Here is a 109693-nt window from a genome sequence, read left to right on the forward strand (position 1 = left end):
ACCAACACGCCGATCTATGACCGCATCTGCGAGATCTTGGGCGGTCGCAAGCCCGAGCATTTCACCTATGAGCTGTTCCTGGACCAGCACGGCCAGAAGATCAGCAAGTCCAAGGGCAACGGCCTGTCGATCGACGAATGGCTGACCTATGCCTCGACAGAGAGCCTGTCCTACTTCATGTACCTGAAGCCCAAGACGGCCAAGCGCATGTATTTCGACGTGATCCCCAAGGCCGTGGACGAATACCACCAGCAGCTCCGCGCCTTCCCCGACCAGACGCCCGAACAGCAGGCCGCGAACCCGGTCTGGCACATCCATGGCGGCAACGTCCCGGCCTCCGACATGGTCGTGCCGTTCCAGATGCTGCTGAACCTCGCGTCTGTCGCGGGCGCCACCGGCAAGGAGGGGCTCTGGGGCTTCATCCGCCGCTATGCGCCGGAGGCCAGCCCCGAGACCCATCCCGGCCTGGACCAGGCGGCGGGCTTCGCGCTGCGCTACTTCACCGATTTCGTGGCGCCCACCCGCGCCTTCCGCGCGCCCACGGATGTGGAGCGTGCCGCGATGCAGGACCTGGCCGACCGGCTGGCCGCGTGGGATCAGCCCGCCGACCCGGAGGCGCTGCAATCCATGGTCTTTGCGGTGGGCAAGGATCACGGCTTCGAGCCGCTGCGCGACTGGTTCGCGGCCCTCTATCAGGTGCTGCTGGGCGCCGATCAGGGGCCGCGCTTCGGCGGCTTCATCGCGCTTTACGGCGTGGATGAGACCCGCGGACTGATCGCGGATGCGCTGGACGGCAAGCTGACCGCGGCCCAGGGCTGACGCGCGCGACCCCCGGCGCCGTTGCGCCGGGGGCCGTTGCGGCGCGCGCCCGGTTCAGGGGGCGTTAACCTTTCATCAACTATTCCTTTCCGCATCACGGCGGGCTTTGCGGGGCCGGCCTCTCATGCCGATACGGAGGGATGACCGATGAACATTGCGATCACCAACGGGCTGCTGCTGTCGCCGCCCGCCTTCAGGGCGGGCCTGGGCGTCTGGTCGCGCACCGATGGCAGTTCGGGCAGCCCCACCTGGGATCAGGCGGCGAACGCGTCGCTGGTCCCGGCGGACCAGGATTTCGGCGCCTGCCTGGAGATCGTCAAGCAGCAGACTACGACCAGCATCCGCTTCATGGGCGAGACGCCGATGATCCCCGGCGTCTATCTGCGCGTCTCGGCCCGGGTCAAGATCGTGGCGGGCGCGCTGGCCAGCGTGCGCATCGCGGGGCGCGCGGGCGATGGGTCGCGCAACACCGTGCCGGGCCTGGTCACCACCGGCACGACGGTCGCGCTGCGCAACTACGGAGAGGTGGTCGAGGTCAGCGCCATCGTCGGCATCGGCAACCGTGCGGGCGTGGACATGCCCTGGGGCACGGTGCCGATCTTCGGCAATTTCGGCCTGGACCTGGTGGGGGCCAATGGCGGGGCGTTCCGCATCGAATCGATCCGCATCGACGACGTGACGGCGGCCTTTGTGCCGTCGCTGCTGGACTGGGTGGACGTGCGCGACTTCGGCGCGCGCGGCGATGGGGTCACGAACGACCGCGCGGCGTTCCTGGCCGCCGATCAGGCGGCGGCGGGCCGCTCGATCGTGGTGCCGGCCGGGACCTTCCTTGTGTCGGGCGATCTGTCGATCAACAGCCGCATCCGGTTCCAGGGCCGCCTGGTGACGCCCGCCGCGACGCGCGTGTCCTTCCTGCGCAGCTTCGATTTTCCCACCTATGCGGACGCCTTCGGCGACGAGACGCTTGGCCTGAAGAAGGCGCTGCAGGCGCTTCTGGGCTATACCGACCACATCTCGCTGGACCTCTGCGGCCGGCGCGTCGATCTGGACGAGCCGATCCTGCTGGCGCAGGCCGCGCCCTCGCTGGAGGGGTTCTCGAACCGCCGCGTCATCCAGAACGGCGCGATCCAGGCGAAGCCCGGCCCGGCCTGGACCACCGGGCGGACCAGCAGCAGCGCGACCTACAACCCCGCGCAGGCCATGATGCTGAGCAACGTGGCCAACGTCGCCGCCATCGAGATCGGCAGCCGCGTCGTGGGCAGCGGCGTCCGCCGCGAGGTCTACGTCAACGGCAAAAACGTCGCGAACGGCACGCTGAGTCTGTCGCAGCCCCTCTACGGCGGGGCGGGCACGCGGGTCTACTCGTTCGAGCGCTATCGCTATCTGCTGGACTTCGCGGGGGTGGGCGAGTTGAGCCGCCTGAACTTCCACAAAGTCGATTTCGGCTGCGACCGGGTCGCCAGCGGGGTGATGCTGCCGCCCAAGGGCGAGATGATCCAGTTCAGCGACTGCTATTTCACGCGCCCGCTGGACCGGGGCATCACGTCGATCGGCCGCGGCTGCCAGGACCTGCTGGTCGACAACTGCCAGTTCCTGTCCAACGACATGGACCTGCCCGCCCAGCAGCGGACCACGGTGGCGATCAACGTGAACGCCAACGACATCAAGATCCGCAACAACCGCTTCGTCCGCTTCGCGCATTTCATGGTCGCGAACGGGGGCGGTCACATCATCAGCGGCAACCACTGGTTCCAGGGCGACGGCTCGGGCGAAGGGCTGCGCTATGCGGGGCTGGTGCTGACCCAGCCCAACGTGCAGACCACCGTGTCGGGCAACTACGTCGACAACGCCTCGATCGAGTGGACGAACGAGCACAGCGCGGTGCCGAACTTCACCGGGTCCGAGTTCAGCTTCGGCGGGCTGACCCTGACGGGCAACACCTTCCTGTGTTCGAACACCGTGCCGTGGTTCACCTGGATCACCATCAAGCCCTATGGCACCGGCCATTTCGTCCACGGGCTGAACGTCGTCGGCAACGTCTTCAAGGCGCTGTTCGCCAATGTCGAGCGGATCGACCGGGTGGACACTTCGATTGCCGACCTGAACTACAACAACATGCGCAACATCCAGTTCGAGGCGAACACCTTCAACGGCATCAACACCTATGTGTCGAACCCGCTGATGGTCCAGATCACCCAGAACAGCGTCTCGTCCAGCTGGACCTCGGTGCCGCTGACCGGGCTGCCGTTCCAGGCCTGGGCCAAGTCGGTCCAGTCGGTGGTGACCGAGACCAGTCTGCTGACCGCCGGCGGCGACCGCGTCGATGCCAGCCCCACCGTCCAGGTCGAGTTCGGGACCGCCCGGCGGCAGATCAGGCTGAACTGGGCGCAGGCCCTGCGCGGGCGGGTCTGCGTCTATGCGCGCATGGACCGGCCGCAGTAGCGTCCGCGTCATGCGCATGGGCCGGGTGATCTAAGTCCCGGCCCATGCCGCATCCTGTCAATTGTTGACAGGATTCGCAAAGGCTCCGTCAATTTATTTACAAAATTATCGTTATAAAAAAATGGCTTAAATTTAATCGCGGCATGTGATTAACATTCCCTCAAAGGCCGATCGCCCCGTTCGGGCGCTTCGGCGACGACGATGACAAGGGGGATGTCATGACCGCTGAAAACATTCGGAAACACGCAATTCCTGCGGGTCTGCAGAATGCCCATGCGGGACCGGGCGACTATGCGCGGCTCTATGACGAATCGCTGGCCGATCCCGAGGCGTTCTGGGCGCGCGAGGGTCGCAGGCTGGACTGGATCACGCCCTACACCCGCGTGAAGAACACCGACTTCACTCTGGGTCAGGTCAGCATCAAGTGGTTCGAGGACGGGGTGCTGAACGCTTCGGTCAACTGCGTCGACCGCCACCTGGCCACCCGCGCCGACCAGACCGCGATCATCTTCGAGCCGGACGATCCGAAGACGCCCGCCCAGTACATCACCTATGCCCAGCTCTCCGAGAAGGTGAACCGCTTTGCCAACGTCCTGCTGAGCCAGGGCGTGATGCGCGGCGACCGCGTGGTGGTCTATCTGCCGATGATCCCCGAGGCCGCCTATGCGATGCTGGCCTGCGCGCGGATCGGGGCGATCCATTCCATCGTCTTCGCGGGGTTTTCGCCCGACGCGCTGGCCAACCGCATCAACGACTGCGGCGCCAAGGTGCTGATCACCGCCGACACTGCGCCGCGCGGCGGCCGGCGCACGAACCTGAAATCGAACGCCGACGCGGCGCTGCTGCATTGTTCGGACAAGGTGCGCTGCCTGGTGGTCAAGCATACCGGCGACCAGACCACCTGGGTCGAGGGACGCGACATCGACGTGAAGGCGCAGATGGAGCAGGTCGCGCCCGACTGTCCGCCCCGCCCGATGGGCGCGGAGGACCCGCTTTTCATCCTCTACACCTCCGGATCGACCGGCAAGCCGAAGGGCGTCGTTCATACGACCGGCGGCTATCTGGTCTATGCGGCGATGACGCATCAGTATACGTTCGACTATCACGACGGAGACGTTTTCTGGTGCACGGCGGATGTGGGCTGGGTCACCGGCCACAGCTACATCATCTATGGCCCGCTGGCCAACGGCGCGACCACTGTGATGTTCGAGGGTGTGCCGACCTGGCCCGATGCCGGCCGCTTCTGGGAGGTCTGCGCCAAGCACAAGGTCACCCAGTTCTATACCGCGCCCACCGCGATCCGCGCGCTGATGGCCAAGGGCCCCGAGCCGGTCGAGGCGCATGACCTGTCCTCGCTGCGCATTCTGGGCACCGTCGGAGAGCCGATCAACCCCGAGGCCTGGAACTGGTACAACGAGCATGTCGGCAAGGGGCGCTGCCCGATCGTCGACACCTGGTGGCAGACCGAGACCGGCGGCCATCTGATCACGCCCCTGCCGGGCGCGATCGAGACCAAGCCCGGATCGGCCACGCTGCCCTTCTTCGGGGTGCGCCCGGTGATCCTGGACGCGGCCACGGCCGAGGTGCAGCAGGGCGACCCGGCCGAGGGGGTGCTGTGCATTGCCGACAGCTGGCCCGGCCAGATGCGCACGCTGTGGGGCGATCACGCGCGCTTCGAGGAGGCGTATTTCCAGCAGTATCCGGGATACTACTTCACCGGGGACGGCTGCCGCCGGGACGAGGACGGCTATTACTGGATCACCGGCCGCGTCGATGACGTGATCAACGTCAGCGGCCACCGCCTCGGCACGGCCGAGGTCGAATCGGCACTGGTCGCCCATGAGAAGGTCGCCGAGGCCGCGGTCGTGGGCTATCCGCACCCGATGAAGGGGCAGGGCATCTATGCCTATGTCACCCTGATGAACGGGGTCGAACCCTCCGAGGAGCTTCGTGCCGACTTGGAGAAATGGGTCCGCACCGAGATCGGCCCCATCGCCAAGCCGGACCTGATCCAATGGGCGCCGGGCCTGCCCAAGACGCGCTCGGGCAAGATCATGCGCCGCATCCTGCGCAAGATCGCCGAGAACGACCATGCCACCCTTGGCGACACCTCGACCCTGGCCGAACCCGAGGTCGTGGACGAGCTGATCGCCAACCGCATGAACCGGGAGTGAGCGCGCGCCTTGCGCCCTCTCTCGACCGGGCGGGCTATCGGAGGAGGATGGCCCGCCCCCCAAGGATCCGCACCAGCGCCGGGTGCAGGATCGTCGCCTGACGCAACGGCGCGTGCGCACATGTCTCAACTGGGAGGAACCGACGGACATGACGGACAGATATTCAACGATGGCCTATTGGAAGGCGAACCTGCGGATCATCTGGGTCTGCCTGGTGATCTGGGCGCTGGTCTCGTACGGGGCCGCGATCCTGTTCCGGCCGCTTCTGGCGGGCATCGGCATCGGCGGCACGGATCTGGGTTTCTGGTTCGCGCAGCAGGGCTCCATCCTGATCTTCATCGCGCTGATCTTCTGGTACGCGCTGCGAATGAACCGGCTGGACCGCGAATACGGCGTGGATGAGTGAGGAGGACCCGCAGATGAGCCAGTTCACACTGAACCTGATCGTGATCGGCGCGTCCTTCGCGCTGTATATCGGTATCGCGCTCTGGGCCCGCGCCGGGTCCACCGCCGAATTCTATGCCGCCAACCGGGGTGTCGGTCCCGTCATGAACGGCATGGCCACCGCCGCCGACTGGATGTCGGCCGCAAGCTTCATCTCCATGGCCGGGCTGATCGCCTTCACCGGCTATGACAACTCGACCTATCTCATGGGCTGGACCGGCGGCTATGTGCTGCTGGCGCTGCTGCTTGCGCCCTATCTGCGCAAGTTCGGCAAGTTCACCGTGCCGGAATTCATCGGCGACCGCTTCTATTCCAAGACGGCGCGCATCATCGGCGTCGTCTGCCTGCTGATCATCTCGATCACCTATGTCATCGGTCAGATGACCGGCGTGGGCGTGACCTTCTCGCGCTATCTCGAGGTGTCGAACTCGACCGGTCTGTGGATCGGCGCGGCGCTGGTGTTCTGCTATGCGGTGCTAGGCGGGATGAAGGGCATCACCTACACGCAGGTGGCCCAGTACATCGTCCTGATCATTGCCTATACCATCCCGGCCGTGTTCATCGCGCTGCAACTGACGGGCCATGTCCTGCCGCAGACCGGCCTCTTCGCGTCGCTGGATGGCAGCAACGCCAAATTCCTGGCGACGCTGGACCAGGTCGTGACCGATCTGGGCTTCCGCTCCTATACCGGGCACCACAACTCGACCCTCGACATGGTGCTGTTCACCATGGCGCTGATGATCGGAACGGCGGGTCTGCCGCATGTCATCATCCGCTTCTTCACCGTGCCCAAGGTGTCCGACGCCCGCATGTCGGCGGGCTGGGCGCTGGTCTTCATCGCGCTGCTCTATACGGTCGCTCCGGCCGTGGGTTCGATGTCGCGCTTCAACCTGACGGCGACGATGTGGCCGGGGGCCGAGCAGGGCCAGACCTTCAGCCAGCCGGCGATCTCGCTGGAGCAGATCCAGAACGATCCCGACAAGGCATGGATGCGCACGTGGCAGGCGACAGGCCTGCTGGCCTGGGAAGACAAGAATGGCGACGGTCTGATCCAGTACTACAACGACAGCGCCGAGCCCACCGGCGCGCTGGCCGAACAGGTCGCCGCGAACAACCTGCAGGGCAACGAACTGACCACCGTCAACAATGACATCATGGTTCTGGCCAACCCGGAAATCGCCAACCTGCCGGGCTGGGTCATTGCCATCGTCGCCGCAGGCGGTCTGGCAGCGGCGCTGTCCACGGCTGCGGGCCTGCTGCTGGCGATCTCGGGTGCGGTCAGCCACGACCTGATCAAGGGCGCGATCAACCCCGGCATCAGCGAGAAGAACGAGCTTCTGGCAGCCCGCATCTCGATGGCGGTGTCGATCCTCGTGGCCACGCTTCTGGGGCTCAATCCGCCGGGCTTCGCGGCGCAGACAGTGGCGCTGGCCTTCGGTCTGGCGGCCAGCTCGATCTTCCCGGTCCTGATGATGGGCATCTTCTCCAAGCGGGTGAACAAGCAGGGCGCCATCGCAGGCATGATCGCGGGAATGCTGTCGACGATCCTCTACATCTTCGCCTACAAAGGGTTCTTCTTCGTCGCAGGCACCAACCTGTTCGAGGACAATGCCGCGAACTGGTTCATGGGGATCTCGCCCGCCTCCTTCGGCACGATCGGTGCGGCCATCAACTTCGCCGTCGCCTTCATCGTGTCCCGCGCGACGCAGGCACCCCCGGTCGAGGTGCAGGAACTGGTCGAATCGATCCGTGTTCCGCGTGGCGCAGGCAACGCCGTCGCTCACTGACCACAGACAGCGCCGCGCCCCGATGTTCGGGGCGCGGTCTTTTCATGCAGGATGACAGGACGGGATGCGATGACCGGGATCGGGGTTGAGCTGCTGGGCGTGATTGCCGTGGGGATCGGCATGGCCGCGGCATTGTTTGCCTCCTTGCATCTTGCGCGCAAGTTGGGGCTGATCCTGCCGCGCTGGCTGCTTCCGGCGGGCATCGGCCTGTCGATGATCGTCTATTCCGTCTGGAACGATTACGCTTGGGTGGGTCGCGCGATCGACCGGCTTCCTGACGGAGCGCAGATCCTCATGGTCGGAACCGACCGCCAGCCGTGGGCGCCTTGGACCTATCTGCGTCCGGTCGAGGTCCGTCTGGCCGCGCTGGACCCCGCGCAGATCGAACCGTCGGGCGACAGTCTGCGCCATGCGCCGATCATACTGGTCGAGCGACGCGGCCCCACTTTGGTCGTGCGACAGGAATTCGACTGCGCGAGGGGGCGGATGCGCATGCCGCAGGGCGACTGGCAGACGGCCATGCAGGACGATCCCGCGCTGCAGGCGGTCTGCGCAGACGACTTTGCGCACTGACGCTTCAGGCGGCGCCCATCTGCAGGCTCTGCGCGTGGCGCAGGCGGTAGCTTTCCCAAGCCTCGTTCAGGCGGCGCGTGCGCGCCTCGGCCAGGCGGATCGCCTCGGGGGGCAGCCCGCGGCCGATGGCGTGGTCTGGATGGTTCTCGCGCAGCAGCTGGCGCCAGCGTCGCTTGACCTCGGGCAGGGGGGTGTCGGGCGCCACGCCCAGCACCTCGCAGGGCGGACAGTCCGCGCCCCGGTCGTGGCGGCGCCGGATCGCGGCGATCTGCTGGGGCGCCAGTCCGAAGATGCGCCCGACCTCGTCCAGAAAGGCGATCTCGGCGGGTTGCAGCGCACCGTCGGCCACCGCGATGACGAATAGCCCCTCCATCACGTCCAGCAGGACCGGATCGCCGGGGCGGAACATCGACGCGATCTTGCGCGCCCAGGCATCGAATCCCGCCACGTCCTGACGCGCCAGATCGAAGACGCGGGCGGCGTTGCGCTCTTCGGACCGGGGGATGATGAAGACCCGGCGAAAGGCCGCGACCTCGGACCGGGCGACGGTGCCATCCACCTTGGCCAGCTTCGCGCCAAGCGCGATGACCGCGATGGTGAAGGCCACTGACCGCTCGCCCGGCGTGGCCGGGCGCGAGGTCCACAGAAAGGCCACGATTCGGTCGGCCATGCGCTGCCAGAAGCTGCGGGGCTTGGGCAGGGCGGGGCAGGGTCCGGTGCAGGTCTCGGGCGTGGTGCAGCAATCCATGCGACAAAGGTTAGCGCCGAAACAGCATCGGCGATAGGGGCGCTTTGCCCCAAGGCGCGCCTCTCAGATCGAAAGGTCGCGTCCCATCAGCACAAGATCGTGAAACTGACCAAATTTCCATCCCGCCGCCGGGATGCGGCCCCATTCGGCGTAGCCCATTGCCCGGTGGAAGGCGATCGAGCCGTCGTTCGACGCGGTGATCCCGCCGATCAGGATGCGGTGGCCGCGCTGGCGGGCGTGGTCCTGGACGGCTGTCAGCATCGCCCGACCGACCCCGCGACCCCGCGACCCCGGAGCCGCGTGGATCGTGTGTTCCATGCTGCGCGCATAGCCCGCACCGCCGCGAAACTGGGAATAGGTGGAAAAGCCCAAGAGGTGATCGTCTTCGGCCGCCACGATGAAGGCCTGTCCGGCCGCCTGCCGCTCCGCGATCAGTGCCGCGATCTGGTCATGGCTGCGCTCATCGGGCCAGAAGGTGATGGCGGTGTCGCGCACGATCGGGTTCCAGATGGCCGCGATGGCGGGCACATCGGCGGCGGTCGCATCGCGCAGAATCATAGGGTCACCTCTCCGTCAGGGGTTGCCAGCGTCAGGCTCATCGGCGTGCCCGCCCCGGTCAGCATCAGGCGGCGGTCGTCCAGCTCCAGCCGTTCCAGCGGCAGCGTCAGGCGCGTCATCCGCCAGCCCCGGTCGGGCAGCCGGTCGGACGGGTGCGGCCCGCCGCCCCAATCGATCCGCATCGGCTGCGCGCCGTCGCGCGGCATCTGCCCCGCCAGCGGCAGGGTGATGCGCCAGGACAGATCGCCCCGGCGGGCCTGCACGGTCCGCGTGCCCGCAGGCGCCTCCAGCGGATCGGCGCGCATGACCCAGCCCGCCAGGCGCGGCGGGCCGTCGAACCCGTCCAGACCGAACCAGCAGGGGCGGAAATCGCCCTCGGGATCTGGGGCGATCAGCTCCAGATACTCGCCCGGACCAAGCGACATCAGGCGGTTATGCGTGCCCATGCCCGGATGGCGGCCGCCCGGTTCCAAGGTCAGGCCGCGTTCGGCCAGCCAGGCCGCGCCCTCCTCCAGGCTGCGGGCAGCGATGGCCGCATGGTCGAAGGCCAGCCTCACCCGTGATGCGCCCCGGCGGCCAGGTCGCGGACGAAGTCCAGGATCTCGGGGACGGGGCGGCCCTCGCCGATCAACTTGACGATGGCACTGCCCACGACGCAGCCATCGGCGACCGAGGCGATGGCCTGCGCGGCCTCGGGCGTCGAGATGCCGAAGCCCACGATGACCGGCAGCCCCGCGGCCGCGCGGATGCGGGCGACCTCCGGGGCGACGTCGGCGGCATTGGCGGCGGCGGCGCCGGTGATGCCGGTGACGCTGACGTAATAGACGAAACCCGTGGTGTTCGCCACGACCGCGGGCAAGCGGCGGTCATCGGTGGTGGGCGTCGCTAGGCGGATGAAGTTCAGCCCCGCGGCGGTGGCGGGCACGCACAGCTCGGCATCCTCCTCGGGGGGCAGGTCCACGACGATCAGCCCGTCGACCCCCGCCGCGACCGCGTCGGTCAGGAACCGCTCGACGCCGCCCTGCCGCGCATAGATCGGGTTGTAGTATCCCATCAGCACGATGGGCGTCGTGGCGTCCCCCTCGCGGAAGGCGCGCACCATCTCCAGCGTGCGCGTCACGCTGCCGCCCTGGGCCAAGGCGCGCTGGCCCGCGGCCTGGATCGTGCCGCCATCGGCCATCGGATCGGTGAAGGGCATGCCCAGCTCGATGATGTCCACGCCCGCCTCGGGCAGGCCGCGCATGATCTGCAGGGCGGTGGCGTCGTCGGGGTCGGATGCCATCATGTAGGCCACGAAGGCCTTCCTGCCCTGCGCCTTGAGTGCCGCAAACCTGTCGTCGATTCTGGTCATGTCCGCCCCTGCATTTCGTGGGCCAATCCCTAACCCGCATGGGGGGGTGTGTGCAATCACCGGGCGGGGGCGCGGGCCGAGGCTGGACTTGGACGCGCCGGGCGCGTAACAGGCGCGGGATATTCTGACGGGAAAGGGTGCTGTCATGGGCTTTCGCATGGGGATCGTGGGCTTGCCCAATGTCGGCAAGTCGACGCTGTTCAACGCGCTGACGAAGACGGCTGCGGCGCAGGCGGCGAACTTTCCGTTCTGCACGATCGAGCCGAACGTGGGCGAGGTCGCGGTGCCCGATCCGCGGCTGGATGCTCTGGCGGCCATCGCGGCCAGCAAGCAGATCATCCCGACGCGCATCACCTTCGTGGACATCGCGGGCCTGGTGAAGGGCGCCAGCAAGGGCGAGGGCCTGGGCAACCAGTTCCTGGCCAATATCCGCGAGACGGACGCCATCGCCCATGTGCTGCGCTGCTTCGAGGATGGCGACATCACCCATGTCGAGGGCCGTGTCGATCCGCTGGCCGATGCCGAGGTGATCGAGACCGAGCTGATGATCGCCGACATGGAATCGATCGAGCGCCGTCTGGCCAACCTGTCGCGCAAGCTGAAGGGCGGTGACAAGGACGCGCTGGATCAGGATCGGCTGCTGCGTCAGGCGCTGGCCGCGCTGGAGGCGGGGCGGCCCGCCCGCACCGTGACCGTCGCCGATGACGACCGCCGGGTCTGGGACATGCTGCAACTGCTGACCGCCAAGCCCGTGCTGTTCGTCTGCAACGTGGCCGAGGACGAGGCCGCGAACGGCAACGCCCTGTCCGAGAAGGTCCGCGAGATGGCCGAGGCGCAGGGCGCGGGCCATGTCGTGATCTCGGCCCGGATCGAGGAGGAGATCAGCCAGCTGGACGCCGAGGAGGCGGAGATGTTCCTCTCGGAGATGGGGCTGGAGGAGCCTGGTTTGGACCGGCTGATCCGCGCCGGATATGCGCTGCTGGGCCTGCAGACCTATTTCACCGTGGGCCCCAAGGAGGCGCGCGCCTGGACCATCACTAGGGGAACGCTGGCCCCGCAGGCGGCGGGCGTCATCCATGGCGATTTCGAGAAGGGCTTCATCCGGGCCGAAACCATCGCCTATGACGATTACGTCGCGGGCAAGGGCGAGGCCGGGGCGCGCGAGGCCGGCAAGCTGCGCGTCGAGGGCAAGACCTACGAGGTCAAGGACGGCGACGTCCTGCATTTCCTGTTCAACGGGTGACGGGAGAGGGCGGGCCGTGGGGCCCGCCCTTGTCCTTCAGTAATAGATCAGTTCGGTCGCCTTGCCGCGGAAGACCGTATAGGCCAGCACCGAATAGGCGATGATGATCGGCAGGACGATCAGCGCGCCCACCAGGATGATGATCAGCGCCTCGGGCGCGGCGGCGGCCTCATAGATCGTTATCTGTTCGGGCACGACATAGGGGTAGAAGCTGTAGGCCAGCCCCCCGAAGGCCAGGACGAACAGCGCCGTGGTCAGCGCGAAGGGCGTCCAGGCCATGCGGTCGTCCTGCATCGGCAGCGCGTGCAGGACACGCCACAGCGTGACGATCAGCACCACCGAGAGGATCGGCAGCGGGGCCAGGATCGCGACCTCCGGTCAGCTGAACCATTTGTCCCAGATGCGCGCGCTGACCAGGGGCGATGCGGCTGAGATCGCGGCGATGCCCGCCACCAGCCCCCAGATGCCGCGCCGTGCCCAGAGGATCGCCTTGGCCTGCAGGACGCCCTCGGCCTTGCCGATCAGCCAGGTCGCGCCGATGACGCTGAACCCCACCGTCAGCAGCGGGAAGGCGATGTTGGCCCAGCTGGCCCGAGGCCCCGTGACATACATGCCCAGTATGAAACCCTGCGCCAGGGTCGAGGCCAGGCTGCCCGCGAAGAAGGCCCGGTTCCACGCGGCGCGGTGCCGGGTCGGGGCCTTGGCGCGGAACTCGAACGCGATACCGCGCAGGATCAGGCCGATCAGCATGACCGTCACCGGCAGATAGAGCGCGGAGAGGATCACCCCATGCGCCGCCGGAAAGGCCACCAGCAGCAGGCCGATGGCCAGGACCAGCCAGGTCTCGTTCGCGTCTCAGAAGGGACCGATCGAGGCGACCATGCGGTCGCGCTCGGCCGCGGTTGCGAAGGGGAACAGCAGGCCCACCCCCAGGTCGAAGCCGTCGAGGACGACATAGATCAGGATGGACAGGCCCATCAGCACCGCAAAGACGAAGGGCAGCCAGATGAACGGATCACCGAAGAGGTGCATGATCTACTCCGCAGGTTGCAGGACGCGCACGCCCGCGTCGGGGCTGGGCAGGTCGGGGGTCAGCGGGTCGTGGCGCGCGGCGCGGCGCGCCAGATAGGTCAGCGTGCCCAGATAGGCCGCCATCAGGACCGCATAGACCAGCAGGTAGGCGACGAGGCTGGAGGCGACCATGCCGCCGGTGACCGGACCGACCGCCTCCTTGGTGGTCAGGACGCCCGTGACCAGCCAGGGATGACGCCCGATCTCGGTCACGTACCAGCCCGCAAGCGTGGCAATCCAGCCTGAGAAGCCCATCGCGGCAAACGCATAGATCCCGGGGCGCGGCAGGCCTTCGACCCCGCGGCCGCGGCGCATGAACCACAGGGCTGACCAGGACAGCGCCAGCATCGCCATGCCCATGCCCACCATGATCCGGAAGCTGAAGAAGACCGGGGCCACGGGCGGGTGTTCGGGGGTGCCGTCAGCGGCCACGAAATCGTTCAGGCCCGGCACCTCGCCGTCCAGGCTGTGCGTCAGGATGAGGGACGCGACGTTGGGGATGGCGATCTCCATGCGGTTCTCGCGCGCCTCCTGATCGGGCAGGGCGAAGAGGACCAGCGGCACGTTGCCCTGCGTCTCCCAGTTGCCCCCCATCGCAGCGACCTTGGCGGGCTGGTGTTCCAGCGTGTTCAGGCCGTGCATGTCGCCCGCGTAGATCTGCAGCGGGATCAGCACCGCGCCAAGCGTCGCGCCAAAGCGCAGCGTGGCCCGCACCTCGGCCCCCCGGTCGCCCCAGATCCAGCGCAGCGCCGAGATGCCCGCGATGAGGAAGGCCACCGTCAGCCCCGAGGCCAGCAGCATGTGCGCCAGGCGGTAGGGCAGCGACGGGTTGAAGATGATCGCCATCCAGTCGGTCGCGTGGACCACGCCGTCGATCACCTGATTGCCTGCGGGCGCGTGCATCCAGCTGTTCAGGACCAGGATCCAGAAGGCCGACAGCGTGGTGCCGAAGGCCACCAGAAAGGTCGAGGTCGTGTGCAGCCAGACCGACACGCGGCGAAAGCCGAAGAGCATGATGCCCAAAAAGGCGGCATCAAGGAAGAAGGCCGTCAGCACCTCATAGGCCAGAAGCGGCCCGGCGATGTAGCCAACGCTTTCCATGAAGCCCGGCCAGTTGGTGCCGAACTGGAACGACATGGTGATGCCCGAAACGACGCCAAGCGCGAAGGACAGCGCAAAGACCTTCACCCAGAAGCGATAGGCGTCCATCCATTTCTCATTGCCCGTGCGGTTGAAGCGCAGCTTGAAGAACAGCAGCACCCAGCCAAGCGCGATCGTAATGGTCGGGAAAAGGATGTGGAACGAGATGTTCGCGGTGAATTGAATCCGCGACAGGATCAGCGGGTCCATGCCTCAGCCTTTCCTGTCGGTTAAGCGACGGATCGGGATCAGCTTGCCCGCCCCGTCGACCAGGCGCCCGTGCTCATCAGCGCGATCAGGCGCTCTGTCTCGAACCGGGCCAGATTGTCGTGAAAGCGGGTCATCTGCTCGATCAGCTGGCGCAGTTCCGCGATGGGGGCGTGGACTGCGCGGTCAGCTGGGTCAGGTTCAGCCATCGACAGTTCGCGCAGCTTGGTCAGCGTCGGGTCGATCTCGCGCTTGCGCCGTTCATTGATCAGCGTGGGCACGATCTCCTACAGGTCGTCGGGCGTGGTGAAGAAGTTGCGCCGGTCGTCCTGCTGATGGCGCAGGCGCACCAGGTTCCAGTTTTGCAGCTCCTTTAGCGCCATCGACATGGTCGAGCGGGAGAAGCCGAGGGCGACGACGATGTCGTCCGCGCAGAGTGGGCCATCCGCCAGGAACAGCAGGGCATAGACCTGACCGACGGTGCGGTTGATGCCCCATCGCGATCCTTTTTCGCCGAAATGCAGGATGAAGTCCTGACGCAGACCCGAGAGTGACATTCGCGTACTCGCGTAATTTCAGAATTTTTGAAATCAATGCATCGCGGATGCTGGATTCCGGGATCAGGCGTGATGTCCCAGGGCGGATGGTGAGGAGGCGGTGCCGGGCAGGGACCGCGATAATGCCGAGGCCATCCTCGGAAACGCATGCAGCCGCACCCGGGTGGGGCGCGGCTGTGGGCGGGCAGGCTCAGTTGCCGATGACGGAGCAGGGCTGCGCGCGGCTGCGCATGCGTTCGCAGGCCAGTTCGGCATGGCCCTTGCTGAGATTGCCGAAGCGCGGCTCGAACCCGCGATTGGTGTTGGCGACTTGGCGCGATGCCGCGCCGAAGAGGTTGCCGTCCTGTAGTGCCAAGCCCAGCAGAAGGCGGTCGGCCTCGGTCTGCGAGGTGTAGAGGCCAAGCGAGACGCCCCAGTTGCGACCGCTGTCGGTGGGGCGGCGCACCACCTCCAGCGGCTCGGGGCCGCCAAGGTCGCCCTCGCCCATGGCGGCGAGGATCACCGTCTCGGACCGGGGCTTGGGGGCGGCGGAACTGCCGAGCGACAGGGTGCCCGCCTCGGCCCGGGCCTGCGGTTCGGCCGCCGGGGCGGGTTCGGGCTGTGCGACGGCGGCGACGCTGGCCGAGCGGCGCGGCGAGGGGGCGGGGCGTGCCGATCCGGCCAGGGCCGAGGCCGCTAGGCTGGCCTGTGCCGCGACCGGCGCATCGGAGGCCACCGCATTCGCCACGGCTTCGGCCACCGCCTGCGCGGTCGGTGCGGCGCTGCCGGGACGGGCGCGCGGACGCGCGCTGCTGGCCAGCGCGACGCCCGGGGCCACGGGCGCCGTTGCACCGGCGCGGCGCAGCGCCTCTGTCAGATCGACGGGGGCTGCGGGCGCGGCGGCGGCGACCAGGCTGGAGGCGGCCGCCGGGCGGGTCGCGGGCGGGGGCGATGCCTGCAGCACCAGCCGCTGCGGTTCGGCCTGCGTCGCGGCGGGGCTGGGGGCGACCTGCGCGCGGCGGGTCGTGGCCTGCACCAGCATGCGCGGCTGGCTGGGGCGCACCTCGCGCACGCGGTCGGGAATGCGGGTAAAGCTGCTGTCCAGCAGTTCGGCCATGACCTGGTTGCGATGCGCGGTCGAGGTCCCGCCGAAGACCGTGGCGATCAGCCGCTTGTTGCCGCGCTGTGCCGAGGCGGTCAGGTTGAAGCCCGCGGCGCGCGTGTAGCCGGTCTTGATCCCGTCCGCGCCCTGATAAGCGTCAAGAAAGCGGCGGTTCGTCGAGGCGACCTGCGCGATGCCCGCATCGGCCGAGCGGCGCGAGAAGAGGTTGTAGTATTGCGGAAAGTCGTAGAACAGGTGCCGACCCAGCACGCTCATGTCATGCGCGGTCGAGAAGTGCCCCTCGGTCGTCAGGCCGTGCGCGTTGCGGAACTGGGTGTTGTTCATCCCCAGGGCGCGGGCCATCTGGGTCATCTGCTGGGTGAAGGCCGCCTCGGACCCGGCCAGACCCTCGCCGATGGCGGTGGCGGCATCATTGGCCGACTTGATCGCCGCGGCGCGCAGCAGATAGCGCAGCTCGATCTGCTGACCGGCGCGCAGGCCCAGCTTGGAGGGCGGTTCGTTCGCGGCCTTGCTGGACACGGTGAAGCGCGAATCCAGCCGCACCTGTCCCCGTTCGATGGCCGAGAACGCCATGTAGAGCGTCATCATCTTGGTCAGCGAGGCCGGGTGCAGCCGCGTGTCCGAGTTCTGGCGGTAGATGGGCTGACCGGTCCGGGCGTCCATCACATAGGCCGCGAAGGGCGCGCCCGCGACCGGAAGGGCCAGAAGGACCACGGCCAGGACGGCATGACACGTCAGCCGGAAGGCGTTCACGATTGGGATCACTGTCGCTGTCTCTCTGCCTCAAGCGGACATGTCGTTGATCGCATGCCCGTCGTTAATGAACCGATAATAGCACGCGTTTTTTATCCTTGAAACCGGGCAATCGACTTTAATTCGACCTGATCCCGGCGCCGGTCCCGGCCTGCGGCGGATCGCGTCCCGGCGGGGGGCTTTCATCCGGGCCGGATTGCGCTATATTTCCGGGATCACGGCGCGCGCGGCGCGCCCCCGTCTCACCGCAGCATTCGCAGCATTCAGGAACGACCGCAGCCCGATGACGCACTGGATGACCGCACCCGACAATCCCGACGACCAGTCCGACCTTGCCGTCAAGCCGCGCGCCAAGTCGCAGCGGCCGCCCATGTACAAGGTCCTGCTGCTGAACGACGACTTCACGCCGATGGAGTTCGTCGTGCACGTGCTGGAACGCCTGTTCCACATGACCCATGCCCAGGCCATCGAGATCATGCTGACCGTGCATCGGCGCGGCGTGGCGGTGGTGGGCGTCTTCTCTCACGAGGTGGCCGAGACCAAGGTCGCCCAGGTGATGGAGCTGGCCCGGCGTCAGCAGCATCCCCTGCAATGCACCATGGAAAAAGAGTAATCGCGTGACCCAATCACGACTGGACCTGGCCTTTCCGGACGGCCATCCCGGAGGCCGGGTGCTGTTCGTCGGCGCAACCGCTGCCGACGATCTGTTCCCGCTGGACCCCGCCCGACTGACGATCGTGCAGGGTCACGCCCCCGATCACGACGCGCTGGCCGAACGCGGCCTGACCGTGGCCCCCGCGGCCGACGGACGCTTTGATCTGGCGATCGTGCGGCTGCCGCGGGCCAAGGCGGCGGCGCGAGCGCGCATGGCGCTGGCGGCCGACCATCTGCCCGAAGGCGGCACCCTCTGGGTGGACGGCCAGAAGACCGACGGCGTCGATTCGCTCTTGAAGGAGCTGCGCGGGCTGGCCCCGGTCGCGGACGTGATCAGCAAGGCCCATGGCAAGATCTTCCGCGTGACCCTGCCCCAGGGCGGGCTGCCCGCCGACTGGCGCGCCGAGGCCCGCGAGGTGGAGCCCGGCTTCCGCACGCTGCCCGGCGTCTTTTCGGCCGACGGGGTCGATCCGGGGTCGCGGATGCTGGCGCAGCACCTGCCGCCCAAGATGCCGACGCGTGTCGTGGACCTGGGCGCGGGCTGGGGCTGGCTTTCGGCGCAGGCGCTTGCCCGGCCGGGCATCGCCGAGATCCACCTGGTCGAGGCCGATCACGCCGCGCTGGAATCCGCGCGGATGAACGTGACCGATCCTCGCGCCCGGTTTCACTGGGCGGACGCGCGCGGCTTCCGCCTGCGCGAGCCGGTGAACGGGGTCATCATGAACCCGCCCTTCCACGAGGGACGTCAGGCCGATCCGCGTCTTGGCGCGGCCTTCATCGAAACCGCCGCCCGCATCCTGACCGGGGCGGGCCGCCTTTGGATGGTCGCCAACCGGCACCTGCCTTATGAGACAGTGCTGGCCCAGCATTTCGGGCAGGTCCACGAGATCGGCGGCGACACGCGCTTCAAGGTGATCGAGGCCACCGCCGCCGGCAAGGGCGCGGCCCGGGGGGCGCGGCGATGACGCTGTCGATCCAGGGCAAGACCGCCATCGTCACCGGTGCGGCGCGCGGCGTGGGTCTGGCCATCGCGCGCCATCTGGCCGAACGCGGGGCGCATGTGATGATGGCCGACAGCGACGAGGCCGCGCTCCAGTCGGTCATGGAAGACTATGCCGATGACCAGACCCAGCTGCGCCATTTCGTGGGCAGCGTCTGCGAGCGGCTGGACATGGCGAACCTGCTGTCGGCCACGCTGGACGCCTTCGACCGGGTGGACATCCTGGTCAACGCCCACCGCTTCGTGCGGGGCAGCGATCCGCTGGACACCGACATGGACGCGCTGGAGGAGATGCTGCGCCAGAACATGCTGGCCGGTCTGCGCCTGTCGCAGATGGTTGCGAAACGCATGATCCGGCAGGCGGAGAACGACGCGGCCTCGGTCCAGAACGGCGCCATCGTGAACATCTCGACCCTGGCGGCGCGGCGACCGATCCCCTCGATGCTGGGGTATTCCATCGCCTGCGCGGCGCAGGAACAGGCCACGCGGGGGCTGGCGCTGGCCCTGGCGCCGCACCGCATCCGCGTGAACGGCGTCAGCTTCAGCAGCGTCATGTCGCATGAGCTGCAATGCGCGCTGCGCGATCATCCCGAACAGCGCGCGCAGGTCATCGCGGGCACGCCCCTGGGCCGCATCGCCCCGGCGGACGAGCTGGCCGAGACGGTCCATTACCTGTGCAGCGACGGGGCGCGCTTCGTGACCGGTCAGATCATCACCGTGGACGGCGGGCGCAGCCTGGCCGATCCGGTGACCTCGCAGGTGCTCTAGGCCTCTTCGGGATAGGCGGCGCGGCAGGCCGAGACCGCCGCCTCCGCCCCGCGCGCCAGCGTCGCCTGACGAGCCTTCAGCCCGTCGCGCTTGCGGGTCTCGGCGGCGGGGTCGATGGGCACGCGGTAGGATTCCGTGTCCACATAGTCGCGCCAGCAGCCATAGGTCGTGACATGCGCCTTGCCGTCGCGGTCGCGGAACACCCGTTCGCATTGCGCAAAGCGGCTGCGCACGACCTGACGCTCCTCCCAGGCATAGCCGCGTGACAAATTGCCCTCGACCTCGGCCAGAAGGGCGCTGACGGTGCGGTATTCGCTGGTGTTTCGGCTGATGCAGCGTTCCTGGGGCGTGCCGCAGGCGGCCAGCATCAGGGGCAGGGTCAGCGTCAGGGCAAGGGCGGTGTTGCGGCGCATGGCGGCTCTCTTTAGATGTCCTGGCACGCTAGCCGCAAGGCGGGCACCATTGCAAATCACGAATGAGGTCCATGATGGACGACCAACGTCGCCGCGCCGCCCAGTGGTTCCACGCGCTGCGCGACCGCATCGTCGCGGCCTTCGAGGCGCTGGAGGATCGCGGCCCCGGCGACGCGCCGGCCGGCCGCTTCGAGGTGACGCCCACCGCGCGGGGCGAGGATGGCGGCGGCGGGCTGATGTCGGTCATGCGCGGCGGCCGCGTCTTCGAGAAGGTCGGCGTGAACTGGTCCGAGGTCCACGGCACGCTGGCGCCGCGCGCGCAGGCCGCAATGGCCGCCCGCGGCGTGCCCGGCATGGCCGACGACCCGCGTTTCTGGGCGTCGGGGATCAGCCTTGTGGCCCACATGCAGAACCCGCACGCGCCCGCTGTCCACATGAACACGCGCATGTTCTGGACCCCCGGCGCGTGGTGGTTCGGCGGCGGCGCCGACCTGAACCCCTGCATCGAATACGCGGAAGACACCGCGCATTTCCACGACGTGCTGCGCGCGGCCTGCGCCCAGCACAGGCCCGACTACTACGACCGGTTCAAGGCCTGGGCGGACGAGTATTTCTTCATCCCCCATCGCGGTCGCGCGCGGGGCGTGGGCGGGGTCTTTTACGACGACCTGAACACCGGCGATTGGGAGGCCGACTTCGCTTTCACCCAGGCCGTGGGCGAGGCCTTCCTGCCCGCCTTCCTGCCCCTGGCCGAGGCGCGCACGACCCAGCCCTTCGACGATGCGGACCGGGACGCACAGCTGATCCACCGGGGTCTCTATGCGGAATACAATCTTGTCTATGACCGCGGGACCAAGTTCGGGCTTGAGACCGGGCACAATGCCGATGCCGTGCTGATGAGCCTGCCGCCGCTGGCCAAGTGGGTCTAGGCCCGACCGCTCAGGCCCGCGCGCCCGACAGGATCACCGCCGCCCCGACGATGCACAGCCCGGCCCCGAGCAGGTCCAGCCTGCCGGGGGCCTGCCCCTCGACCAGCCACAGCCAGGCCAACGACGCGGCGATGTAGATGCCGCCATAGGCCGCATAGGCGCGGCCCGCGAAATCGGCCTGAACCTGCGACAGCAGCCACGCAAACAGCGCCAGCGCCGCCATGCCCGGCACCAGCCACAGCGCGGAGCGGTCCAGCCGCCACCACGCCCAGAAGGCGAAACAGCCCGCGATCTCGGCCAGGGCGGCCGCGACGTAGAGGCCGATGGTCGGGATCACACGTCCAGTTCCTCGACGAAGCGGGCGTTCTCCTGGATGTATTCGAAGCGCAGCTCGGGCTTCTTGCCCATCAGGCGTTCGACCAGATCGCCGGTCTCGCCGCCCTCGTAATCGTCGATGCTGACGCGGATCAGCTTGCGGGTGGCGGGGTTCATGGTCGTGTCCTTGAGGTCCTTGGCATCCATCTCGCCCAGACCCTTGAAGCGCTGGACGTCGATCTTGCCGCGCCCGCCCAGGCCCTTCTGCATCATCCGCTCCTTCTCGGCATCGTCGGAGACGTAAAGGCGCTGCGCCCCCTGCGTCAGGCGATAGAGCGGCGGGCAGGCCAGATAGAGATGCCCCCGGTCGATCATCGGCCGCATCTGCGTGAAGAAGAACGTCATCAGCAGGCTGGCGATATGTGCGCCGTCCACATCCGCGTCGGTCATGATGATGACCTTGTCATAGCGCAGATCGTCCACGTTGAACTTGGACCCCATGCCCACGCCAAGCGCCTGGCAGAGGTCGTTGATCTCCTGGTTCGCGCCCATCTTCGACGATGCCGCCCCCAGCACGTTCAGGATCTTGCCGCGCAGGGGCAGCAGCGCCTGATTGGTGCGGTCGCGCGCCATCTTGGCCGATCCGCCCGCCGAATCGCCCTCGACGATAAACAGCTCGGTCCCCTCGCGGTTCGTGGCGCTGCAATCGACCAGCTTGCCGGGCAGGCGCAACTTCTTGGTGGCGGTCTTGCGGGCGGTCTCCTTCTCCTGCTTGCGGCGCAGGCGTTCCTCGGCGCGCAGGACCAGGAAATCCAGGATCGCGCCCGCCGATTTCGTGTCGCTGGCCAGCCAGGTGTCGAAATGGTCGCGCACCGCGCCCTCGACCAGGCGCGCGGCCTCGGTCGTGGCCAGGCGGTCCTTGGTCTGGCCCACGAATTCCGGCTCGCGGATGAAGCAGCTGACCAGCGCGCAGCCGCCCGTGCCCAAATCCTCTCGGGTGATCTGGACGGCCTTCTTGTTGCTGACGCGCTCGCCATAGGCGCGGATGCCCTTCAGCACGGCGGCCCAGAAGCCCATCTCATGCGTGCCGCCCTCGGGCGTGGGGACCGTGTTGCAATAGGACTGGATGAAGCCGTCGCGGGCGGGGGTCCAGTTCACGGCCCAATCGACCTTGCCCGGCACGCCGAACTTGGCGTTGAAATCCACGCTGCCCGCGAACGGGCGCTCGGCATAGGTGCTGGCCCCGGTCAGGGTCTCGGTCAGGTAATCGGCCAGGCCGCCGGGGAAATGGAAGGTGGCCTCGCGCGGGGTCTCGCCGTCGTCGATCTCGGTCTTCCAGCGGATCTCGACGCCCGAGAACAGATAGGCCTTGGACTTGACCATCTTGATCAGCCGCGCGGGTTTGAAGCGGTGATGGCCGAAGATCTCCTCATCGGCATGGAAGGTCACTGTCGTGCCGCGCCGGTTCGGGGCCGCGCCGATCTTGGCCACCGGCCCCTGCGGGATGCCGCGCGAGAAACGCTGCTCGAACAGCTCCTTGTTGCGCGCGACCTGCACGACCATCAGGTCCGACAGCGCGTTCACGACCGAGGCGCCGACCCCGTGCAACCCGCCCGAGGTCTGATAGGTGTCACCCGAGAACTTGCCCCCCGCATGCAGGGTGCACAGGATCACCTCCAGCGCGGACTTGCCGGGAAACTTGGGATGCGGGTCGATGGGGATGCCGCGGCCGTTGTCGCGGACCGTGACGCTGTAATCGGCGGCCAGTTCGACCTCGATGCGCGTCGCGTGACCCGCCACGGCCTCGTCCATCGAGTTGTCCAGGATCTCGGCCACCAGGTGGTGCAGCGCGCGCTCGTCCGTGCCGCCGATATACATGCCGGGGCGCTTGCGCACGGGCTCCAGCCCCTCCAGCACCTCGATCGAGGCTGCGGAATAGGCGTCGCTGGCGGCATTGCCGGAGAGAAGGTCGTCGGCCATCGGTCGTCTCGTCGCTTTGGGATCGGGCCCGCTTATCTCATGCGCCGGGGGCGGGCGGCAAGGGGTAGTGGCCCCCGCTGCCCGGACCCCACCGATTGCGGCGCCTTAGGCCGGTTCGGCCATCCGCGCGGCCCACATCGTCTTGAAGGCCGGACGGTCCTGACAGGCCGCGAGCCAGGCGCTGATCGCGGGGTGGCGCGCCATCAGCGCCGCGTCGCCCTTGGCATAGCGGATGATCTCGGCCAGGTTCAGGTCGGCCACGGTGAAGCGACCGCCCACTAGATAGGCATGCGTCGCCAGATGCTCCTCCACCACGGCCAGGGGGCGGGCCAGGCGGGCGGCGGCCTCGGCCACGATCTCGGCATCGTCGGCGGACTGGCCCAGCATCAGGATGGTCAGCGCGTCCGGCTCGATCGCGGTCGCGCCATAGAGCGACCACTGCGTCATCAGCGCATCCTCGGCATAGTCCTGCGGACCGGCGGGGCCGCCATGCTTGCGCGCCAGATGCAGCGTGATCGCCAGCGATTCGGACAGCACCAGCCCCTCGTCCTCGATCACCGGGATCGCACCGGCAGGCGACAGGGCCAGGAAATCAGGGCTTTTCGTGTTCGGGGGCGCATCGGGCACCTCGGCATCGGCGATGCGATAGGCCTGGATGACCGGCACCTGCCGGAAGGGCAGGTCCAGTTCGTGGCAGAGCCAGATGACGCGCGATGCGCGCGAGCGGGTGACGCCGTGGATGGTCAGCATGATGGCCCCTTTGGGTTCGTTCGGCGGCCACCTTGCGGCGCACCCGCGCGCCCCGCAAGCCCCCTCAGCGAACCCCGGCGCGCGCCGCGGCGCGGTCAATGGCGTCGATGATCGCCTGCGGATCGCCATGCTGGGGCATGTGGCCCTGATCGGGCAGCAGGGTCAGGACCGCATCGGGCAGCCGCTTGACCAGCTCCATCCCGTGCATTCCCGCCGGAACCAGCATGTCCCGCTGGCCGTGGATCACCTCGACCGGCATGTCGAGGCGCGGATACAGGTCCTTCATGACCCGCAGATAGGGGCGCAGATGACTGATCTGCGCGGCATTGGCGCGATAGTTCTGCCGCCGTGCGGCCAGGCCGATGCCGATGTAATCCGCATATCCGGGCGGAACGGCCTGCGGGGCGAAGATGCCCTCCATGATCCGCTCTCCCAAGGCCACCGGGGCCAGGGCGGTCAGCATGGGCGGGCCCACGCGGTCGCCAAGAGGCGTGTCGATGAAGGCGTACCAGCCGGTCATCTGGCCCTCCCACGGCATCGTGGCTCCCGACACGATGACCAGCGCCGCCGTGTCGGCCGGCGCGCGCAGGCCCCATGCCAAGGCCACCGCGCCGCCATAGCTGTGCCCCAGCACGATCGGATCGCGCACGTCGAGCTGCGCCGCCGCCCGTTGCAGCAGATCGGCCTGCGCGATCGGGTTGTCGGTCTGATCGCCGATCGGGTCGGTCCATCCAAGTCCCGGGCGATCGAAGGCGATGACCCGGTATCGCGGGGCCAGCCTGTCGGCCAGATCGAAGGTGAAGTCGCGGCTGCTGCCGCTGGCGCCGTGCAGCAGGATCAGATCCGGCCCCTGGCCCCTGATGTCGACATGGACGGTCCTGCCGTCCACCTCCAGCAGCTGCCCGGTGGGGGGGAACTGCGCCTCGAATGCGGCTTCGCGTGCGGTGGCGCGGGCATCGACCAGCCGGCCGCAGCCGCTCAATGCCACGCTCGCCGCCGCCAGTGCCGCCATGGTGAACGCCCGTCTTCTCATCGCCCGCTCCTTCGCGTCCCGCAGGGGATTTCCGCCCGTCTGGCAAAGCGGTGATTTGCATGACGGGCGCCCTGCGGGTAACTGGAAGCGCTGTCCTTGCCAAGGTGTTCCGCCCATGCCGCTGCGTGCCGCAACCGCCACTGCCCTGCTGCTGAGCCTGCCGGAAGGCGCGCTGGCCCATCCGCATGTGTTCATCGACGCGGCGCTGTCGCTTGACTATGCCGATGGCGGCGCGCTGCGCGAAGTGGCGGTGGAATGGACCTATGACGAATTCTATTCGCTGCTGATCATCGAGGATCTGGGCCTGGACCCCGATGGCGACGGGGTGCTGACCGAACCCGAGATGGCGGCCCTGCAAGGCTTCGACGCGGAATGGGAGCCGGGCTTCGACGGGCGGCTCTATCTCAGCGTCGACGGCGCGCCGGTCGCGCTGGAGGGCCCCCGCGAGTTTTCCGCGCGCTATGAGGACGGGCGGCTGGTCTCGCGCCATGTCCGCCCCGTGGCGCAGCAGGTGGGCGCGGAGGCGCCCCTGCGCGTGCAGGTCTACGACCCCGAATACTATGTCCAGTTCAGCCTGCCCGAACCGCCCGCGATCCGGGGCGCGGAGTGCCGCGTGGACCTGCGCATGGGCGATCCCTATGCGGCGGCCGATGCCTATGCGCGCGCCGTGGCCGACGCGCTGGAGGAGGATCAGGACGCCAGCGTCGATCAGGAGCTGCTGATCGTCGACATCGGCGCGACCGGGGCCGATGAGGCGCGCATCGCTTGCGGGCCGGGCGCATGATTCGCGCGCTGGCCATGACCGGGCTGATCGTCGCGGCGGCGCTTCTGGCGCTGTGGTGGGGCGGGGGCCTGGCCGGGATCGAGCGGTGGGCCGCCGATCAGCAGCGCGCGACCCAGAACGCGATGGCGGGCGCGCTCCGCGCGCTGCGGGCGGGGCAGCCGGGCGCCGTCGCGTCGCTGATGGGGCTGTGCTTCGCCTATGGCGTGGCCCATGCGGCGGGGCCGGGTCACGGCAAGATCATCATCGGCAGCTACGGCTTCGGCGCGCAGGTGCCGCTGGCGCGGCTGGCAGGCCTGTCCATCGCCTCGTCCCTGGCGCAGGCGGCGACGGCGGTGCTGCTGGTCTGGGGCGGCATCACGATCCTGGATCTGGGGCGCGAGACGCTGACCAACCTGTCGGAGACCGCGATGGTGCAGATCAGCACCGCGCTGGTCGCGATGGTCGGGCTGTGGCTGGCCTGGCGGGGGCTGACCATGCTGCGCGTGCAGGCGGCGCGGCGGCATCATCATCACCACGATCACGCCTGCGGCTGCGGCCATGCGCATGGGCCGACGCCCGAGCATCTGGCGCGCACGCGCTCGCTGCGCGACGGGCTGCTGGTCGTGGCGGGGGTCGCGATGCGGCCCTGCACCGGGGCGCTGTTCCTGCTCATCCTGACCTGGCGCATGGGGATCTTTCCCATGGGCATCCTGGGCGCGCTGGCCATGGGCCTGGGCACCGCGGTCGTCACCGTCGCGGTGGCCGGGCTGGCGGTCTGGGCGCGCCGGGGCAGCTTTGCGCTGATGCCGCAGAGCGGGCCCTTCGCGCAGGCCGGGCGCTGGCTGCCGGGCAGCCTGCAGCTGGGCGCGGGCCTGCTGATCGCCGCGATCTCGGTCGCGGTGCTGCTGCCCTAGGCGGGGATCAGGCGGTCCAGCAGGGCCGTCGTCTGCGGACCCATCGCGGCGCGCGCCGCGAACAGCGTCGCCTGAGAGCGCAGGATCGGCTCCTCGTCCAGGATGCGCAGGTTGTTGGCGCGCAGCGTCTCGCCCGAGGAGGTGATGTCGGCGATGGCCTCGGCGGTCTGGTTGGCGACCGTGCCCTCGGTCGCGCCCTGGCTGTCGACCAGCTGATAGTCGGCGACCTCATGGGCGGCCAGCCAGGCCCGGACCAGGCGATGATATTTGGTGGCGATGCGCAGCCGGAAGCCGTGTTCGGCGCGGAAGTCGCGGGCGATGGCGGCCAGGTCGTCCAGATCGCGGCAATCCTGCCAGCAGGCGGGAACGGCCAGGATCAGGTCGGCATGGCCGAAGCCCATCGGCGCGACCTCGGTCACCAGGTCGCGCCATCCGGCCAGCTTCTCGCGCACCAGATCGGTGCCGGTCACGCCCAGCTCGATCCGGCCCGCGGCCAGTTCGCGCGGAATCTCTCCGGCCGAGAGCAGCACCAGCGACACGCCCTCGACCCCCTCGACCCGGCCCGCATATTCGCGGTCCGAGCCTGCGCGCGACAGGCGCACGCCCCGGTCCGCGAACCAGTCGAAGGTCTGCTCCATCAACCGCCCCTTGGACGGCACCCCAAGCCGGATCATGCTTGCGCCTCCAGTTCGGCCACCAGGCCCGGACGGATGATCCCGCCCACGGCCGGGATCTCGCGCCCGCGTCCCAGGACCCGCGTCAGCGCGTCATAGCGCCCGCCCGAGGCGACCGGCGGCCAGCCCGCACGCCCCGCACCCTCGGCCAGGAAGCTGAAGGTGAAGCCGTCGTAATATTCCAGCGTCGTGCGCCCATGGCTGGCGTCGAAGGTCACATGGCCCAGGTCGATGCCGCGCCGGGCGATCGCGTCCATTCGCGCCGCGATGCGCGTCACCGCGGGCACGATGGCGGGCATGTCGCGGGCCAGCGCCTGCAGCGCGGGCAGGGCCTCGGGGACCGGGGCGCGCAGGGCGAACAGACGGTCCAGCCGTTCGGACCAGACCGGGGGCAGGGGCGCCACGGCGGCATCCGCGTTCAGCCGGGCGATGCGGCGCACCATCTCGGCCTCGTGGCGCAGGCCCGCCCAAGGCGCGTCCGTCGGCACCGGGCTGCGGGCCAGGGTGGGGCGGGAGAAGCGGTCCAGCAGACGGGCAAAGCGCCCCGGACGCCAGATGTGGTGCATCAGCGCCTCGGCCCGCGCGGGCGGCAGCGGCAGGCCGCGCACCGCGTCCAGAAGCAGGCCCATGTCGCCCGTCTCGGCGCGCAGCGCGTGGGGCGCCAGCGCGTCGTGGAACAGGGCAAAGACCTCGACATCGGCATCCGGGTCGCGGGTGAACAGCTCGAACCCGCATTGCAGATATTCGGTGTCGCGCGGATTGGCGGGATGGGTGTCGCCCATGTCCTGCTTGCGGAAGACCTCGCCCAGATAGCAGTAGCGGGCGGGCTCGGCCCCGCCCGACATATGCGCCTGCACCACCGGGACGGTGAAGTCGGGACGCAGCATCATCTCGCCCCGGATCGGGTCCTGGGTGACATAGGCGCGCGCGCGGATGTCCTCGCCGTAAAGGTCCAGAAGGTCGCCCGCGGGCAGCAGCAGGTCCGGCGCGATCTCCTCGGCGCCCGCATCGCGGAACCGCGACAGCAGGCGCTGGCCCACCGCCTGTTTGGCCTGCTTGGGGATCATGACAGGATGCGCCGCACTTCGGCAACCAGGTCTGCGACCGCGACCTCGGTCTGGGCGGGCTGGGATTTCCATTCCTCGACAGAGGCTTCGGCCGAGATCTTCGCGCCCAGGATGAGGTCCTTGACCTGCACGACGCCGCGCGCCGCCTCGTCCGCGCCCTGGATGATCGCCACCGGCGCGCCGCGCTTGTCGGCATATTTCAGCTGGTTGCCGAAGTTCTTCGGATTGCCCAGATAGACCTCGGCCCGGATGCCCGCGGCGCGCAGATCGGCGGCCATGGCCTGATAGTCGGCCATCCGGTCGCGATCCATGACGGTCACGACGACCGGCCCCGCGGTGTCGGCCCCGGCCAGGCCCTTGGCACGCAAGGCGGCCAGCAGGCGGTCCACGCCGATGCTGACGCCCGTCGCGGGGACCTTCTGGCCGGTGAACCGCTCGACCAGCCCGTCATAGCGCCCGCCGCCCGCGACCGATCCGAACTGCCGCCTGCGGCCCTTCTCGTCCAGGATCTCGAAGGTCAGCTCGGCCTCGAAGACCGGGCCGGTGTAATAGCCCAGGCCCCGCACGATCGAGGGGTCGATGACCGCGCGGTCCTCGGCCACGCCCATCGCGGCCAGCATCGCCGCGATCTGGCGCAGCTCGTCCACGCCCTCGGCCCCGATGGCCGATCCGCCGACGGCCGCCGACAGGTTGTCCAACGTCGCGGCATTGTCCGCGCCCTTGGCCTCCAGGAATGCCAGCACCGGCGCTGCCTGTGCCTCGGAGAGCCCCACGCCGTCGATGCGCGCGCCGCTCTCGTCCAGGCGGCCCGTGGTCAGCAGGGCCAGCACGCCCTCGCGGCCGACCTTGTCGAACTTGTCGATGGTGCGCAGAACTGCATCGGAAAGATCTGCCGCCATGCGCTGATTGCTAACCTCCAAGCCTTGCTTAATCGCTCCAATCATAGTGCTCGGTGCAGCGTTCAATGTGTCGAAATCGACCAGTACATTCTCCAGCACGCCGTTCAGGACCTTGCGGTTGTTGATCCGCACCAGATAGTCGCCGCGTGCGATGCCCACTGCCTCCAGCGCATCGGCCAGCATGCCGCAGATCTCGGTATCCGCCGCGACCGAGGCCGACCCGACCGTATCCGCATCGCATTGATAGAACTGCCGGAACCGCCCCGGGCCAGGCTTCTCGTTGCGCCAGACCGGCCCCATCGCATAGCGGCGATAGGGGCTGGGCAGATCGTTGCGATACTGCGCCGCGACGCGGGCCAGGGGCGCGGTCAGGTCATAGCGCAGGGCCAGCCAGTCGCCCGCTGTGCCGCCGCCGGGAACGGCCTCCTCCTGCCAGGCGAAGACGCCGGCATTGGGGCGGTCCACATCGGGCAGGAACTTGCCCAGGGCCTCGACGGTCTCGACGGCGCTGGTCTCCAGCGGGTCGAAGCCGTGGCGATGATAGATGGCGGCGATGCGGTCCAGCATGTCGCGACGCTCGGTCACGTCGGCGCCGAAGTAATCGCGGAACCCCTTGGGCGTCTCGGCCTTGGGGCGGGGCTGCTTCTTGTCTTTTGCCATGGTATCGATCGCCTTTTCGGGCCCATATTCAGGCGCCGCTGTAACGGAAGGTGACGACATGGACAAGGATCAGGAAAACCGCCTGCGCGCGCTGGAGGAGACGGTGGCCCATCTGACCCGCCTGAGCGAGGACCTGTCCGAGGTCATCGCCCGCCAGGACCGCGACCTGTCCCGCCTGACCGCCCGCGTCGAACGCCTGACCCTGGCCGAGGCCGAACGCCAGGCCGACGCCCCCGGCAGCGTCGCCCTGGCCGACCAGCGCCCGCCGCACTGGTGACAGGGCTTTTCTCTTAGTCTTCTTCTTCACTCTAAATATCCTCTGGGGGGTTGCCGGCCGGTGCGCCACCGGTCCGAGGACCGGCCGGCGACGGGGCGAAGCGCCCCCGGCCACCGCCCCGGCAAGGCCAGGACAAAGCGGCTTTCCCCGCCGCGCCCGATGCGTTAATGCCGGGGCGAAAAGAACATCGGACAACGAAAAGGATCGCTCATGGCCAATGTTGTGGTTGTCGGAGCCCAGTGGGGCGACGAGGGCAAGGGCAAGATCGTCGACTGGCTCTCGGAACGCGCCGATGTCATCGCGCGCTTCCAGGGCGGTCACAATGCCGGCCACACGCTGGTCATCGGCGACAAGGTCTTCAAGCTGTCGTTGCTGCCCTCGGGCATCGTGCGCGAGAACAAGCTGGCCGTGATCGGCAACGGCGTGGTGCTGGACCCCTGGGCGCTGTTCTCCGAGATCGACAAGCTGGCGGGGCAGGGCGTCGCCATCTCGACCGAGAACCTGATGATCGCCGAGAACACGCCGCTGATCCTGCCGCTGCACCAGGACCTGGACAAGCTGCGCGAGGAGGCCGCGGGCAAGGCCAAGATCGGCACGACCGGCCGCGGCATCGGCCCGGCCTATGAAGACAAGGTCGGTCGCCGCACGATCCGCGTGGCCGACCTAGCCGACGAGGAGACGCTGGACGCGCGTCTGGACCGCCTGCTGGCCCATCACGACGCGCTGCGCGCGGGTCTGGGCGCCACGCCCATCGACCGCGCCGAGCTGAAGGCCAGGCTGATGGAGGTGGCGCCCAAGCTGCTGCCCTTCGCCCAGCCCGTCTGGAAGATCATGGCCGATGCCCGCAAGGCCGGAAAGCGCATCCTGTTCGAGGGCGCGCAGGGCTCGCTTCTGGACATCGACTTCGGCACCTATCCCTATGTGACCTCGTCCACCACGACCTCGGGGGCGGCGGCCAGCGGCACGGGCATGGGGCCGGGGGCGATCGGTTTCGTGCTGGGCATCGTCAAGGCCTATACGACCCGCGTGGGCGAAGGCCCGTTCCCGACCGAGCTGGAGGATGCCGATGGCCAGCGCTTGGGCGAGCGGGGTCATGAATTCGGCACCGTCACGGGCCGCAAGCGCCGCTGCGGCTGGTTCGACGCGGTCCTGGTGCGCCAGACCTGCGCGATCAGCGGCGTGAATGGCATCGCCCTGACCAAGCTGGACGTGCTGGACGGGTTCGACACGCTGAAGATCTGCGTGGGATACGAGATCGACGGGGTTCGCTACGATTACCTGCCGACCGCGGCGGCGCTGCAGGCCAAGGTCACGCCGATCTATGAGGAGATGGAGGGCTGGCAGGAGTCGACCGCCGGCGCCCGCAGCTGGGCCGAGCTGCCCGCCGCGGCCATCAAGTATGTGCGCCGCGTCGAGGAGCTGATCCAGTGCCCCGTCGCGATGCTGTCGACCAGCCCGGAACGCGACGACACGATCCTGGTGACCGACCCCTTCGCCGACTGATGGCGTCCCGCGACGGCGCGGGGGACATCCTGTCCCCCGCACCCCCTGGGGCCTTCGCGCGCCCCGCCCTGGAAAGGCCGTGACCGCATGGAACTGAAGACCCGCAAGCGTCTATCGATCCTGATCCTGGTGGTCGGGATGCCGCTCTACGTCGTGGCGGCGGTGACGATCGTGAACTGGCTGGATGCGACCTATGGCCGCCAGCCGGTCTGGATCGAGCTGGTGATCTATGTCGTGCTGGGCGTCCTCTGGGCGCTGCCCTTCAAGCGCGTCTTCCGGGGCGTGGGCAAGGGGTGAGCGGCCGGCCGGTCCGCGACGCGCGCGGCGTCACCGTCATCGGCGGGGGCGAGGTCGCGGCTGCGGATCTGGAGGCGGCGCTGGCCATCGCGCCGGTTCTGGTCGCGGCGGACGGGGGGGCGGATCGCGCGCTGGAGCTGGGGCAGCCACCCGATTGGGTGATCGGCGATCTGGACAGCATCTCGGACCGCGCGCGGCGGCTGATCCCGCGCGAGCGGGTCATCGGCGTCGCCGAGCAGGACAGCACCGATTTCGGCAAGTGCCTGGAGCGGATCGAGGCGCCGCTGGTCCTGGCCGTGGGCTTTGCCGGGCTGCGGCTGGACCATACGCTGGCGGCGCTGAGCCTGCTGGTGCGGCCCGGCGCGCCGCGCGTGATGATGATCGCGGCCGAGGACGTGATCCTGGCCTGTCCGCCGCGCCTGACCCTGCCCCTGATGCCCGGCACGCGCGTGTCGCTGTTTCCCATGGGGCCGGCGCGGGGCACGAGCCAGGGGCTGGACTGGCCCATCGACGGGATCGATTTCGCCCCCGGCGGGCGGATCGGGACCTCGAACCGGGCCGGGGGGCTGGTGACGCTGCGGATGGAGGGGCCGATGCTGCTCATGCTGCCGCGCGACTGCCTGGGCACCGCGATCACGGCATTGCGCGGCGCCTGAGGGACGGGCTGCGGCGCGGGGGCGGTTGTCGCGCCGGGCCCTATGGCTTATCTGAGGGGGCGAACCCCCGGAGGCTTCCCATGTCGCTGAACCCGATCCGTCCCTGGCGCAACATCGAGCGCCGCAAGTCGCGCCAGATCATGGTGGGCAACGTCCCCGTGGGCGGCGACGCTCCGATCAGCGTGCAGACGATGACCAACACCAACGGCCATGACGTCAAGGCGACGCTGGCGCAGGTGATCGCCTGCGCCGAGGCCGGCGCCGACATCGTCCGCATCAGCGCCCCGGACCAGGAGACGACCCGCGCGCTGCGCGAGATCTGTCGCGAGAGCCCGGTGCCGATCGTGGCCGACATCCATTTCCACTACAAGCGCGCCATCGAGGCGGCCGAGGCGGGCGCGGCCTGCCTGCGCATCAACCCCGGCAATATCGGCGACGAGAGCCGTGTGCGCGAGGTCATCAAGGCCGCGAAGGATCACGGCTGCTCGATCCGCATCGGGGTGAATGCGGGGTCGCTGGAGAAGCACCTGCTGGAAAAATATGGCGAGCCCTGCCCGGACGCGATGGTCGAATCGGGGCTGGATCACATCAAGATCCTGCAGGACAACGACTTCCACGAGTTCAAGATCAGCGTGAAGGCCAGCGACGTGTTCCTGTCGGCGGCTGCCTATCAGCAGCTGTCGGAGGCCACGGACGCGCCGATCCATCTGGGCATCACCGAGGCGGGCGGCTTTGTCGGCGGCACGGTGAAATCCGCGATCGGGCTGGGCAACCTGCTGTGGATGGGCATCGGCGACACGATCCGCGTCAGCCTGTCGGCCGATCCGGTGCAGGAGGTCAAGGTCGGCTTCGAGATTCTGAAATCGCTTGGCCTGCGGACGCGGGGCGTGCAGATCATCAGCTGCCCCAGCTGCGCGCGGCAGGGGTTCGACGTGATCCGCACCGTCGAAGCGCTGGAGCAGCGGCTGGAACACATCAAGACGCCGATGTCGCTGTCGATCATCGGCTGCGTGGTGAACGGGCCGGGCGAGGCGCTGATGACCGATCTGGGCTTCACCGGCGGCGGGGCGGGGTCGGGCATGGTCTACATGGCCGGCAAGCAGAGCCACAAGATGTCGAACGACCAGATGATCGACCATATCGTGCAGCTGGTTGAGGAGCGTGCCGAGACGCTGGCCCGCGCGGCGGCGGAGTGATCCTGCGTCCCGCGGTGGCCGGGGGCGCTCGCGCCCCCCGGACCCCCCGCCCGGCGCCTCGTCGTCAGCCGCCCGTATGGCTCATGTGGCGGGTCATCTGGCCTGCGACGGCCTGACGGGAATAGTCGAAGTCGTGGCCCTTGGGCTTGCGCGCGATGGCGGCGCGGATCGTCTCGCGCAGGGCGGCGTCATCGGGACTTGCGCGCAGCGGCGCGCGCAGGTCGGCATTGTCCTCCTGGCCCAGGCACATGAACAGCTCGCCGGTGCAGGTGACGCGGACGCGGTTGCAGCTTTCGCAGAAATTGTGGGTGAGCGGCGTGATGAAGCCGATCTTCTGCCCGGTCTGGGCCAGGCGGACATAGCGGGCGGGGCCGCCGCTGCGTTCAGCCAATTCGATCAAGGTGAAGCGTTCCGCCAGGCGCGCGCGCAGGTCCGAGAGCGGCCAATACTGGTCCAGCCGGTCCTCCTCGCCCAAATCGCCCATCGGCATGACCTCGATGAAGGTCAGGTCATGGCCCTCGTCTCCGCACCATCGGACCATGTCGAACAGTTCGGTGTCGTTCACGCCCTTGAGCGCCACGGCGTTGATCTTGACCCTGAGGCCCGCGGCTGTGGCGGCGCGGATGCCCTCCAGCACCTGCGGCAGACGCCCCCACCGGGTGATCGCGGCGAAGCGGTCGGCGTCCAGCGTGTCCAGCGACACGTTCACGCGGCGCACGCCGATCTCGGCCAGCTCGGCGGCATGACGGGCCAGCTGGCTGCCGTTGGTGGTCAGCGTCAGCTCGTCCAAGCCGTCGCCCAGATGGCGCGCGACATTGCGCATGAAGCCCATGATCCCGCGCCGGACCAGCGGCTCTCCGCCGGTGATGCGCAGCTTGCGCACGCCCAGACCCACGAAGGCGGTGCAGAGCCGGTCCAGCTCCTCCAGCGTCAGCAGGTCGGCCTTGGGCAGGAACTGCATGTGCTCGGCCATGCAGTAGACGCAGCGAAAGTCGCAGCGGTCCGTGACCGACACCCGCAGATAGGTGATGGGCCGGGCGAAGGGGTCGATAAGCGGGGCGTGCTGGGTCATTCCCCCTATCTAGGCGCGGCGATCCCCGCTCACAAGCCGGACATGTCGGCGCGCGGCGGTGGACGGCGCGCGCGGGGCGTGCCAATCCTGTGCAAAAGCCTTTCGAAGGAGACGTCGATGCGCCTGACACCATTCGCCATCCTGGGAGTTGGACTGGCCCTTGCGGGATGCAGCCAGATGGCCGGCACCACCACCCGGACCGAGCGGCCGGCCGCCACGGCCGCGCAGACCTCGGCCGCGACGGCGGTGACGCGCGCGCCCGCGCCACGCCCCGCGGCCCGCGCCACACCCGCGCAGTTGAACACCACGACGCCCGAACAGCGCGCCGCCGCGGCACAGGCGCCCGCGGCGGCCGAGGAGCGCCTCGGCACCACCGTGGCCTCTCTGGGCAACCCGGCCGAGGGCGGGTTCTGGGTCAAGACGCCGCTGGTCGACGCGCCGGCCCAGGGGCGCATCGTCAACCCGGCCACGGGCAAGTCGGCCAAGGTCGAGCTGCGCCCCCTGACCGGTGGCGGCACCGGCAGCCAGGTCTCGCTGCCTGCGCTGCAACTCCTGGGCGTGCCGCTGACGGCGCTGCCGACGCTGGAGGTCTACCGCTCCTGATCGTCGGGCGCGGGGTCGGCCTCCGGGTCCGGCTCCGCGATGCGCGCGGCCTCGGCCACGGCCGCGTGCCAGGCGGCGACCCGGTCGGGGTCCCGCTTGGCCAGATCGCGCGCCCAGGTCTGCGCGGCCTGGCGCACCGCGCCGTTGCGGTCCGCCGCCAGCCGCAGCGCCAGGTCCAGCACCCGCTCGCGGATGGCCAGATCGTCGGGCTTGGGGTTGTTCATCTTGGCCCAGGGCAGGGTCGCGGTCAGCAGACCCCGGCGCAGCCACGGGTTGCGCGACGCGGCCCAGGGCGTGATCCGGTCCAGCCGCGCGGGATCGGCCATCAGGCGGCGGCCGGCCGCGGACATGACCGCATCGCCGATCTCGGCCCCGTCGATCTCATCGGCCCAGTCCAGGATCGCATCCCAGGCTGCGTCGTCGGGCTGCATCCGCGCCTGCACCAGAAGCCGCGCCGCGATCAGACGCGCATCGTGGACATTGCTGTCCCAGAGGGCGCGGGCCAAGGCGGTGCGGGCCTCGGGCTCATGCGCCGCGCGCCATTCGGCCGCGATCTCGTCGATGGCGGCGGGGGTCAGGCCAAGCGTCTCGCGCCCGGTCTTGTGGCGGGCGGCGGCGCGGGCCGCGCGGTCGGGGTCGGCCAGGGCGCGCAGCCGGTCCAGCTCCTGCATGGGGATCTCCTGTGATGCAGGCCCCCTTCTAGGGCGGCGGCCGTCCTGCCTCAAGACGAACCGCAAACCAAGATCGTGGTGGAAGCGCCCGCCCGCGCGGGCTAAAAGACCCCGCAAAAGCAAAAGGTCACGCCCATGTCGCACTCCGCCGAACCCCGTCCCATGACCTCCCGCCGCGGCGGCCCCCTGCGGGGCGAGGCGCGCGTGCCGGGCGACAAGTCGATCAGCCACCGCGCCCTGATCCTGGGCGCGATGGCGGTGGGCGAGACGCGCATCACCGGCCTTCTGGAGGGTCAGGACGTGCTGGACACGGGCCGCGCGATGCGGGCGCTCGGCGCCACGGTGATCCAGCACGGGCCGGGCGACTGGTCGGTGCACGGGGTGGGCGTGGGCGGCTTCTCGGCGCCGGCCGAGGTGATCGATTGCGGCAATTCCGGCACAGGGGTGCGGCTGATCATGGGCGCGGTCGCGACCACGCCGATCGCGGTCACCTTCACGGGCGATGCCAGCCTGTCGCGCCGCCCGATGGCGCGCGTCACCGACCCGCTGTCGCTGTTCGGCGCCCAGATCACGGCGCGCGAGGGCGGGCGGCTCCCGATCACGGTCGAAGGCTCGACCGATCCGGTGCCGGTCACCTACCGCACGCCGGTCGCCAGCGCGCAGATCAAGTCGGCGATCCTGCTGGCCGGGCTGAACGCGCCGGGCGAGACGGTGGTGATCGAGGCCGAACCCACGCGCGACCATTCCGAACGCATGCTGGCGGGCTTCGGCGCGCAGATCCGGAGCGAGACCACGCCCGAAGGCCATCGCATCACCCTGACCGGCCGCCCCGAGCTGCGCCCCCAGCCCGTGGCCGTGCCGCGCGACCCCTCCAGCGCCGCCTTCCCGGTCGCGGCCGCGCTGATCGTGCCCGGCTCGGAGATTCGCGTGCCCGGCGTCAGCCGCAACCCGACGCGCGACGGGCTCTATGTCACGCTGCTGGAGATGGGCGCCGACATCACCTTCGAGAACCCGCGCGAGGAGGGCGGAGAGCCGGTCGCGGACCTGCTGGTCCGCCACAGCGCGCTAAAGGGCGTGACGGTGCCTGCCGACCGCGCGGCCAGCATGATCGACGAATTCCCGATCCTGTCGGTCGTGGCCAGCTTTGCCGAAGGGCCGACGGTGATGAACGGCGTGGCCGAGCTGCGCGTGAAGGAAAGCGACCGCATCGACGCGATGGCGGTCGGCCTGCGCGCCAATGGGGTCGAGGTCGAGGACACGACCGACAGCATGACCGTCCACGGCATGACCCGCGTGCCCGGCGGCGGACGGGCCGTCACCCATCTGGACCACCGCATCGCCATGAGCTTCCTGGTCCTGGGCCTCGCAACCGAAAGCCCGGTGCAGATCGACGATGCCGGACCGATCACGACCTCCTTCCCGGATTTCGTGCCGCTGATGACGCGCCTCGGGGCCAGCCTCGACTGAGCCCTTCTTCTTCAGAAAAATATCCCGGGGGGAATCCCGGAACGGGATGGGGGGCAGCGCCCCCCTACGCCGCCCCGACGGGATAGCCGACCCCGGCCAGCGCGCCCCGGATCTCGTCTAGGATCGCCGGGTCGTCGATGGTGGCGGGGGCCTTGACCGCCTCGCCATCCGCGATCTTGGCCATGGTCGCCCGCAGGATCTTGCCCGACCGCGTCTTGGGCAGCCGATCGACCACGCAGGCGGTCTTGAAGGCCGCGACGGGCCCAATGCGGTCGCGGACCATGCGCACCACCTCGGCCGTGATCTCCGCAGGCTCGGCCGTCACGCCCTTCTTCAGGCACAGAAGGCCCAGGGGCGCCTGTCCCTTCAGCGCGTCAGCCACCCCGATCACGGCGCATTCGGCGACCGCCGGATGGCTGGCCAGGACCTCCTCCATCGCGCCGGTGGACAGGCGGTGGCCCGCCACGTTGATCACGTCGTCGGTGCGCGCCATGATCCAGACATAGCCGTCCTCGTCCACATAGCCCGCGTCGCCCGTCTCGTAATAGCCAGGGAAATGCTCCAGATAGGCGCGGCGGAACCGGTCCTCGGCATTCCACAGCGTGGGCAGCGTGCCGGGCGGCAGGGGCAGGCGGATCGCGATGGCACCAAGCGTGCCGGGCGCGACCGGGTGGCCGGCCTCGTCCAGGACCTGCACGTCATAGCCCGGCATCGGCACGGTGGGGCTGCCCTTGCGCACCGGCAGCAGCCCGACGCCCAGGGGGTTCGCGGCGATGGGCCAGCCGCTCTCGGTCTGCCACCAGTGGTCGATCACCGGAACCTTCAGGCGATCCTCGGCCCAGGTGACGGTGTCAGGGTCGGCGCGCTCTCCGGCCAGGAACAGCGCCTTGAGCGAGGACAGGTCGTGGCGGGCGACCAGCGCGCCCTCGGGGTCCTCGCGCTTGACGGCGCGGATGGCAGTGGGCGCGGTGAAGAAGGACTTGACCTTGTGATCCGCGATCACCCGCCAGAAGGTGCCCGCATCGGGGGTCCCGACGGGCTTGCCCTCGAAGATCACCGTGGTCGCCCCCGCGATCAGCGGCCCATAGACGATGTAGCTGTGGCCCACGACCCAGCCCACGTCGGAGGCGACCCAGAACACGTCGCCCGCCCCGATGCCGAAGATGTTCGGCACGCTCCAGGCCAGGGCCACCAGATGCCCGGCGGTGTGGCGGACCACGCCCTTGGGCTGCCCCGTGGTGCCGGAGGTGTAGAGGATGTAGGCCGGATGGTTCCCCTCGACCGGCACGCAGTCGGCGGGCGCGGCGGCATCCACGGCCTCCTGCCAGTCCAGATCGCGCCCCGCGACCATCTCGGCCGTGCATTCGGGGCGCTGGAACACGATGGTCAGGTCGGGCTTGTGGGCGGCCTCGTCGATGGCACGGTCCATCAGCGGCTTGTAGGGAACGACGCGCCCCGGCTCCAGCCCGCAGCTGGCGGCGATGATCGCGCGGGGCTGCGCGTCGTCGATGCGCACCGCCAGCTCATGGGCGGCGAAGCCGCCAAAGACCACCGAATGGATCGCGCCGATCCGCGCGCAGGCCAGCATCGCCTGCAGCGCCTCGGGGATCATCGGCATGTAGATGATGACCCGGTCGCCCTTGCCGATGCCGCGCGCGACGAGCACGCCCGCCAGGCGCGCCACCCGGTCCTGCAGCTCGGCATAGGTCAAGCGGCTGGTGCTGCCGGTCATCGGGCTGTCATGGATGACCGCGATCCGGTCGCCGTGACCCGCCGCGACATGGCGGTCGATGGCGTTCCAGCAGGCATTGACCATGCCGTCCGCGAACCACTCGCCCGCCGGTCCCTGATCGAAGAAGGCGCGGCTGGCCGGGCGGTCCCAGTCGATCGCCGTGGCGGCCTCGGCCCAGAACGCCTCGGGGTCGTCGCGCCAGCGGGCGTAAAGCTGATGATAGGACATGGCCCCTCCCTCCCAGAAGATGAGGGATTGTTACGCAGGGCCGGGGGCTTCGCGCAACAGTGTTAGCGTCCGATGCGGGGCCGGATTAGCAATAATCCCCGCCCGTCGTTTGCAAAACGGACGGCGCCGCAAACACGGGGTTTGCGGCGCCGCAGCATTTGCAAAGCGATGGGCGAATCAGCCGTAATGCGTGACCGGCGTCCCGGCTAGGACCGACATGTTCAACAGCCCCCGCGTGGTGATCGAGGGCGTCACGATATGCGCGCGGTTGCCCATGCCCATCAGGATCGGCCCGACCTCCAGGCCCTGGGCGCGCATCTTCAGCGCGTTCCTGACGCCCGATGCCGCGTCGGTGCCCGCAAAGATCAGCACGTTGGCCACGCCCTGCAGCCGCGATCCGGGGAAGATCCGCTCGCGCAGGTCGGGGTCCAGGGCCGCGTCCACATGCATCTCTCCGTCATACATGAAGTCCGGCTCGCGCGCGTCCAGCAGGGCCAGGGCCTCGCGCATCTTGCGCCCCGAGGGGCTGTCGGTGTTGCCGAACTGCGAATGGCTGCACAGCGCGATCTTGGGCGTCAGGCCGAAGCGGCGGACATGGCGCGCGGCGCCCATCACCGTCTCCATCACCTGTTGCGGCGTGGGGTCATTGTGGCACTGCGTGTCCGCGATGAACAGCGGCCCGTCCTCCAGGATGATCATGGACAGCGCGCCGACCGGGTGCAGCCCGCCCTGGGCCAGGATCTGGCGGACATATTGCAGGTGCCAGCTGTACTGCCCAAAGGTGCCGCAGATCAGGCTGTCGGCCTCGTTGCGATGGACCATGACCGCGCCGATGGCGGTGGTGTTGGTGCGCATGATCGCGCGGGCGATGTCGGGGCTGACCCCACGTCGGGCCATCAGCCCGTGATAGGTCTCCCAATAGTCGCGATAGCGCGGGTCGTTCTCGGGGTTCACGATCTCGAAGTCGCGCTCGGGGCGGATGGGCAGGCCCGCGCGTTCGGCGCGCATGGCGATGACGTCCGGGCGGCCGATCAGGATCGGGACGTCGGTCGTCTCCTCCAGCATGGCGTTGGCGGCGCGCAGCACGCGCTCATCCTCGCCCTCGGCGAAGACGATGCGGCGGGTGACGGTGGCCGCGGCCTCGAAGACCGGGCGCATGATCAGCGCCGAGCGGAAGACCGAGCCGTCCAGCTTCTGCTTGTAGGCCGCGATGTCCTCCAGCGGGCGGGTGGCCACGCCGGTCTCCATCGCGGCGCGGGCGACCGCGCTGGAAACGACGCCCATCAGGCGCGGATCGAAGGGCTTGGGGATCAGGTAGTCCGGGCCGAAGGTCAGCGTCTCGCCGCGATAGGCGGCGGCCGCCTCGGCGGCGGTGGTGGCGCGCGCCAGGGCGGCGATGCCCTCGATGCAGGCGATCTTCATCTCGTCGTTGATGGTGGTCGCGCCCACGTCCAGCGCGCCGCGGAAGATGAAGGGAAAGCACAGGACGTTGTTGACCTGGTTCGGAAAATCGCTGCGTCCGGTGGCGATGATCGCGTCGGGGGCCACGGCGCGGGCGGCGTCCGGGTCGATCTCGGGGTTGGGGTTCGCCAGCGCGAAGATGATCGGGCGCGGGGCCATGCGGCCGACCATCTCGGGCGTCAGGACGCCCGGACCGGACAGGCCCAGGAACAGGTCGGCGCCGTCGATGACCTCGGCCAGGGTCCGCTTGTCGCTGGCCTGGGCATAGGCGGCCTTCTGCGGATTCATGTCCAGTTCGCGGCCCTCATGGACCAGGCCGTGGATGTCGCAGAGCCAGACATTCTCACGCTTGACGCCCAGCTTCAGCAGCATGTTCAGGCAGGCGATGCCCGCCGCCCCGCCGCCGGTCGAGACGATCTTGATGTCCTCGAACCGCTTGCCCGCGATGCGCAGCGCGTTGGTCGCGGCCGCGCCCACCACGATGGCGGTGCCGTGCTGGTCGTCGTGAAAGACCGGGATGTTCATCCGCTCGCGGCAGATCTCCTCGACGATGAAGCAGTCGGGGGCCTTGATGTCCTCCAGGTTCACCGCGCCGAAGGTCGGCTCCAGCGCGCAGACGATCTCGGCCAGCTTGACCGGGTCGGGTTCGTTCACCTCGATGTCGAAGCAGTCGATATTGGCGAATTTCTTGAACAGGACCGCCTTGCCCTCCATCACCGGCTTGGAGGCCAGCGCGCCGATATTGCCCAGGCCCAGGACGGCCGTGCCGTTCGAGATGACGGCCACCAGGTTGCCCTTGGTGGTATAGCGCGCGGCGGTCGAGGGATCGGCCTTGATCTCCAGGCAGGCCTCGGCCACGCCGGGGGAATAGGCGCGGGCAAGGTCGCGGCCATTGGCCATGGGCTTGGTCGCGCGGATCTCCAGCTTACCCGGACGCGGGAATTCGTGATAATCCAGTGCGGCCTGTCTGGCGCTGTCCTGCCTGCGGTCTTCCATCTCTCGCCCCTCAAGTTTCGGAATTGGTTTACCGTTAAACCATTCCCGCGCCGGGGAACAGCGGGCTTCTGCGCGCGGCGGCGTGACTTGCACAAGACCGCCTGCGGGCGCAGATTGCGGGCAACGATCACGAAGGAAAGACCTGGATCATGTCTCTGCTGGATGCGGCGCGCGACGTGCGCGAGCGGGCCTATGTGCCCTATTCGAAGTTCAAGGTCGGCGCGGCCATCCGCGGGGCCTCGGGCACGATCTATCGCGGCTGCAACGTCGAGAACGTGGCCTATCCCGAGGGCACCTGCGCCGAGGCCGGAGCCATCGCCGCCATGGTCGCCGCCGGAGAGACGCAGCTGATCGAGGTCGCCGTCATCGCCGACAGCCCGACCCCCGTCCCCCCCTGCGGCGGCTGCCGCCAGAAGCTGGCCGAGTTCGGCGCGGGCGACGTGCCGGTCCTGCTGGCCACGACCGACGGGTCGGAGATGCACACCACCATCGGCGATCTGCTGCCCGGCCGCTTCGACGCGGGCCATATGGGCCGCGCATGATGACCGATCCGCGCCCGGTGATCGCCGCGATCCGCGACGGGCGCGGCCTGGACGGGCCAGGTGCCGCGCTGATCGCGCAGGGGCTGGCCGACGGGTCGGTCAGCGACGCGCAGGCGGGGGCCTTCGCCATGGCGGTGCTGACGCGGGGCACCGGGCAGGCGGGTCGCGTCGCGCTGACCCGCGCGATGCGCGATTCGGGCCATGTGCTGCACTGGGACCTGCCGGGGCCGGTGGTGGACAAGCATTCGACCGGGGGCATCGGCGATACGGTGTCGCTTGTGCTGGCGCCGCTGCTGGCCGCGCGGGGCTGCTTCGTGCCGATGATCTCGGGGCGGGGGCTGGGCCATACCGGCGGCACACTGGACAAGCTGGAGGCGATTCCCGGCTACGTCTGCGACCAGGCGGAGGAGGATCTGCGCCGCATCGTGCGCCAGGTCGGCTGCGCGATCGTGTCGGCCACGGGCGACGTGGCGCCTGCCGACCGGAGACTCTATGCGATCCGCGACGAATCGGGGACCGTCGAATCGATCGACCTGATCACCGCCTCGATTCTGTCGAAGAAGCTGGCGGCGGGGCTGGACGCGCTGGTGCTGGACGTGAAGTCCGGCTCGGGCGCGATCCTGAAGAAGCCCGACAGCGCGCAGCGCCTGGCCCAGGCCCTGGTCGAGACCGCGAATGGCGCGGGCTGCCGCACCACCGCCTTCATCACCGACATGGACCAGCCTCTGGCCCGCAGCGCCGGCAACGCGCTGGAGGTGCTTGAGGCGATCCGCTGCCTGCGGGGCGAACCCGGCGCGCTGCGCGAGCTGACCCTGGCGCTGGCCGCCGAATGCCTGGCACTGGCCGGACGCCCGGCCGAGGGGCTGGAAGCCACGCTGGACAGCGGCGCCGCGGCCGAGATCTTCAGCCGCATGGTCGCGGCCCAGAGCGGCCCGCGCGACCTGATCGAGCGCCCCGAGGCGCATTTGGCCCCCGCCCCGGTCGTCGTCCCCGTGCCCGCGCCCGAAGGCCGGGTGGGGCGCATCGACGTGACCGCGCTTGGCCATGCGGTGCTGGCGCTTGGCGGCGGGCGGGTGCGCGCGGGCGAGGCGATCGACCCGCGCGTGGGCCTCGACCGGCTGGCCAAGCTGGGCGACGCGGTGGGCGAGGGCGCGCCGCTGGCCATGGTCCATGCCGCCGACGACACCGCCGCGCAGGTGGCCGTGGCCGCGGTGCAGGCCGCCTATGCCTTGGGTGACGGCGCGCCGGGCCCGCTGATCCGCGACCGGATCGCGCCATGAGCCGCGCCTTCCTGATCGTCATGGACAGCGTGGGCATCGGCGGCGCGCCCGATGCCCACGCCTTCTTCAACGACGGCCGCCCCGATACGGGCGCGAACACCGTGGGCCATATCGACGCCGCGCGGCCCCTGTCCATGCCTGTTCTGGACGGGCTGGGTCTGGGGGCGGCACTGCGGCTGGCGTCCGGGATCGAGCCGCGCGGGCTGACCGCCACGCCGCAAGGCCTCTGGGGTGCCGCGACCGAGACGTCGCGCGGCAAGGACACCCCCTCGGGGCATTGGGAGATCGCTTGCGTGCCGGTCCCCTGGGACTGGACTTATTTCCCCGACAGCGACCCGGCCCTGCCGCCCGAGGTGCTGGCCCGCATCCGAGACCTGGCGGGCACCGACGGCACGCTGGCCAACACCCATGCCTCCGGCACCCAGGTCATCGACGATTTCGGCCCCGAGCACATGCGCAGCGGCTGGCCCATCTGCTACACCTCCGCCGACAGCGTCCTGCAGATCGCCGCGCATGAGCAGGTCTTCGGCCGCGACCGGCTGATCGCGCTCTGCCGCGACCTGGCGCCGATGCTGCATGCCATGCGCGTGGGGCGCGTCATCGCGCGGCCTTTCGTCGGCCAGCCCGGCGATTTCCGCCGCACCGGATACCGGCGCGACTTTGCCATCGCGGCACCGGGGCGCACCATCCTGGACATCGCGCAGGGGGCGGGGCGCGTCACCCATGGCGTGGGCAAGATCGGCGACATCTTCAGCCATCGCGGCATCACCCATCTGCACAAGGGCGCCGATGACGCGGCCCTGGCCGAGCATCTGATCCGCCTTGGCGCAGAGGCCGAACCGGGCAGCCTGACCTTCGCGAATTTCGTCGAATTCGACACGAATTTCGGTCATCGACGCGACATTCCAGGCTATGCGAGCCAGCTGGAATGGTTCGACGGCGTGGCGGGGCGGTTCCTGGCGCAGCTGTCGCCCGGCGATCTGGCGATCTTCACCGCCGATCATGGCAACGATCCGTCCTGGACCGGTACCGACCACACCCGCGAACGCGCGCCGGTGCTGGGCTGGGGCCTGGGACCGCGCGCCGTGGGGCAGGTGGGATTCAGCGATATCGGCGCCTCGATCCTGGCGCATCTGGGCCTGCCGGCCCCTGACCACGGGACGTCGTTTCTATGAAGAAGATCGAACTACATCTGCATCTGGAAGGGGCCGCCCCGCCCGCCTTCATCCGCGCCTTGGCGCAGGAGAAACGCGCCGACCTATCCGGCGTCTTCGACGAGAGCGGCCATTACGCCTATGACGGGTTCGAGGGCTTCCTGCGCTGCTACGAAGCTGCGACCAGCGTCATCACCGGCCCGCGCGACTATGCCCGCCTGCTGGTCGAGGTGCTGCAACGCTGCGCCGAGGAGGGCGTGGTCTATGCCGAGCTGTTCGTCTCGCCCGAGTTCTGCGGCGGCGCGGACCTGTCCGCCTGGCGCGACCATCTAGCGGCGATGACCGAGGTGGCGGACGCCGCCCGCGCGCAGGGCATCGACAGCCGCGGCATCGTCACCGCCATCCGCCATTTCGGCTCCGACCGTGCGCGCAGGACCGCGATCTGCGCGGCCGAGACCGCGGGCGGATGGATCACCGGCTTCGGCATGGGCGGGGCCGAGCAGGTGGGCCGCGCCACCGATTACGCCTGGAGCTTCGACTGCGCGGCCGAGGCCGGGCTGGGCCTGACCTGCCATGCCGGCGAATGGGGCGGCCCGGACAGCATCCGCGACGCGCTGGCCCTGGGCTGCACGCGCATCGGCCATGGCGTGCGCGCCGTCGAGGACCAGGGCCTGATCCGCGACCTGATGGAGCGCGGCATCACGCTGGAGGTCTGCCCGGGGTCGAACGTGGCGCTTGGGGTGCACCCGTCCTGGGGCGCGCATCCCATCGCGCGGCTGGCCGATGCGGGGGTGCGGGTTACGGTCTCCACCGACGATCCGCCCTTCTTCCACACCACGATGCGGGCCGAATACGATCGGCTTGCCACCACCTTTGGCTGGGGCGATACCGAGTTCCGACAGATCAACCTCTGGGCCGCCGATGCGGCCTTCTGCGATGCGCCGACCCGCGAGCGGCTGAAAAAGGAATTCGCCTGATGCAACATCTGACCGTCGTCGATCACCCGCTGGTCCAGCACAAGCTGTCGATCCTGCGCCAGAAGGACGTCTCGACCGCCGGGTTCCGGCGCCTGCTGCGCGAGATCAGCCTGCTCTTGGCCTATGAAGTCACGCGCGAGCTGGAGCTGACCACCATGCGCATCGAGACGCCGATGTGCGAGATGGAGGCCCCCACGCTGGAGGGCAAGAAGCTGGCCCTGATCTCGATCCTGCGGGCGGGGAACGGGCTGATGGACGGCATCCTGGAGCTGATTCCAGGCGCGCGGGTGGGCTTCGTCGGCCTCTATCGCGACCCCGAGACGCTGAAGCCGGTCGAATATTACTGCAAGGTGCCGCGCGAACTGGATGCGCGCATGACCATCGTGGTAGATCCGATGCTGGCCACCGGCAATTCCTCGGTCGCGGCGCTGGACATGCTGAAGGAGCGCGGCGCGGTCAACATGCGCTTCCTGTGCCTTCTGGCCGCCCCCGAAGGTGTCGCGCGCATGCGCGAGGCGCATCCGGACGTGCCGATCTTCACCGCCGCGCTGGACGAACGGTTGGACGATCACGGCTATATCGTGCCGGGCCTCGGCGATGCGGGCGACCGGATGTTCGGCACGAAATAGGCCCGCGTTAACTGCCCCTTCAGGGTTCTGCGCTAGCGTGGGCGCAGGACAACGGATGGATGGCAGATGAACGTGCGCGTGCAGGTCTTGGCTCTGGTGATGCTGGCGGGGGCGGCGGGGGCCGCACCCGTTCCACCCCCGCCGGAGGGCTTTGCCGGCACGCAGTACATCGACGGGCAGGGCTGTGTCTTCACCCGTGACGGGGCGGGCTGGGCTCCGCGGCTGGACGGGGCGGGGCAGGGGCTGTGCGGCTTTCCGCCCAGCCTTGCAGCGCGCCGCACCGACGCGCTGACCGAACGCGTCCTGCCCCTGACCCCGCCACCCGCCCCGGATGTCGAGACCATGCTGATGGAGCAGCTGTCGCGCGACCTGCGGCAGGGCGAATGGGCCGCCGACCCGGCACGGCCCGAGGATCGCCGCGAGGCGGAGACCCCGCGCGTGCCGGACCCGATGCAGACGGCGCTGCGCGACGCGCTGGTGCTGGCACCGGCGCTGCGCCATGCCTTGGGCCTCTCGGGATCGCCCGAGCTTTGCGCCCGTCTCGGCTATCGCGTTCAGGACGGTGCGGCGCAGGGCTCGACCCTGGGCCTCTGCCCCGGGATGCAGTCCGATCCCGCGGCGGCCGTGGTCAGGCCGGGGGGCGCCGTCCCCAAGCCGGTCGCGGCACCCGCCCCGTCGCCGACCCGCACCGCGGCCCGGCCGCAGGGGCGAGACGTCCCGAAAGCGCAACCCGAGGCGGATCGCCGCAGACCCGCGCCGGTCGTCGCGACCCCCGGCCCCGAGATGATCCCGGCATCCGCCCGCTATGTGCAGGTCGGCAGCTTCGCGGATGACGAGAATGCCCGCATCGTCCTGCGCGCGGTGGCGGCACGCGGCTATCCGACCGGCCAGGCCCGCGTGCGGGAAGGGGATGCCACGTTTCGGCTGATCATGGCGGGTCCCTTCGCGGACCGCCAGGCCCTGGTCGCGGCTCTGAACGACCTGCGCCGCAACGGCTATCCCAAGGCGCGCGCGCGCTGAGGGGTCAGGCGCTGCGCACCGCGTCGATCATCCGCGCCACGTTGTCCGGGTCGGCATCCGGTGTGATGCCATGGCCAAGGTTGAAGACATGCGGCCCGCCCCGCAGCGCGCGGGTGATCCGCTGCGCCTCGCGCACCAGGTCCGGCCCGCCCGTGACCATGTGCCGCGGGTCCAGGTTGCCCTGCACGCAGCCGTCGACCTGAACGGCGCGGGCGGCCCATTCCGCCTCGACCGAATTGTCCAGCGCGACGCAATCCGCGCCGGTCGCCTTGGCGAAACCGACATAGCGCTCGCCCGCCTCGCGGGGAAAGGCGATAACCGGGATGTCCGGATGACGCTCCTTCAGCGCGGCGATGATCCGGCGGGCGGGTGCCAGCGCGAAGTCGTCGAAATCCCGGCCCTTGAGGCTGCCCGCCCAGCTGTCGAACAGCTTGACGACCTCGGCCCCGGCCACGATCTGCCGCGAAAGATAATGGATCGTGGCCTCGGTGATGAGCGCGATCAGGGCCGAGAACGTCTCCCGATCCTCGTCCTTCAGGCGGTGCGCGGGTCCCTGGTCGCTCGTGCCGCGACCCGCGACCATGTAGGTGGCGACGGTCCAGGGCGCACCGGCAAAGCCGATCAGCGCCGTCTCGCGCGGCAGTTCGCGCGACAGGATCGCCAGCGTCTCATAGACCGGCGCCAGTCGCTCGTCGATCTGCTCCGCAGGCCGCAGCCGCGCCAGATCGGCGGCCGAGGTGATGGTGGACAGGCGCGGCCCCTCGCCGGTCACGAACCACAGATCGGCGCCAAGGGCCTGCGGGATCAGGAGGATGTCCGCGAACAGGATGGCCGCGTCGAACCCATAGCGGCGGATCGGCTGCAAGGTGACCTCGGCCGCCAGATCGGGGTTGTAGCACAGGGACAGGAAGTCGCCCGCCTGCGCCCGCGTCGCGCGGTACTCGGGCAGATAGCGGCCCGCCTGGCGCATCATCCAGATCGGCGGCGTGGGCAGGGTCTCGCCCGCAAGGGCGCGCAGCAGAAGTTTGGTCATGAGGCCTCCTGCCGCCCCTTGAAGGTCAGGCGTCAGGCGTTGTCAAGCGCGCCCCCGGCGGCTATGCCGGGCGCCATGACACAGATGCCCACCCCCTCCCGTCCGCTGCGCATCGGAACCCGCGGCTCCGCGCTGGCTCTGGCGCAGGCCCACGAGACCCGTGACCGCCTGATGGCGGCGCATGGCCTGCCGGCCGAGGCCTTCCGGATCGTGCCGATCAAGACCACCGGGGACCGCATCGTGGACCGCCCGCTGAAGGAGATCGGCGGCAAGGGCCTCTTCACCCGCGAGATCGAGGATGCGCTGTCGGGTGGCGCGATCGACATCGCCGTGCATTCCATGAAGGACATGCCCACAGTCCAGCCCGAGGGGCTTGTCATCGACTGCCTGCTGCCGCGCGAGGATGTGCGCGATGCCTTCGTCAGCCCGCATGCGGCCCGTATCGCCGATCTGCCCCAGGGTGCGGTGGTGGGCTCCTCCAGCCTGCGGCGGCGGGCGCAGCTGGCCCATCGCCGCCCGGATCTGGTCTTGGTCGAGTTCCGGGGCAACGTCCAGACGCGGCTGCAGAAGCTGGCTGACGGGGTGGCCGTCGCCACGTTCCTGGCCATGGCGGGCCTGTCGCGGCTGGACATGATCCACGTTGCGGCCAGCGCGATCGAGCCGGATGAGATGCTGCCCGCCGTGGCGCAGGGCGCCATAGGCGTGGAGCGGCGGCGCGACGATGCCGACTGCGCGGCCCTGCTGGCCGCCATCCACCACCGGCCGACCGGTCTTCGGGTTGAGGCGGAACGGGCCTTCCTGAAGCGGCTGGATGGATCGTGCCAGACGCCGATCGCGGGTCTGGCCGAACTGGACGGCGACCGGTTGGTGCTGCGCGGAGAGATCCTGCGCCCGGATGGCTCCGAAGTCGTGTCGGCACGCCGCGAGGGCATGTCAGCCGATGCCGCAACCTTGGGCGACGATCTGGCGCGCGAGCTTCTGGAGCGTGCGGGGCCGGGCTTTCTGCAGGCCTGACCCCACGCGAGTCTGTCAATAGCTGCGGATGAGACCCACCAGGCGACCCTGGATGCGCACACGGTCCTCAGGTAGAAGCCGCGTCTCATAGGCCGGGTTCGCGGCCTCCAGCGCGATCATCGATCCCTTGCGGCGATAGCGTTTCAGCGTTGCCTCCTGATTGTCGACCAGCGCCACGATGATGTCGCCCGTGTCGGCCGTGTCCTGTTCGCGGATGATGACCACGTCGCCGTCATTGATCCCGGCCTCGATCATCGAATCTCCGGTCACCTCCAGCGCATAGTGGTGCTCGCGTCCCGCCAGCATGGTTCCCGGAACCGCAATGTGATGCGCGACCTCAGAAATGGCCTCGATCGGCACGCCTGCGGCGATGCGTCCCATCAGCGGAAGCTGGACGGCCGGGCTGTCGACGACCGTCATCGCACCGCGCGGACGGGCCGGGCGCGTATTGGTGATGACGCGCGGCGAGAAGGCTGCGGTCGGACGGCTCTCCGCCTCGACCGGGTCGGTCAGGTGGGCCAGGGCGTCCGGCAGGCGCAGCACCTCCAGCGCGCGGGCTCGGTGGGGGAGACGACGGATGAAGCCCCGCTCCTCCAGCGCCGTCACCAGCCGGTGGATGCCGGATTTGGAGCGCAGGTCGAGCGCGTCCTTCATCTCGTCGAAGGACGGCGGCACGCCATCGCGCGCCATCCGCCGTTGAATGAACTCAAGCAGTTGTATCTGCTTTTTGGTCAGCATTGCCCGCCCCTTATCGCCGGTGTTCCATGTCTGTTCTAGATGATTGCCGGAGTCACGTCAATCATCTGACCCTGAAAGGGTGAAAAAACAGTTAACTAGAGCCGATCGGCAGGTATTGGACGACCTCCCCGGCGGCGCGGGCGGGGTCGCCAGCGGGCCGCACCAGAAAGGCGTCGGCCTGCGCCATCAGGGCCAGCCGGGCCGAGTCCTGATCGTCGAAGGGGGTGACGACGGGCCGGCCGTCCCCCGCCGTCAGCGTGGCGCGCAGATAGTGCTGACGCGGCCCTTCGGCCGGGAGCGCCACGCCCAACACCGCCTGTCGAACTGGCACATCGGAGGGAAGACCCTGCATCCGGCGGATGAGAGGTTGCATGAATATCTGACCGCAAACCATTGCCGAAACGGGATTTCCCGGTAGGCCCAGCATCGCCGTCCGGTCAACGCTACCGGCCATCAGCGGCTTGCCCGGTCGCAGCGCGACCTTGTAGAAGGCCTGCGCCATGCCCTTTTCCGCGGCGACGCGACCGATCAGGTCGTGGTCTCCGACGGAGGCGCCGCCGATGGTCACCAGCAAATCGGCCTCGGCCGCGGCATCGAAGGCGGCGGTCAGGCTCTCGACCGTGTCGCGCGCGATGGGCAGGATGCGCGGCGTGCCGCCGACCTCGGTCACCATCGCCGCCAGCGCGAGATCGTTCGAGCTGATGATCTGTCCCGGAGCGGGGTCGGTGCCGGGGGGCACCAGTTCATCCCCGCCGGCCAGAATCGCCACGATGGGACGGGCGGCCACGGTCACGCGGTCCAGGTTCATCGCGGCCAGCAGGCCGATCCGCGCTGGGGTCAGCACCGTTCCGGCGGGCAGGCTGTCACCTTCGGCGAAATCGTTGCCGCGCGCGCGGATGTTGCGGCCCGAGGACCGCGTGCGAACCGTGACGCGGTCGCCGGCGCGGTCAACGTTCTCCTGCAATTCGACATGGTCATAGCCCGCGGGAACCGCGGCCCCGGTGAAGATGCGGATCGCCGTGCCGGGCCGGGGCTGCCCATCCCAGGGATGCCCGGCCGCGCTGGTCCCGATGACCGTCAGCGGTCCCGGCATGTCCGCCGCGCGCATCGCATAGCCGTCCATCGCCGAGGCGTCGAAGGGCGGCTGCGTCAGCCGGGCGCGGGCGGGTTCCAGCAGGACGCGGCCATGGGCCTGCGCCAGCGGCACCGTCTCAGGGCGCGGGGCCTGGGCCAGTGCCAGGACGCGCGACAGGGCCTCGTCGACCGTGATCACGGTTGCGCCTCGTAGAGACCGGACTTCCCGCCCTCCTTGCGCAGCAGGCGCACGTCCTGGATCACCATGGATTTCTGCGCGGCCTTCAGCATGTCGTAGATCGTCAGGCAGGCGGTGGTGACGGCGGTCAGGGCCTCCATCTCGACCCCGGTGCGGCCGGTGGTGCGGACGGTGGCGGTGACGCGGATGCCCGGCAGGTCGGGATCGGCCACCAGGTCAAGCGCGACCTTGGCGATGGGCAGCGGATGGCACAGCGGGATCAGGTCGGCGGTGCGCTTGGCGCCCATGATGCCTGCCAGCCGCGCGACGCCCAGCACGTCGCCCTTGGCCGCGCCGCCCTGGGCCAGGGCCAGCGTCTCGAGGCTCATCACCACGGCGCCTGTCGCCACGGCCTCGCGCGCGGTCTCGGCCTTGGCCGAGACGTCGACCATATGCGCCTGACCGCCCGCGTCGAAATGGGTCAGCGTCATGCGGCAATGTCCAGGATCGCGCGGGTGGCGGCGGTGACGTCGGCCTGGCGCATCAGGCTCTCTCCGATCAGGAAGCGGCGCGCACCGGTCCGCATCATCGCGCCCAGGTCGGCGGCGGTGAAGAGGCCGCTCTCGCAGACCACCTGCCGGTCGGCAGGGATGCGCGGGGCCAGGTCGCGCGTCACGTCCAGCGTGACCTCGAAGGTCTTGAGGTTGCGGTTGTTGATGCCGATCAGCGGAGAGCGCAGCGCCAGCGCGCGGTCTAACTCGGCCGCGTCGTGGACCTCGATCAGCACGTCCATGCCCCAATGGATCGCGGCGTCCTCCAAGTCGCGGGCCAGCGCATCCTCGACCGAGGCCATGATGATCAGGATGCAATCCGCGCCCCAGGCCCGCGCCTCGGCGACCTGATAGGTGTCATAGAGGAAATCCTTGCGCAGCGCCGGCAGGTCGCAGGCCGTGCGCGCCGCCGACAGATAGTCGGGCGCGCCCTGGAAGCTGGGACCGTCGGTCAGGACCGACAGGCAGGCGGCGCCGCCCGCCTGATAGGCGCGGGCCAGTGCGGGCGGGTCGAAATCGGGCCGGATCAACCCCTTGGAGGGGCTGGCCTTCTTGATCTCGGCGATCAGGGCCGGGCCGGTCTCGGCGGCGCGGTCCAGGGCGCGGGCAAAGCCGCGGGGGGCGGAGGCCGCGCGGGCCGCCGCCTCGACATCGGCCAGCGGACGCGCCGCGCGGGCGGCGGCGATTTCGTCCAGCTTGTAGGCCTTGATCTTGTCCAGAATATCCATGCCGCCGTTCTAGCCGGGGACGGGGCGCGGGGGAAGGGGCTGCGGCCTCAGGCGGTCCACTCGATGGGCGCGCGCCCTTGCTCCGCCAGCCAGGCGTTGATGCGGCTGAACGGGCGCGATCCGAAGAAGCCGCGCCGGGCTGACAAAGGCGAGGGATGGGCCGTGGCGATCACCAGGTCCTGCGGACGGGCCAGATCGGCCAGCGTCTTCTGCGCATGGTTGCCCCACAGAAGGAAGGCCAGCGGCCCGGCCTTCTGGGCGCGCATCACCGCCTCGCGCGCCAGATGGTGCCAGCCCCATTTGGCATGCACCCCCGCCTGACCCGGCATCACGCTGAGCGCGCTGTTCAGGAGCAGCACCCCCTGGCGCGCCCAGCCCGACAGGTCGCCCGTGGCGGGCGTCCCGCCCAGATCGTCGCCCAGTTCCGCGAAGATATTGCGCAGCGACCGCGGCAAGGGCGTCTCGGGCGTGACGGAGAAGGCCAGGCCGTTGGCGTGGCCCGGCGTGGGATAGGGGTCCTGACCCAACAGCACGACCCGCACCGCTTCGGGCGGTACCGCCTCCAGCGCGGCGAAGATGCGGTCGGGGCCGGGCAGGAAGCTCTCGGGCAGCCGGTCGCGGATCGCGGGCCAGCGGTCGCGGAAGAAGGGCAGGTCGGCCCAGGCCGCGGGCGGTTGCGGCGCGGGCATCAGGGCGCGCCGGTGATGCCCGCCAGCGCGGTCAGCCGCGCCTGCGCCGCGCCGCTGTCCAGCGACTGCGCCGCCAGCGCCGCGCCCTCGGGCAGGGCGGTCACGCGGCCCGCGACCAGCAGCGCCGCCGCCGCGTTCAGCAGGACCGCGTCGCGATAGGCGCCGCGCTCTCCGGCCAGCAGGGCGCGGAAGGCGGCGGCGTTCTGCGCGGGCTCTCCGCCCAGGATCGCCTCGAACGGGTGGCGGGGCAGGCCCGCATCCTCCGGCGTGACGGTGAATTCGGTGACGCGCCCGTCGGCAAGGGCCGCGACCTGGCTGGGCGCGGCGATGGACAGCTCGTCCGTGCCGTCCCCGCCATGGACCAGCCAGGCCGAGCGCGTGCCCAGATCGCGCAGCACCTCGGCCATGGGCCGGATCCAGTCCGCGCTGAACGCGCCGGTCAGCTGATGGCGGACGCCCGCCGGGTTCGTCAGCGGTCCCAGCAGGTTGAAGACCGTCCGCGTGCCCAGCTCGGTGCGCGGCGCCGCCACATGGCGCATCGCCGGATGGTGCATCGGCGCCATCATGAAGCAGATCCCGGCCCCGTCCAGCGCCTGCTGCGCCACGGCGGGGCCGCCCATCACGTTGATGCCCATATGGGTCAACGCGTCGGCCGCGCCCGATTTCGATGACAGGTTGCGGTTGCCATGCTTGGCCACCGGCACGCCCGCCCCGGCCACCACGAAGGCCGTCGCGGTCGAGATGTTCAGCGTCCCCTTGCCGTCGCCGCCGGTGCCGACGATGTCGATGGCGCCGTCGGGCGCGGTGATGGGGGTCATGCGGGCGCGCATGGCGCGGGCGGCGGCGGCGATCTCGTCCACGGTCTCGCCGCGCACGCGCAGCGCCATCAGCAGGCCGCCGATCTGCGCCGGGGTGGCGGCCCCGTCGAAGAGCGCCGCGAACGCGGTCTCGGCCTCGGCTCCGGTCAGGGGGCGGCTGGCGGCCAGGCCGATCAGGGGGCGGATGTCGGTCATGCGGCGTCCTTTTGCGCAGTGCAGCGCGCCAGGAACGTCCGGATCATCGCGTGGCCGTGTTCGGAGGCGATGGATTCGGGATGGAACTGCACCCCTTCGATGGGCAGGCCGGTATGGATCAGCCCCATGATCGTGCCGTCGCCCGCGGTGGCGGTCACGCGCAGGCAGTCGGGCAGGGTCTCGCGTTCCACCATCAGCGAATGATAGCGGGTGGCGTTCAGGGGCGAGGGCAGGTCCGAAAAGACACCCGTGCCGTCATGGCTGATCGCGTCGACCTTGCCGTGCAGGATGCGGGTCGCGCGCACGACGCGGCCGCCAAAGGCCTCTCCGATGGCCTGATGGCCCAGACAGACGCCCAGCAGGGGCACGGCCCGTTCGGCCGTCGCTGCGATCAAATCCAGGCAGATCCCCGCCTGCGCCGGATCGCAGGGACCGGGAGAGATGACGATGCCGTCCGGCGCCATGGCCAGCGCCTCGGCGACGGTGATCTGGTCGTTGCGGCGCACGACGACCTCGGCCCCGGCCTCGCCCATGTAATGGACCAGGTTCCAGGTAAAGCTGTCGTAATTGTCGATCAGAAGGATCATCGATGCACCTTGCGGCCAGAAAGAAGGGGGCGGTTTCCCCCGGAAAAAGCGTCCGCTATAGATGGGCCAAAGCGCGACCGGGGGTCAAGACCGGCCGGTCGTCGCGCATCACGGCGGACGGACGGGACGGATTTCGGCATGGCGGGCGGTTTCTGGAGGGGGCTTGCGGGCGGCGCGCTGACGGGGGCGGTGCTGCTGGCCGGGCTGTCACTGACGGCACCCCTGCCGCGCGGCGCGTCGGGGGCGGTCGATGTCGGCCTGCCGGTCGGGTCCGAGTTCGGGCGCGGCGGCGATGTCGCGCCGCGCCTGCCCGCGCCGAACGCGGCCTCTCCGCGCCCCGCCACCGATCCGGTCGCCGTGCCGCTGCCCGCGGACGAACCCGCGCCGGCCACCGCGACGCAGCAGAACGCCCGCCCCGAGGCCCTGGCCGTGGACCGCCTGCCGGGCCAGCCCGCGCCCGCGGCGGACGGGGCGTCTCCGGCGCTGCGCCTGCCCGATGCGGGGAGGGACGCCGCGCCCGCGGCCGACAGGGCGGCCCCGCTGCCCCCGGCGGATGCCGATGCGTCGCCGCGCCTTGCGCCCGACGCGCCCGATGCGGGGGCGGCGCCTGCGCTGCCCGCCCCGGCGCTGGACCTGTCGCTGCCGCCCGACCTCACCGACCTTCGCCGATTGAAACGGAACTGACATGCATCCCCTGAACCCCGCCCTTGCCGCCACCTTCGCGCCGCCCGTGATGGAGGCGCGTCGCTGGCTGGCGGGCGTGACCTTCGCGCCCGACCGCCCGCTGATCAACGTCAGCCAGGCCGCACCCGTCGATCCGCCCCCGGAGGGCCTGCGCCGGGCCATCGCCGAGGCCGCGCTGCACCGGCCCGAGGCGCATCTCTATGGTCCTGTGCTGGGCAATGGCGACCTGCGTGAGGCGGTGGCGGCGCAGTTCTCGGCCGCCTATGGCGGGGCGCTGAGTGCCGCGAACGTGGCGATCACGCAGGGCTGCAACCAGGCCTTCTGCTCGGTCATGGCGACGCTGGCGGGGGCGGGCGATGAGGTGATCGTGCCGACGCCGTGGTATTTCAACCACAAGATGTGGCTGGACATGGCGGGCGTCACCACCGTGCCGCTGCCCTGCGGCGCGGACATGCTGCCCGACCCGGATGACGCCGCGGCCCTGATCACCCCCGCGACCCGCGCCATCGTGCTGGTCACGCCGAACAACCCCTCGGGTGCGGAATATCCGGCCGAGCTGGTGGGACGGTTCTTCGATCTGGCGCAGGCGCGCGGCATCGCGCTGGTCGTGGACGAGACCTATCGAGACTTCGACAGCCGCGAGGGCGCGCCTCACGACCTGCTGACCCGCCCGGACTGGGACCGGGTGCTGATCCAGCTCTACAGCTTCTCCAAGGCCTATCGGCTGACCGGGCATCGCGTCGGCGCGGTGATCGCGGGGACGGACCGGCTGGAGCAGGTCGAGAAGTTCCTGGACACGGTGGCCATCTCGCCCTCGCAGCTGGGCCAGATCGGGGCGGTCTGGGGCATGGCGAACCTGGGCGGCTGGCTGGCCGGAGAGCGGGCCGAGATCCTGGCGCGACGGGCGGCGGCGGCCGAAACGCTCGGTGCGCTGCCGGGGTGGCGGCTGAAAAGCGCGGGGGCCTATTTCGCGTGGGTCGAGCACCCCTTCGCCGAAGGCTCGGCCGATCTGGCGCGGCGCATGGTGCGCGAGGCGGGGGTGCTGGCGCTGCCCGGCACGATGTTCACGCCCGCGGACGACCCGACCGGCGCGCGCCACCTGCGCATCGCCTTCGCCAATGTCGAGGCCGCGGGCATCGCGGAGCTGGGGCGCAGGCTGGCCGCGCTGCCCGTCTGATCCACTTGTGGCGAACCCGCCCGCGTCCTAAAGACGGGCGGGACACGACCACGAGGAAGGCCGCGCCATGTCACAGCTGCGAACCAAGGGCAAATCGACCATTGTCTGGATCCTGATGGGTCTGATGGTCCTGGGGCTGGGAGGCTTCGGCATCACCAGCTTCTCGGGCGGGACGAGCCGGATCGGCGCGGTCGGAGAGACCGAGATCACCGCCGACGACTATGCCCGCGCCCTGCAGGGCGAGCTGCGCGCCTTCTCTCAGCAGACCGGCCAGCAGATCACCATGCAGCAGGCCCAAGCGATGGGGCTGCCGCAATCGGTGCAGGCCAACCTGATCGCCGCGGCGGCCCTGGCCGAACAGGCGCGCCGCATCGGCGTGTCGGTCGGCGATCAGCGCGTGGCCCAGACCATCATGCAGGCGGGCGCGTTTCAGGGGCCGAACGGCGCCTTCGACCGCGCCGCCTATGCCGAGGTGCTGCGCCGCGAGAACCTCACCGAGGCCGATTTCGAGGCCACCGTCCGCGACGACGAGGCGCGCCTGATGATGCAGCGCGCCGTGACCGGCGGCGTCGCCGCGCCCGCGCCGATGGTCGATCAGACCGCGCGCTGGCTGCTGGAGCGGCGCGACTTCAGCTGGCGCGAGCTGACCGAGGCGGACCTGCCCGAGCCGATCGCCACGCCAGACGAGGCGACGCTGCGTGCCTGGCACGAGGCCAACGACGCGCGCTTCACCGCGCCCGAGACGCGCCGCATCACCTATGCCTGGATCACGCCCGAGATGCTGGCCTCCGAGGTGCAGCTGGACGAGGCCGCGCTGCGCGCCACCTATGAGCAGAACATCGACCAGTTCCAGCGCCCGGCACGGCGCATGGTCAGCCGCCTGGTCTTTCCCGACGCGGCCCAAGCCGAGGCCGCGCGCGATCAGATCGACTCGGGCGCGCAGCCCTTCGAGGCCTTCGTGGTGCAGCGCGGCCTGACGCTGGACGATGTCGATCTGGGCGAGGTGACCGAGGCCGATCTGGGCGCCGCCGCGCCCGAGGTCTTTGCGCTGGAGCAGCCGGGCGTCGTGGGTCCGCTGGACAGCGACCTGGGGCCCGCGCTCTATATGGTGAACGCGATCCTGGACCCCGTGGACATCCCCTTCGAGGCCGCGCAGGAGGGTCTGCGCGGCGAGGCGGCCCTGTCGGCCGCCGCGCGCCAGATCCGCGACCGCAGCGGCGATTTCGAGGACCTGCTGGCCGGCGGCGCGACGCTGGAGGACCTGGCCCAAGAGACCGAGATGGAGCTGGGCCAGATCGACTGGACTGCCGAGGCGACCCCTGAGGAGGGCGGCATCGCGGGCTATGAGGCCTTCCGCGAGCAGGCGGCGCAGGTCCTGACCAGCGATTTTCCGCAGCTGTTCGAGCTGGCCGACGGGGGTGTCTTCGCCATGCGCCTGGACGAGCTGGTCCCGCCGACGCTGCGCCCCTTCGAGGAGGTCCGCGACGAAGTCCTGGCCGACTGGCGCCGCGCCGAGGTTCAGCGTCAGCTGCTGGATCTGGCCGCAGACCTGCGCCTGACCGCCGTCGCCGAAAGCGCGGCCGGGGCCGATGCGCCCGCAGCCGGTGCCGATGCGGAGGCTGCCCCTGCACCTGCCGATGACTGGACGCCCGAGACCGGGCTGGCCCGCAGCGACTGGATGGACGGGCTGCCGCCGGAACTGCTGTCCGAGGCCTTCGCCCTGGCCGAGCCGGGCGAGGCGGGCGTCGTCGATGCGCAGGACCGGGTGTTCCTGGTCCGGCTGGACGGCATCACCGATGCCGACCTGTCCCAGCCCGATGCGGAGCAGGTTCTGCAGGGTGTGCGCGCCCGGCTGGACCAGTCCCTGCAGGTCGATCTGCTCGACTATTTCGTGCGGCACGCGCAGCGCGGCGTTAACGTGACGCTGGATCAGGCCGCGATCAACGCCATCAACGCCCAGGTTCAGTGATGCAGATGACCCCCGGCTTTGCCGAGTTCCAGGCCGAATGGGATGCGGGCCGCAACCAGCTGGTCACGATCCGGCTGGCGGCCGATCTGGACACGCCGGTCAGCCTAATGCTGAAGCTGGCCGAGGCCGCGCCGCAGAGCTTCATGCTGGAATCCGTGACCGGCGGAGAGGTCCGTGGCCGCTATTCCATCGTCGGCATGAAGCCCGATCTGGTCTGGGAATGCCGCGACGGCAAGGCCCGGCTGAACCGTCAGGCGCGGTTCTCGGACGCGTTCCAGGACGATCCGCGCCCGGCGCTGGACAGCCTGCGCGCGCTGATCGCCGAGAGCCGGATCGAGACCATGCCCGAAGGCGTGCCGCCGGTCGCGGCGGGGCTGTTCGGCTATCTGGGCTATGACATGATCCGCCTGGTCGAGCATCTGCCCGACGTGAACCCCGACCCGCTGGACCTGCCCGACGCGATGCTGATGCGCCCGTCGGTCGTTGCGGTGCTGGACGGGGTCAAGGGCGAGGTGACGCTGTGTGCGCCCGCCTGGCATGACGGGGGCGATGCGCGTGCGGCCTATGCGCGGGCGGGCGAACGGGTGATGGACGCGCTGCGATCGCTGGACCGCCAGCCCTCCGAGCCGCGCGCCCTGGGCGAGGCGGGCCGCATCGGCACGCCGCAGTCGAACTTCTCCAAGCCCGATTATCTAGCCGCGGTCGAGCGGGCCAAGGATTATATCCGGGCGGGCGACATCTTCCAGGTCGTGCCCAGCCAGCGCTGGCGGATGGACTTTCCGCTGCCGCCCTTCGCGCTTTACCGCAGCCTGCGGCGCACGAATCCGTCGCCCTTCATGTTCTTCCTGAACATGGGCGGCTTCCAGATCGTGGGCGCCAGCCCCGAGATCTTGGTGCGCCTGCGCGACGGCGAGGTCACGATCCGTCCCATCGCCGGCACCCGCCCGCGCGGCGCGGACGAGGCGGAGGACCGGGCGCTGGAGGCCGATCTGCTCTCCGACCAGAAGGAGCTGGCCGAGCATCTGATGCTGCTGGATCTGGGCCGGAACGATGTGGGCCGCGTAGCGCGCCCCGGCACCGTGCGCCCGACCGAGCAGTTCGTCATCGAACGCTACAGCCATGTCATGCACATCGTGTCGAATGTCGTGGGAGAGTTGCGTGAGGGCGAAGATGCATTGTCGGCGCTTCTGGCCGGTCTGCCCGCGGGGACGGTCTCGGGTGCGCCCAAGGTCCGGGCCATGCAGATCATCGACGAACTGGAGCCGGAGAAGCGCGGCGTCTATGGCGGCGCGGTCGGCTATTTCGCCGCCAATGGCGAGATGGACATGTGCATCGCGCTGCGCACCGGGGTGATCAAGGATCAGGCCCTGTATATCCAGGCGGGCGGCGGCGTCGTCTATGACAGCGACCCCGAGGCCGAGTTCCAGGAGACCGTCAACAAGAGCCGCGCCCTGCAGCGTGCCGCCGAGGACGCGACGCGCTTCGTTCGGGGCAACGGCTGACAGCAGAACGGCGGCCCCGAGGGGCCGCCGCTTGTCTGATATCAGACCCGGGTTCAGTTCGCGGGCGCGGTTTCCGTGGTCGTGCCGTCGGCCGGCATGGCATCGGTGGTGCCAGTCGCCATCGGATCGGCCGCAGGCTCGGTCGCCATCGGATCGGCGGCGGGTGCCATCGCCGGGTCGGCTGCCGGATCGCTGACCATGTCGCCAGCTGCGGCGGCCTGATCACGGAAGACGTATTCCGGCGCGGCCTCGGCCTCCTCGCGGGTCAGGTCGCTGGTGATCTCCTGCGCGTCCGAGTTGATGACCAGATCGGTCCACGGCAGCGCGATCTGCTTCTCGCCGATGCCGAGGAAACCGCCCACGCCGATGATTGCGGCCTTCATCATGCCGGTGTCGCCATCGACGATCAGGTCGGTGATCGAGCCGATGTCGGTCCCATCAGGCGCGGTGACCGAGGCGCCGGTAATCCAGTCGACGCGCCATTCGTTGGCGGCCTGCTCGACCTCAACCTTTTCGGCGGCGGCAGCGGCTGCGGCGGCGTCATCGGCTTCGCCTTCGGCGGCAGCATCGGTGGCCATCGGATCGGCTGCCGCATCGGTCATCGGCGCTGTTTCCATGGTGCCTGCGGCGGGATCGGCCGCCGGTGCGGCGGTATCCTGCGCCAGCGCGGCGCCGAAGGTCAGGGGCAGGGCAAGGGTGGTGGTCAAAAGCAGCTTACGCATCTTGTCATCTCCTGTTTCTGCGGACGGACCGTGCGATCCGCTATTGGGTGCACAATGCGCAGGCAGGAGAACAGGTTCCCCCGCCCCGGTCACCGAACCAAGAGCGGGGGCGCAAGATGTTGAATTGGCGTCAGTCTTCGCCGCGAAACGGCTGGACATACTGCAGCGCCATGTCCCAAGGGAAGAAAATCCAGGTATCCTGGCTGACCTCGGTCACCCAGGTCGAGACCATCGGCTTGCCCTTGGGCTTGGCATAGACGGTCGCCAGATGCGCCTTGGGATACATCTGCCTGATCAGTTCCAGCGTGCGGCCCGAATCGACCAGGTCGTCCACGACCAGGATGCCCTCGCCATCGCCCATCATCAGCGCGTCGTCCGGGCGCTTCAGGACCTCCAGCTGACCCTGTCCCGCCTCCGAGCCCACGCCCTTGTAGGAGCGGATCGAGATCGTGTCGATCGTGCGGATGTCCAGCTCGCGCGCGACGATCATGGCGGGGACCAGACCGCCGCGCGTCACCGCGACCACGGCGCGCCATTCGGTCCCGTCCAGGCGCCAGGCCAGGGCGCGGGCGTCGCGGTGCAGCTGGTCCCAGCTGACATGGAAGCCCTTTTCATGGGGAAGGCGTTCGGATGACATGGATCTCTCCTCAGGTGGCGGCGAGCTTGACGCCCATCAGGGCCAGCAGCCCGCCGAAGATGCGGTCGATGACGGATTTGAGGCTCATATAGCCCCGGCGCGTGCGTTCCAGCGAAAAGATGCGCGCGACGATCACGTTCCAGCCCGCATCGTTCACGAAGATCAGCGCCAGGATGGCGCCGTAGCCCCAGAGTGGGGCCTGCGGCGGCAGGAAGGTCAGGAAGATCGTGCCGAAGAACACCGCGGGTTTCGGATTGGCCAGCTGCGTGGCGATGCCCTGCCAAACGAGGCCCGCGGCGCTGCGGGCATGGGCATCGGGCGCGTCCATCGCCAGCGGTTCGGCCGCGGCGTGCCACATCTTCCAGGCCAGCCACAGCAGATAGGCCGCGCCCGCATATTTCAGCGCGACCAGCAGGGCGGGGGCCACGCGGAACAGCACGGCCAGCCCGAACATCGCCGCGCAGGCCCAGATGCAGGCGCCCAGGCCCAGCCCCACGGCCAGCCATGCACCCCGGCCGAAGCCGTGGCGCAGCCCGGTGCGCGCGGCCAGCACCACCGCCGGACCCGGAGAGACGGCCGCCGCCAGATGCACCAGCCAGATGGCCAGCAGGGCATGCGCCGTCATGGCCGGTCAGTCCTTCTTGACGGTCGCGATGTCGGGGGCGTCCACGGCCTTCATGCCGACGACATGATAGCCCGCATCGACATGATGCGTCTCTCCGGTCACGCCGCCGCCCAGATGCGACAGCAGGTAGAGGGCCGAATTGCCGACATCCTCCTGCGTGACATTGCGACGAAGCGGGGAGTTCAGCTCGTTCCACTTCATGATGTAGCGGAAATCGCCGATGCCGCTGGCGGCCAGCGTCTTGATCGGACCGGCGCTGATGGAGTTCACGCGGATGCCGTCCTTGCCGAAATCCTCGGCCAGGTAGCGGACCGAGGCCTCCAGCGCGGCCTTGGCGACGCCCATGACGTTGTAATGCGGCATGACCCGCTCGGCGCCGTAATAGGTCAGCGTCAGCATGGAGCCGCCATCCGTCATCATCGCGGCGGCGCGACGCGCCACGGCGGTGAAGGAATAGACGGAAATGTCCATCGTCATCAGGAAGTTGTCGCGCGTCGTTTCCGCATAGCGGCCGCGCAGCTGTTCCTTGTCGGAAAAGCCGATGGCGTGGACCACGAAGTCCAGCCCGTCCCAGGCCGCGCCCAGATCCGCGAACAGCCGGTCGATCGAGCCCTCGTCCGAGACGTCGCAGGGCAGGACCAGGTCCGATCCCAGCTGCGCCGCCAGCGGATCGACGCGCTTCTTCAGGGCGTCGCCCTGATAGCTGAAGGCCAGCTGCGCCCCTTCGGCGACCAGCGCCTTGGCGATGCCCCAGGCAATCGACTTGTCGTTGGCCAGCCCCATGATGAGACCGCGCTTGCCGGCCATCAGGCCGGGCCTCTGCTCGCTTGACATGTCCTGTCCCCCGCGCTTTCAACCGTTTCCAAGGTGATTAGGGCAACTGCCCTGTCGCAGCAAGCACAAGGAACGCGCCATGGCGGATCGGACTGGACTCTTCGCGGGCGACGACCCGTTCGACATCGCCCGCGCCTGGCTGGAGGAAGCGCGCGCGAGCGAGCCGAACGACCCCAACGCCATCGCGCTGGCCACCGTCGATGCCGACGGGCTGCCCGATGTGCGCATGGTGCTGCTGAAGGAGATCGACGGGCAGGGGACCGACGGCTCCTTCGTGTTCTACACCAACTACGACAGCGCCAAGGGCCGCCAGATCGCCGCGACCGGCAAGGCGGCCTTCGTGATGCACTGGAAGTCGCTGGCCCGCCAGATTCGCGTGCGAGGCACCGTCACCCGCGAGGACGGGCCGCAGGCCGACGCCTATTACGACAGCCGCGCATTGCAAAGCAGGCTGGGGGCCTGGGCCTCGCGCCAGTCGCAGCCGCTGGAGAGCCGCGCGGCGCTGGTGGCCGAGGTCGCCAAGGTCGGTTTGCGCCACGGCACCGCGCCCAAGCGGCCGCCGTTCTGGGGCGGCTTCCGCATCGCGCCGGTGCAGATCGAGTTCTGGGCCGATGGCGCCTTCCGCCTGCACGACCGCTTCTTCTGGACCCGCGATCAGGCGGACGGCTGGCAGGTGCGGCGGCTGTCCCCGTGACCTTGACGTCGCCGATCACGATCCCGACATAGGCGGTCAACGGCTTATCTTTGCCGATCCCCATGTCCCGCACCGTCCCATATTGTAGTCGGGGGACGGCATGTCTACTGTCGAGGGCTATCGGTTATGCGCGAAGACGGAAATGCTATGACAGACGACGGTACCCTGAGACTCGCGACCGGGCTGGTCAAGTGGTTCGACCCGTCCAAGGGATATGGCTTTATCCTTGACGATCAAGGCGGTACCGACATCCTTCTGCATGGAAATGTGCTGCGGAACTTCGGACGCAGCTCGGTCGCGGACCAGTCGCGGGTCACGGTGATGGTCCAAGAGACCAAGCGCGGCGTGCAGGCCGCCGAGGTGGTCTCGATCGACCCGCCGCCAAGCGACGGACAGCCCCCCATCGCCGATCTGGACATCGAGATCATCGAGCATCTCGAGAGCCTTCCCCTTCGCCCCGCGCGCGTGAAGTGGTTCGACAAATCCAAGGGCTTCGGTTTCGCCAACATCTTCGGTCATGCCGATGACGTCTTTATCCACATCGAGGTGCTGCGCCATTCCGGTTTCGCCGACCTTGCCATCGGTGAGGCGATCTGTCTGCGCGTGGTCGAGGGGCCGCGCGGCCTGATGGCGGCGCAGATCGCGGCCTGGGACAGCGGCCTGCCCGCCCGCGACGACGCGTCGGGCGGATCGGCCGACGACGGTCTCGCCCATGTCGCGGAATAGGGCGTGATGCGCCTGTCCGCCATTCTTGCGCTTCTGCTGGTGGGGGCCGGTCCCGCAGCGGCGCAGGACGTGGTCCAGCCGCAGCCGACCGCCGAGTGCCGCGACGACCGCACGCTGATCCGGCTGTCGGACGACCGGGCGCTGTCCTTCGCGACCGAGCTGGCCGATACCGAGGCCCTGCGGGCCCGAGGCCTGATGTTCCGCCGCGACCTGCCGGCGGGGACGGGGATGCTGTTCGTCTATCCGCGCCCGCAGCCCGTCAGCTTCTGGATGCGCAACACGCTGATTCCCTTGGACATGGTCTTTGCCGACGCGCGTGGCGTGATTCGCCACATCCATGCCAATGCCCGCCCGCTGGACGAGACACCTGTTCCCGGTGCGGCCGTGGGCGATCCGGACCGCGATCGGCTGCTTGTCCTGGAGATCGCGGGCGGCGAGGCAGCGCGTCTTGGCCTGCGCGCGGGTCAGGTGCTGGCTCATCCCGACGTGCCGCAGGAAACCGCCGCCTGGCCCTGCCGCTAGGGCTTTTCACCACCGCGCGGCTGCGCTATGCGGTCGGAACCGGTCGCCACGGCGCCCGCCGGAATCGGAGTGTAGCGCAGTCTGGTAGCGCGCCTGGTTTGGGACCAGGATGTCGGGGGTTCGAATCCCTCCACTCCGACCACCGTCCCCCTGTCGCAATCGCTGTCATGTCGGGAAGGCATCGTGGTGCCCGTCGAGGGACTTGAACCCCCACGCCTTTCGGCGCCAGAACCTAAATCTGGTGCGTCTGCCAATTCCGCCAGACGGGCGCATCACGATGCGCGATACATCCCTCCAAGGGCGGGCGGCGTCAAGGCCTGTCGGCTCGATCCGTGTCCGGCCAGTCTGCCAGCACGCGAGGCAGGGTGTCGATCAGGTCATCGGCGATCAGCCCCGGGCCAAAGCGGCGCGCAGCCTGCGCGTGCAGCCGGACGCCCAGGCAGGCGGCGGAAAAGGCGGGCATCCCCCGCCCCAACAGCCCGGTGATCAGCCCCGCCAGTACGTCGCCCGCGCCTGCCGTCGCCAGCCAGGGAATCAGCGGGTCGGAATGGATCGCCGCCCGGCCCGAGGGATCGGCCACCACCGTGTCCGGCCCCTTGAGGATGACGACCGCGCCAAGCCGCACCGCCGCCTCGCGCAGGATCTCCGGCTTGGCGTGGGGCGGATCGTCGCGGCGCAGCGCCTCGGCCAGATCGGGGCAGAGGCGCGCGAACTCGCCCCCGTGCGGGGTCAGCACCCAGCCCGGGGGCAGGGCGCGGGGCGTATGCGCCAGCGCGGTCAGGCCGTCGGCGTCCAGCACCGCGGGGCGTCCCGCCGCCACCGCTGCGGGCAGGAGCGCCGCCGCCCGATCGACGCCGCAGCCCGGCCCCAGACACAGCGCCAGGGGCCGCCGGTCCGCCAGCGCGGACGCCAGGTCATCGGCCTGATCCACCGCCCGCCGCATCAGCGCGTCGGGGGGCAGGGCATGTTCCGGCATCGCGTCCCGTGGCGGGGCCAGCGTCACCAGCCCTGCGCCCACCCGCAGCGCCGCGCGCGCCGCCAGCCGTGCCGCGCCGCCCGACCCCGCGCCGCCCGCCACGATCAGCGCCGATCCGTGCGCGAACTTGTGCCCGCCCTTGGACTGCTCCTTGCGCAGCCACGGCCCCTGGCTGTCAGACCCCTGCGGGCGGCGACGGTCCGGCACGTCCAGCGGCGGCCACAGCGCCGTCAGATGCGCCGGACGCAGGCCGCGCGCGCCCTGCACGCGGAAGGGCTCCAGCCCGATATCGGCGACGATCAGGCGGCCGCAGAGCTGCGGGCCGTGCTCCAGCAGGTGGCCGGGCTTGGGGCTGTCGAAGGTGACGGTCATCGCGACGCGCAGCGCGTGTCCGGGCAGGGCGCCCCGCCCAGAGCCCAGAACCACGCCGCTGTCCAGGCACAGCCCGCTCGGCGCGTCCACCGCGACCAGGCGCGGGCGATAGAGGACGTCGTCGCCGCCCAGATGGCGCAGCAGGGCCGCGACCTCTCCCTCCGGCGGGCGGGTCAGGCCGGTGCCGAAGATCGCGTCGACATAGACATCGGCATCGGGCAGGGCGCGCAGTGCCGCGCGGGTCAGCGGCAGGACCGGCCCCGGCCATTGCGCGCGCGCTGCCGCCGCGTCAGAGCCGGGCCGCGGGGGCAGGCCCAGCACGTCGACCGTCCAGCCCGCCTGCGCCAGATGCCGGGCGATTACGTGGCCGTCGCCGCCATTGGCGCCCGGACCGCACAGGACCACCGCCCGCCCGGCCCGCGGCCAGCGCAGGCGGATCCGGTCCGCGACGGCGCGGCCGGCCCGCGTCATCAGGTTCAGCCCCGATATCGCGCCGCTGCCCATCGCGGCGGATTCCATGGCGCGCATTTGGGCGCAGGTGACGATTTCAGGGCCTTCGAGCATGATCTGTGACTAATCCTTGGGCTGTCTGTGCAAATTATGGGCAGATGGGCCAGTGGGGCGGCCTGACGGGGTCCAACTTCGCGCTGGCGCATTTACGCGGTTCATCAAACGCGCCAAGCAGGCGACAGGCAAGCCGCGAGGAAGGATCAATTGCGATGAAGAAGATCGAGGCGATCATCAAGCCGTTCAAGCTGGACGACGTGAAGGAGGCGCTGCAGGAAGTCGGCGTGCAGGGCCTGTCCGTGACCGAGGTCAAGGGATTCGGTCGTCAGAAGGGCCATACCGAGCTTTATCGCGGCGCCGAATATGTGGTCGACTTCCTGCCCAAGGTGAAGATCGAGATGGTGCTGCCCGACGATCAGGTCGACGCCGCCATCGAGGCGATCGTCGCGGCCGCCCGGACCGAGAAGATCGGCGACGGCAAGATCTTCGTGATGCCGGTCGAGCAGGCGATCCGCATCCGCACCGGCGAAACCGGCGACGACGCGGTCTGATCCGCGCCGCCCACAAAGGAACTCCTGCGGCCCGTGCCAGACCGTGAGGCCGGGTCGTGACTGAGAAGGAAGGGAAGAGATGAAAATCAAGGATGTCTTGAAGCTGATCGAGGACGAGGATGTCGCCTATGTCGACGTTCGCTTCACCGATCCCAAGGGCAAGCTGCAGCACGTGACGCTGGACCGCGACCTGGTCGACGAGGACTTCTTCGAGGAAGGCTTCATGTTCGACGGCAGCTCCATCGCGGGCTGGAAGTCGATCGACCAGTCGGACATGAAGCTGATCCCCGATCCGGCATCGGCCTATATCGACCCGTTCTATGCCGAGAAGACCCTCTGCGTGCATTGCAACGTGGTCGAGCCGGACACGAACGAGCCCTATTCGCGCGACCCGCGCGGCACCGCCGCCAAGGCGGAGGCCTATCTGAAGGCGTCGGGCATCGGCGACGCGGCCTATTTCGGCCCCGAGGCCGAATTCTTCATCTTCGACGACGTGCGCTATTCGGTGACGCCGCAGAAGGTGTCGTTCCAGATCGACGCGGCCGACGCCGCCTGGAACACCGACACGGAATACGAGATGGGCAACACCGCCCACCGCGCGGCCCACAAGGGCGGCTATTTCCCGGTCAACCCGATCGACACCGCCCAGGACATCCGCGGCGAGATGCTGTCAACTATGAAGCGCATGGGCATGAAGGTCGATAAGCACCACCATGAGGTCGCGACCTGCCAGCACGAGCTGGGCCTGATCTTCGGCGGCCTGGTCGAGCAGGCGGACAACATTCAGAAGTACAAGTACGTCATCCACAACGTGGCCCATGCCTACGGCAAGTCGGTCACCTTCATGCCCAAGCCCATGAAGGGCGACAACGGCTCGGGGATGCATGTCAACATGTCGATCTGGAAGGACGGCAAGCCGCTGTTCTCGGGCGACAAGTATGCGGACCTGTCGCAGGAGGCGCTGTACTTCATCGGCGGCATCCTGAAGCATGCCAAGGCGCTGAACGCGCTGACGAACCCCTCGACCAACAGCTACAAGCGCCTGATCCCGGGCTTCGAAGCCCCCGTGCTGCGCGCCTTCTCGGCCCGCAACCGCTCGGGCTGCGTGCGCATCCCGTGGACGGAGAGCCCCAAGGCCAAGCGCGTCGAGGCCCGCTTCCCCGATCCGGCAGCGAACCCCTATCTGGCCTTCGCGGCGCTGCTGATGGCCGGCCTGGACGGCATCAAGAACAAGATCGATCCCGGCCCGGCCTCGGACAAGGACCTCTACGACCTGCCCCCCGAGGAGCTGGCCGAGATCCCGACCGTCTGCGGCAGCCTGCGCGAGGCGCTGGAGGAGCTGGAGAAGGACATGGACTTCCTGCTGCAGGGCGACGTGTTCACCCGCGACCAGCTGGAGGGCTACATCGCCCTGAAATGGGAAGAGGTCCATGCCTATGAGCATACCCCCCATCCCATCGAATACGCGATGTACTACAGCTGCTGACCGGGTGACCGGACGGACAGGGGGCGGCCTTCGGGCCGCCCCTTTTTCGTGGCGTGAACACGGTTGCGTGCGGGGCTGCACCATCGCGGGCGTGCGGCCCGTGTCTGTCTGCATGGATCGCGACGATCCCTCACCTCAGAAGGAGACTATCCATGATCCGTCTTTCCCTTGCCGCCGCCGTGATCTCGTTCGCCGCCATGCCCTCGCTGGCGATGAGCATGAACGAGCGCCCCGAACTGATGAAGTCCGCCTCCGACGTCATGACCGTCGAGCGTCGCGCGGGCGATCTGCTGGAGACGCGGGAGCTGGTCCGCCGCGGCCTGTCCGCCGATGACATCGTCACCGTGACCGAGCTGCCCACCACCGGACGGCCCGCGGACTTCTCCAGCCGCAACGGCGGCTGACCGAAAGGGGGCGGGGACCATCGGCCCCCGCCCGCCCGGTCACTCGGCCGCGATCTGGGTCGCGGTCGGATAGTCGGTATAGCCCTCGGCCCCGTCGCCGTAGAAGGTGGCGGGGTTCTGCTCGTTCAGCGGCAGGTCGCGGCGGAAGCGCTCCACCAGATCCGGCGTCGCGATGAAGTCGCGCCCGAACGAGACCGCATCGGCACGTTCCTCCGCCAGCAGGGCGGCGGCGCTCTCGCGGGTCAGGCCCTCGTTGGCGATGACCGGGCCGCCGAAGGCGTCGCGGATCGCGTCCAGCAGGCTGTCCTCGGCCGGATGCTCGCGCAGGAACAGGAAGGCCACGCCGCGCTGGCGCATGTCGCGGGCGACCTGCGTGAACAGGGCGCGCGGGTCGCTGTCGCCCATGTCATGGCTGTCGCCGCGCGGCGCCAGATGCACGCCCACCCGGTCGGCGCCCCAGACCCCGATGACCGCATCGGTGATCTCGTTCAGGAAGCGGACGCGGTTCTCGATGCTGCCGCCGTACTGGTCCTGGCGGGTGTTGCTGCGGTCCTGCAGGAACTGGTCGATCAGATAGCCGTTCGCGGCATGGATCTCGACCCCGTCGAAGCCCGCGTGACGCGCATTCTCGGCCGCCTGGCGATAGGCCTCGACGATGCCGGGGATCTCCTCGGTGGTCAGGGCGCGGGGGGTGACGTAGGGCCGCTTGGGGCGCAGCAGGCTGACATGGCCCGCCGGCTGGATCGAGGAGGGTGCCACGGGCAGCTGTCCGCCCAGAAGCTGCGGGTCCGAGATGCGCCCGACATGCCACAGCTGCAGGAAAATCAGGCCGCCGCGCTCGTGCACGGCCTTGGTGACCTTGGACCAGCCCGCGATCTGCGCGTCGTTCCAGATGCCCGGCGTCGCTTCATAGCCCACGCCCATCGGCATGATGCTGGTGGCTTCCGACAGGATCAGCCCGGCGGTGGCGCGCTGGCTGTAATATTCGACCATCAGGTCGTTGGGAACGCGCACGTCGCCCGCGCGCGCGCGGGTCAGCGGCGCCATGACGATGCGGTTGCGCAGCGTCACCGCGCCGAGGGTCACAGGGTCGAACATCGAGGACATGCGGTCCTCCTTTCTTCTGGTCTTGCTCAAGGATGGGGCCATGACGGGCCCGAAAGGGATGGCGGCGGCATCGCCGCGCCGGACTGCTGACCTGTGCGTGGCGCGACGGGTTTTCAACCCCCGCCGGTCGGCCGGGCCGCCGGTGACTCACATCCCCGTCAGGGCGCGGGAAAATCGCCGCTGCACGGCGCGGCCCATCTTCCATGTCCGGGGGCGCGCCTCTATCCACGGGGCATGGATATCGTTCTGCTGACGACGTTTACCGCGTTCCTGTTCCTGATCATCGCGGCGGCCGAACCGCTGGCCGCGCGCCTGTCGCTGCCCTTCAGCGTGATGCTGGCGGCGGTCGGCATTATCATCGGCGGCGGCGCGATCATCCTGCTGCGGACCGACCTCTTCGCAACGCTGAACCCGATCGCCGAGGGCATCCTGTCGCTGCCCATCCGGTCCAGCGTCTTTCTCTACGTCTTCCTACCGACGCTGATCTTCCAGGCCACGCTGGAGATGAACATCCGGCGGATGATGGATGACTGGGTCCCCATCCTGACACTGGCGGTGGTGGCGGTCGTGGTGGCGACGCTGACCATCGGCTATGCGCTGTCGGCCTTCGGCGGATTGCCGCTGATGGCGGCGCTGCTGATCGGGGCGATCGTCTCGACGACCGATCCGTCGGCCGTGGTCACCATCTTCCGCAGCCTCTCGGCGCCCAAGCGCCTGTCGCGCATCGTCGAGGGCGAGGCGCTGCTGAACGACGCCGCAGCCATCGCGCTGTTCGGGCTGTTCCTGTCCTATGTGATGCTGGGCGTGCCCAACCCCAGCCTGGGCGAGGCCCTGGGACAGTTTCCCGGCCTGATCGTCGGCGGGGTGGTGGCGGGCTGGCTGGTCGCGCGCATCGCGCTGGCGCTGATGGGCCTCTTCAGCGGGTTCGAACTGGCGCAGATCTCGGTCTCGGTCGCGGCACCCTATCTGGCCTATGTCGGGGCGGAACAGCTGCTGCACGCGTCCGGCGTCATCGCGGTGGTGGTGGCGGGCCTGACGCTGAACCTGATGGGGCCGGGGCGGCTGACGCCCGGATTCTGGACGAACCTGCGCGAGGTCTGGGGCCTCTTGGCGCATTGGGCGGGCGCGCTGATCTTCATCCTGGCGGCGCTGCTGATCCCCCGCCTTCTGGGCGAGCTGCGCCTGAACGACCTGGCCCTGATCGGCGTGGTCATCGGGGCGGCCTTCGTCGCGCGGGCGCTGATCCTCTTCGGGCTGCTGCCCATGCTGACCGCGCTGCGCCTGTCGCCGCGCATCCAGCGACCTTACCGCGTGGCGATCATGTGGGGGGGCCTGCGCGGTGCCGTCACGCTGGCCCTGGCGCTGGCCGTGACCGAGAACCTGCGCGTGCCGGTCGAGACCAAGCGCGTCGTGGGCATCCTGGCCACCGGCTTCACGCTGTTCACGCTGATCGTGCAGGGCACCACGCTGCGCACGGTGATCGGCCTCCTGGGTCTGGACAAGCTGTCGCCGCTGGACCGGGCGCTGTCGAACCAGGTCGTCGCCGTGGCGCTGCAGACGGTGCGCGAGGGGGTGGCCTCGGTCACCGAGAAATACGACCTGGCGCGAGAGACGGTGCGCTCGGAGGCCAAGCGCTTTGCCGCGCGCCTTGACACCGCCGTCGAGGCCGCCGAGGCCGAGGACACCGCCGAGATCCTGGACCGCGACCGCATCACCCTGGGCCTGATCGCGCTGGCCGCGCATGAGCGCGAGATGATCGTCCAGCGCTTTCGCGAGCGCGCGATCTCGGCCCGGCTGTCCGAGCAGGCGCTGTTCGACGCCGACCGGGTGATCGAGGGCGCGCGGTCGGGCGGGCGCACCGGCTATCAGCGGGCGGCCCGACGCAACCTGCGTTATGGGCCCGCCTTCCGCGTGGCGGCCTTCCTGCGCAACCGCCTGAACCTGCCCGGACCGCTAGGCCGCATGACCGCGGACCGGTTCGAGATGTTGCTGGCCAAGCGCCTGATCCTGCGCGATCTTCACGGGTTCATCGACCGGCGCATCCGCCGCATCCACGGCCGCCGCGTGGCCGAGCTGCTGCACGAGCTGCTGCAGAGGCGCATCGAGGCGGTCGAGACCGCGCTGGAGGGCTTGCGCCTCCAGTTCCCCGGCTATGCCGAGGAGCTGGAGCGCCGCTTCATCCGCCGCACCGCGCTGCGTCTGGAGGAGCGCGAGTATAACGCCCTGCGCGACGACGGCCTGATCGGCGCCGAGGTGCATATCCAGCTGATGGACGACCTGCGCCGCCGCCGTCAGCAGACCGAGAACCGCCCCAAGCTGGATCTGGCGCTGCGCAAGGATCAGGTCGTGCGGCAATTCCCGCTGTTCGCCGATCTGGACGATGCCGAGCTGAAGCGCTTGGGCCGCGAGATCCGCACGCGCTATGTCAATGCGGGCCATGTGATCACGCGCAAGGACACGCCCGCGCGATCGGTCTTCTTCGTGGCCTCCGGCGCGGTCGAGCAGGAGGTCGCGGGCCAGACCGCCCGCATCGGCCGGGGCGAGATGTTCGGCCAGCTGGGCGTGCTGACCCGCCGCATCCGCCGGGCCGAGGTGCGCGCGATCACCCCCACGACGCTGCTTGTGCTGGACGAGACGGGCTTCCGCCGGCTGCTGAAGCGATCCGCCGCGCTGCGCCGGGCGGTGCGCGACAGCGTCGTGGGCAAGTCGGTCGCGGGCGAGGTGCTGCGCATGCCGGAGCTGTCCGCCGACCGGCCGGACAGCCCGCTTGGCGAGCCGGGCGGCACGGTCTAGAGAGGGCGGGCAAGACACCGACCGAAGGCCCGCCCGATGGAACTCTCCGCCCCGACCGCCACCCGCATCGCCCGCCAGATCGCGACCGAGATCGGGGCCAGCCCCGCCCAGGTCACGGCGGCCGCCGACCTGCTGGACGGGGGCGCGACCGTGCCCTTCGTCGCGCGCTATCGCAAGGAGGCGACCGGGGGGCTGGACGACACGCAGCTGCGCACCCTGTCCGAACGGCTGGCCTATCTGCGCGAGATGGAGGCGCGGCGCGCGGCGATCCTGGGCTCGATCCGCGATCAGGGCAGGCTGACCGACGATCTGGCCCGCGCCATCGGCGCGGCCGAGACCAAGGCCGCGCTGGAGGACATCTATCTGCCCTTCAAGCCCAAGCGCCGCACCAAGGCGATGATCGCGCGCGAGAACGGGCTGGAGCCGCTGCTGCGCGCGATTCAGGCCGACCCGTCGCGTGACCCGGCAAGCCTGGCACCGGCCTATCTGTCCGAGGCGGTCGAGACCCCCAAGGCCGCCCTGGACGGCGCCCGCGACATCCTGGTCGAGGAGCTGTCGGAGAACGCCGAGGTCCTGGGACCGCTGCGCGAGTTCATGCGCGGCAATGCGGTGATCGCCGCGCGCGTGGTGCCCGGCAAGGAGGAGGCGGGCGCCAAGTTCAGCGACTATTTCGCCCATTCCGAGGGCTGGTCGGCCATTCCCGGCCATCGCGCCCTGGCGATCCTGCGCGCCGCCAAGGAGGAGGTCGTAACCATCGAGATCGCCCCCGAACCCGAGACCGGCACCGCGCGGGCCGAGGGCATCGTGGCGCGGGGTCTGGGCGCGGTCGGGCAGGGGCCGGGCGCCGACTGGCTGCGCGGGGTCGCGGCCTGGGCCTGGCGGGTGCGGCTGTCGAACACGATGTATGTCGATCTGCTGACCGAGCTGCGCCAGCGCGCCCATGCCGAGGCGATCCAGGTCTTTGCCCGCAACCTGCGCGACCTGCTGCTGGCCGCGCCCGCCGGGGCGCGCGCGACCCTGGGCCTGGACCCCGGCATCCGCACCGGCTGCAAGATCGCGGTCGTGGACGGGACCGGCAAGCTGTTGGACACCGCGACCATCTATCCGTTTCAGCCCAGGAACGACCTGCGCGGGGCCGAGGCCACGCTGGCCGCGCTGATCGCCCGGCACGGCGTCGACCTGATCGCCATCGGCAACGGCACCGCCAGCCGCGAGAGCGAGCGTCTGGTCGCCGATGTGCTGAAGCGCCTGCCCAAGGGCGTCAAGGCGCCGACCAAGGTCATCGTGTCCGAGGCCGGGGCCTCGGTCTATTCCGCATCCGAACTGGCCGCGAAGGAGTTCCCGGACCTGGACGTGTCCCTCCGCGGCGCGGTCAGCATCGCGCGGCGGTTGCAGGACCCGCTGGCCGAGCTGGTCAAGGTGCCGCCGCAGTCGATCGGCGTCGGTCAGTATCAGCATGACGTGGATCAGCGCCAGCTGGCCAAGTCGCTGGAGGCCGTGGTCGAGGATGCCGTGAACGCGGTCGGCGTCGATCTGAACACGGCCTCCGCGGCGCTCCTGACGCATGTGGCGGGCTTGGGGCCGTCCTTGGCCCAGGCCATCGTCGCGCATCGGGATGCCACGGGGGCCTTTCCGTCCCGCGCGGCGCTGAAGAAGGTCGCGGGGCTGGGGCCGAAGGCGTTCCAGCAATGCGCGGGCTTCCTGCGCGTCCAGGGGACCGAGCCGCTGGACGCCTCCGCCGTCCACCCCGAGGCCTACGGCGTCGCGCGCAGGATCGTGGCGGCCTGCGGGCGCGATCTGCGGTCGCTGATGGGCGACAGCGCGGTGCTGAAATCGGTGCGGGCGCAGGATTTCGTGACCGAGGAATTCGGCCTGCCCACCGTGCGCGACATCCTGTCGGAGCTGGAGAAACCCGGCCGCGACCCGCGCCCCGGTTTCGTCACCGCGACATTCGCCGAGGGGGTCGAGGCGATCGGCGATCTGCGCCCCGGCATGTCGCTGGAGGGGACGGTAACCAATGTCGCGGCCTTCGGCGCCTTCGTCGATATCGGCGTGCATCAGGACGGGCTGGTCCATGTCAGCCAGCTGGCCGACCGCTTCGTGCGTGACCCCCACGAGGTGGTCAAGGCCGGCGACGTGGTCCGCGTCCGCGTGACCGAGGTCGACGTGCCTCGAAAGCGCATCGGCCTGACCATGCGCAAGGACAACGCCCCCTCCGACCGTCCCGCCCGTCCCGACGCCCCGAAGGGCAAGCCCCGCGCCACCCAGGCCGGGCCGCAGACCACGGGGCAGGGCGCCTTCGGCTCGGCTCTGGCCGACGCTTTGCGCAAAAGGTGATCCGATGACCCCAACCGACCCTGCCTTCCTGGTGGCCGATGCCCGCCGCGCGCTGGACTTCTTCGATGCCGGCCTGCGCCCCGGCGGCGGCTTTCATGCGCTGGACCATGACGGCACGCCGCTGCCTGGCGACCGGCAGGAGCTGCACGTCACCACGCGCATGGTCCATTCCTATGCGCTGGCCCAGGCCGCCGGGCGGCCCGACCACGCCGGCGTGATCGACCACGGCATGCGCGCCCTCTGGGAGCGCCATCGCGACCGCGACCATGGCGGCTATCACTGGGGGCTGGTCGGCGACGCGCCTGCGGACGCGCCAAAGCTGGCCTATGGGCATGTCTTCGTCCTGCTGGCCGCGGCCAGCGCGCGCATGGCGGGCCATCCCGACGCGGACCGCCTGCTGGCCGACATCACGCAGGTGCTGGACCGCCATTTCTGGGACGAGGATGCGGGCCTCTTTCGCGACGAGTTCACCCGCGACTGGCAGGTCTTCTCGACCTATCGCGGCATGAATGCGAACATGCACGGGGTCGAGGCGCTGCTGACCGCGCATGAGGCCACGGGCGATGCGCGCTTTCTGGAGCGTGCGGGGCGCATCCTGGTCTTTTTCATCCCCGGACAGGCGGCCGCCCATGACTGGCGGATCCCCGAGCATTACGATGCCGACTGGCGGCCCGACCCAGCCTATGCGGGCGATCCGATGTTCCGGCCCGCGGGCACCACGCCGGGCCACAGCTTCGAGATGGCGCGCCTGTCGCTGCAATGGTGGGACCTGGCCGGCAGGCCCGCGGACGGCACGCCCGACCGGGCGCGCGCGCTGGTCGACCGGGCGCTGGCCGATGCCTGGCAGGAGCCGGGCGGCGGGCTGGCCTATACGATGCAGGGCGACCGCGTGGGGGTTCCCGATCGCTACTGGTGGCCCGTGACCGAGGCGATCGGCGCGCTGGCGGCGCTGATCAAGCTGGAGCCGCGTCCGGCGGATCGCGACTGGTACGCGCGGCTGTGGGGCTTTGCCGATAGGGCGCTGATCGATCATCAGCAGGGCGGCTGGTTCCCGGAGCTGGACGCGGGGGGGCGCCCCGTGGACGGGCAGTTCCGCGGCAAGCCCGACATCTATCACGCGCTGCAGGCCGATCTGCTGCCGCTGGCGGACGGGCTGTCGCATGCGATGCGGGCGCTTGCGGTGACGAAACCCCTGGCCTGACGCCCGGCGCGTTGCTAACTTTTGTTTAGCGTGACGCTATCGGGTTGACGGCGGGGGACCGCGGGCCACATCACGCGACAGGGGTCGCACCCTTTGTGGTGGACCGATCCGTTTTGCATCAAGGGGTTCCGCCGCATCATGGCTGTCGTCGATCCAAACCTTCAAGCGCTGAACCTGCTGGTCGGGGCCGAGGCAGGATTCGCCATGTCGGTTCTGGATGCGTCGCCCGACTGCATCAAGCTGCTGGATCTGGACGGGGCGCTGCAGTTCATGAACGGCAACGGCCTGTGCGCGATGGAGATCGATGACTTCGGCACATTCGCCCGCCAGCCCTGGCCCGCGCTGTGGCCTGCTGAGGCCGAGGCGCAGTTGCATCACGCGATGGACGAGGCCCGCGCAGGGCGCATCGCCCGGTTCGAGGCCTTCTGCCCGACCGCCAAGGGTGCCCACCGCTGGTGGCATGTCACCGTGTCGCCGGTGCGCGACGCCACCGGACGCGTCGTCTGGATCATGGCCGTGTCGCGCGACGTGACCGACACCGTGCAGGTCCGCCTGCAGCTGGAGGAGCAGATCGCGCGTCAGCAGGTGCTGATGGGAGAGATCGACCACCGGGTAAAGAACAGCTTTGCCGCCGTCATCGGGCTGCTGCGGATGCAGGCGCGCCTGCACGCCGGCGGGCCCGCCGGATCGCAGCTGAGCGGGGCCGCCAACCGCATCGCGACCTTGGCCCGGGTGCATGACCAGCTGCATCTGAACCCCTCCAGCCGCGACATCCGCCTGTCCGACTATCTCACCACGCTGTCGTCGGACCTGGCGCAGGCGCTGAATGCGCCGATCACGGTGACCGACCGCGTGCCGTCGGCGCTGCGCGTGCCGGCGGGGCAGGCGGCCGCGATCGGCCAGATCCTGGCCGAGCTGATCGGCAATGCCGTCAAGCATGCGCGCCCCGGCACCACGCCCGCCCTGGCCTTGGAGCTGTCGCATGATGCGGGAATGCTGACGCTGACCCTGTCCGACGACGGGCCGGGCCTGCCCGCGGATTTCGACCCCGAGGCGCTGACCGGCCTGGGGATGCAGATCTGCCTGGTCTATGTCCAGCAGATGGGCGGACGGCTGACCCATGGCGTGTCCGACCAAGGCGGCGCCCGGTTCGGCGTCAGCCTGCGGCTGGACCCGCCGCATGCGCGGCCCGATGCCGGCTGAGCCGCGCGCGGCACGGGAACCTTTGCGCCCTCGGGGCGATTGACAATCCGCGCCCGGCCCGCCATCGCTGGCGCCTTTCGCGACAGACCCCGACCCACCGCCCCCTGACAGGAGACCCCGCCGATGCGGATGAAGATCGACGTGACGCTGGACTACGCGCTGGAGACCCCCGGTCCGGCGCTGCTGCTGATCGAGGCGGCGGGCGTCGCGGGGCAGGTCCTGAACCGCACCGACATCGACTTGGGCCAGCCCCAGAAGCTGGCCCGCGTCCCCGGCGAGGAGGGCATCGGCGAGCGCATCGTGCTGCGCGTGTCCGAGGGGCTGACCTGCCGCTATTCGGCCGAGGTCCAGGTGACGCGGCCCTGTCCCGACTTGGACGCGCTGGCCGCCGTCGCGGTCGAGGACATGCCGGGCGATGCGCTGCGCTATCTGCTGCCGTCGCGCTATTGCCAGGCGGAGCGGTTCACCCATTTCACCGGGTCGCGCTTTTCCGGGCTGACCGGCGGCGGGCTGGTCGCCGCCATGCGCGATTGGGTCGAACGCAACCTGGACTACGTCTCGGGGGCCAGCACCGGCGACACCACGGCGGCGGACACGTTCCTGGACCGGCGCGGCGTCTGCCGCGACTATGCCCATCTGCTGATCGCGCTGTGTCGCGCCGCGCAGATCCCCGCGCGCATCGCCAGCGTCTACGCGCCCGACGTGTCGCCGCCCGATTTCCACGCGGTGGTGCAGGTCTATCTGGCGGGCGACTGGCATCTGGTCGATCCGACCGGCATGGCGCGGGCCGATCGCATGGCGCTGGTCGCGGTGGGGCGCGATGCGACCGACGTGGCCTTCCTGACCACGACCACCGCGGCCGAACTGCGCGTGCAGCGGGTCGAGGTGACCGAAATCCCGGCCTAACCCGCCTGCAGCACCGCGACGCCGATCAATGCCGCGCCCGCCAGAAGGCAGGCGCGGCGGATCAGCGCGATTCCGCGCCAGAGGTCGGCCGCGCCCGGATCGGGGGCGGCCCCGTTCAGCCATGGCTCCTCCGCGATCCGGTCGGCGTAGACGCGCGGTCCCGACAGCCGTACGGCCAGCGCCCCCGCCATCGCCCCTTCGGGCCAGCCCGCATTGGGCGAGCGGTGCGCCCCAGCATCGCGCCACGCCACCCGCAGCGCGGCCCCCGCCCGCAGCCCGGCGGCCAGCGCGATCAGCACCGCCGTCAGCCGCGCCGGGATCACGTTCACCGCATCGTCCAGCCGCGCCGCGACCATGCCGAAATCGGCGTGGCGCGGGGTGCGGTGGCCGATCATCGAATCCATCGTGTTGATCGCCTTGTAGGCCGCGATGCCGGGCAGTCCGGCCACCGCCGCCCAGAACAGCGGCGCGATGATGCCGTCGCTGGCATTCTCCGACAGGCTCTCCAGGCTGGCGCGGGACAGCGCGGCCGCATCGGCCCGCGTCACGTCCCGCCCCACGATCATCGCCGTCGCGGCCCGCGCACCCGGCAGATCGCCCACAACCAAGGGGCGCGCCACCGCGCGCAAATGCTGATCCAGCGAACGCGCCGCGACCAGGGGCCAGGCCAGCACCGCCGCGACCCAGGGCCCGGCCCAGGCCTGGATCAGCGCCGCGGGCAAAGCCGCCGCCACGACCACCAAGACGACCGTCAGTGCGCCGCGCGCCCGTCGCATCGGTCCGCGATTCAGGCCCCGGTCCAGCGCCGTGATCAGCCGGCCCAGCCAGGTCACCGGATGCCCGATCCGGCGGAACAGCGTGTCGGGCCAGCCGATCAGCGCATCGAGGATCAGGGCCAGGGCCGCCAGCGCCGCCATGCCCCTAGGCCCCCCAGGTCAGGTTGACGCCGTCCACCGCCCAATCAGCCCCGGCGCGGCGCAGCACCGTCATCGACAGGGGCGCGACTGAAAAGGACAGCGCCGCCGGGCCGACCACCATGGACAGCGCCGCCCGCACCGTTCCGGCATGCGCGATGACCACCGTGTCGCGGTCAAGCGCGGCCAGGACCGGGTTCACCCGCGCGGCCATGTCGGTGAAGCTCTCTCCGCCCGGCGGGCGATGCCGGGCCAGCGCGTCGGACGACAGGGGACCCAGGTCGGGCAGGCGGGCGGGATCGGTCCCCTCCCACGCGCCCAGGTCCTGCTCCCACAGGGCCGGTTCCAGCCGGTCGGGAGTCAGGCCCAAGGCCTCTGCCGTCTGCCGGCAGCGCAGCGCGGGGCTGACCAGCACGTCCGCATCCGCCGCATCCGCGGCGATCCGCGCGGCAAGGCGCGACAGCGTTGCCCGGTCGCCGCAACCGGCCGGCACGTCGCGCCGCCCGGCCAGAAGGCCGCCGGACAGGCTGGGGGCGTGGCGCAGCAGGATCAGGCGCATCGGGGCCTCACGGAGGGTCGCCGCGCCTTGTTGCCCGCAGGCGGGGCCGGGGGCAAGCCCCGCGCCCCCGCGCCGCGTCCTTGACGCGTGGTCCGGTGCGGCGCAGCCTGCTTGACGGACGCAGGGTCGCTGCGTTATGGAAATGAACAAGCGTTCAATAACGGGGAGGGGGCCGCGATGTTCGCACGGGGCATGGAGTTCGATCTGGGCGAGGATGTGAATGCGCTGCGCGAGATGGTGCATGGCTGGGCGCAGGACCGCGTCGCGCCCCTGGCCGCCGAGACCGACCGCAGCAACGCCTTTCCGAACCAGCTCTGGCCAGAGATGGGCGAGCTGGGCCTTCTGGGCATCACCGTCTCCGAGGAGTTCGGCGGCGCGGGCATGGGCTATCTGGCGCATGTGGTGGCGACCGAGGAGATCGCGCGGGCCAGCGCCTCGATCAGCCTGTCCTATGGCGCGCATTCCAACCTCTGCGTGAACCAGATCAAGCTGAACGGCACGGACGAACAGCGCGCGAAATACCTGCCCGACCTGTGCAGCGGCCGCGCCGTGGGCGCGCTGGCCATGTCCGAGGAGGGCGCGGGCAGCGATGTGGTCAGCATGAAGCTGCGGGCGGAGAAGAGGAACGACCGCTATGTGCTGAACGGCAGCAAGTACTGGATCACCAATGCGCCGGATGCCTCGACGCTGGTGGTCTATGCCAAGACCGACCCGCAGGCGGGCAGCAAGGGCATCACCGCCTTCATCGTCGAACGCGGCATGGCGGGCTTCTCCACCAGCCCGCATTTCGACAAGCTGGGCATGCGCGGATCGAACACCGGCGAGCTGATCTTCGAGAATTGCGAGATCCCCTTCGAGAACGTCCTGGGCCAGGAGGGGCGCGGCGTGCGCGTCCTGATGTCGGGTCTGGATTACGAACGCGTGGTGCTGGCGGGCATCGGCACCGGCATCATGGCCGCCTGCCTGGACGAGGTGATGCCCTATGTCGCCAGCCGCCAGCAGTTCGGCCAGCCGGTGGGTTCGTTCCAGCTGATGCAGGGCAAGATCGCCGACATGTATGTCGCGCTGAACACCGCGCGGGCCTATGTCTATGAGGTCGCGCGGGCCTGCGATGCGGGCCGGGTGACGCGCCAGGACGCGGCGGGCGCGGTCCTCTACGCCAGCGAGCAGGCGATGGTGCAGGCCCATCAGGCCGTGCAGGCCCTGGGCGGCGCGGGCTTCCTGAACGACAGCGTGGTCAGCCGCCTGTTCCGCGATGCCAAGCTGATGGAGATCGGCGCCGGCACCAGCGAGATCCGCCGCATGCTGATCGGCCGCGAACTGATGGGGCTGGTCTGATGCGGGCGGCGCTGCTGCTGCTCCTGCTGGCGACGCCCGCCGTCGCGCAGCAGGACCTGCCCTTCGACCCCGCGCCGATCCTGGCCTGCCTGGAGGGCGACGGCGAGGACGAGGACTGCGTCGGTCTCGGGGCGGCGGCCTGCATGGAGGCCGAGGGCGGCTCCAGCACCGTGGGCATGGGCCTGTGCATCGGGGCGGAGCGCGAATGGTGGGACGCGCGGCTGAACGACCGCTATGCCCAGGTCCTGGCGCGGGCGAAGTCGGCCGATGCCGATCTGACCGCCATGGGCAGCGCCGCGGCACGCCAGGAACCTGCGCTGCGCGACATGCAGAGGGCTTGGATCAAATATCGAGACGCGGCATGCAACTACGAGGCCACCCGGTGGGGCGGCGGCACGGGTGCCGGGCCTGCCGGCGGGCAATGCGCGCTGGATCTGACCGCGCGTCAGGCCATCCATCTGGACGGGTTCCTGCAGGAAGGCCGCTGAGCGGCCCCCGAACCCCTCACCTCCGGGAGACGACGAATGAAGCTGACCTCTGCCGCGCTGACCACATCGGATCAGTTCCGCGCCAACCGCGCCGCGCATCTGTCGCTGCTGGAGACGGTGCGCGAGGCGGCCCAAGCCGCCGCCGCCGGGGGCGGGCCGAAGGCGCAGGAGCGCCACACCAGCCGCGGCAAGATGCCCCCGCGCGAACGGGTGGCGAACCTGCTGGACCCGGGCAGCCCCTTCCTGGAGATCGGCGTGACCGCGGCGCATGGCATGTATGACGGCGCGGCGCCCTGCGCGGGTGTGATCGCGGGCGTGGGGCTGGTCCATGGCCAGCAGGTGATGGTCGTGGCCAATGATGCGACGGTCAAGGGCGGCACCTATTACCCGATGACGGTGAAAAAGCACCTGCGCGCGCAGGAGATCGCCGAGGAATGCCATCTGCCCTGCCTGTATCTTGTGGACAGCGGCGGCGCGAACCTGCCCAACCAGGACGAGGTGTTCCCCGATCGCGACCATTTCGGGCGCATCTTCTTCAACCAGGCCCGGATGAGCGCCAAGGGCATCCCGCAGATCGCCGTGGTTATGGGCTCCTGCACCGCGGGCGGGGCCTATGTTCCGGCCATGTCGGACGTGACCATCATCGTGCGCGGTCAGGGCACGATCTTTCTGGCCGGTCCGCCCCTGGTCAAGGCCGCGACCGGCGAGGTCGTGACGGCCGAGGATCTGGGCGGCGGCGACGTGCATACCCGCCTGTCGGGGGTCGCGGACTATCTGGCCGAGGATGACGCCCATGCGCTGGCCATGGCGCGCCGCGCGGTCAGCCATCTGAACCGCCACGCCCCTCAGAACGTCCTGTGGCAGGCGCCCGAGCCGCCGGCGCTGGACCCCGACGACATCCTGGGCGTGGTCCCCGCCGACCTGCGCACCCCCTATGACATCCGCGAGGTGATCGCGCGCGTCGTGGACGGCAGCCGCTTCGACGAGTTCAAGGCCCGCTTCGGCGAGACGCTGGTGACCGGTTTCGCCCATGTCGAGGGCTGTCCGGTGGGCATCGTCGCCAACAATGGCGTCCTGTTTTCAGAGGCCGCGCAGAAGGGCGCGCATTTCATCGAACTGTGCAGCCAGCGCGGCATCCCGCTGGTCTTCCTGCAGAACATCACCGGATTCATGGTCGGCCGGAAATACGAGAACGAGGGCATCGCGCGCCACGGCGCCAAGATGGTCACCGCAGTCGCCACGACCAACGTGCCCAAGATCACCATGCTGGTCGGCGGCAGCTTTGGCGCGGGCAATTACGGCATGGCGGGCCGCGCCTACAGCCCGCGCTTCCTGTGGACCTGGCCCAACAGCCGCATCAGCGTGATGGGCGGAGAGCAGGCGGCGGGCGTGCTGGCCACCGTGCGCCGCGACGGGATCGAGCGCGCGGGCGGCACCTGGTCCGCCGAGGACGAGGCCGAGTTCAAGCGCCCCACGGTCGAGATGTTCGACCGGCAGTCGCATCCGCTCTATGCCTCGGCGCGGCTGTGGGACGACGGCATCGTCGATCCGCGCAAGACGCGCGACGTGCTGGCCCTGTCGCTGCGCGCCAGCCTGAACGCGCCCATCGAGCCGACGCGCTTCGGCCTGTTCCGGATGTGAGGGGAACGCCATGTTCGACAAGATCCTGATCGCCAACCGGGGCGAGATCGCCTGCCGCGTCATCGACACCTGCCGCCGCTTGGGCGTGGCGACCGTCGCGGTCTATTCCGATGCCGACCGCGATGCGCGCCATGTGCAGATGGCCGACGAGGCCGTGCATCTGGGCGGGCCCGCGCCCGCCGACAGCTATCTGCGGGGCGACCGCGTGATCGCGGCGGCCCAGGCCACCGGCGCGCAGGCGATCCATCCGGGCTACGGCTTCCTGTCCGAGAACCCGGACTTCGTGGATGCGGTGGTGGCGGCGGGGCTGGTCTTCATCGGCCCGTCGGCGGCGGCGATCCGCGCCATGGGGCTCAAGGACGCGGCCAAGGCGCTGATGGAGGAGGCGGGCGTGCCGGTCGTGCCGGGCTATCACGGCGCGGACCAGGACGCGGACTATCTGGCGGCCGAGGCCGCGCGGATCGGCTATCCGGTGCTGATCAAGGCCGTGGCGGGCGGCGGCGGCAAGGGGATGCGGCGCGTGGACGACCCCTCGGCCTTTGCCGATGCGCTGGACAGCGCCCGGTCCGAGGCGCAGGGCGCCTTCGGCAACCCCGCCGTGCTGATCGAGAAATACATCCTGCAGCCGCGCCATATCGAGGTGCAGGTCTTCGGCGACGGCACCCGCGCCGTGCATCTCTATGAACGCGATTGCAGTCTGCAGCGCCGCCACCAGAAGGTGATCGAGGAGGCCCCGGCCCCCGGCATGACGCCTGAGATGCGGGCCGCGATGGGCGGTGCGGCGGTGCGCGCGGCCGAGGCCATCGGCTATGCCGGGGCGGGCACGATCGAGTTCATCGTGGACGGCGCGGACGGGCTGCGGCCCGACGGGTTCTGGTTCATGGAGATGAACACCCGCCTGCAGGTCGAACATCCCGTTACCGAGGCCGTGACCGGCATCGACCTGGTCGAATGGCAGCTGCGCGTGGCCAGCGGCGAGGCTCTACCCGCGCGGCAGGAGGAGATCGCCCTGACCGGCCACGCCTTCGAGGCGCGGCTTTACGCCGAGGACGTGCCGGCGGGCTTCCTGCCCGCGACCGGGCGTCTGGCGCATCTGCGCTTTGCCGATCACGCCCGGATCGAGACCGGCGTGCGTCCTGGCGACGCGATCAGCCCGTGGTACGACCCGATGATCGCCAAGGTCGTGACCCATGGCGCGACCCGCGCCATCGCGCTGCGCGCGCTGGAGCAGGCGCTGGTCGATACCGAGGTGGCGGGTTCGGTCACGAACCTGGACTTCCTGATCGCGCTGACCCGGCATGAGGGTTTCAGGCGTGGCGAGGTCGACACCGGCCTGATCGCCCGCGACCTGCCGTCGCTGCTAGACGGCGGGGCCGAGGACCGCGCCGCCCTGGTTCTGGGCGTCATCGGCCTGGCGGGGCTGGCCGATCCCGACATTCGCGGTGGCGCGACCCTGTGGCAGCCGCTGCGCCGCACCATCGCATGGGAGGGCGGTCAGGCGGTGCTGGAGGTGACCGGGCCGGGTGCCGCGCGCGTCACGCTGGACCGTGCGCATGAGGTGCGCTGGCAGTCGGGGCGCTGGTGGGTGGACGGGCAGCCCTGCCGCCACCGCGTCGTGATCCATCCGGCGGGCGTCGGCGTCTTTGGCGGCCGCGGGGTGCATCTGACGCCGCTGGACCCCTTGGCGCGAAAGGCGGCCGACGGGGCGGGGGACGGGGTGACGCGGTCACCCATGCCGGGGCTGGTCAAGGCGGTGCATGTGACGGCCGGACAGGCCGTTTCGGCTGGCGACCGGCTGGCCGTGCTGGAGGCCATGAAGATGGAGCACAGCCTGACCGCCGCCGCCGATGGCGTGGTGGCCGAGGTGCTGGCCCAGGCCGGCGACCAGGTCGAGGCCGGCGCACCGCTGATCCGGCTGGAGCCCGCCGATGGCTGAGCGCGTCAACATCTTCGAGATGGGCCCCCGAGACGGGTTGCAGAACGAGAAGCGGCTGATCCCCACCGCCGACAAGATCGCCCTGGTCGACCTGCTGAGCCAGGCGGGCTTCGACGACATCGAGGTCACCAGCTTCGTCCCCGCGGCCTGGGTGCCGCAGATGGCGGACGGGAACGAGGTGATGGCGGGCATCACCCGCCGCCCCGGCACGCGCTATGCGGTGCTGACGCCGAACCTGCGCGGCTATCAGGCGGCGCGGGCGGCACGGGCCGATACGGTCGCGATCTTTGCCAGCGCCTCGGAGGGGTTCAGCCGGGCGAACCTGAACGCGACCATCGCCGAGAGCCTGGCGCGGATGGCCCCCGTCGCGGCGCAGGCGCAGGCCGATGGCGTGGCGTTGCGCGGCTATGTCAGCGTGGTGACGGACTGCCCGTTTGACGGGCCGGTGGCGCCCGCCGCCGTGGCCCGCGTCGCCGCCGCCCTGCGCGACATGGGCTGCAGGCAGATCAGCCTGGGCGACACGATCGGGCAGGGCCGCCCCGAGACCATCGACGCCATGCTGGCCGCTGTCCTTGAGGAGCTGCCCGCCGACCGCCTGGCCGGGCATTACCACGACACCGCGGGGCGGGCGCTGCAGAACGTGGATGTCAGCCTGGAGCGCGGGTTGAGGGTCTTCGACGCCGCCGTGGGCGGCCTGGGCGGTTGCCCCTATGCGCCGGGTGCCGCGGGCAATGTCGCGACCGAGGCGCTGGCCCGGCACTTGGAGGCGCGCGGCTTCGCGCATGGGCTGGACATGGAGATCATCACCCGCGCCGCCGCCATGGCCCGCGCCCTGAGGGAGGCCCCCGATGCCTGAGACCATCCGCATCGACCGCGACGACCGCGGCGTGGCGACCCTGTGGCTGGCGCGTGCGGAAAAGCACAACGCCCTGTCCCGCCCGATGATGGACGAACTGACCCAAGCCGCCGCCGATCTGGGCGCGGACCCGGCCGTGCGCGTAGTCGTGCTGGCGGCCGACGGCGCCAGCTTCTGCGCGGGCGGCGATCTGGGCTGGATGCGCGAGCAGATGGCGGCCGATGACGCCACGCGGCGCGAGGGGGCGCGGGCGCTGGCCGGGATGCTCTCGGCGCTGAACCTGCTGCCCAAGCCGGTGATCGCGCGGGTTCAGGGCAATGCCTTTGGCGGGGGCGTGGGGATGATGGCGGTCAGCGACATCGTGGTCGCCGCCGACACGGCGCGGTTCGGGCTGACCGAGGTCAGGCTGGGCCTGATCCCCGCGACCATCGGCCCCTATGTGCTGGCCCGCATGGGCGAGCCCGCGGCGCGGCGGGTGTTCTTTTCCGCCCGCCTGTTCGATGCCGCGGAGGCCGTGGCGCTGAACCTGGTCTCGCGCCGGGTCGCGGTGGCGGATCTGGATGCGGCGGTGGAGGCCGAGGTCGCCCCCTTCCTTCAGGCGGCACCGGGGGCGGTCGCGGCGGCCAAGGCGCAGTGCCGCGCGCTTGGGCCGCGCATCGACGCCGCCGTGATCGAGGACAGCATCGACCGCCTGGTCGCCGTCTGGCAGGGCGCCGAGGCCCCCGAGGGGATCTCGGCCTTCTTCGAGAAGCGCAAGCCCGGCTGGCAGTCCTAGAACAGCTTCATGATCGAGCCGCGCAGCTGATCGACCGCCAGCGCCGCGAAGGCCAGCGTGCACAGCACGAGCAGGATGTTGGTCAGCGGCTTGTTGCGCCATTCGGCGGGCACGCGGTCGGTGTTCAGGATCCACAGCAGCGTGACCGACATGAACGGCATGAACAGCGCGCCCAGCACGCCATAGGCCAGGATCAGCAGCACCGGCTGACCCAGGAACAGCATCGCCATGGGCGGGATGGTCAGCCAGACGATGTAGGCGCGATAGTAGCGCCCGCCCGCCAGGCGGTCGGGATGGGCGTGCGGCTTGCCCTGCGCATGGCCAAGGAAATCCGCGAACATCAGGCTGACCCCGTTCCACACTCCGATCAGCGAGCTGTAGGAGGCCGCGAAGAAGCCGATCAGGAACAGCTTGCTCATCCACGGGCCATAGCGTTCGCCCAGCACGCGGGCCAGGTCGACCATGCCCTGATCGCCGGTGCCGACCGCGATGCCGGCCGAATAGAGCAGCTCCGCCCCCACGATCAGGGTGGCGACCACGAAGAGGCCGGTGACCAGATAGGCGACCGCATTGTCGATGCGCATGACCGACATGAAGCGCGGGCTGTCCCAGCCCTTCTCGCGCAGCCAGTAGCCGTAGGCCGCCAGGGTGATCGTGCCGCCGACGCCGCCCGCGACCGACAGGACGTTCAGCATCGCGCCCTGCGGGATCATCGGCACCAGACCGGTCGCGATCTCGGCCAGGTTGGGCAGGGTGGCGGCGGCCGCCAGGACCATGGCGACGAACATCAGGATGACCATGGCGGTCAGCACGCGCTCGAACAGGTCGTAGCGGCCCGACCAGACCAGCGCCATGCCAAAGACGCCCGACAGGATGCCCCAGGCCGGGACCCCCATGAACGGCATCAGCGAATAGAGGGCCAGCCCCGTGCCCGCCATCGCCGCGGCGCCATAGACGAAGCCCCAGATCACGATGTACGGCCCGAAATACCAGCCGGTCCATTTGCCAAGCGAGGCCCAGCCCTCGAAGATCGTGTTGCCCGTGGCCAGGCTGTAGCGGCCAGCGCCCTCGACCAGGACGATCTTCATGATGCAGCCCGCGACCACGGCCCACAGCAGGGCATAGCCGTACTTGCTGCCCGCGACGGTGGTGGCGATCAGGTCGACGGCGCCGACCCCGGTCGCTGCGACCACCAAGCCGGGGCCGACCAGGCTCCAGCGCGGGGTTTCGGTTGGTGTCGTCAATGGATGTCCCCCCTTTGTCATGACGGGCGGACCATGGCCGGATTCTGCAGGATGCGCAAACCCGCAGGACGAAAAAGGCCCGCCGCAGGGGGTGCGGCGGGCCGGATCGGCGCGATCAGGGGCGGATCACATGCCCTGATACAGCGGGAAGCGGGCGCAGAGGGCCGAGACCTCGTCGCGGACCTTGGCCTCGACGGCGGCATTGCCCTCCTCGCCGTTGGCGGCCAGCCCGTCGACGACCTCGACGATCCAGCGGGCGATCTGGCGGAACTCGGCCTCGGCAAAGCCGCGGGTGGTGCCGGCCGGCGCGCCGAGACGGATGCCCGAGGTCACGAAGGGCTTCTCGGGGTCAAAGGGCACGCCGTTCTTGTTGCAGGTGATGTGCGCGCGGCCCAGGGCGGCCTCGGTCGCCTTGCCGGTCACGCCCTTGGGACGCAGGTCGGCCAGGCACAGGTGGTTGTCGGTGCCGCCCGACACGATGTCGATGCCGCCCTTCATCAGCTCGTCCGCCATGGCCGCGGCGTTCTTGACGACCTGCGCCGCATAGGTCTTGAACTCGGGGCGCAGCGCCTCGCCGAAGGCGACGGCCTTGGCGGCGATCACGTGCATCAGCGGGCCGCCCTGCAGGCCGGGGAACACGGCGCTGTTGATCTTCTTGGCGATGTCCGCGTCATTGGTCAGGATCAGGCCGCCGCGCGGACCGCGCAGCGACTTGTGCGTGGTCGAGGTCACGACATGGGCATGCGGCACCGGCGAGGGATGCGCGCCGCCCGCGACCAGGCCCGCGATATGGGCCATGTCCACCATCAGATAGGCGCCGACCTCATCCGCGATGGCGCGGAAGGCGGCCCAGTCCCAGGTGCGGCTGTAGGCGGTGCCCCCCGCGATGATCAGCTTGGGCTTGTGCTGGCGCGCGGTCTCAGCGATCGCGTCCATGTCCAGCTGATGGTCCTGCTGGCGCACGCCGTAGCTGACGACGTTGAACCATTTGCCCGACATGTTCACGGGCGATCCGTGGGTCAGGTGGCCGCCCGAGTTCAGGTCCAGGCCCATGAAGGTGTCGCCGGGCTGAAGCAGCGCCAGGAACACGGCCTGGTTCATCTGGCTGCCGCTGTTGGGCTGGACGTTGGCGTATTCGCAGCCGAACAGCTCCTTGGCGCGGTCGATGGCCAGCGTCTCGGCGATGTCGACATACTGGCAGCCGCCGTAATAGCGCTTGCCCGGATAGCCCTCGGCATACTTGTTGGTCAGGACGGACCCCTGGGCCTCCATCACGGCGCGGCTGACGATGTTCTCGGAGGCGATCAGCTCGATCTCGTCGCGCTGGCGGCCCAGTTCCTGGGTGATCGCGCGGGCAATGTCGGGGTCACGGCTGGCCAGGGTTTCGGTGAAGAAGCCGTTGTCGCGGGTCGGTGCGTTCATCGGTCTTGCGTCCTTCTTGGGCTGGGGCGGCGTTGGGTGGGCGTCTTTTAACGCAACGTCGTTCATGCCGAAAGTGACAAAACGACCCGCGCGGGGCCTGCCGCGACGCGGGATGCGCGCGGCGCCGGGGGCTTGTCATCGGGGCGGGGGCGCGTGATGGTGCAGGCCGATCAGGGACAGGACGGCCGATGACGCCCCACATGCATTTCACCGCAAGCCATGCCGATCACGCGCGCGCCGCGCTAACGGCGCTGACGGCGCGTTATGGCCAGGTCCCGATCGAGGGCGCGGACGTGGTCGTGGCGCTTGGCGGGGACGGATTCATGCTGCAGACGCTGCATGCGACGCAGGGGCGCGACCTGCCGGTCTATGGCATGAACCGGGGCACGGTCGGCTTCCTGATGAACGCCTATTCGGAGGACGGCCTGCCCGAGCGCCTGATGCGCGCCGAGGAGACGGTCATCAACCCGCTGCGCATGCGCGCGACCTGCGCCGACGGCACCTGCACCGAGGCGCTGGCCATCAACGAGGTCAGCCTGCTGCGCGAGGGGCCGCAGGCCGCCAAGCTGCGCATCCATGTCGACGGCCGCATGCGGATGGAGGAGCTGGTCTGCGACGGGGCGCTGGTCTCGACGCCCGCGGGGTCCACGGCCTATAACTATTCGGCGCATGGGCCGATCCTGCCCATCGGGTCCGAGGTCCTGGCGCTGACCGCGATCGCGCCCTTCCGGCCGCGGCGCTGGCGCGGCGCGCTGTTGCCCAAGGCGGCCGAGGTCGTGATCGAGGTGCTGAACGCCGACCGCCGCCCGGTGATGGCCGATGCCGACAGCCGCTCGGTCCGCCACGTCACCCGCGTCGAGATCCGCAGCGCGCAGGAAATCCGCCACCGGCTGCTGTTCGATCCGGGCCACGGCCTGGACGAACGTCTGCTGCGCGAACAGTTCGTCTGACGCTCAGCCCGCGCAGATCTGCTGCAGGGCCAGCCACTGTTCGTCGGTCAGCAGCTCTTGCGGCGCGGTGCCCTGCCGGATCGGATCAGCCTCGATCAGCGGCATGACGGCGGCGCCGGTCGGGTCGATGCTGCGCGCAAAGGGTTCGGTCGACAGGCCGCGCTCGGCAAAGACCGGGGGCAGGGCGGCAAGGTCGGGTCGGGGCAGGGCGCGCCACAGCAGGACCTCTCCATAGCCCTCCATGGCGCGCTGCGGCAGGCTGCCGATGGTCATCAGCCGCAGCGCGGACAGCAGCCCGGCATGGCGCAGCGCGTCCAGCGTCACGGTCTTGTCGTCCACCGCCAGTTCCGCGGCGATCAGATGCCCGGCCGGCGCCTCGGGGCCAGGGCTGGCCATCAGCAGATCGTTGCCCAGCACATAGAGGTCCCCCGGCAGGCGCAGCGCCCCGTTCAGCGGCCCCGGCAGAACCTGGACCAGAGCATCGGCCCCGATCAGGCGTGGCGAGATCCAGTTCAGCACCTGCTGCCCCGAATTGCGACGGCACACCGCGCCCGTGCTGCGCTCCAGATCGGCCATCACCGCCAGCCCGATGCCGCGCGCCTGCGCGGGCGGCGCGATGCGGGCGGCATGGCGGATCATCGCATCGGGCATCCACAGGATCGCCAGCAGGATCATGCCCACCACGCCCAAGGCAGCCGCGACTCGGCGCAGGTGGCCCGGCGTCGCGCGGTGGCTGGCGATGGCGCGCTGGACCCGCTCGATTCCCTTGATCATCAGCGGGTCATCGATCTCGACCGTCTCGTCGGGGGCGCCGGCATTGGGGGTGTAGATCGCCGGAATCCGGCCTGGATTGGTCTGCGCGACGGCAGGCAGCGACCAATGCGACAGGGGACGGTCGGTGCGGGGGTCCATCAGCGTCAGCGTCGCCTCTCCGACGGACACGATTACCTCGCGCGGGTCGGTCCCGGGCGACTCGCGCCACAGGCCCTGCGCCTCGAGGCGCTGGAACTCCGTCAGGGCAGTGAGGGGCGCCGCTCCGGAAGGGGCGGCAGAGGGGGGCGGGCGCATGGCAAGGGGTCGTCCTGAAGGGTCACCCGACCATAACGCCCCGCATGGCCTCTATGCAATGCGCCGCGCGGCGTGGCCTACTCGACCGTCTCGGCAATGCTCATGCCCTTCTCGCGGGCCAGGACGCGCATGCGGTCCTGAAGCTTCTCGAAGGCGCGCACCTCGATTTGCCGGATGCGCTCGCGCGACACGCTGTAGCGGGCCGACAGATCCTCCAGCGTCATCGGATCGTCGCGCAGGCGACGCTCCATCAGGATGTCCTTCTCCCGATCGTTCAGCGCGTCCATCGCATCGACCAGCATCCGACGCCGCGTGTTCAGCTCCTCGGATTCGGCATAGGCCTCGGCCTGGTTGGCGTCGGTATCCTCCAGCCAGTCCTGCCACTGGGCGGCGGATTCGCCGTCGCCCGACCCGACCTGCGCGTTCAGCGACGCGTCGCCGCCCGACAGGCGGCGGTTCATGTCGATGACTTCCTTCTCGGTCACGTTCAGCTCGGTCGCGATCTGGGCGACGTTTTCGGGGCGCAGGTCGCCCTCCTCCAGCGCGCCGATCTTGGACTTGGCCTTGCGCAGGTTGAAGAACAGCTTCTTCTGCGCGCTGGTCGTGCCCATCTTGACCAAGGACCAGGACCGCAGAATGTACTCTTGGATCGAGGCGCGGATCCACCACATCGCATAGGTCGCCAGACGGAAGCCGCGTTCGGGGTCGAAACGCTTGACCGCCTGCATCAGGCCGACATTGGCCTCGCTGATGACCTCGGCCTGGGGCAGGCCGTAGCCGCGATAGCCCATCGCGATCTTGGCGGCCAGGCGCAGGTGGCTGGTGACCAGACGGTGAGCGGCCTCGCTGTCCTCATGGTCTGCCCAGGCCTTGGCCAGCATATATTCCTCTTCGGGTTCCAAGAGCGGGAACTTCCGGATCTCCTGCAGATAGCGATTCAGGCCCTGTTCGGGACTGGGGGCGGGAAGATTTCCATAGGTCGCCATGGTACAAGCCTTTCGCAGAGACCCGGTAACGCAGCGTCGATCTGCCAGGTTCCTGGACAGGATGACGCATCCGAGGGAACACCGTCATCTGTGCATCCCGGACCCCTGCGTCAAGAGGGAGCGCGAAGCCGGTCCAGCAGATCCTGCATGTCGGCAGGCAGCGCGCTGTCGAAGGACAGGGCCTGCCCGGTCACCGGATGAACGAAGCCCAGATGCGCCGCATGCAGCGCCTGGCGCGAAAAGGCCTGCAACGCCGCAGCGGTCGCCGTGCCAAGCGCCTTGGCCGAGGCCCGCCGCGCGCCGCCATAGGTCGGATCGCCGACCAGGCCCAACCCGCAATGGGCCATGTGCACGCGGATCTGATGCGTTCGCCCGGTCTCCAGCCGGCATTCGACCAGCATGGCCGAGGGCGGGGTGCCGAAGCACTCGATCAGTCGGGCGCGCGTCACGGCATGGCGCCCCTGCGCCACGACCGCCTGACGCTGCCGGTCGGTCGGGTGGCGACCGAGGTTCGTGGCGATGCGCAGGACCTGGCCATCCTCGAAGCTGACGCCGGGCGTGCCGCGCAGGCGCGGATCGGCCGCGTCGATCACCCCATGCGCCAGCGCCAGATAGCGGCGGGTGGCGCTGTGCGCCTCGAACTGGGCGGCCAGGCCGTGATGGGCGCGGTCCGATTTCGCCACGACCAGCAGGCCCGAGGTGTCCTTGTCGATGCGGTGCACGATGCCGGGCCTGCGCTCTCCGCCGATGCCCGAGAGCGAATCGCCGCAATGGGCCAGAAGCGCGTTGACCAGCGTGCCCGACGGGCTGCCGGGCGCGGGATGGACGACCATCCCGGCGGGCTTGTCGATCACGATCAGGTCATCGTCCTCGTGCACGATCTCCAGCGGGATCGCCTCGGGGCGGGTCTCGACGGGTTCGGGGGCGGCCAGGGTGATGCGGTATTCCTGCCCCTCGGAGACGCGGGCCTTCACGTCGGTGGCCGGGCCGTCCGGCCCCGCGACGGCGCCGTCCGCGATCAGCCGCGCCAGGCGCGACCGCGACAGGGCGGCGTCATCTGGCACCGCCAGGGCAAGCGCCTTATCAAGACGGTCGGGCGGGTTCGCCGGGATGGTGACGGAAAGGATCGACATGGCGCAGGATGATACCGACTGGAAGGTGGTGGCGAAAGCCGTCCCGGAACTGCGCTTTCTCAAGACGCTGGTCACGGGGCTGACGCTGGTGATGGGCTTCGGGATGGTCGCGGTCGTGGCGCTGCTGTGGCTGCGGCTGGACCAGCCGGTGCTGCCCGACCTGCCCGAGGCCATCACGCTGCCCGACGGGGCGAGTGCCGCCGCGGTGACCTTCGCCGGCGACCGCATTGTCGTGCTGACGGATGACGACGCGGTGCTGGTCTATGACGCGGCGGGCGCGCTGATCGCGCGGACGGCGCTGCGCCCCTGATGGCCGCCGCGCTTACGCGTCGGCCGCGGGGGCGGGCGTCGCGGGCGTCTCCAGCGCGTCCAGGCGGGCCTTTAGCTCGGCATTCTCGGTGCGCGCCTTGATGGCCATCTCGCGCACGGCCTCGAACTCCTCGCGGGTCACGAAGTCGCGATCGGCCAGCCAGCGGTCGATCCAGCTTTTCATCGCCGTCTCGGCCTCGGTCCGGGCGCCCTGGGCCACGCCCATGGCGTTGGTCATCAGCTTGGACATGTCGTCGAAGAAGCGGTTCTGGGTGGTCATGGCTCGGGTCTCCTGCGGATCGTTGCACCCTATATGGTCCGGTTGGCGCCGGGGTTCAATGTTGACACCGCGGGCTTGGCGACTAGCGTGCGCGCGCACAGCACAGCCGAGGTTCCATGATCCCCTTTCCCGACATCTCGCCCGAGATCTTCACGCTGACCCTGGGCGGGTTCTCGCTCTCGCTGCGCTGGTATGCGCTGGCCTATCTGGCTGGTCTGATCCTGGGCTGGCGGCTGATCGTGGCGATGATGCGCCGCCCCGCGATCTGGGGCGGCACGCCGCCCACGGCGCCCGACCGGGTGGACGACCTTCTGACATGGGTCATCCTGGGCGTGATCGTCGGCGGTCGCTTGGGCTTCGTGCTGTTCTATGAACCGGCCTACTATCTCGCCAACCCGCTGGAGATCGTGAAGGTCTGGAAGGGCGGGATGAGCTTTCACGGCGGTTTCGCCGGGGTGATCGTCGCGACCTGGGCCTGGGCGCGGTCGCAGGGCGTGCCGGTCCTGCGGCTGGCGGATGCAATGGCGGTCGTGGCGCCCATCGGCATCTTTTTCGGGCGTATTGCCAACTTCATCAATGCCGAACTGTGGGGGCGGCCGACCGACCTGCCCTGGGGCGTCGTCTTTCCCGGAGAGGCCGCGCAGACCTGCCCCGGCATCGTCGGCCCTTGCGCACGCCATCCCAGCCAACTCTACGAGGCGGGGCTGGAGGGACTGCTTTTGGGCCTGATCCTGTTCGCCGTGGTGCGTGCGGGCGGGCTGCGCCGTCCGGGCCTGGCCTTCGGCATCTTCCTGGCGGGCTACGGGCTGGCGCGGATGGTCGTGGAGCTGTTCCGCGTGGCCGACGCGCAGTTCATCACCCCGGACAATCCGCTTGGCCATGTCGTCGGAGGGCCGGACCTCGGCCTGACCATGGGACAGCTGCTGTCGCTGCCCATGGTGCTGATCGGGCTGGCACTGATCGCCGCCGCGCGGCGCAGGCCGCGCCTGTGACGCCGCTGGCCGGGCTGATCGCGGCGCGCATCCGGGCGACCGGGCCGATCAGCCTGGCCGAATACATGCGCATCTGCCTGATGGACGGCCGCCACGGCTATTACGCGACCCGCGATCCCTTCGGCAGGGCGGGCGACTTCACCACCGCCCCCGAGATCCACCAGATGTTCGGCGAGCTGTGCGGGCTGGCCTTGGCACAGGCCTGGATCGACCAGGGTCGTCCGGAGGCCATCGCCCTGGTGGAACCGGGACCGGGTCGCGGCACGCTGATGGCCGACATGCTGCGCGTCATGGCCCGCGTGCCCGGGCTGACCGACGCGGCGGAGGTCGCGCTGATCGAGGCGTCACCGCATCTGCGTCAGGTGCAGCGCGAGAGATTGGGCGATGTCACGCATCTCGACGCCATCGAGGATACAGCAGACAAGCCTTTGTTCCTGATAGGGAACGAGTTCATAGACGCCCTGCCGATCCGGCAGTTCCAGATGACACCCGAAGGCTGGCGAGAGCGGATGGTCGGGTTGTCGGAGACCGGCCTGCGGATCGGCTTGGGACCTGTCGTGCCGCTCGATCGCCCCGGCCGCCCCGGCGACATCGTCGAGGACTGCCCCGAGGGCACAGCCTTCGCCGAGGCCGTGGCGCGGCGCATCGCGGCCCATGGGGGCGCGGCGATCCTGATCGATTACGGCGGATGGAACGGCTATGGCGACACATTCCAGGCGCTGCGCGACCATGCGCCCGACGATCCGCTGGCCCATCCCGGAGAGGCGGACCTGACCGCCCATGTCGATTTCGCGGCGCTGGCGGCGGCGGCCGTCCGGGGCGGGGCGGCGGTCTCGGCCCCGGTCCGGCAGGGCGACTGGCTGGAGGCGCTCGGCATCTCGGCCCGGGCCGAGGCGTTGGCCCGCGCGGGCGATGCGGGGGCTGTCGCCGCCCATCGGCGCTTGACCCATCCGCAGGAAATGGGTCACCTGTTCAAGGCAATCGCGATCTGGCCCCGTTCCGCGCCGCCGGTGCCGGGGTTCGCACCTCTGGAGGCCCATGCAGACGACGCTTGAAATCCTGACCCATCCGCTGCTCTCTGACGTGAAGCACGGCTTCTTCACCCGCAAGGGCGGCGCCTCCTCGGGGCTGTTCGCGGGGCTGAACTGCGGCCGCCGCTCCAGCGACCAGAGCGAGATGGTGCTGGTCAACCGCGCCCGCGTCGCGGGTGCGATGGGCGTGTCGGCGGGCCTGCTGGCCACCGTCAAGCAGGTCCATTCCGCCGATGTGGTGACGCTGGCCGAGGGCGACGATGTGGAAACCGTCAAGGAGATCCGCGCCGACGGCCTGGTCACGCGCCGCCGCGACGTGGCCGTCGCCGTACTGACCGCGGATTGCCAGCCGGTTCTGCTGGCCGACCCCGCGGCGGGCGTCGTCGGTGCTTGCCATGCCGGCTGGCGCGGGGCGCTCTGCGGGGTGATCGAGGCGACCGTGGACGCCATGCGCGATCTGGGCGCCACGCGCATCCGCGCGGTGATTGGCCCGACCATCAGCCAGCGCGCCTATGAGGTCAGCCCCGAGTTCATGGACGATTTCCTGGCCGAGGACGAAGAGAACCAGCGCTTCTTCTCCGGCGGGCCGAACGGCCGGCCCATGTTCGACCTGCCCGGCTTTGGCCTGTCGCGGCTGCGCGCGGCGGGGGTCGAGGCCGAATGGTCGCGCCATTGCACCTATTCCGACCCGGACCGCTTCTTCAGCTATCGCCGCGCCACGCATGAGGGCCAGCCCGACTACGGCCGCCTGATCAGCGCCATCGCCCTATAGGGCGCGCGCAGCGGCGGCGGTCGGCGGCGCGCGGGTGCGGGGGCCAGCGCGCGGCGCAGCGCCATCTGCACGGCCGCGCCGATCAGCGCCGCGATCTGTCCCAGGACCAGCCCGATCAGCGCCGCCGCGGCCATGGCGGCATCCGCCACGCGCCGCATCAGGCGGAGGCTGTCGGATTTGCCCAGCACCGTCAATGTGCGCCCCGTCCGCGGCCCCGCCGCCTCGGAGAGGCGCGCGAGGCGGCCCAGTTCCGCCGGATCATCCGCCAGCCGCAGCACCGGCAGCACCTGTCCGACCGAGGCGTGCCGCCCGATGGTCGCGACATCCGTGGCGATGCCCGACAGGGCACGGGCGGGCGCGGGGCTGCGCGCGGCCGCCCTCAGGGCGCGCGTCATGCCCGGCGACAGCGCATCCGCGCGGCGCGCGACGCGCAGCGTGGTGGCCGCGCCCTTGAGCGACATGCTGCCGCCGGCGGTCATCAGCGTGCCAGCCGTGGCGGCAAGGCCGAGCGTTGCCAAGGCGGCCTCGATCCCGTCCGGATCGCCGCCCGAGGCCCAGGTGCCGCCCTGCCGGATCAGGGCGGCTGCGTCGCCCGCGGGCGACAGCTCGAAGGGCAGGGTGCAGGCCGCGACCAGCGTCAGGCTGGGGCAGGCCGTGACGTCACGCATGCAGGCACCGCAATCGGACAGGGTCTGTACCACGCCCACGTCCAGCGCGGCGTCCGTGCGGGCGCGCAGGTCGGCGGGCAGGGGCGTTCCCTGATCGCGGGCCAGATCGGACAGCATCTGCACCATCGGGCGGTCGCCTGCGTCCAGCGCGGCGCGCAGTCGCGAGATCAGCCAGTCCGGTGTCGCCCGCGCCGCGACCGCGCGGTCCAGCGCAAGGCGTGCCTCGGCCAGGCCGCGATCGACCAACGGGGCGGCGAATGGGTTCTGGGCCAGCATCCAGCCCATCAGCGCGACGCTGGCCAAGGACCAGATCAGCAGCGTCAGTCGGGCCAGCCTGCGTAAGGATCAGCCCGCTTCGCGGACGCGTTCCTCGACGATCTCGAAGGGGACGGCGGGCAGGTCCTTGGCGCCCCGGATAACCAGCGAGGTCTTGACCGAGGCCACGTTGGGCGCGGCGGTCAGGCTGTTGGTCAGGAACCGCTGGAAGGTCGACAGATCCGGAGAGATGCATTTCAGGATGAAGTCGATCTCGCCGTTCAGCATGTGGCATTCGCGGACCAGCTGCCATTCCTGGACCAGCGCCTCGAAGGCCGAGAGATCGCGTTCGGATTGCGACGCGAGACGCACCATGGCAAAGACCTGCACCTCGAATCCCAGCTCGCGCGCGTCGATGTCGGCGTGATAGCCGCGGATGTAGCCCAGCTCCTCCAGCGTGCGCACGCGCCGCAGGCAGGGCGGCGCCGAGATGCCGACGCGCCGAGCCAGTTCGACATTGGTCATGCGCCCATCGGCCTGAAGTTCGGCCAGGATCTTGCGGTCGATGTCGTCGAGTTTGGCGCCGGCCATGATTGTCTTTCTGTTTCGGGTCTTGGCGTTGCCGGAAACTACAATGCCGCCCCGTCCGGCGCAACAATCTTGTCGAGATCGGGCATGGGCGGGGATGCGTTGCAGTCCGGCGCGTGAGGGACTACCTCATGCACAAACCGCGAAAGGGGCGCAAGATGACCGAACGCAGCCATGTGAAACTTTTGATCGTGGGATCGGGCCCGGCCGGCTATACGGCGGCGGTCTATGCGGCCCGCGCCATGCTGGAGCCGATGCTCATCCAGGGCATGCAGCCCGGCGGGCAGCTGACCATCACCACCGAGGTCGAAAACTGGCCCGGTGAGACCGAGATCCAGGGCCCCGAGCTGATGGTCAAGATGGAGGCCCATGCCCGCGCCATGGGTGCCGAGATCGTGATCGACATGGTCACCTCCCTCGACCTGGGTCGGCGTCCCTTCGTTGCGACCTGCGACAGCGGGCGCGTGGTGACGGCCGATGCGGTGATCCTGGCGACCGGCGCGCAGGCCCGCTGGCTGGGCCTGCCGTCGGAGGAGAAGTTCAAGGGCTTCGGCGTCAGTGCCTGCGCGACCTGCGACGGGTTCTTCTATCGCAACCGCGAGGTGGTGGTGATCGGCGGCGGCAACACCGCGGTCGAGGAGGCGCTGTTCCTGACGCGCTTTGCCAGCAAGGTGACCCTGGTCCATCGCCGCGACAGCCTGCGCGCCGAGAAGATCCTGCAGAACCGCCTCTTCGCCCATCCCAAGGTCGAGGTCGTCTGGAACGCCGAACTGGCCGAGATCACCGGCACCGATGCGCCTGCCGGGGTCACCGGGGCGGTGCTGCGCGACCTGCGCGACGGCACGACTCGGACGATTCCTGCGGATGGCGTCTTCGTGGCGATCGGGCATGCCCCGGCCAGCGAACTGGTCAAGGACCAGCTGGAGCTGCACAATGGCGGCTACGTCAAGGTCGAGCCGGGCAGCACCCGCACCTCGATCCCCGGCGTCTTCGCGGCGGGCGACCTGACCGATCACGTCTATCGTCAGGCGGTGACCAGCGCGGGCATGGGCTGCATGGCGGCGCTGGACGCGGAGCATTATCTGGCGGCCCTGGGCGAGGCGGACCCCGCCCCCGAAAGCCTGGTCGCGGCGGTCAGCTGACCGTGCCGCGACGCTCGCGCTCGGCCATGGCCCGGTCCAGCGCGGCGGTCAGCAGTTCGGCCTTGCTGCGGGTGCCCTCGTTGCCGCCCGCGGCGGTCGAGCCCTTGGGCGCCACCTTGCCGCGCATCTCGCGGCCCTGACGGGCGGAGATGTCGCGCGCGCGGTTGCGGCGCAGGCGCAGCAGCCCGATCAGCGTGGTCAGCTGCCGGTCGTCCAGCGTGGTCAGGATGTCGGGCTGGCTCTGGGCGTCCAGCTCGCGTTCCTCCCGATCAAGGGCGCGCAGGGGGTCCGTGGCGGTCATGGCGGTCTCTCTTTTCGCTTGAGGGCATCAATCTATGACGCGGGCGCGGTTCCTGCGCAACACTGCGCCCATTCGCGCCTCTACCGTTTTCCCAGACTTGAATATCGCTTTTTACGCCGGTATGGGTGCGACCGAGTCACGCGGCCGCCTTCGGATGCGCGTGTTGATCTGACCTGTGCAAACCACGAGCGCCGAACATGACCCTGCCGAACCACAGCCCGATTCCCGAACTCTACGTCTCCGAGGCGGCGGCCGCGTCGCTGAAGGACGATGCCGGCACCATGCCCAGCTGGGACCTGACGCCGCGCCAGATCTGCGATCTGGAGCTGCTGATGAACGGCGGCTTCAACCCGCTGAAGGGCTTCCTGACCCAGGCCGACTATGACGGCGTGGTCGAGGAGATGCGCCTGTCATCCGGCGCGCTGTGGCCGATGCCGATCACCCTGGACGTGTCCGAGGCCTTTGCCGGCGGGCTGGAACCCGGCACCGACATCGCGCTGCGCGATCAGGAAGGCGTGATTCTGGCGGTCATGTCGGTCACCGACAAATGGGTTCCGAACAAGTCGCGCGAGGCCGAGAAGGTTTTCGGCGCCGACGATCTGGCCCACCCGGCCGTGAACTATCTTCACAACGTCGCGGGTCCGATCTATCTGGGCGGCCCGGTCAAGGGTCTGGCCGCGCCGACGCATTACGATTTCCGCGCCCGCCGCAACACGCCAAACGAACTGCGCGCCTTCTTCAAGAAGCTGGGCTGGAGCCGGATCGTGGCCTTCCAGACCCGCAACCCGCTGCACCGCGCCCATCAGGAACTGACCTTCCGCGCCGCGCGCGAGGCGCAGGCCAACCTGCTGATCCATCCCGTCGTCGGCATGACGAAGCCCGGCGACGTGGACCACTTCACCCGCGTGCGCTGCTACGAGGCGGTGCTGGACAAGTATCCGGCGGCCACGACCAACCTGTCGCTGCTGAACCTGGCCATGCGCATGGCGGGTCCGCGCGAGGCAGTCTGGCACGGGCTGATCCGCGCCAATCACGGCGTCACGCATTTCATCGTCGGCCGCGACCATGCCGGACCGGGCAAAAACAGCCAGGGCAAGGACTTCTATGGTCCCTATGACGCGCAGGAGCTGTTCAAGCAGCACCAGTCCGAGATCGGCGTCGAGATGGTGGACTTCAAGCACATGGTCTATGTGCAGGAGAAGGCCCAGTATTTCCCCGCGAACGAAGTTCCCGAGGGCTGCACCGTCCTGGACATCAGCGGCACCGAGCTGCGCCGCCGCCTGCGCGAGGGGCTGGACATCCCGGAATGGTTCAGCTTCCCCGAGGTCGTGCAGCAGCTGCGCCGCACCTCGCCCCCGCGCGCCAAGCAGGGCTTCACGGTGTTCTTCACCGGCCTGTCGGGTTCGGGCAAGTCGACCGTCGCCAATGCGCTGATGGTCAAGCTGATGGAGATGGGCGGGCGTCCCGTGTCGCTGCTGGACGGTGACGTGGTGCGCAAGCATCTGTCGTCGGAGCTGGGCTTCTCCAAGGAGCATCGCGACATCAACATCAAGCGCATCGGCTATGTCGCCTCCGAGATCACCAAGAACGGCGGCATCGCGATCTGCGCGCCCATCGCGCCCTATACCGCGACCCGCCGTGCGGTCCGCGAGATGGTCGAGGCGGGCGGCGCCTTCGTCGAGGTCCATGTCGCCACCCCCCTGGAGGAGTGCGAGCGCCGGGACCGCAAGGGCCTCTACAAGCTGGCCCGCGAAGGCAAGATCAAGGAGTTCACCGGCATCTCGGACCCCTATGAGGAGCCCGCGAAGCCCGAGCTGCGCGTGGACACCACGGACATCGACGTGGACAGCGCCGCCCATCAGGTGCTGCTGAAGCTGGAGAGCATGGGCCTGATCGGCCTGTCCTGATCCGCGACCCGATCCTTTGAACGGCCCCGGTGCGACACCGGGGCCGTTCGCCGTTGCGGAACCCGCAGGCCAGGGCCACGGTTCGACCGGCGCGGCCAGATCACCGGAGGCTTTGATGACGGAACCGAAAGACCCCGGCCGGGTCGGCAATCCTTGGGCGGCGACGGTGCTGCTGCTGATGGGCAATTTCATGAACCTGGTCGATGTCAGCATCGTCAACGTGGCGCTGCCCTCGATCAAGGCCGACCTGAACGCGACCGAGACGCAGATCGAATGGATCTCGGCCGCCTATGTGCTGGCCTTCGCGGTGGCGCTGCTGCCCTGCGGGCGGTTCGGCGACAAGCTGGGCCGCAAGCGGCTGTTCCTGTCCGGGGTGGCGCTGTTCACGCTGGCATCGGTGCTGTGCGGGCTTGCGCCCGGCGTCGGCGTGCTGATCGGGGCGCGCGCGCTGCAGGGCATCGGCGGGGCGATGATGGTGCCGCAGGTCATGGCGATCATGCATGTGATCTTTCCCCCCGACCAGAAGGCGCGCGCCTTCGCGCTGGCGGGTGTCGTGGTCAGCCTGGGTGCGGTGACTGGTCCGCTTCTGGGCGGGCTGCTGATCACCGCCGACCTCTATGGGCTGGACTGGCGCCCGATTTTCCTGGTGAATTTGCCTGTGGGGCTGCTGGTCGTCCTGGGTGGGATGAACCTGATCCCGCGGCTGGATTCGGCGCGCGGCATGGCGATCGACTGGCCGGGGGTGGCGCTTTTCGCGCTGGCCGTGACGCTGGCCGTGCTGCCGATGATCGAGGGCCCGCTGCTGGGCTGGCCGTGGTGGTCACTGGCGCTGCTGGCCTTGGCGCTGCCGGTGGCGGCGCTGTTCCTGCGCCGCCAGCACGCGCTGGAACAGGCGGGGCGTGAGCAGCTGCTGCCCGTCGCATTGCTGCGTGATGGCGGCTTCCTGTCGGGCGTGACCGTGGTGATGCTGCATTTCTCGGCCATTCCGGGGATGTTCCTGGTGCTGGCCATCTATTTCCAGACCGGCTTCGGGCTCAGCCCGCTGGAATCGGGTCTGGCCACGGCACCCTTCCCCTTGGGCGTGATGGTCGGCAGCTGGATCACCGGGCGGTTCGGCACGCGCATCCTGACGGCGCGCATCGCGCTTGGCGCGACGGTGCTTCTGGCCGGAATGGCGTGGTTGCGCCATGTCGCGGGCGATCCGCCGACGCCTTTCGGAGTGACGACGCTGGCGGGACCGCTGGCGCTCAACGGGCTGGGCATGGGGCTGGCGATCTCTCCGCTGTTCCAGCTGGTCCTGAGGGATGTCCCGGGACGCATTGCGGGGGCGGCGACCGGCGGGATGCAGGCCTTTCAGCAGGTCGGCGCGGTCATCGGCATCGCCATCGTCTCCAGCCTGTTCTTCGTAGCGCTGCGCGGCGGGGCCGATCATCCGGCGGCGCTGGCCCAAGCGCTAAGCTATCAGCTGGTCGTGTTCTCGGCGATCCTCACGGTCCTGGCGCTGCGCCACTGGCGTCGCCGTCGGGTCGCGGCATGAGCTGGCGGTCGTCGCTGGAGGTCTGGGACATCGCGACCGGGCAGGCGCGTGTCGTGCTGCGCAGCCCGCGCCTGATCGAGGCGCCGAACTGGCATCCCGACGGCTGGTTCCTGGTGAATGGCGATGGCGGGCTGTTCCGGGCCGATGCGGGCGGGCTGACGCCCATCGCCACGGGCCTGCCCGAGCGCTGCAACAACGATCACGGCTTCCTGCCCGACGGACGTATCGTCTTTTCCGCCCATGACGGCAGCGGCGCGGGTATGCATGTGCTGGGACCGGACGGGACCGTGACCCTGCCGACACCGCGGCCCAGCTGGTGGCACGGCGCCTTGGGGGACCGGATGACCTATGCCTGCGCGCGCGGCGGCGACCGGGTCGTGCGGATCGCCACCTGCGATCTGGCCGGCGGCGACGAGCGCATCCTCACGCCGGGGATCGCCCATCACGACGGCCCCGACTTCAGCCCCTGCGGCACATGGATCTGGTTCAACAGCGACGCGACGGGGCACGCCCAGATCTGGCGCATGCGCACGGACGGCAGCGAGGCCGCCCCGGTTTTTCGCGACGAAAGCGTGAACTGGTTCCCGCACCCCTCGCCCTGCGGTCGGCATGTCGTGTTCCTGACCTATGCGCCGGGCACGACCGAGCATCCGCGCGACCGCGACGTATCCCTGTGGATCATGCGACCCGACGGGACGGGGCGGCGCAAGCTGTGCGATCTGTTCGGAGGGCAGGGGACGCTGAATGTCCCCTGCTGGTCGCCGGACGGGCGGGCCTTCGCCTTCATGCGCTATGCGCCCGCGGCGTGACGGCTCAGTGGACGCTGACGGGGGTCAGCTCGTTCTGCCGCGCCAGCGTAAAGGCCAGCCTGCGGTCCTGAACCAGGGCCAGACGCTCTCCGTCCGTGTCATGCACGGCATAAAGGATGCGCACGCCGGGCAGCTTCTCGCGCAGGTCGCGCGGAAGGGTGTCGGTGTCCACCGGACGGATGTAGACGGTCTGATCCGCGCCAGTGCCGAAGTCGAATTTGCTGTTCATCGCTGATCCCCTGTCTTGCGGCTGATCGGAATGGTCTTGACGACCTGCTGCGGGCTGATGCGGCGCAGATCGACATGCAAAAGCCCGTTCTCCATCGCGGCTGCGGTCACCTCGACCCCGTCGGCCAGCACGAAGCTGCGCTGAAAGGCGCGGGCGGCGATGCCGCGATGCAGATAGACGCGCGTGTCGTCGGCCTCGGGCTGGCGGCCGCGGATGACAAGCTGCCGGTCCTCGGTGGTGATCGACAGGTCGTCCTCGGCGAAACCGGCGACGGCAAGCGTGATGCGGAACGCGTCGGGCGGCAGGTGTTCGATGTTGTAGGGGGGATAGCCCTCGGCACCCTTGGCGGCCCGTTCGACCAGACGCTCCAGTTGGTCGAAGCCCAGAAGATAGGGGTGCGCCCCCAAGGAAATCTTTGTCATGTCAGCCCTTTGCGGTTCAGCGACTGCGGTCCCGGGGTCCCGTTGCGGGAACCCTTGTCCCGTCCCTGAATATGGAAAGCCCGCAGGGGCATTGCAAGATGCGGGACTGGCCCCGCTCAGGGCAGAAGGCCGCAGCTCCGCATCGCCTGCTGGATCGCCGCCCGTGATCCGGTCAGCGGCAGCGAGGTCGTGGCGCTGCCGTCCGACAGCGTGACCTGCCGCCCGCCCATCAGCGCGGCCAGCAGGGACGAGCCCGGATCCGCCTGCGCATAGACGACATCGTCCTGCGCCACGAAGCTCATGCGCAGGCGCTGACCGTCGACCAGGATCGTCACGCTGCCGTCCGCCCGCATGCCCGACAGGCCGATCAGCCCCGGCCCGCCCGCCCGGCACAGGTAATCCAGCCCGCGGCCCTGATAGCGGATGCCTGCACTGAACGCGCTTCCGTCGGCCAACGTGCCCACGGTCCAGCCCGACGGCCCGTCGGTTCCCGGATCCTCCATCGCGGGCGGCGCGGGGGCAGCGATGTCTCCACGCAGCGTCGGGTCCTCCGCGGGGGCGGGGGCCGTGGTCGTGCACATGCGGGCGATGCAGGCATCGTATCGCGGGCTGCCTGCCGGCCCGCTGTCGAACATGCATTGGTTCACGCACAGCTGCATCGGGTCCTGCGCCGCGGCGGGACCGGCCAGTGCCAGCATCAGGATCAGCGCGCCTCTCATCGGCCGTCTCCACAGGGCATCATCGGGATCACGATGGCGTGACGTCGCTGATTTTGCAATAGGTTCGGCATGTTGCACGCATGGTGTTAACAGAACGCCCGCGACGCGCTATAAGTCGGGACCACGGCATCCCAGACCCCGAGTCCGTCCGATGAACATGCAGCATTCGATGACCCACGACCAGATCGCCCGCACCCGCCTCGAGGCGCTGCGCTGCGAGCATCGCGATTTGGACGAGGCGATCGCCGCCCTGCAGGGGCAGCAGCTGACCTCGTCGCTGGCACTGCAGCGCCTGAAGAAGCAGAAGCTGTCGCTAAAGGACCGCATCGCCCGGCTGGAGGATGAGCTGACCCCCGACATCATCGCCTGATTGCGACCCGCGCCCGCCCGCGCTAGGACGGGCGTGACGGCAGAACGGGGACAAAGCGATGACCGAACCGGTGGGAATCATCATGGGCAGCCAGTCCGACTGGCCCACCATGCGCGAGGCGGCGACGATCCTGGACGAGTTGGGCATTACCTGGACCGCCCGCATCGTCAGCGCCCATCGCACGCCCGACCGGCTGTGGGACTACGGACGCAGCGCGGCGGATCGCGGCCTCAAGGTGATCATCGCGGGCGCGGGCGGGGCCGCCCATCTGCCCGGCATGATGGCGTCCAAGACGCGCATCCCGGTGATCGGCGTGCCCGTCCAGACCAAGGCGCTCTCGGGTGTCGATTCGCTCTATTCCATCGTGCAGATGCCCAAGGGCTATCCGGTCGCGACCATGGCGATCGGGGCTGCCGGTGCGGCCAATGCCGGGCTGATGGCGGCGGGCATCCTGGCGCTGAGCGATCCGGCGCTGGCGCAGCGGCTGGACGATTGGCGCGCGGCGCTGTCGGCATCGATCCCCGAGGAGCCGGTCGATGACTGAGATCCGCACCATCGGCATCCTGGGCGGCGGCCAGCTGGGCCGCATGCTGTCGGCAGCGGCCAGCCGCCTCGGCCTGCGCTGCCACATCTATGAGCCGGGCGCTGCGCCCGCGGGCGACGTAGCCTGGCGCGTGACGACCGCCTCCTATGAGGATGAGGCCGCGCTGCGCGCCTTCGCCGAGAGCGTCGACGTCATCACCTACGAATTCGAGAACGTCCCCACCTCGGCGCTGGACCTGCTGGAGAGCCTGCGCCCGATCCGCCCGGGCCGCCGCGCCCTGGCCGTGTCCCAGGACCGCCTGACCGAGAAGACCTTCCTGACCGAGATCGGCCTGACCGTCGCGCCCTTCGCCGACGTCCCCGACCAATCCGCACTGGACGGGGCCATCGCCCGGATCGGGCGCCCCTCGATCCTCAAGACCCGCCGCATGGGCTATGACGGCAAGGGCCAGGTCCGCATCGGCGACGGCCCCGCCGACTGGACCGGCGCGCCCTCGGTCCTGGAGGGCTTCGTCCATTTCACCGCCGAGATCAGCGTGATCATCGCGCGCGGCACCGACGGCCAGGTCGCGGCCTTCGATCCGGGCCTGAACGTGCATGAAGGCGGCATCCTGCGCACCACCACCATCCCCTGCGGCCAGCCCGCCCGCGTCACCACCGACGCCGTGCTGATCGCCGCGCGCATCGCCAATGCGCTGGACTATGTGGGCGTGCTGGGGGTCGAGCTGTTCGTGACGCCGCAGGGCCTGATCGTGAACGAGATCGCGCCGCGCGTGCACAATTCCGGCCACTGGACGCAGGCGGGCTGCGCGGTCGATCAGTTCGAACAGCATATCCGCGCCGTGGCGGGCCTGCCCTTGGGCGACGGCCAACGCCATGCGGATGTGGTGATGGAGAACCTGATCGGCGACGACATGGACCGCGTGCCCGCGCTGCTGGCGCAGCCACGCACGCAGATCCACCTCTATGGCAAGGGCGAGGCGCGCCCCGGCCGCAAGATGGGCCATGCGAACCGGATCACCGGATGATCCGCCTGGCGGTCCGCGCCGCGATCCTGCAGGCGGACCGCGTCTTGATGGTGAACGCCTATCCGGGCGCGCAGTCCGACCTCTGGTGCCTGCCCGGCGGCGGGGTCGAGCCGCACGCCTCGCTTCCCGACAATCTCGTCCGCGAGGTGCTGGAGGAAACCGGCCTGAGTATCGCCGTGGGCGCGCCCTTTTTGGTCAACGAATTCCATGACCCCGACCGCCGCTTCCATCAGGTCGAGATCCACTTCCGCGCAACCCTCACCGGCCCCGACCGCCTGACGCTGGCCGATCCCGAAGGCATCGTGAACCGCGCCCGATGGGTCACGCGCGCCGAACTGGCTACGCTGCGCCACAAGCCCGACGGCCTTGCCGTGGCCATCTGGTCCACCGACGCGGCAGGCTACGACGCGCTCGAACGTATCGTCCCCTGACCCTTCTTCTTCACGAAAATATCCCCCAGGGGGTCCGGGGGACGGGACGTCCCCCGGCCGTCGCGGGACGCCATCACTCGGCGGCTTGCTTCACCGCGGTCTCGGAGCCGACCTTCATCCGGAACCCGCGCTCCAGCTGATCGAAGGGCGCCACGGGATAATCGCCCGAGAAGCACGCATCGCAATAGCGCGGCGCCTTGGTGTCGCGACCCGCGGCCTCGCCTGCCGCGCGGTAAAGACCGTCCAGCGACACGAAGGACAGGCTGTCCACACCGATCCAGTCGCGCATCTCCTCGGGCGTCATGTTCGCGGCCAAGAGCTTCTCCCTGTCCGGCGTATCCACGCCGTAGAAGCAGGGCCAGGCCGTGGGGGGCGAGGCGATGCGGAAATGCACCTCGGCCGCGCCGGCATCCAGGATCATGTCCTTGATCTTGCGGCTGGTGGTGCCGCGCACCACGCTGTCATCGACCAGCACGACCCGCTTGCCCGCGATCAGCGCGCGGTTCACGTTCAGCTTCAGCCGCACGCCCATGTTGCGGATCTGGTCGGTGGGTTCGATGAAGGTCCGGCCCATGTACTGGTTGCGGATGATCCCCATGCCGTAGGGGATGCCCGATTCCTGCGCATAGCCGATGGCCGCCGGGGTGCCGCTGTCGGGCACCGGGCAGACCAGGTCGGCCTCGACCGGCGCCTCGCGGGCCAGCTCGACCCCGATCTGGCGGCGCGTCTCATAGACCGACCGCCCGCCGATGATCGAATCGGGGCGCGAGAAATAGACATGCTCGAAGATGCAGAACCGGCCCGTCGAGGGGCCGAAGGGCCGCGACGATTCGATCTCGCCCTTGGAGATCACGACCATTTCGCCCGGCTCGACCTCGCGCAGGAACTCGGCGCCGATGATGTCCAGCGCGCAGGTCTCGGAGGCCAGCACGTATCCGTCCTCGCCCACACGGCCCAGAAC

The 109693-nt window shown here is 69.6% G+C and carries 110 protein-coding genes, 2 tRNA genes and 1 pseudogene (2 of these 113 only partly in view); 62 read left to right on the forward strand and 51 right to left on the reverse strand.

Going from position 1 to position 109693, the window contains the following annotated elements:
* The 6 genes from AC2SGK_RS03785 to AC2SGK_RS03810 form a co-directional block, all read left to right on the forward strand.
* Positions 1-819: the 3' portion of a lysine--tRNA ligase gene (locus AC2SGK_RS03785; protein WP_488322258.1), read on the forward strand. The gene continues 768 nt to the left of window position 1, outside the view; the window shows 819 of its 1587 coding nt (coding positions 769-1587); its start codon lies beyond the left edge, outside the window; it ends in the stop codon at positions 817-819.
* 147 nt (positions 820-966) lie between these two features.
* A complete protein-coding gene (locus tag AC2SGK_RS03790) occupies positions 967-3261 on the forward strand; it encodes a glycosyl hydrolase family 28-related protein (RefSeq protein WP_488322259.1) in 2295 nt (764 codons plus the stop codon).
* Positions 3262-3479: 218 nt separating this feature from the next.
* Positions 3480-5435, forward strand: a complete 1956-nt coding sequence (gene acs, locus AC2SGK_RS03795; protein ID WP_488322260.1) for an acetate--CoA ligase — start codon at positions 3480-3482, stop codon at positions 5433-5435.
* 148 nt (positions 5436-5583) lie between these two features.
* Entirely contained in the window at positions 5584-5841 is a 258-nt protein-coding gene (locus AC2SGK_RS03800; protein WP_488322261.1) for a DUF4212 domain-containing protein, read from the forward strand.
* 13 nt (positions 5842-5854) lie between these two features.
* Positions 5855-7666 carry a sodium:solute symporter family protein gene (locus tag AC2SGK_RS03805; protein WP_488322262.1) on the forward strand — a complete coding sequence of 604 codons (1812 nt, stop codon included), beginning with the start codon at positions 5855-5857 and terminating at the stop codon, positions 7664-7666.
* A 51-nt stretch (positions 7667-7717) separates the two neighbouring features.
* Positions 7718-8239, forward strand: a complete 522-nt coding sequence (locus AC2SGK_RS03810) for a hypothetical protein (RefSeq protein ID WP_488322263.1) — start codon at positions 7718-7720, stop codon at positions 8237-8239.
* A gap of 4 nt (positions 8240-8243) precedes the next feature.
* Here AC2SGK_RS03810 and AC2SGK_RS03815 read toward each other — a convergent pair whose 3' ends face one another.
* The 4 genes from AC2SGK_RS03815 to trpA all read right to left on the reverse strand — a co-directional run bounded on the left by AC2SGK_RS03815 (position 8244) and on the right by trpA (position 10896).
* Positions 8244-8987, reverse strand: coding sequence for a TerB family tellurite resistance protein (locus tag AC2SGK_RS03815; RefSeq protein ID WP_488322264.1), 744 nt, complete (start codon positions 8985-8987; stop codon positions 8244-8246).
* A gap of 63 nt (positions 8988-9050) precedes the next feature.
* Positions 9051-9545, reverse strand: a complete 495-nt coding sequence (locus AC2SGK_RS03820; protein WP_488322265.1) for a GNAT family N-acetyltransferase — start codon at positions 9543-9545, stop codon at positions 9051-9053.
* Entirely contained in the window at positions 9542-10102 is a 561-nt protein-coding gene (locus AC2SGK_RS03825; RefSeq protein WP_488322266.1) for a VOC family protein, read from the reverse strand. The genes AC2SGK_RS03820 and AC2SGK_RS03825 overlap by 4 nt, the downstream gene beginning before the upstream one ends.
* Positions 10099-10896 carry a tryptophan synthase subunit alpha gene (gene trpA, locus AC2SGK_RS03830; protein WP_488322267.1) on the reverse strand — a complete coding sequence of 266 codons (798 nt, stop codon included), beginning with the start codon at positions 10894-10896 and terminating at the stop codon, positions 10099-10101. The genes AC2SGK_RS03825 and trpA overlap by 4 nt, the downstream gene beginning before the upstream one ends.
* 145 nt (positions 10897-11041) lie before the next feature.
* Between trpA and ychF the strand changes: the two genes are divergently transcribed.
* The gene (gene ychF, locus AC2SGK_RS03835; protein ID WP_488322268.1) at positions 11042-12139 is read left to right on the forward strand and encodes a redox-regulated ATPase YchF; all 1098 of its coding nucleotides are present in this window, start codon (positions 11042-11044) and stop codon (positions 12137-12139) included.
* Positions 12140-12175: 36 nt separating this feature from the next.
* Here ychF and AC2SGK_RS03840 read toward each other — a convergent pair.
* The 5 genes and pseudogenes from AC2SGK_RS03840 to AC2SGK_RS03860 all read right to left on the reverse strand — a co-directional run bounded on the left by AC2SGK_RS03840 (position 12176) and on the right by AC2SGK_RS03860 (position 16981).
* Positions 12176-13171 (reverse strand): annotated as a pseudogene (locus AC2SGK_RS03840) (cytochrome d ubiquinol oxidase subunit II).
* A gap of 3 nt (positions 13172-13174) precedes the next feature.
* A complete protein-coding gene (locus AC2SGK_RS03845) occupies positions 13175-14560 on the reverse strand; it encodes a cytochrome ubiquinol oxidase subunit I (protein ID WP_488322269.1) in 1386 nt (461 codons plus the stop codon).
* Between the two features lie 38 nt (positions 14561-14598).
* Positions 14599-14838: a hypothetical protein gene (locus tag AC2SGK_RS03850; protein WP_488322270.1), complete on the reverse strand. Its 240-nt coding sequence runs from the start codon at positions 14836-14838 to the stop codon at positions 14599-14601.
* 6 nt (positions 14839-14844) lie between these two features.
* Positions 14845-15114, reverse strand: a complete 270-nt coding sequence (locus tag AC2SGK_RS03855) for a GbsR/MarR family transcriptional regulator (RefSeq protein ID WP_488322271.1) — start codon at positions 15112-15114, stop codon at positions 14845-14847.
* Positions 15115-15304: 190 nt separating this feature from the next.
* Positions 15305-16981: a D-alanyl-D-alanine carboxypeptidase family protein gene (locus AC2SGK_RS03860; protein WP_488322272.1), complete on the reverse strand. Its 1677-nt coding sequence runs from the start codon at positions 16979-16981 to the stop codon at positions 15305-15307.
* Between the two features lie 283 nt (positions 16982-17264).
* On the opposite strand from AC2SGK_RS03860, the gene clpS reads away from it, so the two are divergent.
* From clpS to AC2SGK_RS03875, 3 genes are read left to right on the forward strand one after another with little or no spacing between them, the layout of a single operon-like run.
* Positions 17265-17582 carry an ATP-dependent Clp protease adapter ClpS gene (gene clpS / locus AC2SGK_RS03865; protein WP_488322273.1) on the forward strand — a complete coding sequence of 106 codons (318 nt, stop codon included), beginning with the start codon at positions 17265-17267 and terminating at the stop codon, positions 17580-17582.
* 4 nt (positions 17583-17586) lie between these two features.
* Positions 17587-18588, forward strand: a complete 1002-nt coding sequence (locus AC2SGK_RS03870) for a class I SAM-dependent methyltransferase (protein ID WP_488322274.1) — start codon at positions 17587-17589, stop codon at positions 18586-18588.
* Positions 18585-19391, forward strand: coding sequence for an SDR family NAD(P)-dependent oxidoreductase (locus tag AC2SGK_RS03875; RefSeq protein WP_488322275.1), 807 nt, complete (start codon positions 18585-18587; stop codon positions 19389-19391). Before AC2SGK_RS03870 ends, AC2SGK_RS03875 begins: the two co-directional genes overlap by 4 nt.
* On the opposite strand, the gene AC2SGK_RS03880 is transcribed toward AC2SGK_RS03875, so the two are convergent.
* Positions 19388-19804 (reverse strand): hypothetical protein, encoded by a 417-nt coding sequence (locus AC2SGK_RS03880; protein WP_488322276.1) that lies wholly within the window; start codon positions 19802-19804, stop codon positions 19388-19390. The genes AC2SGK_RS03875 and AC2SGK_RS03880 overlap by 4 nt on opposite strands.
* Before the next feature lie 62 nt (positions 19805-19866).
* On the opposite strand from AC2SGK_RS03880, the gene hemF reads away from it, so the two are divergent.
* On the forward strand, positions 19867-20733 hold the full coding sequence (hemF, locus tag AC2SGK_RS03885) for an oxygen-dependent coproporphyrinogen oxidase (protein ID WP_488322277.1): 867 nt from the start codon (positions 19867-19869) through the stop codon (positions 20731-20733).
* Positions 20734-20743: 10 nt separating this feature from the next.
* On the opposite strand, the gene AC2SGK_RS03890 is transcribed toward hemF, so the two are convergent.
* The 4 genes from AC2SGK_RS03890 to AC2SGK_RS03905 form a co-directional block, all read right to left on the reverse strand.
* The gene (locus AC2SGK_RS03890; protein WP_488322278.1) at positions 20744-21070 is read right to left on the reverse strand and encodes a YnfA family protein; all 327 of its coding nucleotides are present in this window, start codon (positions 21068-21070) and stop codon (positions 20744-20746) included.
* Complete coding sequence (gene parE, locus AC2SGK_RS03895; RefSeq protein WP_488322279.1) at positions 21067-23028, reverse strand: DNA topoisomerase IV subunit B; 1962 nt, start codon at positions 23026-23028, stop codon at positions 21067-21069. Before parE ends, AC2SGK_RS03890 begins: the two co-directional genes overlap by 4 nt.
* Positions 23029-23133: 105 nt before the next feature.
* On the reverse strand, positions 23134-23778 hold the full coding sequence (locus AC2SGK_RS03900; RefSeq protein WP_488322280.1) for a glutathione S-transferase family protein: 645 nt from the start codon (positions 23776-23778) through the stop codon (positions 23134-23136).
* A 64-nt stretch (positions 23779-23842) separates the two neighbouring features.
* Positions 23843-24811 carry an alpha/beta fold hydrolase gene (locus tag AC2SGK_RS03905; RefSeq protein ID WP_488322281.1) on the reverse strand — a complete coding sequence of 323 codons (969 nt, stop codon included), beginning with the start codon at positions 24809-24811 and terminating at the stop codon, positions 23843-23845.
* Positions 24812-24926: 115 nt separating this feature from the next.
* Between AC2SGK_RS03905 and AC2SGK_RS03910 the strand changes: the two genes are divergently transcribed.
* Together AC2SGK_RS03910 and AC2SGK_RS03915 are read left to right on the forward strand one after the other, a co-directional pair.
* Positions 24927-25595 (forward strand): DUF1007 family protein, encoded by a 669-nt coding sequence (locus tag AC2SGK_RS03910; RefSeq protein WP_488322282.1) that lies wholly within the window; start codon positions 24927-24929, stop codon positions 25593-25595.
* A 14-nt stretch (positions 25596-25609) separates the two neighbouring features.
* Positions 25610-26488: a nickel/cobalt transporter gene (locus AC2SGK_RS03915; protein ID WP_488322283.1), complete on the forward strand. Its 879-nt coding sequence runs from the start codon at positions 25610-25612 to the stop codon at positions 26486-26488.
* On the opposite strand, the gene hisG is transcribed toward AC2SGK_RS03915, so the two are convergent.
* Genes hisG through hisS form a run of 3 tightly spaced genes read right to left on the reverse strand, consistent with a single transcriptional unit; the run spans position 26485 to position 29788 of the window.
* On the reverse strand, positions 26485-27162 hold the full coding sequence (hisG, locus tag AC2SGK_RS03920) for an ATP phosphoribosyltransferase (protein ID WP_488322284.1): 678 nt from the start codon (positions 27160-27162) through the stop codon (positions 26485-26487). The genes AC2SGK_RS03915 and hisG overlap by 4 nt on opposite strands.
* The gene (locus AC2SGK_RS03925) at positions 27159-28229 is read right to left on the reverse strand and encodes an ATP phosphoribosyltransferase regulatory subunit (protein ID WP_488322285.1); all 1071 of its coding nucleotides are present in this window, start codon (positions 28227-28229) and stop codon (positions 27159-27161) included. The genes hisG and AC2SGK_RS03925 overlap by 4 nt, the downstream gene beginning before the upstream one ends.
* A complete protein-coding gene (hisS, locus tag AC2SGK_RS03930; protein ID WP_488322286.1) occupies positions 28226-29788 on the reverse strand; it encodes a histidine--tRNA ligase in 1563 nt (520 codons plus the stop codon). Before hisS ends, AC2SGK_RS03925 begins: the two co-directional genes overlap by 4 nt.
* 58 nt (positions 29789-29846) lie before the next feature.
* Between hisS and AC2SGK_RS03935 the strand changes: the two genes are divergently transcribed.
* The 5 genes from AC2SGK_RS03935 (at position 29847) to ispG (ending at position 33717) form a co-directional block, all read left to right on the forward strand.
* Positions 29847-30065 (forward strand): SlyX family protein, encoded by a 219-nt coding sequence (locus tag AC2SGK_RS03935; protein ID WP_488322287.1) that lies wholly within the window; start codon positions 29847-29849, stop codon positions 30063-30065.
* A 210-nt stretch (positions 30066-30275) separates the two neighbouring features.
* Complete coding sequence (locus AC2SGK_RS03940; RefSeq protein WP_488322288.1) at positions 30276-31568, forward strand: adenylosuccinate synthase; 1293 nt, start codon at positions 30276-30278, stop codon at positions 31566-31568.
* 87 nt (positions 31569-31655) lie between these two features.
* The gene (locus AC2SGK_RS03945; RefSeq protein ID WP_488322289.1) at positions 31656-31865 is read left to right on the forward strand and encodes a DUF2842 domain-containing protein; all 210 of its coding nucleotides are present in this window, start codon (positions 31656-31658) and stop codon (positions 31863-31865) included.
* Positions 31862-32521: a thiamine diphosphokinase gene (locus AC2SGK_RS03950; RefSeq protein WP_488322290.1), complete on the forward strand. Its 660-nt coding sequence runs from the start codon at positions 31862-31864 to the stop codon at positions 32519-32521. Before AC2SGK_RS03945 ends, AC2SGK_RS03950 begins: the two co-directional genes overlap by 4 nt.
* 80 nt (positions 32522-32601) lie before the next feature.
* Positions 32602-33717 (forward strand): flavodoxin-dependent (E)-4-hydroxy-3-methylbut-2-enyl-diphosphate synthase, encoded by a 1116-nt coding sequence (ispG, locus tag AC2SGK_RS03955; RefSeq protein ID WP_488322291.1) that lies wholly within the window; start codon positions 32602-32604, stop codon positions 33715-33717.
* A 64-nt stretch (positions 33718-33781) separates the two neighbouring features.
* Here ispG and moaA read toward each other — a convergent pair whose 3' ends face one another.
* Positions 33782-34789, reverse strand: coding sequence for a GTP 3',8-cyclase MoaA (gene moaA / locus AC2SGK_RS03960; RefSeq protein ID WP_488322292.1), 1008 nt, complete (start codon positions 34787-34789; stop codon positions 33782-33784).
* Positions 34790-34906: 117 nt separating this feature from the next.
* On the opposite strand from moaA, the gene AC2SGK_RS03965 reads away from it, so the two are divergent.
* Complete coding sequence (locus tag AC2SGK_RS03965) at positions 34907-35392, forward strand: hypothetical protein (RefSeq protein WP_488322293.1); 486 nt, start codon at positions 34907-34909, stop codon at positions 35390-35392.
* Here the strand turns inward: AC2SGK_RS03965 and AC2SGK_RS03970 are convergent.
* Positions 35380-36063 (reverse strand): DNA alkylation repair protein, encoded by a 684-nt coding sequence (locus AC2SGK_RS03970; protein WP_488322294.1) that lies wholly within the window; start codon positions 36061-36063, stop codon positions 35380-35382. The genes AC2SGK_RS03965 and AC2SGK_RS03970 overlap by 13 nt on opposite strands.
* Positions 36064-36198: 135 nt before the next feature.
* Here AC2SGK_RS03970 and aroA point away from each other — a divergent pair, with 135 nt between their 5' ends.
* Complete coding sequence (gene aroA / locus AC2SGK_RS03975) at positions 36199-37530, forward strand: 3-phosphoshikimate 1-carboxyvinyltransferase (protein ID WP_488322295.1); 1332 nt, start codon at positions 36199-36201, stop codon at positions 37528-37530.
* Positions 37531-37594: 64 nt separating this feature from the next.
* Here the strand turns inward: aroA and AC2SGK_RS03980 are convergent, their stop codons facing one another.
* Both AC2SGK_RS03980 and AC2SGK_RS03985 read right to left on the reverse strand, forming a co-directional pair.
* Positions 37595-39490 (reverse strand): propionyl-CoA synthetase, encoded by a 1896-nt coding sequence (locus tag AC2SGK_RS03980; RefSeq protein ID WP_488322296.1) that lies wholly within the window; start codon positions 39488-39490, stop codon positions 37595-37597.
* Positions 39491-39667: 177 nt separating this feature from the next.
* Complete coding sequence (locus AC2SGK_RS03985) at positions 39668-41947, reverse strand: NADP-dependent malic enzyme (RefSeq protein ID WP_488322297.1); 2280 nt, start codon at positions 41945-41947, stop codon at positions 39668-39670.
* Between the two features lie 149 nt (positions 41948-42096).
* On the opposite strand from AC2SGK_RS03985, the gene AC2SGK_RS03990 reads away from it, so the two are divergent.
* The 6 genes from AC2SGK_RS03990 to AC2SGK_RS04015 all read left to right on the forward strand — a co-directional run bounded on the left by AC2SGK_RS03990 (position 42097) and on the right by AC2SGK_RS04015 (position 47549).
* Positions 42097-42489, forward strand: coding sequence for a cytidine deaminase (locus tag AC2SGK_RS03990; protein ID WP_488322298.1), 393 nt, complete (start codon positions 42097-42099; stop codon positions 42487-42489).
* Positions 42489-43769 carry a thymidine phosphorylase gene (locus tag AC2SGK_RS03995; RefSeq protein ID WP_488322299.1) on the forward strand — a complete coding sequence of 427 codons (1281 nt, stop codon included), beginning with the start codon at positions 42489-42491 and terminating at the stop codon, positions 43767-43769. The genes AC2SGK_RS03990 and AC2SGK_RS03995 overlap by 1 nt, the downstream gene beginning before the upstream one ends.
* Positions 43766-44944 (forward strand): phosphopentomutase, encoded by a 1179-nt coding sequence (locus AC2SGK_RS04000; RefSeq protein WP_488322300.1) that lies wholly within the window; start codon positions 43766-43768, stop codon positions 44942-44944. The genes AC2SGK_RS03995 and AC2SGK_RS04000 overlap by 4 nt, the downstream gene beginning before the upstream one ends.
* Entirely contained in the window at positions 44941-45900 is a 960-nt protein-coding gene (locus tag AC2SGK_RS04005) for an adenosine deaminase (protein ID WP_488322301.1), read from the forward strand. The genes AC2SGK_RS04000 and AC2SGK_RS04005 overlap by 4 nt, the downstream gene beginning before the upstream one ends.
* On the forward strand, positions 45900-46529 hold the full coding sequence (gene upp / locus AC2SGK_RS04010; protein ID WP_488322302.1) for a uracil phosphoribosyltransferase: 630 nt from the start codon (positions 45900-45902) through the stop codon (positions 46527-46529). The genes AC2SGK_RS04005 and upp overlap by 1 nt, the downstream gene beginning before the upstream one ends.
* A 66-nt stretch (positions 46530-46595) precedes the next feature.
* Positions 46596-47549 carry an SPOR domain-containing protein gene (locus tag AC2SGK_RS04015; RefSeq protein ID WP_488322303.1) on the forward strand — a complete coding sequence of 318 codons (954 nt, stop codon included), beginning with the start codon at positions 46596-46598 and terminating at the stop codon, positions 47547-47549.
* 4 nt (positions 47550-47553) lie between these two features.
* Here AC2SGK_RS04015 and hemE read toward each other — a convergent pair whose 3' ends face one another.
* Positions 47554-48582 carry a uroporphyrinogen decarboxylase gene (hemE, locus tag AC2SGK_RS04020; RefSeq protein ID WP_488322304.1) on the reverse strand — a complete coding sequence of 343 codons (1029 nt, stop codon included), beginning with the start codon at positions 48580-48582 and terminating at the stop codon, positions 47554-47556.
* 75 nt (positions 48583-48657) lie between these two features.
* On the opposite strand from hemE, the gene hemC reads away from it, so the two are divergent.
* Positions 48658-49596: a hydroxymethylbilane synthase gene (hemC, locus tag AC2SGK_RS04025; RefSeq protein WP_488322305.1), complete on the forward strand. Its 939-nt coding sequence runs from the start codon at positions 48658-48660 to the stop codon at positions 49594-49596.
* A 15-nt stretch (positions 49597-49611) separates the two neighbouring features.
* On the opposite strand, the gene lexA is transcribed toward hemC, so the two are convergent.
* The 7 genes from lexA to AC2SGK_RS04060 form a co-directional block, all read right to left on the reverse strand.
* Positions 49612-50334, reverse strand: coding sequence for a transcriptional repressor LexA (gene lexA, locus AC2SGK_RS04030; protein ID WP_488322306.1), 723 nt, complete (start codon positions 50332-50334; stop codon positions 49612-49614).
* 91 nt (positions 50335-50425) lie between these two features.
* Complete coding sequence (locus tag AC2SGK_RS04035; protein ID WP_488322307.1) at positions 50426-51607, reverse strand: molybdopterin molybdotransferase MoeA; 1182 nt, start codon at positions 51605-51607, stop codon at positions 50426-50428.
* Positions 51604-52077 (reverse strand): cyclic pyranopterin monophosphate synthase MoaC, encoded by a 474-nt coding sequence (gene moaC / locus AC2SGK_RS04040; protein WP_488322308.1) that lies wholly within the window; start codon positions 52075-52077, stop codon positions 51604-51606. The genes AC2SGK_RS04035 and moaC overlap by 4 nt, the downstream gene beginning before the upstream one ends.
* The gene (gene trpC / locus AC2SGK_RS04045) at positions 52074-52865 is read right to left on the reverse strand and encodes an indole-3-glycerol phosphate synthase TrpC (RefSeq protein ID WP_488322309.1); all 792 of its coding nucleotides are present in this window, start codon (positions 52863-52865) and stop codon (positions 52074-52076) included. Before trpC ends, moaC begins: the two co-directional genes overlap by 4 nt.
* Before the next feature lie 47 nt (positions 52866-52912).
* Positions 52913-53554: a uracil-DNA glycosylase gene (locus AC2SGK_RS04050; protein ID WP_488322310.1), complete on the reverse strand. Its 642-nt coding sequence runs from the start codon at positions 53552-53554 to the stop codon at positions 52913-52915.
* On the reverse strand, positions 53554-54567 hold the full coding sequence (gene trpD / locus AC2SGK_RS04055; RefSeq protein ID WP_488322311.1) for an anthranilate phosphoribosyltransferase: 1014 nt from the start codon (positions 54565-54567) through the stop codon (positions 53554-53556). The genes AC2SGK_RS04050 and trpD overlap by 1 nt, the downstream gene beginning before the upstream one ends.
* A complete protein-coding gene (locus AC2SGK_RS04060; protein WP_488322312.1) occupies positions 54564-55154 on the reverse strand; it encodes an anthranilate synthase component II in 591 nt (196 codons plus the stop codon). Before AC2SGK_RS04060 ends, trpD begins: the two co-directional genes overlap by 4 nt.
* Before the next feature lie 138 nt (positions 55155-55292).
* On the opposite strand from AC2SGK_RS04060, the gene AC2SGK_RS04065 reads away from it, so the two are divergent.
* From AC2SGK_RS04065 to trpE, 4 genes are all read left to right on the forward strand, one after another.
* Positions 55293-55838 carry a hypothetical protein gene (locus AC2SGK_RS04065; RefSeq protein WP_488322313.1) on the forward strand — a complete coding sequence of 182 codons (546 nt, stop codon included), beginning with the start codon at positions 55293-55295 and terminating at the stop codon, positions 55836-55838.
* Position 55839: 1 nt separating this feature from the next.
* Positions 55840-57015 carry an aminotransferase gene (locus tag AC2SGK_RS04070; RefSeq protein WP_488322314.1) on the forward strand — a complete coding sequence of 392 codons (1176 nt, stop codon included), beginning with the start codon at positions 55840-55842 and terminating at the stop codon, positions 57013-57015.
* A gap of 67 nt (positions 57016-57082) precedes the next feature.
* On the forward strand, positions 57083-58984 hold the full coding sequence (locus AC2SGK_RS04075) for a peptidylprolyl isomerase (protein WP_488322315.1): 1902 nt from the start codon (positions 57083-57085) through the stop codon (positions 58982-58984).
* Positions 58984-60486, forward strand: a complete 1503-nt coding sequence (gene trpE / locus AC2SGK_RS04080) for an anthranilate synthase component I (RefSeq protein ID WP_488322316.1) — start codon at positions 58984-58986, stop codon at positions 60484-60486. The genes AC2SGK_RS04075 and trpE overlap by 1 nt, the downstream gene beginning before the upstream one ends.
* A gap of 53 nt (positions 60487-60539) precedes the next feature.
* Here trpE and AC2SGK_RS04085 read toward each other — a convergent pair whose 3' ends face one another.
* The 4 genes from AC2SGK_RS04085 to fabI form a co-directional block, all read right to left on the reverse strand.
* The gene (locus AC2SGK_RS04085) at positions 60540-61208 is read right to left on the reverse strand and encodes a PRC-barrel domain-containing protein (protein WP_488322317.1); all 669 of its coding nucleotides are present in this window, start codon (positions 61206-61208) and stop codon (positions 60540-60542) included.
* 130 nt (positions 61209-61338) lie between these two features.
* Complete coding sequence (gpt, locus tag AC2SGK_RS04090) at positions 61339-61845, reverse strand: xanthine phosphoribosyltransferase (RefSeq protein WP_411839378.1); 507 nt, start codon at positions 61843-61845, stop codon at positions 61339-61341.
* 10 nt (positions 61846-61855) lie between these two features.
* A complete protein-coding gene (locus tag AC2SGK_RS04095; protein ID WP_488322318.1) occupies positions 61856-62470 on the reverse strand; it encodes a LysE family translocator in 615 nt (204 codons plus the stop codon).
* Between the two features lie 6 nt (positions 62471-62476).
* Positions 62477-63304 (reverse strand): enoyl-ACP reductase FabI, encoded by an 828-nt coding sequence (gene fabI / locus AC2SGK_RS04100; protein WP_488322319.1) that lies wholly within the window; start codon positions 63302-63304, stop codon positions 62477-62479.
* 79 nt (positions 63305-63383) lie between these two features.
* Between fabI and pdxH the strand changes: the two genes are divergently transcribed.
* The 4 genes from pdxH (at position 63384) to AC2SGK_RS04120 (ending at position 65388) form a co-directional block, all read left to right on the forward strand.
* The gene (pdxH, locus tag AC2SGK_RS04105) at positions 63384-63998 is read left to right on the forward strand and encodes a pyridoxamine 5'-phosphate oxidase (RefSeq protein ID WP_488322320.1); all 615 of its coding nucleotides are present in this window, start codon (positions 63384-63386) and stop codon (positions 63996-63998) included.
* A 147-nt stretch (positions 63999-64145) separates the two neighbouring features.
* Positions 64146-64724, forward strand: coding sequence for a cold-shock protein (locus tag AC2SGK_RS04110; protein WP_488322321.1), 579 nt, complete (start codon positions 64146-64148; stop codon positions 64722-64724).
* A 6-nt stretch (positions 64725-64730) separates the two neighbouring features.
* Positions 64731-65246 carry a DUF192 domain-containing protein gene (locus AC2SGK_RS04115; protein ID WP_488322322.1) on the forward strand — a complete coding sequence of 172 codons (516 nt, stop codon included), beginning with the start codon at positions 64731-64733 and terminating at the stop codon, positions 65244-65246.
* A 65-nt stretch (positions 65247-65311) separates the two neighbouring features.
* Positions 65312-65388 (forward strand) — tRNA-Pro (locus AC2SGK_RS04120).
* Positions 65389-65430: 42 nt separating this feature from the next.
* Here the strand turns inward: AC2SGK_RS04120 and AC2SGK_RS04125 are convergent.
* A tRNA-Leu gene (locus AC2SGK_RS04125) sits at positions 65431-65515 on the reverse strand.
* Positions 65516-65556: 41 nt separating this feature from the next.
* The gene (locus tag AC2SGK_RS04130) at positions 65557-67122 is read right to left on the reverse strand and encodes an NAD(P)H-hydrate dehydratase (protein WP_488322323.1); all 1566 of its coding nucleotides are present in this window, start codon (positions 67120-67122) and stop codon (positions 65557-65559) included.
* Between the two features lie 191 nt (positions 67123-67313).
* On the opposite strand from AC2SGK_RS04130, the gene AC2SGK_RS04135 reads away from it, so the two are divergent.
* From AC2SGK_RS04135 to AC2SGK_RS04145, 3 genes are all read left to right on the forward strand, one after another.
* Complete coding sequence (locus AC2SGK_RS04135; RefSeq protein WP_136855822.1) at positions 67314-67652, forward strand: P-II family nitrogen regulator; 339 nt, start codon at positions 67314-67316, stop codon at positions 67650-67652.
* Between the two features lie 79 nt (positions 67653-67731).
* Entirely contained in the window at positions 67732-69138 is a 1407-nt protein-coding gene (gene glnA / locus AC2SGK_RS04140; RefSeq protein WP_488322324.1) for a type I glutamate--ammonia ligase, read from the forward strand.
* Between the two features lie 152 nt (positions 69139-69290).
* On the forward strand, positions 69291-69542 hold the full coding sequence (locus AC2SGK_RS04145) for a hypothetical protein (RefSeq protein ID WP_488322325.1): 252 nt from the start codon (positions 69291-69293) through the stop codon (positions 69540-69542).
* Between the two features lie 39 nt (positions 69543-69581).
* On the opposite strand, the gene AC2SGK_RS04150 is transcribed toward AC2SGK_RS04145, so the two are convergent.
* Entirely contained in the window at positions 69582-70649 is a 1068-nt protein-coding gene (locus AC2SGK_RS04150) for an alkene reductase (protein WP_488322326.1), read from the reverse strand.
* Positions 70650-70883: 234 nt separating this feature from the next.
* Between AC2SGK_RS04150 and AC2SGK_RS04155 the strand changes: the two genes are divergently transcribed.
* The 5 genes from AC2SGK_RS04155 to AC2SGK_RS04175 all read left to right on the forward strand — a co-directional run bounded on the left by AC2SGK_RS04155 (position 70884) and on the right by AC2SGK_RS04175 (position 79089).
* A complete protein-coding gene (locus AC2SGK_RS04155) occupies positions 70884-73442 on the forward strand; it encodes a cation:proton antiporter (protein WP_488322327.1) in 2559 nt (852 codons plus the stop codon).
* Positions 73443-73478: 36 nt separating this feature from the next.
* Positions 73479-75779 carry a Tex family protein gene (locus AC2SGK_RS04160; RefSeq protein WP_488322328.1) on the forward strand — a complete coding sequence of 767 codons (2301 nt, stop codon included), beginning with the start codon at positions 73479-73481 and terminating at the stop codon, positions 75777-75779.
* A 4-nt stretch (positions 75780-75783) separates the two neighbouring features.
* Positions 75784-76980 (forward strand): AGE family epimerase/isomerase, encoded by a 1197-nt coding sequence (locus AC2SGK_RS04165; protein WP_488322329.1) that lies wholly within the window; start codon positions 75784-75786, stop codon positions 76978-76980.
* A 138-nt stretch (positions 76981-77118) separates the two neighbouring features.
* On the forward strand, positions 77119-78183 hold the full coding sequence (locus AC2SGK_RS04170; protein WP_488322330.1) for a sensor histidine kinase: 1065 nt from the start codon (positions 77119-77121) through the stop codon (positions 78181-78183).
* 123 nt (positions 78184-78306) lie between these two features.
* Positions 78307-79089 carry a transglutaminase-like domain-containing protein gene (locus AC2SGK_RS04175; RefSeq protein ID WP_488322331.1) on the forward strand — a complete coding sequence of 261 codons (783 nt, stop codon included), beginning with the start codon at positions 78307-78309 and terminating at the stop codon, positions 79087-79089.
* Here the strand turns inward: AC2SGK_RS04175 and cbiB are convergent.
* Together cbiB and AC2SGK_RS04185 are read right to left on the reverse strand one after the other, a co-directional pair.
* Positions 79086-80006, reverse strand: coding sequence for an adenosylcobinamide-phosphate synthase CbiB (gene cbiB / locus AC2SGK_RS04180; RefSeq protein ID WP_488322332.1), 921 nt, complete (start codon positions 80004-80006; stop codon positions 79086-79088). The genes AC2SGK_RS04175 and cbiB overlap by 4 nt on opposite strands.
* A 4-nt stretch (positions 80007-80010) precedes the next feature.
* Positions 80011-80562 (reverse strand): histidine phosphatase family protein, encoded by a 552-nt coding sequence (locus AC2SGK_RS04185; protein WP_488322333.1) that lies wholly within the window; start codon positions 80560-80562, stop codon positions 80011-80013.
* Positions 80563-80739: 177 nt separating this feature from the next.
* Between AC2SGK_RS04185 and AC2SGK_RS04190 the strand changes: the two genes are divergently transcribed.
* From AC2SGK_RS04190 to AC2SGK_RS04215, 6 genes are read left to right on the forward strand one after another with little or no spacing between them, the layout of a single operon-like run.
* Entirely contained in the window at positions 80740-81900 is a 1161-nt protein-coding gene (locus AC2SGK_RS04190; protein WP_488322334.1) for an isovaleryl-CoA dehydrogenase, read from the forward strand.
* A complete protein-coding gene (locus AC2SGK_RS04195) occupies positions 81900-82388 on the forward strand; it encodes a lysozyme inhibitor LprI family protein (RefSeq protein ID WP_488322335.1) in 489 nt (162 codons plus the stop codon). Before AC2SGK_RS04190 ends, AC2SGK_RS04195 begins: the two co-directional genes overlap by 1 nt.
* 36 nt (positions 82389-82424) lie before the next feature.
* Positions 82425-84029 carry a carboxyl transferase domain-containing protein gene (locus tag AC2SGK_RS04200; RefSeq protein WP_488322336.1) on the forward strand — a complete coding sequence of 535 codons (1605 nt, stop codon included), beginning with the start codon at positions 82425-82427 and terminating at the stop codon, positions 84027-84029.
* Between the two features lie 10 nt (positions 84030-84039).
* Entirely contained in the window at positions 84040-85965 is a 1926-nt protein-coding gene (locus AC2SGK_RS04205; protein WP_488322337.1) for an acetyl/propionyl/methylcrotonyl-CoA carboxylase subunit alpha, read from the forward strand.
* A complete protein-coding gene (locus tag AC2SGK_RS04210; protein ID WP_488322338.1) occupies positions 85958-86821 on the forward strand; it encodes a hydroxymethylglutaryl-CoA lyase in 864 nt (287 codons plus the stop codon). The genes AC2SGK_RS04205 and AC2SGK_RS04210 overlap by 8 nt, the downstream gene beginning before the upstream one ends.
* Positions 86814-87596, forward strand: a complete 783-nt coding sequence (locus AC2SGK_RS04215) for a crotonase/enoyl-CoA hydratase family protein (protein WP_488322339.1) — start codon at positions 86814-86816, stop codon at positions 87594-87596. The genes AC2SGK_RS04210 and AC2SGK_RS04215 overlap by 8 nt, the downstream gene beginning before the upstream one ends.
* Here the strand turns inward: AC2SGK_RS04215 and AC2SGK_RS04220 are convergent.
* Together AC2SGK_RS04220 and glyA are read right to left on the reverse strand one after the other, a co-directional pair.
* On the reverse strand, positions 87593-88840 hold the full coding sequence (locus tag AC2SGK_RS04220) for an Nramp family divalent metal transporter (protein WP_488322340.1): 1248 nt from the start codon (positions 88838-88840) through the stop codon (positions 87593-87595). The genes AC2SGK_RS04215 and AC2SGK_RS04220 overlap by 4 nt on opposite strands.
* A gap of 126 nt (positions 88841-88966) precedes the next feature.
* A complete protein-coding gene (glyA, locus tag AC2SGK_RS04225) occupies positions 88967-90262 on the reverse strand; it encodes a serine hydroxymethyltransferase (RefSeq protein WP_488322341.1) in 1296 nt (431 codons plus the stop codon).
* Positions 90263-90450: 188 nt separating this feature from the next.
* On the opposite strand from glyA, the gene AC2SGK_RS04230 reads away from it, so the two are divergent.
* Positions 90451-91212 (forward strand): NAD kinase, encoded by a 762-nt coding sequence (locus tag AC2SGK_RS04230; protein ID WP_488322342.1) that lies wholly within the window; start codon positions 90451-90453, stop codon positions 91210-91212.
* Positions 91213-91215: 3 nt separating this feature from the next.
* Here AC2SGK_RS04230 and AC2SGK_RS04235 read toward each other — a convergent pair whose 3' ends face one another.
* The 3 genes from AC2SGK_RS04235 to AC2SGK_RS04245 all read right to left on the reverse strand — a co-directional run bounded on the left by AC2SGK_RS04235 (position 91216) and on the right by AC2SGK_RS04245 (position 94399).
* The gene (locus tag AC2SGK_RS04235; protein ID WP_488322343.1) at positions 91216-92280 is read right to left on the reverse strand and encodes a hypothetical protein; all 1065 of its coding nucleotides are present in this window, start codon (positions 92278-92280) and stop codon (positions 91216-91218) included.
* A gap of 77 nt (positions 92281-92357) precedes the next feature.
* On the reverse strand, positions 92358-93266 hold the full coding sequence (rpoH, locus tag AC2SGK_RS04240; protein ID WP_488322344.1) for an RNA polymerase sigma factor RpoH: 909 nt from the start codon (positions 93264-93266) through the stop codon (positions 92358-92360).
* 110 nt (positions 93267-93376) lie between these two features.
* On the reverse strand, positions 93377-94399 hold the full coding sequence (locus tag AC2SGK_RS04245) for an RluA family pseudouridine synthase (protein WP_488322345.1): 1023 nt from the start codon (positions 94397-94399) through the stop codon (positions 93377-93379).
* Between AC2SGK_RS04245 and AC2SGK_RS04250 the strand changes: the two genes are divergently transcribed.
* Positions 94398-94709: a DUF6476 family protein gene (locus tag AC2SGK_RS04250; protein ID WP_488322346.1), complete on the forward strand. Its 312-nt coding sequence runs from the start codon at positions 94398-94400 to the stop codon at positions 94707-94709. The genes AC2SGK_RS04245 and AC2SGK_RS04250 overlap by 2 nt on opposite strands.
* A gap of 12 nt (positions 94710-94721) precedes the next feature.
* On the opposite strand, the gene AC2SGK_RS04255 is transcribed toward AC2SGK_RS04250, so the two are convergent.
* The gene (locus AC2SGK_RS04255; RefSeq protein ID WP_411839418.1) at positions 94722-94988 is read right to left on the reverse strand and encodes an accessory factor UbiK family protein; all 267 of its coding nucleotides are present in this window, start codon (positions 94986-94988) and stop codon (positions 94722-94724) included.
* Between the two features lie 116 nt (positions 94989-95104).
* On the opposite strand from AC2SGK_RS04255, the gene lgt reads away from it, so the two are divergent.
* From lgt to pgeF, 3 genes are read left to right on the forward strand one after another with little or no spacing between them, the layout of a single operon-like run.
* Entirely contained in the window at positions 95105-95980 is an 876-nt protein-coding gene (gene lgt, locus AC2SGK_RS04260; protein ID WP_488322347.1) for a prolipoprotein diacylglyceryl transferase, read from the forward strand.
* Complete coding sequence (locus tag AC2SGK_RS04265; protein WP_488322348.1) at positions 95977-97035, forward strand: class I SAM-dependent methyltransferase; 1059 nt, start codon at positions 95977-95979, stop codon at positions 97033-97035. Before lgt ends, AC2SGK_RS04265 begins: the two co-directional genes overlap by 4 nt.
* Entirely contained in the window at positions 97019-97783 is a 765-nt protein-coding gene (gene pgeF / locus AC2SGK_RS04270; protein WP_488322349.1) for a peptidoglycan editing factor PgeF, read from the forward strand. Before AC2SGK_RS04265 ends, pgeF begins: the two co-directional genes overlap by 17 nt.
* Here pgeF and AC2SGK_RS04275 read toward each other — a convergent pair.
* Positions 97750-98754: a hypothetical protein gene (locus tag AC2SGK_RS04275; RefSeq protein WP_488322350.1), complete on the reverse strand. Its 1005-nt coding sequence runs from the start codon at positions 98752-98754 to the stop codon at positions 97750-97752. The genes pgeF and AC2SGK_RS04275 overlap by 34 nt on opposite strands.
* Positions 98755-98796: 42 nt before the next feature.
* Entirely contained in the window at positions 98797-99297 is a 501-nt protein-coding gene (locus tag AC2SGK_RS04280) for an Lrp/AsnC family transcriptional regulator (protein WP_488322351.1), read from the reverse strand.
* 155 nt (positions 99298-99452) lie between these two features.
* Between AC2SGK_RS04280 and trxB the strand changes: the two genes are divergently transcribed.
* Complete coding sequence (trxB, locus tag AC2SGK_RS04285; RefSeq protein ID WP_488322352.1) at positions 99453-100436, forward strand: thioredoxin-disulfide reductase; 984 nt, start codon at positions 99453-99455, stop codon at positions 100434-100436.
* Here trxB and AC2SGK_RS04290 read toward each other — a convergent pair.
* Positions 100429-100737 (reverse strand): hypothetical protein, encoded by a 309-nt coding sequence (locus AC2SGK_RS04290; protein WP_488322353.1) that lies wholly within the window; start codon positions 100735-100737, stop codon positions 100429-100431. The genes trxB and AC2SGK_RS04290 overlap by 8 nt on opposite strands.
* Before the next feature lie 197 nt (positions 100738-100934).
* Between AC2SGK_RS04290 and AC2SGK_RS04295 the strand changes: the two genes are divergently transcribed.
* The 3 genes from AC2SGK_RS04295 to AC2SGK_RS04305 all read left to right on the forward strand — a co-directional run bounded on the left by AC2SGK_RS04295 (position 100935) and on the right by AC2SGK_RS04305 (position 104990).
* Positions 100935-102644 carry a bifunctional sulfate adenylyltransferase/adenylylsulfate kinase gene (locus tag AC2SGK_RS04295; protein ID WP_488322354.1) on the forward strand — a complete coding sequence of 570 codons (1710 nt, stop codon included), beginning with the start codon at positions 100935-100937 and terminating at the stop codon, positions 102642-102644.
* Positions 102645-102759: 115 nt separating this feature from the next.
* Complete coding sequence (locus AC2SGK_RS04300; RefSeq protein WP_488322355.1) at positions 102760-104181, forward strand: MFS transporter; 1422 nt, start codon at positions 102760-102762, stop codon at positions 104179-104181.
* Entirely contained in the window at positions 104178-104990 is an 813-nt protein-coding gene (locus AC2SGK_RS04305; protein WP_488322356.1) for a TolB family protein, read from the forward strand. The genes AC2SGK_RS04300 and AC2SGK_RS04305 overlap by 4 nt, the downstream gene beginning before the upstream one ends.
* Before the next feature lie 4 nt (positions 104991-104994).
* Here AC2SGK_RS04305 and AC2SGK_RS04310 read toward each other — a convergent pair whose 3' ends face one another.
* From AC2SGK_RS04310 to AC2SGK_RS04320, 3 genes are all read right to left on the reverse strand, one after another.
* Entirely contained in the window at positions 104995-105219 is a 225-nt protein-coding gene (locus tag AC2SGK_RS04310; protein WP_488322357.1) for a DUF1150 family protein, read from the reverse strand.
* The gene (locus tag AC2SGK_RS04315; RefSeq protein ID WP_411836573.1) at positions 105216-105641 is read right to left on the reverse strand and encodes an Hsp20 family protein; all 426 of its coding nucleotides are present in this window, start codon (positions 105639-105641) and stop codon (positions 105216-105218) included. The genes AC2SGK_RS04310 and AC2SGK_RS04315 overlap by 4 nt, the downstream gene beginning before the upstream one ends.
* Positions 105642-105757: 116 nt before the next feature.
* Entirely contained in the window at positions 105758-106360 is a 603-nt protein-coding gene (locus AC2SGK_RS04320; protein ID WP_488322358.1) for a hypothetical protein, read from the reverse strand.
* Between the two features lie 151 nt (positions 106361-106511).
* Here AC2SGK_RS04320 and AC2SGK_RS04325 point away from each other — a divergent pair, with 151 nt between their 5' ends.
* Genes AC2SGK_RS04325 through AC2SGK_RS04340 form a run of 4 tightly spaced genes read left to right on the forward strand, consistent with a single transcriptional unit; the run spans position 106512 to position 108732 of the window.
* On the forward strand, positions 106512-106730 hold the full coding sequence (locus AC2SGK_RS04325) for a YdcH family protein (RefSeq protein ID WP_411836575.1): 219 nt from the start codon (positions 106512-106514) through the stop codon (positions 106728-106730).
* Positions 106731-106788: 58 nt separating this feature from the next.
* Positions 106789-107274: a 5-(carboxyamino)imidazole ribonucleotide mutase gene (purE, locus tag AC2SGK_RS04330; RefSeq protein WP_488322359.1), complete on the forward strand. Its 486-nt coding sequence runs from the start codon at positions 106789-106791 to the stop codon at positions 107272-107274.
* Positions 107267-108301 (forward strand): 5-(carboxyamino)imidazole ribonucleotide synthase, encoded by a 1035-nt coding sequence (locus AC2SGK_RS04335; protein ID WP_488322360.1) that lies wholly within the window; start codon positions 107267-107269, stop codon positions 108299-108301. The genes purE and AC2SGK_RS04335 overlap by 8 nt, the downstream gene beginning before the upstream one ends.
* On the forward strand, positions 108298-108732 hold the full coding sequence (locus tag AC2SGK_RS04340; protein ID WP_488322361.1) for an NUDIX domain-containing protein: 435 nt from the start codon (positions 108298-108300) through the stop codon (positions 108730-108732). The genes AC2SGK_RS04335 and AC2SGK_RS04340 overlap by 4 nt, the downstream gene beginning before the upstream one ends.
* Before the next feature lie 73 nt (positions 108733-108805).
* On the opposite strand, the gene purF is transcribed toward AC2SGK_RS04340, so the two are convergent.
* Positions 108806-109693, reverse strand: partial view of an amidophosphoribosyltransferase gene (gene purF, locus AC2SGK_RS04345; protein WP_488322362.1) — the 3' portion only. 603 nt of this gene lie beyond the right edge of the window; 888 of the gene's 1491 nt are visible here — the last part of the coding sequence; its start codon lies beyond the right edge, outside the window; it ends in the stop codon at positions 108806-108808.

This window comes from Paracoccus sp. NIOT.M2S5SZ12 (assembly GCF_057748165.1).

Bases quoted from the DNA above. Each gene is read 5' to 3' on its own strand.
- AC2SGK_RS03790 (WP_488322259.1), top strand. From the start codon at position 967: ATGAACATTGCGATCACCAACGGGCTGCTGCTGTCGCCGCCCGCCTTC.
- acs (WP_488322260.1), top strand. From the start codon at position 3,480: ATGACCGCTGAAAACATTCGGAAACACGCAATTCCTGCGGGTCTGCAG.
- AC2SGK_RS03800 (WP_488322261.1), top strand. From the start codon at position 5,584: ATGACGGACAGATATTCAACGATGGCCTATTGGAAGGCGAACCTGCGG.
- AC2SGK_RS03805 (WP_488322262.1), top strand. From the start codon at position 5,855: ATGAGCCAGTTCACACTGAACCTGATCGTGATCGGCGCGTCCTTCGCG.
- AC2SGK_RS03810 (WP_488322263.1), top strand. From the start codon at position 7,718: ATGACAGGACGGGATGCGATGACCGGGATCGGGGTTGAGCTGCTGGGC.
- AC2SGK_RS03815 (WP_488322264.1), bottom strand. From the start codon at position 8,987: ATGGATTGCTGCACCACGCCCGAGACCTGCACCGGACCCTGCCCCGCC.
- AC2SGK_RS03820 (WP_488322265.1), bottom strand. From the start codon at position 9,545: ATGATTCTGCGCGATGCGACCGCCGCCGATGTGCCCGCCATCGCGGCC.
- trpA (WP_488322267.1), bottom strand. From the start codon at position 10,896: ATGACCAGAATCGACGACAGGTTTGCGGCACTCAAGGCGCAGGGCAGG.
- ychF (WP_488322268.1), top strand. From the start codon at position 11,042: ATGGGCTTTCGCATGGGGATCGTGGGCTTGCCCAATGTCGGCAAGTCG.
- AC2SGK_RS03845 (WP_488322269.1), bottom strand. From the start codon at position 14,560: ATGGACCCGCTGATCCTGTCGCGGATTCAATTCACCGCGAACATCTCG.
- AC2SGK_RS03855 (WP_488322271.1), bottom strand. From the start codon at position 15,114: ATGTCACTCTCGGGTCTGCGTCAGGACTTCATCCTGCATTTCGGCGAA.
- clpS (WP_488322273.1), top strand. From the start codon at position 17,265: ATGACCGCACCCGACAATCCCGACGACCAGTCCGACCTTGCCGTCAAG.
- AC2SGK_RS03875 (WP_488322275.1), top strand. From the start codon at position 18,585: ATGACGCTGTCGATCCAGGGCAAGACCGCCATCGTCACCGGTGCGGCG.
- AC2SGK_RS03880 (WP_488322276.1), bottom strand. From the start codon at position 19,804: ATGCGCCGCAACACCGCCCTTGCCCTGACGCTGACCCTGCCCCTGATG.
- hemF (WP_488322277.1), top strand. From the start codon at position 19,867: ATGAGGTCCATGATGGACGACCAACGTCGCCGCGCCGCCCAGTGGTTC.
- parE (WP_488322279.1), bottom strand. From the start codon at position 23,028: ATGGCCGACGACCTTCTCTCCGGCAATGCCGCCAGCGACGCCTATTCC.
- AC2SGK_RS03900 (WP_488322280.1), bottom strand. From the start codon at position 23,778: ATGCTGACCATCCACGGCGTCACCCGCTCGCGCGCATCGCGCGTCATC.
- AC2SGK_RS03905 (WP_488322281.1), bottom strand. From the start codon at position 24,811: ATGAGAAGACGGGCGTTCACCATGGCGGCACTGGCGGCGGCGAGCGTG.
- AC2SGK_RS03910 (WP_488322282.1), top strand. From the start codon at position 24,927: ATGCCGCTGCGTGCCGCAACCGCCACTGCCCTGCTGCTGAGCCTGCCG.
- AC2SGK_RS03915 (WP_488322283.1), top strand. From the start codon at position 25,610: ATGACCGGGCTGATCGTCGCGGCGGCGCTTCTGGCGCTGTGGTGGGGC.
- hisG (WP_488322284.1), bottom strand. From the start codon at position 27,162: ATGATCCGGCTTGGGGTGCCGTCCAAGGGGCGGTTGATGGAGCAGACC.
- AC2SGK_RS03925 (WP_488322285.1), bottom strand. From the start codon at position 28,229: ATGATCCCCAAGCAGGCCAAACAGGCGGTGGGCCAGCGCCTGCTGTCG.
- hisS (WP_488322286.1), bottom strand. From the start codon at position 29,788: ATGGCAAAAGACAAGAAGCAGCCCCGCCCCAAGGCCGAGACGCCCAAG.
- AC2SGK_RS03935 (WP_488322287.1), top strand. From the start codon at position 29,847: ATGGACAAGGATCAGGAAAACCGCCTGCGCGCGCTGGAGGAGACGGTG.
- AC2SGK_RS03940 (WP_488322288.1), top strand. From the start codon at position 30,276: ATGGCCAATGTTGTGGTTGTCGGAGCCCAGTGGGGCGACGAGGGCAAG.
- AC2SGK_RS03945 (WP_488322289.1), top strand. From the start codon at position 31,656: ATGGAACTGAAGACCCGCAAGCGTCTATCGATCCTGATCCTGGTGGTC.
- ispG (WP_488322291.1), top strand. From the start codon at position 32,602: ATGTCGCTGAACCCGATCCGTCCCTGGCGCAACATCGAGCGCCGCAAG.
- moaA (WP_488322292.1), bottom strand. From the start codon at position 34,789: ATGACCCAGCACGCCCCGCTTATCGACCCCTTCGCCCGGCCCATCACC.
- AC2SGK_RS03965 (WP_488322293.1), top strand. From the start codon at position 34,907: ATGCGCCTGACACCATTCGCCATCCTGGGAGTTGGACTGGCCCTTGCG.
- AC2SGK_RS03970 (WP_488322294.1), bottom strand. From the start codon at position 36,063: ATGCAGGAGCTGGACCGGCTGCGCGCCCTGGCCGACCCCGACCGCGCG.
- aroA (WP_488322295.1), top strand. From the start codon at position 36,199: ATGTCGCACTCCGCCGAACCCCGTCCCATGACCTCCCGCCGCGGCGGC.
- AC2SGK_RS03980 (WP_488322296.1), bottom strand. From the start codon at position 39,490: ATGTCCTATCATCAGCTTTACGCCCGCTGGCGCGACGACCCCGAGGCG.
- AC2SGK_RS03985 (WP_488322297.1), bottom strand. From the start codon at position 41,947: ATGGAAGACCGCAGGCAGGACAGCGCCAGACAGGCCGCACTGGATTAT.
- AC2SGK_RS03990 (WP_488322298.1), top strand. From the start codon at position 42,097: ATGTCTCTGCTGGATGCGGCGCGCGACGTGCGCGAGCGGGCCTATGTG.
- AC2SGK_RS03995 (WP_488322299.1), top strand. From the start codon at position 42,489: ATGACCGATCCGCGCCCGGTGATCGCCGCGATCCGCGACGGGCGCGGC.
- AC2SGK_RS04000 (WP_488322300.1), top strand. From the start codon at position 43,766: ATGAGCCGCGCCTTCCTGATCGTCATGGACAGCGTGGGCATCGGCGGC.
- AC2SGK_RS04005 (WP_488322301.1), top strand. From the start codon at position 44,941: ATGAAGAAGATCGAACTACATCTGCATCTGGAAGGGGCCGCCCCGCCC.
- upp (WP_488322302.1), top strand. From the start codon at position 45,900: ATGCAACATCTGACCGTCGTCGATCACCCGCTGGTCCAGCACAAGCTG.
- AC2SGK_RS04015 (WP_488322303.1), top strand. From the start codon at position 46,596: ATGAACGTGCGCGTGCAGGTCTTGGCTCTGGTGATGCTGGCGGGGGCG.
- hemE (WP_488322304.1), bottom strand. From the start codon at position 48,582: ATGACCAAACTTCTGCTGCGCGCCCTTGCGGGCGAGACCCTGCCCACG.
- hemC (WP_488322305.1), top strand. From the start codon at position 48,658: ATGACACAGATGCCCACCCCCTCCCGTCCGCTGCGCATCGGAACCCGC.
- lexA (WP_488322306.1), bottom strand. From the start codon at position 50,334: ATGCTGACCAAAAAGCAGATACAACTGCTTGAGTTCATTCAACGGCGG.
- moaC (WP_488322308.1), bottom strand. From the start codon at position 52,077: ATGACGCTGACCCATTTCGACGCGGGCGGTCAGGCGCATATGGTCGAC.
- trpC (WP_488322309.1), bottom strand. From the start codon at position 52,865: ATGGATATTCTGGACAAGATCAAGGCCTACAAGCTGGACGAAATCGCC.
- AC2SGK_RS04050 (WP_488322310.1), bottom strand. From the start codon at position 53,554: ATGCCCGCGCCGCAACCGCCCGCGGCCTGGGCCGACCTGCCCTTCTTC.
- trpD (WP_488322311.1), bottom strand. From the start codon at position 54,567: ATGACCGACATCCGCCCCCTGATCGGCCTGGCCGCCAGCCGCCCCCTG.
- AC2SGK_RS04060 (WP_488322312.1), bottom strand. From the start codon at position 55,154: ATGATCCTTCTGATCGACAATTACGACAGCTTTACCTGGAACCTGGTC.
- AC2SGK_RS04065 (WP_488322313.1), top strand. From the start codon at position 55,293: ATGGCGGGCGGTTTCTGGAGGGGGCTTGCGGGCGGCGCGCTGACGGGG.
- AC2SGK_RS04070 (WP_488322314.1), top strand. From the start codon at position 55,840: ATGCATCCCCTGAACCCCGCCCTTGCCGCCACCTTCGCGCCGCCCGTG.
- AC2SGK_RS04075 (WP_488322315.1), top strand. From the start codon at position 57,083: ATGTCACAGCTGCGAACCAAGGGCAAATCGACCATTGTCTGGATCCTG.
- trpE (WP_488322316.1), top strand. From the start codon at position 58,984: ATGCAGATGACCCCCGGCTTTGCCGAGTTCCAGGCCGAATGGGATGCG.
- AC2SGK_RS04085 (WP_488322317.1), bottom strand. From the start codon at position 61,208: ATGCGTAAGCTGCTTTTGACCACCACCCTTGCCCTGCCCCTGACCTTC.
- gpt (WP_411839378.1), bottom strand. From the start codon at position 61,845: ATGTCATCCGAACGCCTTCCCCATGAAAAGGGCTTCCATGTCAGCTGG.
- AC2SGK_RS04095 (WP_488322318.1), bottom strand. From the start codon at position 62,470: ATGACGGCGCATGCCCTGCTGGCCATCTGGCTGGTGCATCTGGCGGCG.
- fabI (WP_488322319.1), bottom strand. From the start codon at position 63,304: ATGTCAAGCGAGCAGAGGCCCGGCCTGATGGCCGGCAAGCGCGGTCTC.
- pdxH (WP_488322320.1), top strand. From the start codon at position 63,384: ATGGCGGATCGGACTGGACTCTTCGCGGGCGACGACCCGTTCGACATC.
- AC2SGK_RS04110 (WP_488322321.1), top strand. From the start codon at position 64,146: ATGACAGACGACGGTACCCTGAGACTCGCGACCGGGCTGGTCAAGTGG.
- AC2SGK_RS04115 (WP_488322322.1), top strand. From the start codon at position 64,731: ATGCGCCTGTCCGCCATTCTTGCGCTTCTGCTGGTGGGGGCCGGTCCC.
- AC2SGK_RS04130 (WP_488322323.1), bottom strand. From the start codon at position 67,122: ATGCGCGCCATGGAATCCGCCGCGATGGGCAGCGGCGCGATATCGGGG.
- AC2SGK_RS04135 (WP_136855822.1), top strand. From the start codon at position 67,314: ATGAAGAAGATCGAGGCGATCATCAAGCCGTTCAAGCTGGACGACGTG.
- glnA (WP_488322324.1), top strand. From the start codon at position 67,732: ATGAAAATCAAGGATGTCTTGAAGCTGATCGAGGACGAGGATGTCGCC.
- AC2SGK_RS04145 (WP_488322325.1), top strand. From the start codon at position 69,291: ATGATCCGTCTTTCCCTTGCCGCCGCCGTGATCTCGTTCGCCGCCATG.
- AC2SGK_RS04150 (WP_488322326.1), bottom strand. From the start codon at position 70,649: ATGTCCTCGATGTTCGACCCTGTGACCCTCGGCGCGGTGACGCTGCGC.
- AC2SGK_RS04155 (WP_488322327.1), top strand. From the start codon at position 70,884: ATGGATATCGTTCTGCTGACGACGTTTACCGCGTTCCTGTTCCTGATC.
- AC2SGK_RS04160 (WP_488322328.1), top strand. From the start codon at position 73,479: ATGGAACTCTCCGCCCCGACCGCCACCCGCATCGCCCGCCAGATCGCG.
- AC2SGK_RS04165 (WP_488322329.1), top strand. From the start codon at position 75,784: ATGACCCCAACCGACCCTGCCTTCCTGGTGGCCGATGCCCGCCGCGCG.
- AC2SGK_RS04170 (WP_488322330.1), top strand. From the start codon at position 77,119: ATGGCTGTCGTCGATCCAAACCTTCAAGCGCTGAACCTGCTGGTCGGG.
- AC2SGK_RS04175 (WP_488322331.1), top strand. From the start codon at position 78,307: ATGCGGATGAAGATCGACGTGACGCTGGACTACGCGCTGGAGACCCCC.
- cbiB (WP_488322332.1), bottom strand. From the start codon at position 80,006: ATGGCGGCGCTGGCGGCCCTGGCCCTGATCCTCGATGCGCTGATCGGC.
- AC2SGK_RS04185 (WP_488322333.1), bottom strand. From the start codon at position 80,562: ATGCGCCTGATCCTGCTGCGCCACGCCCCCAGCCTGTCCGGCGGCCTT.
- AC2SGK_RS04190 (WP_488322334.1), top strand. From the start codon at position 80,740: ATGTTCGCACGGGGCATGGAGTTCGATCTGGGCGAGGATGTGAATGCG.
- AC2SGK_RS04195 (WP_488322335.1), top strand. From the start codon at position 81,900: ATGCGGGCGGCGCTGCTGCTGCTCCTGCTGGCGACGCCCGCCGTCGCG.
- AC2SGK_RS04200 (WP_488322336.1), top strand. From the start codon at position 82,425: ATGAAGCTGACCTCTGCCGCGCTGACCACATCGGATCAGTTCCGCGCC.
- AC2SGK_RS04205 (WP_488322337.1), top strand. From the start codon at position 84,040: ATGTTCGACAAGATCCTGATCGCCAACCGGGGCGAGATCGCCTGCCGC.
- AC2SGK_RS04210 (WP_488322338.1), top strand. From the start codon at position 85,958: ATGGCTGAGCGCGTCAACATCTTCGAGATGGGCCCCCGAGACGGGTTG.
- AC2SGK_RS04215 (WP_488322339.1), top strand. From the start codon at position 86,814: ATGCCTGAGACCATCCGCATCGACCGCGACGACCGCGGCGTGGCGACC.
- glyA (WP_488322341.1), bottom strand. From the start codon at position 90,262: ATGAACGCACCGACCCGCGACAACGGCTTCTTCACCGAAACCCTGGCC.
- AC2SGK_RS04230 (WP_488322342.1), top strand. From the start codon at position 90,451: ATGACGCCCCACATGCATTTCACCGCAAGCCATGCCGATCACGCGCGC.
- AC2SGK_RS04235 (WP_488322343.1), bottom strand. From the start codon at position 92,280: ATGCGCCCGCCCCCCTCTGCCGCCCCTTCCGGAGCGGCGCCCCTCACT.
- rpoH (WP_488322344.1), bottom strand. From the start codon at position 93,266: ATGGCGACCTATGGAAATCTTCCCGCCCCCAGTCCCGAACAGGGCCTG.
- AC2SGK_RS04250 (WP_488322346.1), top strand. From the start codon at position 94,398: ATGGCGCAGGATGATACCGACTGGAAGGTGGTGGCGAAAGCCGTCCCG.
- AC2SGK_RS04245 (WP_488322345.1), bottom strand. From the start codon at position 94,399: ATGTCGATCCTTTCCGTCACCATCCCGGCGAACCCGCCCGACCGTCTT.
- AC2SGK_RS04255 (WP_411839418.1), bottom strand. From the start codon at position 94,988: ATGACCACCCAGAACCGCTTCTTCGACGACATGTCCAAGCTGATGACC.
- lgt (WP_488322347.1), top strand. From the start codon at position 95,105: ATGATCCCCTTTCCCGACATCTCGCCCGAGATCTTCACGCTGACCCTG.
- pgeF (WP_488322349.1), top strand. From the start codon at position 97,019: ATGCAGACGACGCTTGAAATCCTGACCCATCCGCTGCTCTCTGACGTG.
- AC2SGK_RS04280 (WP_488322351.1), bottom strand. From the start codon at position 99,297: ATGGCCGGCGCCAAACTCGACGACATCGACCGCAAGATCCTGGCCGAA.
- trxB (WP_488322352.1), top strand. From the start codon at position 99,453: ATGACCGAACGCAGCCATGTGAAACTTTTGATCGTGGGATCGGGCCCG.
- AC2SGK_RS04290 (WP_488322353.1), bottom strand. From the start codon at position 100,737: ATGACCGCCACGGACCCCCTGCGCGCCCTTGATCGGGAGGAACGCGAG.
- AC2SGK_RS04295 (WP_488322354.1), top strand. From the start codon at position 100,935: ATGACCCTGCCGAACCACAGCCCGATTCCCGAACTCTACGTCTCCGAG.
- AC2SGK_RS04300 (WP_488322355.1), top strand. From the start codon at position 102,760: ATGACGGAACCGAAAGACCCCGGCCGGGTCGGCAATCCTTGGGCGGCG.
- AC2SGK_RS04305 (WP_488322356.1), top strand. From the start codon at position 104,178: ATGAGCTGGCGGTCGTCGCTGGAGGTCTGGGACATCGCGACCGGGCAG.
- AC2SGK_RS04310 (WP_488322357.1), bottom strand. From the start codon at position 105,219: ATGAACAGCAAATTCGACTTCGGCACTGGCGCGGATCAGACCGTCTAC.
- AC2SGK_RS04315 (WP_411836573.1), bottom strand. From the start codon at position 105,641: ATGACAAAGATTTCCTTGGGGGCGCACCCCTATCTTCTGGGCTTCGAC.
- AC2SGK_RS04320 (WP_488322358.1), bottom strand. From the start codon at position 106,360: ATGAGAGGCGCGCTGATCCTGATGCTGGCACTGGCCGGTCCCGCCGCG.
- AC2SGK_RS04325 (WP_411836575.1), top strand. From the start codon at position 106,512: ATGAACATGCAGCATTCGATGACCCACGACCAGATCGCCCGCACCCGC.
- purE (WP_488322359.1), top strand. From the start codon at position 106,789: ATGACCGAACCGGTGGGAATCATCATGGGCAGCCAGTCCGACTGGCCC.
- AC2SGK_RS04335 (WP_488322360.1), top strand. From the start codon at position 107,267: ATGACTGAGATCCGCACCATCGGCATCCTGGGCGGCGGCCAGCTGGGC.
- AC2SGK_RS04340 (WP_488322361.1), top strand. From the start codon at position 108,298: ATGATCCGCCTGGCGGTCCGCGCCGCGATCCTGCAGGCGGACCGCGTC.